This is a genomic window from Streptomyces sp. NPDC051822, from assembly GCF_044452745.1.
In the GTDB taxonomy this organism is placed as follows: domain Bacteria; phylum Actinomycetota; class Actinomycetes; order Streptomycetales; family Streptomycetaceae; genus Streptomyces.
In genome coordinates, this window is record NZ_JBITBZ010000004.1 from 1 (window position 1) to 111349 (window position 111349).

General features: G+C 72.5%; 106 protein-coding genes and 1 tRNA gene (1 of these 107 cut by a window edge). 58 read left to right on the forward strand and 49 right to left on the reverse strand.

Going from position 1 to position 111349, the window contains the following annotated elements:
• The 3 genes from ACIA8N_RS15015 to ACIA8N_RS15025 all read left to right on the forward strand — a co-directional run.
• Window positions 1-225 (forward strand): acyl-CoA dehydrogenase family protein (locus ACIA8N_RS15015; RefSeq protein WP_365787090.1); only part of this gene is annotated, 225 nt, incomplete at its 5' end.
• Between the two features lie 47 nt (window positions 226-272).
• On the forward strand, window positions 273-1058 hold the full coding sequence (locus tag ACIA8N_RS15020) for an electron transfer flavoprotein subunit beta/FixA family protein (RefSeq protein WP_365787914.1): 786 nt from the start codon (window positions 273-275) through the stop codon (window positions 1056-1058).
• 38 nt (window positions 1059-1096) lie between these two features.
• Window positions 1097-2053: an electron transfer flavoprotein subunit alpha/FixB family protein gene (locus tag ACIA8N_RS15025; protein WP_365787916.1), complete on the forward strand. Its 957-nt coding sequence runs from the start codon at window positions 1097-1099 to the stop codon at window positions 2051-2053.
• 74 nt (window positions 2054-2127) lie between these two features.
• On the opposite strand, the gene ACIA8N_RS15030 is transcribed toward ACIA8N_RS15025, so the two are convergent.
• The 3 genes from ACIA8N_RS15030 to ACIA8N_RS15040 all read right to left on the reverse strand — a co-directional run bounded on the left by ACIA8N_RS15030 (window position 2128) and on the right by ACIA8N_RS15040 (window position 4206).
• Complete coding sequence (locus tag ACIA8N_RS15030; protein WP_030557100.1) at window positions 2128-2517, reverse strand: zinc ribbon domain-containing protein; 390 nt, start codon at window positions 2515-2517, stop codon at window positions 2128-2130.
• Window positions 2518-2648: 131 nt separating this feature from the next.
• Window positions 2649-3356 (reverse strand): TetR family transcriptional regulator, encoded by a 708-nt coding sequence (locus tag ACIA8N_RS15035; RefSeq protein WP_365787919.1) that lies wholly within the window; start codon window positions 3354-3356, stop codon window positions 2649-2651.
• An 88-nt stretch (window positions 3357-3444) separates the two neighbouring features.
• Entirely contained in the window at window positions 3445-4206 is a 762-nt protein-coding gene (locus ACIA8N_RS15040) for an SDR family NAD(P)-dependent oxidoreductase (protein WP_365787921.1), read from the reverse strand.
• A 327-nt stretch (window positions 4207-4533) separates the two neighbouring features.
• Here ACIA8N_RS15040 and ACIA8N_RS15045 point away from each other — a divergent pair, with 327 nt between their 5' ends.
• Window positions 4534-5100, forward strand: a complete 567-nt coding sequence (locus tag ACIA8N_RS15045) for a heme-binding protein (protein ID WP_399416584.1) — start codon at window positions 4534-4536, stop codon at window positions 5098-5100.
• 141 nt (window positions 5101-5241) lie between these two features.
• On the opposite strand, the gene ACIA8N_RS15050 is transcribed toward ACIA8N_RS15045, so the two are convergent.
• On the reverse strand, window positions 5242-6396 hold the full coding sequence (locus ACIA8N_RS15050) for an acyl-CoA dehydrogenase family protein (protein WP_365780709.1): 1155 nt from the start codon (window positions 6394-6396) through the stop codon (window positions 5242-5244).
• A 112-nt stretch (window positions 6397-6508) separates the two neighbouring features.
• Between ACIA8N_RS15050 and ACIA8N_RS15055 the strand changes: the two genes are divergently transcribed.
• From ACIA8N_RS15055 to ACIA8N_RS15070, 4 genes are all read left to right on the forward strand, one after another.
• Entirely contained in the window at window positions 6509-7114 is a 606-nt protein-coding gene (locus ACIA8N_RS15055; RefSeq protein WP_365780708.1) for a TetR/AcrR family transcriptional regulator, read from the forward strand.
• A gap of 178 nt (window positions 7115-7292) precedes the next feature.
• The gene (locus ACIA8N_RS15060; RefSeq protein ID WP_365780721.1) at window positions 7293-7937 is read left to right on the forward strand and encodes a TNT domain-containing protein; all 645 of its coding nucleotides are present in this window, start codon (window positions 7293-7295) and stop codon (window positions 7935-7937) included.
• Window positions 7934-8176, forward strand: coding sequence for a hypothetical protein (locus tag ACIA8N_RS15065; RefSeq protein WP_365780707.1), 243 nt, complete (start codon window positions 7934-7936; stop codon window positions 8174-8176). The genes ACIA8N_RS15060 and ACIA8N_RS15065 overlap by 4 nt, the downstream gene beginning before the upstream one ends.
• Before the next feature lie 114 nt (window positions 8177-8290).
• A complete protein-coding gene (locus tag ACIA8N_RS15070; protein ID WP_365780706.1) occupies window positions 8291-9601 on the forward strand; it encodes an ROK family transcriptional regulator in 1311 nt (436 codons plus the stop codon).
• 55 nt (window positions 9602-9656) lie between these two features.
• Here the strand turns inward: ACIA8N_RS15070 and ACIA8N_RS15075 are convergent, their stop codons facing one another.
• The 5 genes from ACIA8N_RS15075 to ACIA8N_RS15095 form a co-directional block, all read right to left on the reverse strand.
• Window positions 9657-10793, reverse strand: coding sequence for an XdhC/CoxI family protein (locus tag ACIA8N_RS15075; protein WP_365780705.1), 1137 nt, complete (start codon window positions 10791-10793; stop codon window positions 9657-9659).
• A gap of 45 nt (window positions 10794-10838) precedes the next feature.
• Window positions 10839-12314, reverse strand: coding sequence for an NCS2 family permease (locus ACIA8N_RS15080; RefSeq protein ID WP_030549564.1), 1476 nt, complete (start codon window positions 12312-12314; stop codon window positions 10839-10841).
• 268 nt (window positions 12315-12582) lie between these two features.
• A complete protein-coding gene (locus ACIA8N_RS15085) occupies window positions 12583-14982 on the reverse strand; it encodes a molybdopterin cofactor-binding domain-containing protein (RefSeq protein WP_365780704.1) in 2400 nt (799 codons plus the stop codon).
• Window positions 14983-14984: 2 nt separating this feature from the next.
• On the reverse strand, window positions 14985-15593 hold the full coding sequence (locus ACIA8N_RS15090; protein ID WP_365780703.1) for a (2Fe-2S)-binding protein: 609 nt from the start codon (window positions 15591-15593) through the stop codon (window positions 14985-14987).
• A 2-nt stretch (window positions 15594-15595) separates the two neighbouring features.
• Window positions 15596-16486 carry a xanthine dehydrogenase family protein subunit M gene (locus ACIA8N_RS15095; RefSeq protein WP_365780702.1) on the reverse strand — a complete coding sequence of 297 codons (891 nt, stop codon included), beginning with the start codon at window positions 16484-16486 and terminating at the stop codon, window positions 15596-15598.
• Between the two features lie 303 nt (window positions 16487-16789).
• On the opposite strand from ACIA8N_RS15095, the gene ACIA8N_RS15100 reads away from it, so the two are divergent.
• Window positions 16790-18487, forward strand: a complete 1698-nt coding sequence (locus tag ACIA8N_RS15100) for a PucR family transcriptional regulator ligand-binding domain-containing protein (protein ID WP_365780701.1) — start codon at window positions 16790-16792, stop codon at window positions 18485-18487.
• Window positions 18488-18832: 345 nt separating this feature from the next.
• The gene (locus ACIA8N_RS15105) at window positions 18833-19621 is read left to right on the forward strand and encodes a hypothetical protein (protein ID WP_365780700.1); all 789 of its coding nucleotides are present in this window, start codon (window positions 18833-18835) and stop codon (window positions 19619-19621) included.
• A gap of 47 nt (window positions 19622-19668) precedes the next feature.
• Here the strand turns inward: ACIA8N_RS15105 and ACIA8N_RS15110 are convergent, their stop codons facing one another.
• Window positions 19669-21339, reverse strand: a complete 1671-nt coding sequence (locus ACIA8N_RS15110) for a hypothetical protein (RefSeq protein ID WP_365780699.1) — start codon at window positions 21337-21339, stop codon at window positions 19669-19671.
• 126 nt (window positions 21340-21465) lie between these two features.
• Window positions 21466-22356 (reverse strand): GntR family transcriptional regulator, encoded by an 891-nt coding sequence (locus ACIA8N_RS15115; RefSeq protein ID WP_365780698.1) that lies wholly within the window; start codon window positions 22354-22356, stop codon window positions 21466-21468.
• 195 nt (window positions 22357-22551) lie between these two features.
• Between ACIA8N_RS15115 and ACIA8N_RS15120 the strand changes: the two genes are divergently transcribed.
• Entirely contained in the window at window positions 22552-23418 is an 867-nt protein-coding gene (locus ACIA8N_RS15120; protein WP_365780697.1) for a (2Fe-2S)-binding protein, read from the forward strand.
• Between the two features lie 204 nt (window positions 23419-23622).
• Window positions 23623-24747, forward strand: a complete 1125-nt coding sequence (locus tag ACIA8N_RS15125; RefSeq protein WP_365780696.1) for a DUF2637 domain-containing protein — start codon at window positions 23623-23625, stop codon at window positions 24745-24747.
• 55 nt (window positions 24748-24802) lie between these two features.
• Here ACIA8N_RS15125 and ACIA8N_RS15130 read toward each other — a convergent pair whose 3' ends face one another.
• The 4 genes from ACIA8N_RS15130 to ACIA8N_RS15145 form a co-directional block, all read right to left on the reverse strand.
• Window positions 24803-25219: an ATP-binding protein gene (locus tag ACIA8N_RS15130; RefSeq protein WP_365780695.1), complete on the reverse strand. Its 417-nt coding sequence runs from the start codon at window positions 25217-25219 to the stop codon at window positions 24803-24805.
• 69 nt (window positions 25220-25288) lie between these two features.
• Window positions 25289-27031, reverse strand: coding sequence for a pyruvate dehydrogenase (locus ACIA8N_RS15135; RefSeq protein WP_365780694.1), 1743 nt, complete (start codon window positions 27029-27031; stop codon window positions 25289-25291).
• 83 nt (window positions 27032-27114) lie between these two features.
• Window positions 27115-28536 carry a protein phosphatase 2C domain-containing protein gene (locus ACIA8N_RS15140; RefSeq protein ID WP_365780693.1) on the reverse strand — a complete coding sequence of 474 codons (1422 nt, stop codon included), beginning with the start codon at window positions 28534-28536 and terminating at the stop codon, window positions 27115-27117.
• A gap of 123 nt (window positions 28537-28659) precedes the next feature.
• Window positions 28660-32433: a S8 family serine peptidase gene (locus tag ACIA8N_RS15145; protein ID WP_365780692.1), complete on the reverse strand. Its 3774-nt coding sequence runs from the start codon at window positions 32431-32433 to the stop codon at window positions 28660-28662.
• 232 nt (window positions 32434-32665) lie between these two features.
• On the opposite strand from ACIA8N_RS15145, the gene ACIA8N_RS15150 reads away from it, so the two are divergent.
• The 3 genes from ACIA8N_RS15150 to ACIA8N_RS15160 all read left to right on the forward strand — a co-directional run bounded on the left by ACIA8N_RS15150 (window position 32666) and on the right by ACIA8N_RS15160 (window position 34707).
• Window positions 32666-33649, forward strand: a complete 984-nt coding sequence (locus tag ACIA8N_RS15150; protein ID WP_365780691.1) for a helix-turn-helix domain-containing protein — start codon at window positions 32666-32668, stop codon at window positions 33647-33649.
• A 59-nt stretch (window positions 33650-33708) separates the two neighbouring features.
• Entirely contained in the window at window positions 33709-34143 is a 435-nt protein-coding gene (locus ACIA8N_RS15155) for a hypothetical protein (protein WP_365780690.1), read from the forward strand.
• Window positions 34144-34224: 81 nt separating this feature from the next.
• A complete protein-coding gene (locus ACIA8N_RS15160) occupies window positions 34225-34707 on the forward strand; it encodes a DUF456 domain-containing protein (protein WP_365780689.1) in 483 nt (160 codons plus the stop codon).
• Window positions 34708-34717: 10 nt separating this feature from the next.
• Here the strand turns inward: ACIA8N_RS15160 and ACIA8N_RS15165 are convergent, their stop codons facing one another.
• The 3 genes from ACIA8N_RS15165 to ACIA8N_RS15175 all read right to left on the reverse strand — a co-directional run bounded on the left by ACIA8N_RS15165 (window position 34718) and on the right by ACIA8N_RS15175 (window position 38418).
• Window positions 34718-36082, reverse strand: coding sequence for an AlkA N-terminal domain-containing protein (locus ACIA8N_RS15165; RefSeq protein ID WP_365780688.1), 1365 nt, complete (start codon window positions 36080-36082; stop codon window positions 34718-34720).
• Between the two features lie 67 nt (window positions 36083-36149).
• On the reverse strand, window positions 36150-37262 hold the full coding sequence (rsgA, locus tag ACIA8N_RS15170) for a ribosome small subunit-dependent GTPase A (RefSeq protein ID WP_365780687.1): 1113 nt from the start codon (window positions 37260-37262) through the stop codon (window positions 36150-36152).
• A gap of 262 nt (window positions 37263-37524) precedes the next feature.
• Window positions 37525-38418: an SDR family oxidoreductase gene (locus ACIA8N_RS15175; RefSeq protein WP_365780686.1), complete on the reverse strand. Its 894-nt coding sequence runs from the start codon at window positions 38416-38418 to the stop codon at window positions 37525-37527.
• A gap of 147 nt (window positions 38419-38565) precedes the next feature.
• On the opposite strand from ACIA8N_RS15175, the gene ACIA8N_RS15180 reads away from it, so the two are divergent.
• On the forward strand, window positions 38566-38793 hold the full coding sequence (locus ACIA8N_RS15180) for a DUF2945 domain-containing protein (RefSeq protein WP_365780685.1): 228 nt from the start codon (window positions 38566-38568) through the stop codon (window positions 38791-38793).
• Between the two features lie 53 nt (window positions 38794-38846).
• The gene (locus ACIA8N_RS15185) at window positions 38847-39269 is read left to right on the forward strand and encodes a VOC family protein (RefSeq protein WP_399416443.1); all 423 of its coding nucleotides are present in this window, start codon (window positions 38847-38849) and stop codon (window positions 39267-39269) included.
• Here ACIA8N_RS15185 and ACIA8N_RS15190 read toward each other — a convergent pair.
• On the reverse strand, window positions 39197-39943 hold the full coding sequence (locus ACIA8N_RS15190) for a DUF6597 domain-containing transcriptional factor (RefSeq protein ID WP_365780684.1): 747 nt from the start codon (window positions 39941-39943) through the stop codon (window positions 39197-39199). The two genes, ACIA8N_RS15185 and ACIA8N_RS15190, sit on opposite strands and share 73 nt — an antisense overlap.
• A gap of 6 nt (window positions 39944-39949) precedes the next feature.
• On the reverse strand, window positions 39950-41074 hold the full coding sequence (locus ACIA8N_RS15195) for a YihY/virulence factor BrkB family protein (RefSeq protein WP_365780683.1): 1125 nt from the start codon (window positions 41072-41074) through the stop codon (window positions 39950-39952).
• A 17-nt stretch (window positions 41075-41091) separates the two neighbouring features.
• Here ACIA8N_RS15195 and ACIA8N_RS15200 point away from each other — a divergent pair, with 17 nt between their 5' ends.
• From ACIA8N_RS15200 to ACIA8N_RS15265, 14 genes are all read left to right on the forward strand, one after another.
• On the forward strand, window positions 41092-42768 hold the full coding sequence (locus tag ACIA8N_RS15200; RefSeq protein ID WP_365780682.1) for an acyl-CoA dehydrogenase family protein: 1677 nt from the start codon (window positions 41092-41094) through the stop codon (window positions 42766-42768).
• Window positions 42769-43068: 300 nt separating this feature from the next.
• Window positions 43069-44364 (forward strand): GAF domain-containing protein, encoded by a 1296-nt coding sequence (locus ACIA8N_RS15205; protein WP_365780681.1) that lies wholly within the window; start codon window positions 43069-43071, stop codon window positions 44362-44364.
• Window positions 44365-44454: 90 nt separating this feature from the next.
• Window positions 44455-45024: a GNAT family N-acetyltransferase gene (locus ACIA8N_RS15210; protein WP_365780680.1), complete on the forward strand. Its 570-nt coding sequence runs from the start codon at window positions 44455-44457 to the stop codon at window positions 45022-45024.
• Between the two features lie 172 nt (window positions 45025-45196).
• On the forward strand, window positions 45197-45280 hold the full coding sequence (locus ACIA8N_RS15215; protein WP_310591794.1) for a putative leader peptide: 84 nt from the start codon (window positions 45197-45199) through the stop codon (window positions 45278-45280).
• Window positions 45281-45416: 136 nt separating this feature from the next.
• The gene (locus tag ACIA8N_RS15220; protein WP_365780679.1) at window positions 45417-47114 is read left to right on the forward strand and encodes a nitrite/sulfite reductase; all 1698 of its coding nucleotides are present in this window, start codon (window positions 45417-45419) and stop codon (window positions 47112-47114) included.
• Window positions 47111-47290: a hypothetical protein gene (locus ACIA8N_RS15225; protein ID WP_078623323.1), complete on the forward strand. Its 180-nt coding sequence runs from the start codon at window positions 47111-47113 to the stop codon at window positions 47288-47290. Before ACIA8N_RS15220 ends, ACIA8N_RS15225 begins: the two co-directional genes overlap by 4 nt.
• On the forward strand, window positions 47287-48003 hold the full coding sequence (locus tag ACIA8N_RS15230; protein ID WP_365780678.1) for a phosphoadenylyl-sulfate reductase: 717 nt from the start codon (window positions 47287-47289) through the stop codon (window positions 48001-48003). Before ACIA8N_RS15225 ends, ACIA8N_RS15230 begins: the two co-directional genes overlap by 4 nt.
• Window positions 48003-48593: an adenylyl-sulfate kinase gene (gene cysC, locus ACIA8N_RS15235; protein WP_030549537.1), complete on the forward strand. Its 591-nt coding sequence runs from the start codon at window positions 48003-48005 to the stop codon at window positions 48591-48593. The genes ACIA8N_RS15230 and cysC overlap by 1 nt, the downstream gene beginning before the upstream one ends.
• Complete coding sequence (cysD, locus tag ACIA8N_RS15240) at window positions 48590-49525, forward strand: sulfate adenylyltransferase subunit CysD (protein ID WP_030146760.1); 936 nt, start codon at window positions 48590-48592, stop codon at window positions 49523-49525. The genes cysC and cysD overlap by 4 nt, the downstream gene beginning before the upstream one ends.
• The gene (locus tag ACIA8N_RS15245) at window positions 49525-50868 is read left to right on the forward strand and encodes a sulfate adenylyltransferase subunit 1 (protein ID WP_030549535.1); all 1344 of its coding nucleotides are present in this window, start codon (window positions 49525-49527) and stop codon (window positions 50866-50868) included. The genes cysD and ACIA8N_RS15245 overlap by 1 nt, the downstream gene beginning before the upstream one ends.
• A gap of 206 nt (window positions 50869-51074) precedes the next feature.
• On the forward strand, window positions 51075-52184 hold the full coding sequence (locus ACIA8N_RS15250) for an aliphatic sulfonate ABC transporter substrate-binding protein (protein ID WP_365780677.1): 1110 nt from the start codon (window positions 51075-51077) through the stop codon (window positions 52182-52184).
• Between the two features lie 33 nt (window positions 52185-52217).
• Complete coding sequence (locus ACIA8N_RS15255; protein WP_365780676.1) at window positions 52218-53012, forward strand: ABC transporter ATP-binding protein; 795 nt, start codon at window positions 52218-52220, stop codon at window positions 53010-53012.
• Entirely contained in the window at window positions 52999-53892 is an 894-nt protein-coding gene (locus ACIA8N_RS15260; RefSeq protein WP_365780675.1) for an ABC transporter permease, read from the forward strand. Before ACIA8N_RS15255 ends, ACIA8N_RS15260 begins: the two co-directional genes overlap by 14 nt.
• 7 nt (window positions 53893-53899) lie before the next feature.
• Complete coding sequence (locus ACIA8N_RS15265) at window positions 53900-54643, forward strand: sirohydrochlorin chelatase (RefSeq protein ID WP_365780674.1); 744 nt, start codon at window positions 53900-53902, stop codon at window positions 54641-54643.
• A 15-nt stretch (window positions 54644-54658) separates the two neighbouring features.
• On the opposite strand, the gene ACIA8N_RS15270 is transcribed toward ACIA8N_RS15265, so the two are convergent.
• From ACIA8N_RS15270 to ACIA8N_RS15290, 5 genes are all read right to left on the reverse strand, one after another.
• Window positions 54659-55288 carry a DsbA family protein gene (locus ACIA8N_RS15270; RefSeq protein ID WP_365780673.1) on the reverse strand — a complete coding sequence of 210 codons (630 nt, stop codon included), beginning with the start codon at window positions 55286-55288 and terminating at the stop codon, window positions 54659-54661.
• A gap of 102 nt (window positions 55289-55390) precedes the next feature.
• The gene (locus ACIA8N_RS15275) at window positions 55391-55945 is read right to left on the reverse strand and encodes a DUF1697 domain-containing protein (RefSeq protein WP_030549524.1); all 555 of its coding nucleotides are present in this window, start codon (window positions 55943-55945) and stop codon (window positions 55391-55393) included.
• Between the two features lie 141 nt (window positions 55946-56086).
• Window positions 56087-57385, reverse strand: coding sequence for an ABC transporter substrate-binding protein (locus tag ACIA8N_RS15280; RefSeq protein ID WP_030549523.1), 1299 nt, complete (start codon window positions 57383-57385; stop codon window positions 56087-56089).
• A complete protein-coding gene (locus tag ACIA8N_RS15285; RefSeq protein ID WP_365780672.1) occupies window positions 57382-58224 on the reverse strand; it encodes a carbohydrate ABC transporter permease in 843 nt (280 codons plus the stop codon). The genes ACIA8N_RS15280 and ACIA8N_RS15285 overlap by 4 nt, the downstream gene beginning before the upstream one ends.
• Window positions 58221-59165: a sugar ABC transporter permease gene (locus tag ACIA8N_RS15290; protein WP_365780671.1), complete on the reverse strand. Its 945-nt coding sequence runs from the start codon at window positions 59163-59165 to the stop codon at window positions 58221-58223. The genes ACIA8N_RS15285 and ACIA8N_RS15290 overlap by 4 nt, the downstream gene beginning before the upstream one ends.
• Before the next feature lie 143 nt (window positions 59166-59308).
• Between ACIA8N_RS15290 and ACIA8N_RS15295 the strand changes: the two genes are divergently transcribed.
• Window positions 59309-60166, forward strand: a complete 858-nt coding sequence (locus ACIA8N_RS15295; protein WP_365780670.1) for an aminoglycoside phosphotransferase family protein — start codon at window positions 59309-59311, stop codon at window positions 60164-60166.
• Between the two features lie 200 nt (window positions 60167-60366).
• On the opposite strand, the gene ACIA8N_RS15300 is transcribed toward ACIA8N_RS15295, so the two are convergent.
• The 4 genes from ACIA8N_RS15300 to ACIA8N_RS15315 form a co-directional block, all read right to left on the reverse strand.
• Window positions 60367-61089 carry a 3'-5' exonuclease gene (locus tag ACIA8N_RS15300; protein ID WP_365780669.1) on the reverse strand — a complete coding sequence of 241 codons (723 nt, stop codon included), beginning with the start codon at window positions 61087-61089 and terminating at the stop codon, window positions 60367-60369.
• Between the two features lie 66 nt (window positions 61090-61155).
• The gene (locus ACIA8N_RS15305; RefSeq protein ID WP_365780668.1) at window positions 61156-62439 is read right to left on the reverse strand and encodes an SAV2148 family HEPN domain-containing protein; all 1284 of its coding nucleotides are present in this window, start codon (window positions 62437-62439) and stop codon (window positions 61156-61158) included.
• Between the two features lie 110 nt (window positions 62440-62549).
• Window positions 62550-63887 (reverse strand): copper amine oxidase, encoded by a 1338-nt coding sequence (locus tag ACIA8N_RS15310; protein ID WP_365780667.1) that lies wholly within the window; start codon window positions 63885-63887, stop codon window positions 62550-62552.
• A 55-nt stretch (window positions 63888-63942) separates the two neighbouring features.
• A complete protein-coding gene (locus ACIA8N_RS15315) occupies window positions 63943-64761 on the reverse strand; it encodes a Tat pathway signal sequence domain protein (protein WP_399416586.1) in 819 nt (272 codons plus the stop codon).
• 189 nt (window positions 64762-64950) lie between these two features.
• On the opposite strand from ACIA8N_RS15315, the gene glgX reads away from it, so the two are divergent.
• The gene (glgX, locus tag ACIA8N_RS15320) at window positions 64951-67071 is read left to right on the forward strand and encodes a glycogen debranching protein GlgX (RefSeq protein WP_365780665.1); all 2121 of its coding nucleotides are present in this window, start codon (window positions 64951-64953) and stop codon (window positions 67069-67071) included.
• Here glgX and ACIA8N_RS15325 read toward each other — a convergent pair.
• A complete protein-coding gene (locus ACIA8N_RS15325; RefSeq protein WP_365780719.1) occupies window positions 67040-68266 on the reverse strand; it encodes an MFS transporter in 1227 nt (408 codons plus the stop codon). The genes glgX and ACIA8N_RS15325 overlap by 32 nt on opposite strands.
• Before the next feature lie 90 nt (window positions 68267-68356).
• Here ACIA8N_RS15325 and treY point away from each other — a divergent pair, with 90 nt between their 5' ends.
• Window positions 68357-70756 carry a malto-oligosyltrehalose synthase gene (gene treY, locus ACIA8N_RS15330; RefSeq protein WP_365780664.1) on the forward strand — a complete coding sequence of 800 codons (2400 nt, stop codon included), beginning with the start codon at window positions 68357-68359 and terminating at the stop codon, window positions 70754-70756.
• Complete coding sequence (locus ACIA8N_RS15335; RefSeq protein WP_365780663.1) at window positions 70753-70983, forward strand: hypothetical protein; 231 nt, start codon at window positions 70753-70755, stop codon at window positions 70981-70983. The genes treY and ACIA8N_RS15335 overlap by 4 nt, the downstream gene beginning before the upstream one ends.
• Before the next feature lie 30 nt (window positions 70984-71013).
• Here ACIA8N_RS15335 and ACIA8N_RS15340 read toward each other — a convergent pair whose 3' ends face one another.
• From ACIA8N_RS15340 to ACIA8N_RS15350, 3 genes are all read right to left on the reverse strand, one after another.
• The gene (locus ACIA8N_RS15340) at window positions 71014-71514 is read right to left on the reverse strand and encodes a hypothetical protein (RefSeq protein ID WP_365780662.1); all 501 of its coding nucleotides are present in this window, start codon (window positions 71512-71514) and stop codon (window positions 71014-71016) included.
• A 95-nt stretch (window positions 71515-71609) separates the two neighbouring features.
• Entirely contained in the window at window positions 71610-72728 is a 1119-nt protein-coding gene (locus tag ACIA8N_RS15345; protein ID WP_365780661.1) for a cytochrome P450, read from the reverse strand.
• 179 nt (window positions 72729-72907) lie between these two features.
• Window positions 72908-73456: a DUF1707 and FHA domain-containing protein gene (locus tag ACIA8N_RS15350; protein ID WP_365780660.1), complete on the reverse strand. Its 549-nt coding sequence runs from the start codon at window positions 73454-73456 to the stop codon at window positions 72908-72910.
• A gap of 204 nt (window positions 73457-73660) precedes the next feature.
• On the opposite strand from ACIA8N_RS15350, the gene ACIA8N_RS15355 reads away from it, so the two are divergent.
• Window positions 73661-74647: a GNAT family N-acetyltransferase gene (locus ACIA8N_RS15355; RefSeq protein WP_365780659.1), complete on the forward strand. Its 987-nt coding sequence runs from the start codon at window positions 73661-73663 to the stop codon at window positions 74645-74647.
• An 80-nt stretch (window positions 74648-74727) separates the two neighbouring features.
• A complete protein-coding gene (treZ, locus tag ACIA8N_RS15360; protein ID WP_365780658.1) occupies window positions 74728-76479 on the forward strand; it encodes a malto-oligosyltrehalose trehalohydrolase in 1752 nt (583 codons plus the stop codon).
• 17 nt (window positions 76480-76496) lie between these two features.
• Here the strand turns inward: treZ and ACIA8N_RS15365 are convergent, their stop codons facing one another.
• The 4 genes from ACIA8N_RS15365 to ACIA8N_RS15380 all read right to left on the reverse strand — a co-directional run bounded on the left by ACIA8N_RS15365 (window position 76497) and on the right by ACIA8N_RS15380 (window position 80144).
• On the reverse strand, window positions 76497-77639 hold the full coding sequence (locus tag ACIA8N_RS15365) for an aminopeptidase P family protein (protein ID WP_365780657.1): 1143 nt from the start codon (window positions 77637-77639) through the stop codon (window positions 76497-76499).
• A 77-nt stretch (window positions 77640-77716) separates the two neighbouring features.
• Window positions 77717-78676 (reverse strand): hypothetical protein, encoded by a 960-nt coding sequence (locus tag ACIA8N_RS15370; RefSeq protein WP_365780656.1) that lies wholly within the window; start codon window positions 78674-78676, stop codon window positions 77717-77719.
• A gap of 49 nt (window positions 78677-78725) precedes the next feature.
• A complete protein-coding gene (locus ACIA8N_RS15375) occupies window positions 78726-79607 on the reverse strand; it encodes a LysR family transcriptional regulator (RefSeq protein ID WP_365780655.1) in 882 nt (293 codons plus the stop codon).
• Window positions 79608-79619: 12 nt separating this feature from the next.
• Complete coding sequence (locus ACIA8N_RS15380; protein ID WP_365780654.1) at window positions 79620-80144, reverse strand: tetratricopeptide repeat protein; 525 nt, start codon at window positions 80142-80144, stop codon at window positions 79620-79622.
• Between the two features lie 96 nt (window positions 80145-80240).
• Between ACIA8N_RS15380 and ACIA8N_RS15385 the strand changes: the two genes are divergently transcribed.
• Complete coding sequence (locus tag ACIA8N_RS15385; RefSeq protein ID WP_365780653.1) at window positions 80241-80987, forward strand: hypothetical protein; 747 nt, start codon at window positions 80241-80243, stop codon at window positions 80985-80987.
• A gap of 2 nt (window positions 80988-80989) precedes the next feature.
• Here the strand turns inward: ACIA8N_RS15385 and ACIA8N_RS15390 are convergent, their stop codons facing one another.
• Window positions 80990-81616, reverse strand: coding sequence for a nucleoside/nucleotide kinase family protein (locus tag ACIA8N_RS15390; RefSeq protein WP_365780652.1), 627 nt, complete (start codon window positions 81614-81616; stop codon window positions 80990-80992).
• Between the two features lie 217 nt (window positions 81617-81833).
• Between ACIA8N_RS15390 and ACIA8N_RS15395 the strand changes: the two genes are divergently transcribed.
• On the forward strand, window positions 81834-82256 hold the full coding sequence (locus ACIA8N_RS15395) for a VOC family protein (RefSeq protein ID WP_365780651.1): 423 nt from the start codon (window positions 81834-81836) through the stop codon (window positions 82254-82256).
• 28 nt (window positions 82257-82284) lie between these two features.
• Here the strand turns inward: ACIA8N_RS15395 and ACIA8N_RS15400 are convergent, their stop codons facing one another.
• Complete coding sequence (locus ACIA8N_RS15400; protein ID WP_365780650.1) at window positions 82285-83145, reverse strand: aldo/keto reductase; 861 nt, start codon at window positions 83143-83145, stop codon at window positions 82285-82287.
• Window positions 83146-83535: 390 nt separating this feature from the next.
• Between ACIA8N_RS15400 and fusA the strand changes: the two genes are divergently transcribed.
• Both fusA and ACIA8N_RS15410 read left to right on the forward strand, forming a co-directional pair.
• Window positions 83536-85539: an elongation factor G gene (gene fusA / locus ACIA8N_RS15405; RefSeq protein ID WP_365780649.1), complete on the forward strand. Its 2004-nt coding sequence runs from the start codon at window positions 83536-83538 to the stop codon at window positions 85537-85539.
• 276 nt (window positions 85540-85815) lie between these two features.
• Window positions 85816-86976: an endonuclease/exonuclease/phosphatase family protein gene (locus ACIA8N_RS15410; protein ID WP_365780648.1), complete on the forward strand. Its 1161-nt coding sequence runs from the start codon at window positions 85816-85818 to the stop codon at window positions 86974-86976.
• A gap of 70 nt (window positions 86977-87046) precedes the next feature.
• Here ACIA8N_RS15410 and ACIA8N_RS15415 read toward each other — a convergent pair whose 3' ends face one another.
• The gene (locus ACIA8N_RS15415) at window positions 87047-87481 is read right to left on the reverse strand and encodes a VOC family protein (protein ID WP_365780647.1); all 435 of its coding nucleotides are present in this window, start codon (window positions 87479-87481) and stop codon (window positions 87047-87049) included.
• Between the two features lie 25 nt (window positions 87482-87506).
• On the reverse strand, window positions 87507-88004 hold the full coding sequence (locus ACIA8N_RS15420; RefSeq protein WP_365780646.1) for an ATP-binding protein: 498 nt from the start codon (window positions 88002-88004) through the stop codon (window positions 87507-87509).
• Window positions 88005-88156: 152 nt separating this feature from the next.
• Between ACIA8N_RS15420 and ACIA8N_RS15425 the strand changes: the two genes are divergently transcribed.
• The 5 genes from ACIA8N_RS15425 (at window position 88157) to ACIA8N_RS15445 (ending at window position 93935) form a co-directional block, all read left to right on the forward strand.
• Window positions 88157-89002, forward strand: a complete 846-nt coding sequence (locus ACIA8N_RS15425) for a helix-turn-helix transcriptional regulator (protein ID WP_365780645.1) — start codon at window positions 88157-88159, stop codon at window positions 89000-89002.
• Complete coding sequence (locus ACIA8N_RS15430; RefSeq protein ID WP_365780644.1) at window positions 88999-89238, forward strand: DUF397 domain-containing protein; 240 nt, start codon at window positions 88999-89001, stop codon at window positions 89236-89238. Before ACIA8N_RS15425 ends, ACIA8N_RS15430 begins: the two co-directional genes overlap by 4 nt.
• A gap of 139 nt (window positions 89239-89377) precedes the next feature.
• Window positions 89378-90061: a DUF4232 domain-containing protein gene (locus ACIA8N_RS15435; protein WP_365780643.1), complete on the forward strand. Its 684-nt coding sequence runs from the start codon at window positions 89378-89380 to the stop codon at window positions 90059-90061.
• Between the two features lie 123 nt (window positions 90062-90184).
• A complete protein-coding gene (locus tag ACIA8N_RS15440; protein WP_365780642.1) occupies window positions 90185-90970 on the forward strand; it encodes an SDR family oxidoreductase in 786 nt (261 codons plus the stop codon).
• 178 nt (window positions 90971-91148) lie between these two features.
• Window positions 91149-93935, forward strand: coding sequence for a bifunctional serine/threonine protein kinase/MFS transporter (locus ACIA8N_RS15445; RefSeq protein WP_399416461.1), 2787 nt, complete (start codon window positions 91149-91151; stop codon window positions 93933-93935).
• A 26-nt stretch (window positions 93936-93961) separates the two neighbouring features.
• On the opposite strand, the gene ACIA8N_RS15450 is transcribed toward ACIA8N_RS15445, so the two are convergent.
• On the reverse strand, window positions 93962-95470 hold the full coding sequence (locus ACIA8N_RS15450) for a DUF4246 domain-containing protein (RefSeq protein ID WP_365780641.1): 1509 nt from the start codon (window positions 95468-95470) through the stop codon (window positions 93962-93964).
• Window positions 95471-95555: 85 nt separating this feature from the next.
• On the opposite strand from ACIA8N_RS15450, the gene ACIA8N_RS15455 reads away from it, so the two are divergent.
• Window positions 95556-96011 carry a hypothetical protein gene (locus tag ACIA8N_RS15455; protein ID WP_365780640.1) on the forward strand — a complete coding sequence of 152 codons (456 nt, stop codon included), beginning with the start codon at window positions 95556-95558 and terminating at the stop codon, window positions 96009-96011.
• Between the two features lie 105 nt (window positions 96012-96116).
• Window positions 96117-96332 carry a DUF6243 family protein gene (locus tag ACIA8N_RS15460; protein WP_030549479.1) on the forward strand — a complete coding sequence of 72 codons (216 nt, stop codon included), beginning with the start codon at window positions 96117-96119 and terminating at the stop codon, window positions 96330-96332.
• Window positions 96333-96435: 103 nt separating this feature from the next.
• Here ACIA8N_RS15460 and ACIA8N_RS15465 read toward each other — a convergent pair whose 3' ends face one another.
• On the reverse strand, window positions 96436-97350 hold the full coding sequence (locus ACIA8N_RS15465; RefSeq protein ID WP_365780639.1) for a GNAT family N-acetyltransferase: 915 nt from the start codon (window positions 97348-97350) through the stop codon (window positions 96436-96438).
• Between the two features lie 228 nt (window positions 97351-97578).
• Between ACIA8N_RS15465 and ACIA8N_RS15470 the strand changes: the two genes are divergently transcribed.
• From ACIA8N_RS15470 to ACIA8N_RS15485, 4 genes are all read left to right on the forward strand, one after another.
• Window positions 97579-98952, forward strand: a complete 1374-nt coding sequence (locus ACIA8N_RS15470) for a hypothetical protein (protein WP_365780638.1) — start codon at window positions 97579-97581, stop codon at window positions 98950-98952.
• Window positions 98953-99016: 64 nt separating this feature from the next.
• Window positions 99017-99089, forward strand: a tRNA-Ser gene (locus ACIA8N_RS15475).
• Window positions 99090-99236: 147 nt separating this feature from the next.
• On the forward strand, window positions 99237-99974 hold the full coding sequence (locus tag ACIA8N_RS15480; RefSeq protein WP_365780637.1) for an alpha/beta hydrolase: 738 nt from the start codon (window positions 99237-99239) through the stop codon (window positions 99972-99974).
• A 25-nt stretch (window positions 99975-99999) separates the two neighbouring features.
• Window positions 100000-100599 (forward strand): SMI1/KNR4 family protein, encoded by a 600-nt coding sequence (locus ACIA8N_RS15485; protein WP_365780636.1) that lies wholly within the window; start codon window positions 100000-100002, stop codon window positions 100597-100599.
• A 39-nt stretch (window positions 100600-100638) separates the two neighbouring features.
• Here the strand turns inward: ACIA8N_RS15485 and msrB are convergent, their stop codons facing one another.
• From msrB to ACIA8N_RS15505, 4 genes are all read right to left on the reverse strand, one after another.
• Window positions 100639-101046, reverse strand: coding sequence for a peptide-methionine (R)-S-oxide reductase MsrB (msrB, locus tag ACIA8N_RS15490; protein ID WP_365780635.1), 408 nt, complete (start codon window positions 101044-101046; stop codon window positions 100639-100641).
• Between the two features lie 10 nt (window positions 101047-101056).
• On the reverse strand, window positions 101057-102451 hold the full coding sequence (murC, locus tag ACIA8N_RS15495; protein WP_365780634.1) for a UDP-N-acetylmuramate--L-alanine ligase: 1395 nt from the start codon (window positions 102449-102451) through the stop codon (window positions 101057-101059).
• 129 nt (window positions 102452-102580) lie between these two features.
• A complete protein-coding gene (locus tag ACIA8N_RS15500; protein WP_365780633.1) occupies window positions 102581-103051 on the reverse strand; it encodes an indole-3-glycerol phosphate synthase in 471 nt (156 codons plus the stop codon).
• 106 nt (window positions 103052-103157) lie between these two features.
• Complete coding sequence (locus ACIA8N_RS15505) at window positions 103158-103937, reverse strand: pyrimidine reductase family protein (RefSeq protein ID WP_365780632.1); 780 nt, start codon at window positions 103935-103937, stop codon at window positions 103158-103160.
• A 36-nt stretch (window positions 103938-103973) separates the two neighbouring features.
• Here ACIA8N_RS15505 and zapE point away from each other — a divergent pair, with 36 nt between their 5' ends.
• From zapE to ACIA8N_RS15535, 6 genes are all read left to right on the forward strand, one after another.
• Window positions 103974-105059, forward strand: coding sequence for a cell division protein ZapE (gene zapE, locus ACIA8N_RS15510; protein WP_365780631.1), 1086 nt, complete (start codon window positions 103974-103976; stop codon window positions 105057-105059).
• A gap of 37 nt (window positions 105060-105096) precedes the next feature.
• On the forward strand, window positions 105097-105528 hold the full coding sequence (locus tag ACIA8N_RS15515; protein WP_365780630.1) for an OsmC family protein: 432 nt from the start codon (window positions 105097-105099) through the stop codon (window positions 105526-105528).
• 141 nt (window positions 105529-105669) lie between these two features.
• Window positions 105670-107031, forward strand: a complete 1362-nt coding sequence (locus ACIA8N_RS15520; RefSeq protein WP_365780629.1) for an alkaline phosphatase PhoX — start codon at window positions 105670-105672, stop codon at window positions 107029-107031.
• A 142-nt stretch (window positions 107032-107173) separates the two neighbouring features.
• Window positions 107174-108628 (forward strand): nucleobase:cation symporter-2 family protein, encoded by a 1455-nt coding sequence (locus ACIA8N_RS15525; RefSeq protein ID WP_365780628.1) that lies wholly within the window; start codon window positions 107174-107176, stop codon window positions 108626-108628.
• The gene (locus ACIA8N_RS15530; protein WP_365780627.1) at window positions 108561-109451 is read left to right on the forward strand and encodes a PPK2 family polyphosphate kinase; all 891 of its coding nucleotides are present in this window, start codon (window positions 108561-108563) and stop codon (window positions 109449-109451) included. Before ACIA8N_RS15525 ends, ACIA8N_RS15530 begins: the two co-directional genes overlap by 68 nt.
• A 163-nt stretch (window positions 109452-109614) precedes the next feature.
• Window positions 109615-110481, forward strand: coding sequence for a polysaccharide deacetylase family protein (locus tag ACIA8N_RS15535; RefSeq protein ID WP_365780717.1), 867 nt, complete (start codon window positions 109615-109617; stop codon window positions 110479-110481).
• 34 nt (window positions 110482-110515) lie between these two features.
• Here the strand turns inward: ACIA8N_RS15535 and ACIA8N_RS15540 are convergent, their stop codons facing one another.
• Entirely contained in the window at window positions 110516-110701 is a 186-nt protein-coding gene (locus ACIA8N_RS15540) for a hypothetical protein (protein ID WP_365780626.1), read from the reverse strand.
• Window positions 110702-110715: 14 nt separating this feature from the next.
• Window positions 110716-111349, reverse strand: the 3' portion of a protein-coding gene (locus tag ACIA8N_RS15545; RefSeq protein ID WP_365780625.1) for an ABC transporter. 17 nt of this gene lie beyond the right edge of the window; only the last 634 of its 651 coding nucleotides appear in the window; the start codon falls outside the window, past its right edge — the gene reads right to left on this strand; its stop codon occupies window positions 110716-110718.

Below are 111349 nucleotides of genomic sequence, written 5' to 3' on the forward strand. Positions count from 1 at the left end.
GCCGGAGGTGAAAAGGAGGCTCTGACGTTCTTCGGCGCCGCGGCCAAGTGCTTCGCCTCCGACGTCGCCATGGAGGTCACCACCGACGCCGTCCAACTCCTCGGCGGCTACGGCTACACCCGCGACTACCCCGTCGAGCGCATGATGCGCGACGCCAAGATCACCCAGATCTACGAGGGCACCAACCAGGTCCAGCGCATCGTCATGGCCCGCAACCTCCCGTAACACCCCCGCCACACCTGCCACACCTGCCCGTTGAAAGGAGACAGGCCGTGACCCTGAAGATCGCTGTCTGTGTGAAGTACGTCCCCGACGCGACCGGCGACCGCGGTTTCGCCGATGACCTGACGACCGACCGCGAGGCCGTCGACGGCCTGCTCTCGGAGCTCGACGAGTACGCCGTCGAGCAGGCTCTTCGCATCTCGGAAGAGGCCGACGACGCCGAGGTCACCGTGGTCACGGTGGGCCCGGACGACGCCAAGGACGCGCTGCGCAAGGCGCTGTCGATGGGTGCCGACAAGGCCGTCCACGTCAACGACGAGGACATCCACGGCTCCGACGTCATCGCCACCTCCGCGATCCTCGCCAAGGCCCTGGAGAGGACCGGCTTCGACCTGGTCGTCTGCGGCATGGCCTCGACCGACGGCACCATGGGCGTGCTGCCCGCGCTGCTCGCCGAGCGCCTGTCCCTCCCCCAGGTGACGCTGCTCTCCGAGCTGTCCGTCGAGGACGGCCTCGTGAAGGGCCGCCGTGACGGCGACGCCGCCACCGAGCTCCTGGAGGCCCCGCTGCCGGCCGTCGTCTCGGTCACCGACCAGTCCGGCGAAGCCCGTTACCCCTCCTTCAAGGGGATCATGGCCGCCAAGAAGAAGCCGGTCGAGGAACTGGACCTGGACGACCTGGACATCGACGCCGACGAGGTCGGCCTCGCCGGGGCCTGGACCCTGGTCGACGCCGTGGCCGCGCGGCCGGCCCGTACGCAGGGCACGATCGTCACCGACGAGGGCGACGGCGGCAAGCAGCTCGCCGCGTTCCTCGCCACCCAGAAGTTCATCTGACCAACCGTCAGCCAGACACCACACAGGAGCAACGAATCATGGCTGAGATCCTGGTTCTCGTGGACCACGCCGACGGTGCGGTCCGCAAGCCGGCCCTCGAACTGCTGACCCTGGCCCGCCGCATCGGCGAGCCCACGGCCGTCGTGCTCGGCGCCGGCGAGGCCGCGGCCTCGATCGCCGCCACCGCCGGCGAGTACGGCGCGGCGACCGTGTACGTCGCGGACGGCGCCGAGTTCACCGAGCAGCTGGTCGTGCCGAAGGTCGACGCGCTCACCCAGCTCGCCAAGGACAAGGAGGTGGCCGCCGTCCTGGTGACCTCCTCCGGCGAGGGCAAGGAGATCGCGGCCCGCGTCGCGCTCCGCCTCGGCTCCGGTCTGATCACCGACGCCGTGGAGCTGGAGGCCGGCGAGGATGGCCCGGTCGCCACCCAGTCCGTCTTCGCCGCCTCGTACCAGGTGAAGTCGCGGGTCTCGCACGGCGTGCCGGTCATCACCGTCAAGCCGAACTCCGCCGCCCCGGAAGCCGCCCCGGCCGCCGGTACGGTCGAGAACGTCACCGTCGCCTTCACCGGCAACGCGGCGAAGGTCGTCTCGCGCACCCCGCGCGTCTCCACCGGCCGCCCCGAGCTGACCGAGTCCGCGATCGTGGTCTCCGGCGGCCGTGGCGTCGGCGCGGCCGAGGGCTTCGCGGTCGTCGAGAAGCTGGCCGACTCGCTCGGCGCGGCCGTCGGCGCCTCCCGCGCCGCCGTGGACGCGGGCTGGTACCCGCACGCCAACCAGGTCGGCCAGACCGGCAAGCAGGTCTCTCCGCAGCTGTACGTCGCCGCGGGCATCTCGGGTGCGATCCAGCACCGGGCCGGCATGCAGACGTCGAAGACGATCGTCGCGGTCAACAAGGACGCGGAGGCCCCGATCTTCGACCTGGTGGACTACGGCGTGGTCGGTGACCTCTTCGAGGTGCTGCCGCAGCTGACGGACGAGATCGGCGCTCGCTGACCGTCGTCCGACGGAAGAGGGCGGGTGAGTGGCACTCTGTGCCACTCACCCGCCCTTTCCCGTTGCTGCGGACGTCAGATCCAGCCGTCGAGCGGGACCTCCTCGCAGAGCCGGACGACCGGCCTGCGACCGGTCACGCCGACCCCCGAGGAGACCTTGACCCGGACGCCGGGGCGCACCGCGTGCAGCGGCCCGTCGACGCGGCAGCGGACGGTGAAGCCCTCCGACATGTAGACCGGCCAGAGGTCGGCGTCGGCCGCGGCGACCCCGCGGCGTACGGAGATCACGCCTTCGCCCTCGCTGAGTTCGGGGTTGAGGTCGGTCGACCCGCAGGTCGGGCAGAGCAGTCGCTGGAACGTCGTGGTGTGGCACCAGCGGCAGCGCTGGAAGTAGAGCTCGGCGTCGGGTGCCGATGCCTCGGCGGCCTTGACGGCGGTCCCGCTCCTCGGTCCGGTGTGGAACACGATGGGTTCTCCTTGCACTCGGCGGCTCAACCGTGCATGGAGCAAAGATATGGCACTGAGTGCCATCAAATAAAGACCTGAGTTCCCTCAATTGGAGATACCGGGAACCCCGGCAGCCGTTTCGCCGTCCCTCAGTCGTCGCCGAGGCTCGCCTCGACCTCGCGGACCACGCGCCACATCGGGGTGGACCGCTTGGTGATCACCACCACGACGTCCTCGGTCTCCTCGGCCGGCGCGTCCACCACGGCGTCGGGACTCCAGGTGGCGCGGACGAACTCCAGGGCCCGGTCGACCTCCGCCAGCGGGTCGCCCTCCCCGCCCGAGCGCAGCCAGTGCCGCAGGGCGTGGTTGTGGGCGGCGACCACGGCGGCGGCGGCCACGTTGGCGCGCAGGGTGCCGTCCTTGCGGTCGGCCCAGCGGGTACGCAGATAGTCGCCGAGGGTCTTCTCGTACCGCCAGACGACCGAGAGCTCGTAGGTGCGCAGTCCGGTCACCTCGCGGGTGAGCCGGTAGCGCTGGACGGAGAAGGTGGGGTTCTCGGCGTACATCCGCATGACGAGCCGGGCGGCGCCGCAGACCCGGACCATGGGGTCGTCGGAGTCGGCGCTCGCGGCGAGGAAGCGGGTCATGTCGGCGAGGCACTGCTCGTGGTCGGGGAAGACCACGTCCTCCTTCGACGGGAAGTACCGGAAGAAGGACCTGCGGCCGACGCCCGCGAGGGTCACGATGTCGTCGACCGTGGTCTGCTCGTAGCCCCGCTCCAGGAAGAGCTGGAAGGCCGCAGCGATGAGGGAGTCCCGCATCGGGGGCTTCGTGGAGTTCGTCGACGCTGTTCCCATGGCCCGAACCTAACACCCGAAAGACCTTTGCGCGGCACTGGGTGCCGGATCAATCCGGCACCCAGTGCTGTCACGAGGGTACGGAGGTTCAGCGCGGCGCCATCCGGAGCGCGCCGTCCATGCGGATGGTCTCGCCGTTGAGGTAGTCGTGCTCGGCGACCATCGTCACGAGCCGGGCGTACTCCTCCGGGCGGGCCAGGCGCTGCGGGAAGGTCACGCTCGCGGCGAGCCCGGCCCTGACCTCCTCCCCGAACCCGGCCATCATCGGGGTGTCGACGATGCCGGGGGCGATGGTGACGACCCGGATGCCGAACTGGGCCAGGTCGCGGGCGGCGGTGACGGTCATGCCCGCGACACCGGCCTTGGAGGCGGCATAGGCGATCTGGCCGACCTGCCCCTCGAAGGCCGCGATCGAGGCGGTGTTGACGACGAGACCGCGCTGCCCGTGCTCGTCGGGCTCGTGCCGGGCGATGGCCTCGGCGGCGAGCCGCATCACGTTGAACGTCCCGAGCAGGTTGACGTCGAGCACGGTGCGGAACAGGTCCAGGTCGTGCGGTCCCTTGCGGCCCAGGATGCGCGCGGAGGGCGCGATCCCGGCGCAGTTGACCGCGAGCCGGAGTTCGGCGCCGTCGGCGTCGATCGCCGCGAGGGCCTCGCGGACCTGGTCCTCGTCGGTGACGTCGGCGGCGAGCAGCCGGACGCCCTCGGGCAGCGCTCCCGCGGCGGCCACGGCCTTGTCCAGGTCGAGGCCGTAGACGGTGGCGCCCCGGGCGGCGAGGGCCGCCGCGGTGGCGGCGCCGAGACCGGAGGCGGCACCGGTGACGAGAGCGGCGGAGCCGGCGATGTCCATGGAACTCCTCGTTCGTGTCGTGCGGGTGCGACCCTGCCGCCGGGATGGCCGCCGGACCGGGCGCTGGCCCGCGGAGGACCGCGCGGTCCGCGCGGTCTGCGCCGCCCACCATAGAGCCGTCCACCATGGAACCGCAGACCGCACCCAGCGTCCTGAGAGGTCAACCGATCGGAGGACCCCGGGGTCCTCCGTTGCGGGCCGCGGGTGCAGCCGGGACGACGACGGGCGGCAGGGGTGGACGACCCCAGGATGGAGGGGAAGCGGGCCACGGATCCCCGACGGCCCCCGCGGTTCCCCGAGTTCCCTGGAGCAGACCCCATGAAGCACGTGAAGAAGACCTCCTCGCGCACCCGTGCCGTGACCGGTGGCGCGATCGTCGCGGCGCTCGCGCTCGGCGGCTTCGGGGCCTATTCGGCCAGCGCCACCGGCGAGAGCACGGCCGCCGCCCCGGCCGCCGCCGTCGCCAAGGCGGACGTCGGGAACAAGAACACCACGGGGTCGACGCACCTGACGATCGAGGCCGCCACGAGGGCCGCGCAGGCCACTCTGGACGCCGCCGAGAAGGAGAACCAGCGCGTCTCCGTCGCCGTCGTCGACCGCAACGGCAACACCCTCGTCACCCTCCGCGGCGACGGCGCCGGCCCGCAGTCCTACGAGTCCGCCGTGAAGAAGGCCTTCACCGCCGTCTCCTGGAACGCCCCCACCTCCGAGCTGGTCAAGCGCCTCACCAACGCGCCCACCCTCAAGGACATCCCCGGCACCCTCTTCCTCGCCGGCGGCGCCCCCGTCGCCGCCAAGGGTGCCCCCATCGCCGCCATCGGCGTCGCCGGCGCCCCCTCCGGCGACCTCGACGAGAAGTTCGCCCAGGCCGGAGTCGCCGCCCTCGGCAAGTAGTCCGGCGCACGCGCCCGTACGCTGGTCGACCACGTCCCGGCCGCGCGGTTGCTCCTCGCGGCGGGCGCGGACCCGAACGCACAACGCGGCGAGGTGCCGCGCCAGACGCCGCGGACCCGGCCATGATCCGCCGGACAGGCCCTAAACCCGCGCCTGCGCGAGACCCCGGCTGATGACCAGCCGCTGGATCTGGTTGGTGCCCTCGAAGATCTGGGTGATCTTGGCCTCGCGCATGTAGCGCTCGACCGGGAAGTCGCGGGTGTAGCCGTAGCCGCCGAGGACCTGGACGGCGTCCGTGGTGACCTTCATGGCCGTGTCGGTGGCGATGAGCTTGGCCGCGCTGGCCTGGCGGCTGAAGGGGCGGCCGAGGTCGCGGCGGCGGGCCGCGTCCAGGTAGGTGGCCCGGGCCGCGTCGACGGCGGCCGCCATGTCGGCGAGGAGGAAGCCGAGGCCCTGGTGGTCGACGATCCGGCGGCCGAAGGTGGTGCGCTCGTTGGCGTACACGACGGCGGCGTCGAGGGCGGCCTGCGCGAGGCCGGTGGCGCAGGCGGCGATGCCGAGACGGCCGCTGTCGAGGGCGCTGAACGCTATCTGGAGGCCCTGGCCCTCGCTGCCGACGAGCCGGTCGGCCTCCAGGAGGGCGCCGTCCCAGTAGGCGGAGGTGGTGGGGACGGCCTGGAGGCCCATCTTGCGCTCGGGGAGGCCGAAGCCGAGCCCCTCGGTGGCGCCCGGGGCGAGGAAGCAGGAGATGCCGTGGCTGCCGGGCGCGGTACGGGCGAACAGTGCGTAGAAGTCGGCCTTGCCACCGTGGGTGATCCACGCCTTGGTGCCGGTGACGCGGTAGCCGCTGCCGTCCTCCTGGCGCTCAGCCTTGCAGCTGAGGGCGGCGGCGTCGGAGCCGGCCTGCGGCTCGGAGAGGCTGTAGCCGCCGATGGTCCGGCCCTCCAGCATCGCGGGCAGCCAGCGTTCCTTCTGCTCGGCGGTGCCGTAGGTGTGCAGCGGGTGGCAGGCCAGGGTGTGGACGCTGGTGGCGACGGCGACGGCGGCCCAGCGCGCGGCCAGCTCTTCGAGCACCTGGAGGTAGACCTCGTACGGCTGGCCTCCGCCGCCGTACTCCTCGGGGTACGGCAGGCCGAGGAGCCCGGCCTCGCCGAGGGTGGCGAAGAGCCCTTCGGGATAGGTCTCGGCGGCCTCGTACTCGTCCACCAGGGGAGAGAGCTCCTTGTCGGCGATCTCCCGGGTGAGGGCGATGAGGTCCGCTGCCTCGGGGGTGGGAAGCAGGCGGTCGACATCCATGGCGACTCCAGCGCTCAAAGTGGTACTGGGGCGGGTACTGCAGTACCGGTTAGCGTAGCGCAGAAGGGTGCCGCCGTAACCCCCGGGAAGGGCGGCCTGGAATACTGGCGGCGTGATCGAGACCTCAGCCGCCGACGCCCCGAAGCTGACCGGCCGCGGAGCGGCGCGCCGCTCCGCCCTCTTCGAGGAACTCGTCGCCCTCCTCGTCGGCGAGGGCTTCGCCCGGTTCACGCTCGACGACCTCGCCGCCCGCCTCCACTGCTCGAAGCGCACCCTGTACGGCCTGGCCGGAAGCAAGGAGCAGCTCGTCAGGGCGGCGGTCGTGCACTTCTTCCGGCGCGCCACGGCCCGCGTCGAGGCGGTCCTCGCCGCCGCGACCGGCCCCGCCGAGCGGCTCGCCGCCTATCTGCGGGCGGTTTCGGCCGAGCTGGCGCCGGTGTCGCCGCAGTTCTTCGACGACGTGGCCGCCTTCGAGCCGGCGGCGGAGGTGTACGAGCGCAACACGCGCGCGGCGGCCGGCCGGGTCCAGCAGCTCATCGAGGAGGGCGTGCGGGCCGGCGTCTTCCGCGAGGTGCACGTGACCTTCGCGGCCGACGTCATCTCCTCGGTGATGGTCCGCATCCAGCGGCGCCAGGTGGCCGCGGCGACCGGCCTCGCCGACGCGGAGGCGTACGACCAGCTGGCCGAGCTACTGCTGAGCGGGCTCCGCAAGGCCTGAGGCCGCGACGGGCGGCGGGGTGCCGTCGGCCTCCGTATGGCCGGTTCCCGACCACCTTCGATCACTCTGCGCAGGTGATCCACTACTGTGTGCGGCGCCACTGACCACCCCCACCCAGGGAGACCTCCGCGTGGAGCGCAGCAGTACCACCCTCAGGATCCGTGCCGTCCTCGCCGCCATGGGCGTCACCGCCGCCCTCGCCGCGGCCCCCGCGGCGCAGGCCGCCCCCGCCGAGCCGGCCGGGAAGCCCGTCTCCGCTCCCCCGGCTCCCTGCACCGGGGAGTTCGAGGGCGACAAGCGGCTCGGCCCGAAGTTCCTGCCGAAGAAGTGGCAGGAGCCGGTCGGTCCGCTGCTCAACCGCTACCACCGGACCGGAAAGCTCTCCTCCGCCGACTTCCTCAAGAAGTACTGGGAGGGCCCCGCCGACACGGGCAGCTGGAAGTACCCGCCGAACGACGGCTTCGGCGAGGTCAACGGCACCGTCGACAAGGCGCCCGAGCTGCTGGCGGAGGGCGAGCGCCTGGACCGCTTCGGCTCCGAGTACGGCTCCTACCTGGCCCCGGCCGGTGACGCCTACGCCAAGCGCGCGCTGCCCCCGCAGAACCTCAACACCCGGGACGCGGACTTCCCCTGCGACTACCACCTGTACGAGGTGACGCGGTCGTTCGTGGTGTGGGAGGGCTCCATCGCCCCCTGGTTCGAGCAGCCGGGCGGCGGCCGCCAGATCAAGCTGGACCCGGCCTTCCTGAACCCGGGCGAGGGCCAGCGGCTCAGCGTCAAGTGGCTGCTCGACAACGGCTACCTGGTGCGCGTCCCCGCGTGACGGACCGCCGCGCGCTGGAACGGGCACTCCGGGAGGCCGGAGTGCCCGAGGCGTACTACTGGATCGAGGGCGTCCACGAACCGGCGCCCACCCCGCCCGACTTCGTCTATCTGCGGACGCGGCCGGGCGGGTCCGGCTGGGAGACCGGGGTGTACGAGCGGGGCGGGTACGAGCCGGTCGCCGCGCACGGCACCGAGGCGGGCGCCTGCGCCCACCTCAGGACGCTCCTGGGCGTGTAGGGCTCGGTAGGTGCGGCGACGCAATTCAGGGTGTGGGTTAAGCCCCGAGAGAAGGGCGGCCAAGAGTCAGGACAGCGGTATGTTGCGGTCAGGACTACTTCACCTGGGGGCCCAGTGAGCATGCGGAACGGCCGCACCGTGCGTGACCTGCGACGCGAGAACCGCACCGCCGTCCTCCAGCGCCTCTACTTCGACGGGCCGCTGAGCCGCTTCTCGCTCGGTCCCGCCACCGGCCTCAGCTCCGGATCCGTCAGCAACGTGGTCGCGGAACTCGTCGCGGAGGGCCTCGTCGAGGAGGCGGGCAGCGTCGACTCGGCCGGCGGGCGCCCCCGCACCCTGCTCCGGATCACCCCGGGCAGCGGCTGCATGATCGGCGTCGACGTCGGCGAGACCAGGGTCAGGATCGAGCTCTTCGACCTCACCCTCACCGAACTCGCCCGCACGGAGCGCCCTTTGGCGGTCGACAGCCCCCATGCGCACGACCGGTACGAGGTCGGCGTCGTCGTCGGCCACGTACGGGAGGGCATCGCGGAGGTGCTGCGGACCGCCGGCGTGTCCGCCGAGCGGCTCCTCGGCGTCGGCGTCGGCGTGCCCGGCATCGTGGCCCGCACCGCCGAGGACGGCGCGGTCGTCCACGGCCAGACCATCGGCTGGGACGGCGTCCCCCTCGAACGGCTGCTGCGCGAGAGCGTGGAGCTGCCGGCCGCCGTGCCGTTCCGGATCGACAACGGCGCCAAGACCCTCGGGCAGGCCGAGATGTGGTTCGGCTCCGGCCGGGGCGCGCGCAGCGCCGTGATCGTGCTCTTCGGCTCCGGCGTCGGCGCCTGTGTGGTCACGGACCCGCTGGGTCCCGGCCGGGCGATCGAGTGGGGGCATCTGACGGTACGGGTCCGGGGCCGCCGCTGCCGCTGCGGAGCCCAGGGCTGCCTGGAGGCGTACGCGGGCGCGGAGGCGCTCCTCGAACGGTGGCGGGAGGCGGGCGGGCGTCCCCCGGCGGGCGCGGACGAGGAGACGGCCCTGACGGCGATGCTGGCCGCCGCGTACCCGGCGGCCCCGGGAACGGACCCCGACGCGACGGCACTGGCCGTCCTGGAGGAGACGGCCGAGTACCTGGGGGCCGGCTTCGCCGACCTGATCAACCTCTTCCAGCCCGAGCGCATCCTCGTCGGCGGCTGGGCGGGCCTGCAGCTCGGCGCGCGGTTCCTGGAGACGGTGAAGGGCCACGCGAAGGAGTACGCGCTCGCGTACCCGGCGGCACGGGTCGGCATCGACATGGGCACGCTCGGCCCCGACGCGGTCACGGTCGGCGCGGCGATCCTGCCCCTCGCGGACTTCTTCGCCCGCGGCGGCCGCCGCGCGGAGACCGAGCCCCCCGGGGAGCAGCCGGCCTGGGCGTCGACGCTACGGGACAGGACGGCGCACTGAGCTCGCTTCGGCCTGCCGCTTCTCTACGCCCTGGTCTCGCTACGCCCTGGTCTCGCTACGCCACGGAGCCTATGCGGCCGTCCGGTTCGCGGGGTCCGTCGTGGTGGATCGGGGTGTGGGCGCCGGTGAGGGAGGCTCCGCTGCCGCCGCGGCGGTTGGCGACGATCTCCGCGCCGATCGACAGGGCGGTCTCCTCGGGCGTACGGGCGCCGAGGTCGAGGCCGATCGGGGAACGGAGCCTGGCGAGTTCGAGTTCGGTGACGCCGACCCCGCGCAGGCGCTCGTTGCGGTCCTCGTGGGTACGGCGGGAGCCCATCGCGCCGACGTAGGCGACGGGAAGCTTCAGGGCGGCCTGGAGGAGGGGCACGTCGAACTTGGCGTCGTGCGTGAGGACGCAGAGGACGGTACGGCCGTCGACCTCCGTCGACTCCAGGTAGCGGTGGGGCCATTCGACGACGATCTCGTCGGCCTCGGGGAAGCGGGCGGGCGTCGCGAAGACGGGCCGCGCGTCGCAGACGGTGACGTGGTAGCCGAGGAACTTGCCGACCCGGACGAGGGCGGCGGCGAAGTCGATGGCGCCGAAGACGATCATGCGGGGGGCGGGGACCGAGGACTCGACCAGGAGGGTCAGCGGCTGCCCGCAGCGGCTGCCGTCCTCGCCGATCTCCACGGTGCCGGTGCGGCCCGCGTCGAGCATCGCGCGGGCCTCGCCCGCGGCGGTGCGGTCCAGCTCGGGGTGGCCGCCGAGCGCCCCTTCGTACGAGCCGTCGGGGCGGACCAGGAGGGCCCGGCCCATGAGTTCCGCGGGGCCGGCGGTGATCCTGGCCAGGGCCGCGGCCTCCCCTGTGGCGGCGGCCGCGACCGCGGCGGGGAAGACCCCGCCGCGGACCGGGGTGACGAGGATGTCGATGACGCCGCCGCAGGTCAGACCGACCGCGAAGGCGTCCTCGTCGCTGTAGCCGAAGCGCTCGACGACGGTCCTGCCGTCTTCGAGGGCCTGCACGCACAGGTCGTACACCGCCCCCTCCACACACCCTCCGGAGACCGAGCCGACGGCCGTGCCCTCGCTGTCGACGGCGAGTGCGGCTCCCGGCTGCCGGGGCGCGCTGCCGCCGACGGCCACCACGGTGGCGACGGCGAAGACGCGTCCCTGCTCGACCCACCGGTTCAGCTCTTCGGCGATGTCCAGCATCTCGGTTCTCCTCTGGAAGGTGTGGGGAGGGCTGCGGTGGCGGCGTCAGCCGACGCCGAGCCAGCTCTCGAGCGGGTGGATCGCGAAGTACACGACGAAGATCGCGGTGAGGCCCCACATGAAGGCTCCCACCTCGCGGGCCTTGCCCTGCGCCACCTTGATGACGGCGTAGGAGATGACACCGGCCGCGACACCCGTGGTGATGGTGTACGTGAACGGCATCAGGACCACGGTGAGGAACACCGGGATCGCCACGGAGCGGTCGCTCCAGTCGACGTGCTTGGCGTTCTGCATCATCATCGCGCCGATGACGACCAGGGCGGCGGAGGCGACCTCGGCCGGCACGATCGCGGTGAGCGGGGTGAAGAAGAGGCAGGCCGCGAAGAAGGCGCCGGTGACGACGGAGGAGAGGCCCGTGCGGGCGCCCTCGCCCACGCCGGTGGCCGACTCGACGAAGACGGTCTGGCCGGAGCCGCCGCCCACGCCGCCGATGACACCGCCGGCGCCGTCGATGAACAGGGCCTTGGACAGGCCCGGCATGCGTCCCTTGTCGTCGGCGAGGTTGGCCTCGGAGCCGACGCCGATGATGGTGGCCATGGCGTCGAAGAAGCCTGCGAGGACCAGGGTGAAGACGATCATGGTGATCGTGATGTAGCCGACGTCGCCCCAGCCGCTGAAGGACACCTCGCCGATGAGCGAGAAGTCCGGTGCGGAGACGGCGCTCCCGTTGAGCTCCGGCGGGCCGGAGAACCAGGCGCCGGCGCCCTTGGCCGGAATGTCGGCGACCGCGTTGACGATCATGGCGATGACCGTGCCGGCGACGATGCCGATCAGGATGGCGCCGGGGATGTTCCGGGCCTGGAGCGCGAAGATGAGCAGCAGGGTGACGGCGAAGATCAGGACGGGCCAGCCCATGAGCTCACCGGCCGGGCCGAGGGAGACGGGGCCGCCGCCCGGGGCGGGGTTCTCGTGCACGAAGCCGGCCTTGACGAAGCCGATGATCGCGATGAAGAGGCCGATGCCGATGGTGATCGCGTGCTTGATCGCCAGCGGGATCGCGTTCATGATCATCTCGCGGAGGCCGGTGACCACCAGGAGACAGATGATGACGCCGTAGGCCACGCACATGGCCATCGCCTGAGGCCAGGTCATGACGGCGATGACCTGCGAGGAGAGCACGCCGGAGACGCTGAGTCCCGCCGCGAGGGCGAGGGGGACCTTGCCCCAGAAGCCCATCAGGAGAGTGGTCACCGCGGCGGCGAGCGCGGTCGCGGTGATCAGGGCGGGCTGGCTGAGGACGTTGCCGGCCACATCCTTGCCGCCGAGGATCAGGGGGTTGAGCAGGAGAATGTACGCCATCGCCATGAAGGTGGTGACGCCGCCGCGGATCTCCGTCGCGACGGTGGATCCTCTCTCCGAGATGTGAAAGTACCGGTCGAGCCAAGAGCGCCCGGCGGGGACGTTGGAGCCGGAGCCCGCGTCCTCCGAAGCGGTCTTGGGCTCCACAGACGACTGGGTCATGGGGCCTACTCCCAAGGTTCAAAGGGGCACCCGCATCAGACTTCGAAGGACTCTGATCTGGTTGAAGTTGCGGGATTTGGGATGCTGCGTGGGCTGCACGACCCGGGGGACGGCCCGAGACGAACGAAGTGAATCGGTACTGCGGGTACTGCGGTGCTGGGTACTGCGGGTACTGCTCGTGTGCCGGGTGTGCCGGCGGTACTCCGGGCGGTGCGGGCTGGGGGGAAGTGTGACGTTCCTGGGGAGGCACGTACCGCCCGGAGAGTTCCTAGAGGGTGCCGGTGAGCGCCTCGGGGCGGACCGGCGTCTTGTTCAGCTCCAGGCCCGTCGCGTTCCGGATCGCCGCGAGGACGGCCGGGGTCGACGACAGGGTCGGGGCCTCGCCGATGCCCCGCACGCCGTACGGCGCGTTGGGGTCGGCCAGCTCGAGGTAGTCGACCGGGATGGTCGGCGTGTCGAGGATCGTGGGGATCAGGTAGTCCGTGAAGGAGGGGTTGCGCACCTTCGCGGTCTTCGGGTCGACGATGATCTCCTCCATCACCGCGACGCCCAGGCCCTGGGTGGTGCCACCCTGGATCTGGCCGATCACGGAGAGCGGGTTGACCGCCTTGCCGACGTCCTGGGCGCAGGCCAGTTCGATGACCTTGACCAGGCCGAGTTCGGTGTCGACCTCCACCACCGCGCGGTGCGCGGCGAAGGCGTACTGGACGTGGCCGTTGCCCTGGCCGGTGACGAGGTCGAAGGCCTGGGTGGGGCGGTGCCGCCACTCCTCCTCGACCTCCACGGCCTGGTCCTCCAGGACGTCCGCGATGGTGGCGAGGGCCTCGCCGCCGTCGGTGACGACCTTGCCGCCCTCCAGGAGGAGTTCGGCGTTGGCCCAGGCGGGGTGGTACGAGCCGAACTTGCGCCGGCCGATCTCCAGGACCTTCTCGCGGACGAGTTCGCAGGAGTTCTTGATGGCGCCGCCGGTCATGTACGTCTGGCGGCCCGCGGAGGTCGAACCGGCCGAGCCGACCTGGGTGTCGGCGGGCTGGATGGTGACCTGCTGGACGCCGAGCTCGGTGCGGGCGATCTGCGCGTGGATGGTGACACCGCCCTGGCCGACCTCCGCCGCGGCGGTGTGGACCGTGGCGACGGGCTCGCCGTTGATGACCTCCATGCGGATCCTGGCGGTCGAGTAGTCGTCGAAGCCCTCGGAGAAGCCGACGTTCTTGATGCCGACGGCGTAGCCGACGCCCCGCACGACACCTTCGCCGTGGGAGGTGTTGGACAGGCCGCCCGGCAGCGCGCGGACGTCCGCGCTCTCGCCGGCGGTCTCCCACTGGCGCTCCGGCGGCATCGGGCGTGCCTTGACCAGGCGGAGCAGCTCGGCGACCGGGGCGGGCGAGTCGACCGGCTGCCCGGTCGGCATGATGGTGCCCTGCTCCATGGCGTTGAGCTGGCGGAACTCCACCGGGTCCATGCCCAGCTTCGCCGCCACCTTGTCCATCTGCGCCTCGTAGGCGAAGCAGGCCTGGACCGCGCCGAAGCCGCGCATGGCGCCGCAGGGCGGGTTGTTGCTGTAGAGGCCGATCGCCTCGATCTCCACGTCGTCGACGACGTAGGGACCGACGGAGAGGGAGGCGGCGTTGCCGACGACCGAGGCCGTGGACGACGCGTAGGCGCCGCCGTCGAGCACGATCTTGCACTTGAGGTGCGTGAGCTTGCCGTCCTTGGTGGCGCCGTGCTCGTAGTACAGCTTGGCGGGGTGCCGGTGGACGTGCCCGAAGAAGGACTCGTAGCGGTTGTAGACCATCTTGACCGGCTTGCCGGTGCGCAGCGCGAGGATGGAGGCGAGGATCTGCATCGAGATGTCCTCGCGACCGCCGAACGCGCCGCCGACGCCCGCCATCGTCATGCGGATCTTCTCCTCGGGCAGGCCGAGGCAGGGGGCGATCTGCTTGAGGTCCGAGTGCAGCCACTGGGTGGCCACGTACAGGTCGACGCCGCCGTCCTCCGCCGGTACGGCGAGGCCGGACTCGGGGCCGAGGAAGGCCTGGTCCTGCATGCCGAAGGTGTACTCGCCCTTGACGATGACGTCGGCCCGCTTGGCGGCCTCGTCGGCGTCGCCGCGGATGATCGGCTGGCGGTGCACGATGTTGGGGTGCGGGACGTGGCCGGAGTGGTGGTCGTCGCGGTTCTCGTGGACGAGGATCGCGTCGGGCGCGGTGGCCGAGGCCTCATCGGTGATGAGGGGCAGTTCCCGGTACTCGATCCTGATCTTCGCGGCGGCGCGGCGGGCGGTCTCCGGGTGGTCGGCGGCCACGAGGGCGACCGGCTCACCGTGGTGACGGACCTTGCCGTACGCGAGGACCGGGGTGTCCTGGAACTCCATGCCGTAGTTCTTCGCGGCGGGCAGGTCCTCGTGGGTCAGGACGGCGTAGACGCCGTCCATCGTGAGGGCCTCGGAGGTGTCGATGGACAGGATCTCGGCGTGCGCGACCGTGGAGCGCAGGATCTGGCCCCACAGCATGTCCTCGTGCCACATGTCCGAGGAGTACGCGAACTCGCCGGTGACCTTGAGGGTGCCGTCCGGGCGGAGGGTGGACTCGCCGACCCCGCCCTTGACGTGGTTCTGGGTGACCTCGGTGGGGGTTCCCGCCGGGACCGTGCGTGTGTGCTGAGCCATCGTCAGACCGCCTCTTCCTGACGCTCCTGGCGAGCGGCCGCGAGGCGGACCGCGTCGAGGATCTTCTCGTAACCCGTGCAGCGGCAGAGGTTGCCGGAGAGCGCCTCGCGGATGTCCGCGTCCGTCGGGGACGGGTTGCGCTCCAGCATCTCGTCGGCCGCGACGAGCAGACCGGGGGTGCAGAAGCCGCACTGGACGGCGCCGGCGTCGATGAACGCCTGCTGGATGGGGCTCAGTTCGACGCCCTCGCCCGTCTGCGAGTCCTGACCCGGCTTGGCCTCCCACTTCTTGGCCGCGTCGAGCGAGGTGCCGCAGGCGCCGGAGGCGCAAGCACCTCCTTCCCCACGGGCTTGCCCGCGCTCATTCGCGTACTCGGCGAGGCCCTCGACCGTGACGACCTCGCGGCCCTCGACCTGGCCGGCGGCGACGAGGCAGGAACAGACGGGCACCCCGTCGAGGCGGACCGTGCAGGAACCGCACTCGCCCTGCTCGCAGGCGTTCTTGGAGCCGGGCAGACCCAGGCGCTCACGCAGAACGTAGAGGAGGGACTCGCCCTCCCAGACGTCGTCGGCTTCCTGCGGACGACCGTTGACCGTGAAATTGACGCGCATGGTTATGCAGCTCCCTCAAGCGTGCGGCCTGCGCCGCGGTACTGCTCCCAGGTCCAGCCGAGCTGGCGGCGGGCCATGATGCCGACGGCGTGGCGGCGGTACTTCGCGGTGCCCCGGACGTCGTCGATCGGGTTGGCGGCGCCGGAGCAGAGGTCGGCGAACTGCTTAGCGATCGAAGGGGTGATGATCTTGCCGTTGTCCCAGAATCCGCCCTCCTCCAGAGCCGCGTTCAGGAAGGCCTCGGCCTCCTTGGCGCGGATGGGGGTCGGCGCGGCGGAGCCGATGCCGGTGCGGACGGTCCGGGTCTCCGGGTGGAGCGCCAGGCCGAAGGCGCAGACGGCGATGACCATCGCGTTGCGGGTGCCGACCTTGGAGTACTGCTGGGGGCCGTCCGCCTTCTTGATGTGGACGGTCTTGATGAGTTCGTCGGGCTGGAGCGCGTTGCGCTTCACGCCGGTGTAGAACTCGTCGATCGGGATGAAGCGGCTGCCGCGCACCGACTCGACCTCGACCTCGGCGCCCGCGGCGAGCAGGGCCGGGTGGGCGTCGCCGGCGGGCGAGGCGGTGCCGAGGTTGCCACCGACGCCGCCGCGGTTGCGGATCTGCGGGGAGGCGACCGTGTGCGAGGCGAGCGCGAGACCGGGGAGCTCGGCCCGCAGGCTCTCCATGATCTCGGTGTACGGGACGGAGGCGCCGAGGCGGACGTTCTCCTCGCCGACCTCCCACTCGCGCAGCAGCTCGATACGGTTCAGGTCGAGGAGGTACTCGGGGCGCCGGTGATCGAAGTTGATCTCGACCATGACGTCGGTACCACCTGCGATGGGCACGGCCGTGGGGTGCTCGGCCTTGGCGGCGAGCGCCTCCTCCCAGCTGGCGGGGCGAAGGAAGTCCATGGTGGCTCTCTTCTAGTAATTCTGGATCGGGGGTCGAACTGTGGGCCCGGGGGGACGGCCGGCCCTCGACATCGTGTTCATGTGCTGTTCACGCGGTGTGTGGCCTAGTACACAAGGCCACGATCGCCCGGGTGCAGTCACCGAAAACATGAAGGAGTTGGCCGGGTCCCGTTGTCGTCTTGTAGATTCGAACGAACGGCGGGGAACAGAAACCTCGCTGTTTTCCCCTGGAAACGGTGGCACCACCCCACCGTCGACAACGCGACACACCCCACTCCCAGACGAAGGAACGGCGGCGACACGATGCGGCTGCGCGCACTGCTGGAGAACGACGCGCTCGGGCTGCGCCTGCTCGGCGGCGAGGACGAGCTGGACCGCACCGTCCGCGGCGTGATGACGACGGACCTCAAGGACCCCAGCCGGTACCTTTCCGGCGGCGAGCTGGTCCTCACCGGCCTCGCCTGGCGGGCCGAGCCCGACGAGTCCGAGCCCTTCGTCCGGATCCTGGCCTCCGCCGGGGTGGCCGGTCTCGCGGCGGGCGAGGCGGAGCTCGGCGACATCCCCGACGATCTCGTAGAGGCGTGTTCACGCCATCGGCTGCCGCTGTTCGCGGTGAACGAGTCCGTTGCGTTCGCGACGATCACCGAGCACGTTGTTCGACAGGTGTCCGGCGAGCGGGCCGGTGACCTGGCGGCCGTCGTCGACCGGCACAGGCGCCTCATGACCTCGGGACCGGCCGGCGGCGGCCCCGAGGTGGTCCTCGACCTGCTCGGCTCCGACCTGGATCTGCGCGCCTGGGTCCTCTCCCCCACCGGCCGCCAGATCGCGGGCGCGGGCGAGCCCCTCCCGGCCCCTCTCGCCGCCACCCTGGCCGGTGAGCACCTGGCCGCCACCCGGACGGGCCGGCGCGGCCCGCACCGGCTGAGCACCGGCGGGACGGCGTACTCGCTCTTCCCGATCCGCAACACGGGCCGGGGCGCCGCCCCCGCCTCCCGGGACGTGCGCGAGACGGTCCTGTCCGACTGGCTGCTCGCGGTCGAGGCCGACGCCGGGGAATGGCCGGCCGCCCGGCTCGACCTGCTCCAGGGCGTCACCCAGCTGATCGCCGTCGAGCGGGACCGGCGCGACGCGGCCCGTACGGTGCGCCGCCGGCTGGCCCAGGAGGTCCTGGAGCTGGTGCAGACGGGCGCGGCGCCCGCCGAGATCGCGGCCAGGCTGCGGGTCGCCGCCCCGGTCCTGCTGCCCGGCCTCGGCACCGCCCCGCAGTGGCAGGTGGTCGTCGCCCGGGTCGAGTGGGAGCAGGAGACCGGTCAGAGCACCACCGTGGACGGCGGCCCGGTCGCCCAGGCGCTCCTGGAGGAGATCCTCGTCGACCCGGCGACCGTGGGCGCCGAGTCCGCCGACCGGATCGCCGTCGCGCACAGCGGCGACGAGGCCATCGCGCTCGTTCCGCTGGCCGCCGGGCCGCTGCCGGACAGCGAGGACGAGAACCCGGCCCCCGCCCTGGGCCTGCACGCGGACGCGCTGCTCGCCGCCGTACGGGCCCCGCTCTCCGCGGGCCTCGCTGACGACGGGCGGCTCACCCTCGGCGTGTCCGCCGCCGTGCACTCGGCGGAGGGGCTGCGCGGGGCCCTGGAGGAGGCCAGGCACGCCCGCCGGGTCGCCGCCGCACGCCCGGGCCGGGTCTGCGCCGCCGGGCACCACGAGCTGGCCTCGCACGTCCTGCTGCTGCCGTTCGTGCCGGACGACGTCCGCCGCGCCTTCACGGCCCGGCTGCTCGACCCGCTGCGCGACTACGACCGCCGGCACCGCGCGGAGCTGATCCCGACCCTGGAGGCGTTCCTGGACTGCGACGGCTCCTGGACGCGCTGCGCGACCCGGCTGCACCTGCACGTGAACACGCTGCGCTACCGGGTGGGCCGGATCGAGCAGCTCACCGGACGCGATCTGTCGCGTCTGGAGGACAAGCTCGACTTCTTCCTCGCGCTGCGGATGAGCTGAGCGAGCGGACGGGAAGGGCCCCTGCCGGGGGCCCGAGCCTCCAGAAGGGCCCGGAAGTCACCTTCGGGATTCACCCCTTCGGGCGAGTCCGCCCGAGTGACGTCCGGGCCGGTGGCGGCCCCCGGGCCCGGGTGGCCGAGGGGCCGCCCCGGGGCCTGATCCCGGGCTCCAGGGCGATCTGACGGACTCTCGGCCGCCCACCGGGGACCCGTACCCCGATCCACCGCCCTCTTGTGAAATCTTTCACCTGACCCCTTGGCCAGGTACTCCCGTTCGTGCTCTGATGCGGTTCTCACTCAACAGCTCAATGGCGCGCTCGGGGAGGGCAATGTGGCGGATACCGCCATGTCTGGTTCCGAATCAAGGGGCGGCGAAGATCCGTCCCTCGCCTATGGCAAGGAGAGTCCCGTAGAGACCGCCATATGGCGGCTCCGCTCCCGGGGATGCTGGACGGACGCGGCAGCACTGCTCGCACCGCACGCGGCCGAACCGGCCGCCGCACTCGAAAGGGCCGCGCTGCTGATCGAGCGCTGCCTCTACACCGAACAGGGCTGGGCCGAGGCCGAGGAGGCGCTCCGGGCGGCCGAGGCCGTGGCCCGCACCGACGAGGAACGGGGTGCCGCCGCCTGCGAACGCGGCTATCTCGCCTACGCGTCCACGCTCCTCGGGGTACGTGACCGGGCCGACGAGGCGCGGATGGCCCTGGGCCGGGCCGCCGCCCTCATCTCCCCCTCCGGCGAGGGCCGGCCGCTGCTCGACCTGCGGCGCGGGCTGATCGCCCAGAACCTCGGCGACTCCCCGCAGGCCGCCCTCGCCGCGTACCGCAGGGCCCACGCGGGGGCCGCCGCGCAGGGCGACTCGCTGCTGCTCTCCTCCACCTGGCGGCACCTCGCAGGACTGGCGCTGCGGGAGGGGGAGTTGGCGGAGGCGCGGCACGGTTTCGCGGAGTCGCTCCGCATCAGGGAGGAGCTGGGGTACCTGGTCGGTACGGCCCCGGCGCTCACCGCCCTCGCCACCACGGAGACGGAGCCGGAGGCGGGCCGTCTCCGCGCGGAGGCCCGCCGTCTCTTCCGCCTCCTCGGCGGCGTGCCGACCTGGCTCGCGAGCCAGCTGACACCGCAGACGGCGGCCTGAACCCCTGCGTCCTGAGGGACCGGTGACGGCCCCTCAGGAACGCGGGGTCAACTTCTGGGCGCCAGGCACACCAGGCTCTCGTCGGTGCCGACGAGGAGGGAACCGGCGCCGGTGACGGCGACCGCGCGGACCGGGGGGCCGGGACGGAACGACAGCGTCCGGCCTCCCTCCGGGTGGTGGAGTCCGACGAGTCCGTCGGCCCAGGCCACGGCGACCAGCGGACCGTGCGGGGTGTCCGTCGCGTGCAGGGAGACCACCGGCGAGGGGCGTTCGGCGAGGGGTTCGGGGCGCGGGTCGCGGCCCGGGGTCCAGAGCCGTACCGTCCCGTCGACGCCGCCGGAGCAGACGAAGGGGGTCTCGGACTCGACCGCCGAGACCGCCGTGACCCGGCCGCTGTGCGAGGCCGCCTGGTGCAGCCCCCGCAGGCCGAAGGCGTGCACGGAGCCGAGCCGGTCCCCCACCACCACCGAACCCGCGATCGCCGCGAGCGCCGTGCCCGGATGACGGGCCAGCGTCGCCGAGACGGCCTCCGTGAGGCGCTCCAGGTACGGGGCACGGGGCGCCGCCCCCCGTACGGTGTGCAGCCGGCCCCGGTCGTCCAGGAGGAGCACCGTGCCGTCGGGCGCGGGCGCGAGCGCGGTGATCCGGCCCGGCACGGTGTGGGCGAGGCGTCCGGCGGGGCTCGCGTCGGCCTCGTGCAGCAGGCGTACGGTTCCGGTGCGGTCGCCGACGAGGAGGGTCCCCTCCAGGGGGCCGCCGGCCGCGCCGAGTACGGTGACCGGGCCCGGCCAGGGCGGGGTCAGGTCGCCGCGGTGACGGGCCCAGCGGAGCCGCCAGGGCGCGCCCGCCGCCAACTCGGCGAGCGTGGGCCGCAGTCGGGGGTCGGCACCGTCACCGAGCGCGGAGAGCAGGACCAACGCCCTTTCTCCCGGTGCCTGTTCGCGACAGAGCGACTGTCCGGCCCGCATCCAGGCGGCGCGCAGTCCGCCGTGGTCCCCCGCGGCGTTCTCGCCGGGGAGGGCGGACGGTTCGGGACCGTCGAGCGTGCCGGGCAGACCGGCGGCGGCGGATCCGGTGACGTACGCCGTGGTGACGAGGAGCGGGTCGGCGACGCAGACGGCCACCGGGTCGGAGAGGTCGGGCTGCGGCCGGGGCGGTTCCGACCGGTTCCCGTCGGCGGGTTCCGTCTCGCCGTCGAGGTCCACGACGGTCACCCGGCGGTCGGCGCGCAGCGCGGCGAGGGCCGGGGTGCCGCTGCGGGCCTCGACGGCGAGACGGATCCTCCCCACGCCGGCGAGTTCGGCGATCAGCTCGGCGAGCGCGGCGGGTTCGGCGGCGGCGTGCAGATCGGTCAGGAGGAGGACGGTGCGTCCGGCGGGCCGGGCCTCGCTGGTGGCGAGGGCGTGCACGAGGTCCCCCGGCGACCTGGCCACGACGCCGAGTCGGTCGGCGATCGTCCAGGTCACGCCGAGTGCGCTCTGGCCCGCGAGCGGCACGAGGGCCCGGGCGGCGCGGCGGCGGGGCCGTCCGGCGCGCGGGCCGTAGGTCGCGAGCCAGCCGAGCAGCGCCGTCTTGCCGCTGCCGGGGGCACCGGTCACGAGGCAGAGCCGGGGCGCCTCGGGATCGGTGAGCCAGCCGACCAGGGCCGCGGCCTCGGCTTCCGTGCCGGTGACGGGTCGGCGTCCGTCCCATGCCGGGGACGGGGTCGCGGACGGCATGGGACACCTCACGGGCGACGCGGTGCGGGCGGCTGACGTCAACGACCTTAGTGGTCCGGGGCGCCCGGCGGTTGTGTTGTCGATCAGCCCGGATCGGGGAACCCGGCCTGTTCGGCAAGACACCCCCTAGCAGTCCGATCCGGTGAAGTGCTCCCGTACCAGGGTCTGCACGACCGTCAGGTCCTGGACGATCAGGGCGTCCAGGAGGGCCGTGTGCTCGGCGGCGTCGGCGACGAGTACGCCGTGCCGGAGGGTGGGGGCGCTGATCAGGGGCCACTGGGAGCGGCGGTGGAGGTCGTCGGCGACGGCGAGCAGCTGCTCGTTCCCCGCGAGGGAGAGGACGGCCCGGTGGAAGGCCCGGTCCGCCTCCGCGTAATGGGCGCGGTCGCCCCGGGCGGCGGCGGCCGACGTCGCCTCGGCGAGCGGCCGGAGCGCGGCCCAGCGGGCGGCCGGGACCGTGCGGGCGAGCCGCAGCATCACGGGGACCTCGATGAGCGCGCGGACCTCGGCGAGCTCCGCGAGTTCACGCGGGGTGCGCTCGATGACGCGGAACCCGCGGTTCGGCACGACCTCGACCGCGCCTTCGACGGCCAGGCGCTGCATGGCCTCGCGGACGGGGGTGGCCGAGACGCCGAAACGCTCGCCCAGGGCGGGGGCGGAGTAGACCTCGCCGGGGACGAGCTCGCCGCCGACGAGGGCGGTACGGAGGGCGTCGAGGATCTGACCGCGGACGGAGTGGCGCACGACACGGGGGGCGGGGGCGCCGCCGGGCGGGGAGGGCGCCGGTTCGTCGTGGGGGTGCTCACCCCGGGCGTACTCGGCGCGCCGCGCCGCGCCACCCGGAGGCCGCCCGGCGCCACGAGGCCGTCCGGCACCGCGAACCGCTTCCGCGCCGTGAGTCGATTCCGCCTCGTGGGACCGGTCCGCGCCGCGGGCCTGTTCCGGCACGCGTGCGGCGTCGCCGAAGGGCGGGGACGGCCTCTCCGTCGCCCGCTCGCGCGCTGCGCCCTGCTCCACCCGGGTCCTCCTGCGGCCTCGTGCCGGGCCCGGCTCGCGTCGCCCGGGTCCTCTGTGCACCATAGGCGACGGGACCGACATCACGGACGCGTGGAACATACCTCGCTGGTGAGAGCGGTGGACCGGTGGTGAGAGGCGACCTCGAATCGGGTAAGGTAAGGCTAACCTGCCAACGCTCGCGATTCGGTGGTCCACATGACCGTCCCCGCCCTGTTGCCCGCCCCCCTGACCTCGCCCGTCGCGGCCGCCTACGCGCGCCTCGCCGAGGTCTTCCCCCATCTGCGGATAGACGAGATCGCCGACGGTGAGCGACTTCCGCACGGCGCGGGCTGGGTCGGCGCGGAGGACCTCGCGGCCGGCGGCCCCGACCTGGACGCCTTCCTCGCCTGGGACAACGCACAGGTGCTGCGCGACTACGGCACCCAGGCCCGCCCCGACGTCGTCGCCAGCTTCGGACTGCACCGGTACGCGTGGCCCGCCTGCCTCCTGGTCACCGTCCCCTGGTTCCTGGACCGCAGGGTCCCCCGGCTGCCCGTCCGGAACGTGTCCTTCCAGCGTGCGCTCGGCCGTCTGGCGGTCCGGATCGAGGAGTTCGCCTGCCTGCCGGGCGATCCCGCCGCCGCGCTGCCCGGCGCCCGGGTCGTCGCCGACGAGGACGCGCTCCGGGCCGAGCTGCGGGCTTCGCTCGCGGAGCACTTCGAGGCGGTCCTCGACGGTTTCGGACCCCGGATGCGGCGCGGCCGCCGGGCCCTGTGGGGAATGGCGACGGACGAGATCGTCGAGGGCCTCTGGTACGTCGGGGCGCTGCTCGGCGAGGAGCGGCGGGCGATGGACGAGCTCGAACTCCTGATGCCGGGCACCGCCAAGCCGTACAAGCCGTACGCGGGCTCGGCGGCCTTCCGCGAGCTGACCGGCTCCGAGGGGCCCGACGGAGAGCCGCGCGCCACGCGCGACCGCGCGACCTGCTGTTTCTTCTACACCCTGCGACCCGACGACACCTGTCTCACCTGCCCGCGCACCTGCGACGCGGACCGCGTCCGCCGGCTGGCCGCGACCGCCTGAGGCACCCGAGTGATTACGCCACCCGGAAGGGTGGCGTAAATCGAACTCAATTCTCGTTCCCTGCATGGGTGTTCGACCAGATCGCACCTATTCGTATGTCCTGGCGCCCCGATGGCGTGCTCTTGCCCGGAAACCCCTTGAGCACCCCACGGGGTCGGCCAGTATGGGCCGCCAAACGCCCTACTGCGATGCAAGGGACACCGCATGAGACTGACCGACATATCGCTGGACTGGCTGCTTCCGGGCGGCGTGATGGTGGCCGGAGTCCTGACGGCGGTGGCGGTGCTCGCGCGCGGGAAGCGCGCCGGTGACCAGGCCGCGGCCGAGGACTCCTGGGAACGCAGTGAGGAGCGCCGCAGACGCAAGGAGGCGGTCTACGGCACCGCTTCCTACGTCCTCCTCTTCTGCTGTGCCGCGGTCGCCGCGGCGCTGTCCTTCCACGGACTCGTCGGCTTCGGCCGGCAGAACCTCAACCTCGCCGGGGGCTGGGAGTACCTCGTCCCCTTCGGCCTCGACGGCGCCGCCATGTTCTGCTCGGTGCTCGCGGTCCGCGAGGCCAGCCACGGCGACGCGGCCCTCGGCTCGCGCCTCCTGGTCTGGCTGTTCGCGGGCGCGGCGGCCTGGTTCAACTGGGTGCACGCCCCGCGCGGCCTGGGCCACGACGGTGCCCCGCAGTTCTTCGCGGGCATGTCACTCTCGGCGGCGGTCCTCTTCGACCGGGCCCTCAAGCAGACCCGCAGGGCCGCGCTCCGCGAGCAGGGCCTCGTGCCCCGCCCGCTGCCGCAGATCCGGATCGTCCGCTGGCTGAGGGCGCCCCGGGAGACCTTCGCCGCCTGGTCGCTGATGCTCCTGGAGGGCGTACGGACCCTGGACGAGGCCGTCGACGAGGTCCGCGAGGACCGGAAGGAGAAGGAGCAGAACCGCATCCGCCGGCGCGATCAGGTCAAGCTCGACCGGGCACGGCTCAAGGCGATCAACCGCCAGCACCGGTCCTTCGGGCTCGGCAGGGGCGGCGGACGCCAGGTCGAGATGGCCGCGCTCAACGCCGCACCCGGGGCCGGTACGGGCCCGGGTGCGGGGTCCGGCGGCGGTCCGGGTTCCGGTTCCGCCACGGCGTCCGTCCAGGCCGCCGTCGCGGAACCCGCCATAGCGGACCCGGGACAACTGCCGCTTCGACACCGGCCCTCCCTCCAAGCCGTCAGGGGAAGTGACTCACGGACGAGTGACTCCCGGACGGTGGACCTCACCGCGGAGGACGACACCCAGACGCTGCCCCGTCTCGACTCCCTGGAGCGCAAGCTCAAGGACCTGGAGCAGCAGTTCGGCTGAGCGTCACACACCCGCACCGCGCATCCTCCGCACCGCACACCGGCGGGGCCGCCTCTCAGGCGGCCCCGCCGTCCAGTTCGAACCACACCACCTTGCCCGCCCCGTGGTCCTCGACCCCCCAGGAGTCGGCCAGGGCCTCGACGAGGATGAGCCCCCTGCCGTGCGTACCGTCGTCGGCGGGCGGTACGAGCGGCGGTACGAGCGACGGCGCGAGGCCGGGTACGAAGTCCCGCACCTCGACCCGCAGTTGCTCGGGCACGACCGTCGCGGTCACGACGGCCCCGTGCTCGGTGTGGACCAGGGCGTTGGTCACCAGTTCGCTGGTGAGCAGTTCCGCCACGTCGGAGGCGCCCGGTCCGCCCCACTTCCCCAGCAGTTCACGCAAGGCATGCCGCACCTCCGGCACCGCGGTGAGATCCTCGCATCCCACCTTTCTGAGCAGTTGAGTCGGCTCTCGTGCCTCCCCTGCCATAACCCCCACCCACAGATCGCGTCGAACAGGCTCACGGGATGCATGCCCCGCCAGTTCGTCCGCATTCCCTCAGGGCCGGGGCACGTTCCGGAGGTTCGAGCGGGCCATCTGGAGCATCCGGCCGACTCCGCCGTCCAGGACGATCTTGCTGGCGGAGAGGGCGAAGCCGGTCACCATGTCGGCGCTGATCTTCGGGGGGATGGACAGCGCGTTGGGGTCGGTGACGACGTCCACCAGGGCCGGGCCCTTGTGCTTGAAGGCGTCCTTGAGTGCGTTCGTGAGCTGCTTGGGCTTCTCGACCCGGACGCCGTAGGCACCCGCGGCGCGGGCGATGGCCGCGAAGTCGGGGTTCTTGTTCGTCGTTCCGAACGAGGGCAGTCCGGAGACCAGCATCTCCAGCTCCACCATGCCGAGCGAGGAGTTGTTGAAGACGATCACCTTCACCGGCAGGTCGTACTGCACGAGGGTGAGGAAGTCGCCCATCAGCATGGAGAAGCCGCCGTCCCCGGAGAGCGACACGACCTGGCGGTTCCGGTCGGTGAACTGCGCGCCGATGGCCTGGGGCAGGGCGTTCGCCATCGAGCCGTGGCTGAACGAACCGATGATCCTGCGCCGCCCGTTGGGGCTGAGGTAGCGCGCAGCCCAGACGTTGCACATGCCGGTGTCGACGGTGAACACGGCGTCGCCGTCGGCGAGGTCGTCGATCACGGAGGCGACGTACTCGGGGTGGATCGGGACGTGCTTCTCCACCTTGCGGGTGTACGCCTTGACGACGCCTTCGAGGGCGTCGGCGTGCTTCTTCAGCATCTTGTCGAGGAAGCGGCGGTCGGTCTTGGCGCGGACCTGCGGGATCACACAGCGCAGGGTCTCGCGGACGTCGCCCCAGACGGCGAGGTCGAGCCGGGAGCGCCGGCCGAGGTGCTCGGGCCGGACGTCCACCTGCACGATCTTGACGTCGTCGGGCAGGAACGCGTTGTACGGGAAGTCGGTGCCGAGCAGGATGAGCAGGTCGCACTCGTGGGTGGCCTCGTAGGCGGCGCCGTACCCGAGGAGCCCGCTCATGCCGACGTCGTACGGGTTGTCGTACTGGATCCACTCCTTGCCGCGCAGGGCGTGGCCGACGGGTGACTTGATCCGTTCGGCGAACTGCATCACCTCGGCGTGCGCCCCGGCGGTGCCGCTGCCGCAGAAGAGCGTCACCCGGTCGGCCGCGTCGATCATCCGTACCAGTGCCTCGATCTCGGCGTCCCCGGGGCGGACGGTCGGCCGGGAGGTGACGAGAGAGGTGTCGGCGCCCTTCGCCGGGGCCTCCTGGGAGGCGATGTCGCCGGGCAGCGAGACCACGCTGACCCCGCCGCGGCCGATGGCGTGCTGGATCGCCGTCCGCAGCAGCCTGGGCATCTGCTTCGGGTTGGAGATGAGTTCGCTGTAGTGGCTGCACTCGCGGAACAGCTGGTCGGGGTGGGTCTCCTGGAAGTAGCCGAGGCCGATCTCCGCGGACGGGATGTGCGAGGCGAGGGCGAGCACCGGGGCCATGGAGCGGTGTGCGTCGTACAGGCCGTTGATGAGGTGCAGGTTCCCCGGCCCGCAGGAGCCGGCGCAGGCGGCGAGGCCGCCGGTGATCTGGGCCTCGGCGCCGGCGGCGAAGGCCGCGACCTCCTCGTGCCGCACCTGGATCCAGTCGAGCGCCGGGGTACGGCGGATGGCGTCGACGACCGGGTTCAGGCTGTCACCGACCACGCCGTACAGGCGCCGGACGCCCGCGCTCACGAGGATGTCGACGAACTGTTCCGCCACGTTCTGTTTGGCCATGGCTCCATCAACCCATGGCCCCACGGGATGCGCCCGACAGGATGCGCCCGGCGGGTTACACCCGGTGGGTTACGCCCGGCAGGTTAGGCCTCCCAGACGCCCACCCCCGTACGGTCGTCGGCGTAGCCGGTCACCCTGAGCTGGCTGTCGGCGAGGAAGGCGGCCAGGCCGGGCGGCTCGGCGCCGGCCCAGCGGGCGGCCAGTTCTCGGGCGAGGGCGGGTTCTCCGCGCATCGGCTCGGCGAGGCCGGGAGAGGCGAGGAGCAGGGTGTCACCGGGACGGGCGACGGAGGCGCGGAAGCGGAAGGGTTCGGCGGGCGGTGGTACGGGAGCCTCGACGAGCGGCGAGGGAGCGGTGGTGATGCCGAGGTCCATGGTGAGCCGGTCGCCCTCCTCGGTCTCCTCGCTCGTGGAGGCGACCGCCTCCGGCGGCGGGGAGCCGAAGCCGACGACGGGGGCGCCGGTGACGGCGGCCGGTTCGGGCAGGAGCGGTTCGATGTCCTGCCAGGCGCCGTCGCGGAGCCGGAAGAGACCGCCGCCGCCGATGCCGAAGAAGACCCTGGTGCGGCAGGCGGGGTCGGCGGGCACGAGGAGGCAGCGGAGGGTCGCGGTGTACTCGTCTGGGGCCAGGCCGCGTTCGGCGGCGCGGGCCCTGAGCTTGCCGTAGGTGCGGTCGGTGAGCCGGTGCAGCCCGGACTTGAGGTCGCCGCGGCGGCCGGTCCTGATGTCCTCGGAGAGCCGGGCGTGGCTGCGGCAGACGGCCTCGGCGATCCACCGGCAGGCGTCGGAGGCGGCGAGGTGGGCGTCTTCGGCGGCGCGGGATCCGGCGGCGACGGCGATGAGGACGAGGGCGGTCTCGTCGTGGCCGAAGCGGGCTGTGAGCAGGGCGTCGCGGCGGGGCTCGCCCCGGTAGCGGGCGGAGTCGCCCCGTACGGAGGCGGCCCGCACGGTGCAGGTGCCGTAGCGGGCGCCGTCGAGGACGGTGTCGGGGACGAGCTCGCCGAGTTCGCCGGGACGGGCGACGGGCAGGGCGGTCGGCTCGGCCTCGTAGGTGGGCGGTCTGCTGCCGACGAACCCGGCGCGGGGCCGGGGCACGGAGACCTCGACGGTGAGGTGGCGGTCGGCCGCGTCCGTGTCGGCGCCCGGGCCGGTGTCGCTGCCGGGCTCGCTCGGGACCGGGCCGGGGGGCGGCACCGGCCCCTGGACGGTGGGCGTCTCGACGACCGGCGGCTCGGGAGGCGGCGGTGGGGGCGGCGGCGGAGGTGAAGGGAAGGTCCGGGGTCCGCCCGCCGGGGACTCCCAGGGCGCCTTGTCGTCCGCGTGCGCCGGTGTCCGGGCCCGCTCCGTCGTCATGTCCGGCGGGCGCGGCGAGAGCGGGCCCGTCGTGGCCCTGGTCGCCGTGGCGAAGTGGTCGTCGAGCGTGTCACCCGAGACCGCCGGGGCCGTGTCCGGCGCCGACTCGTCGTAGAGCTTGTCCCACCAGTTGCTGTCCCCCTGCTGAGTCATGCCCTTATTGTCCACCGCGCACGGCGCCCGAAAACGGGACATCAGGAAAACCGTTGCTGCGAATGGGTGGTCCGCCGGGCGGCCCCACCCCCCACGGGAAGGACGCCCGGCGGACCGTCGTGATCAGCGCACGTCGTAGGCGCGGACCACGGTCTGGGTGACGGAGTTGCCGTTGGCGTCCGTCAGTTGGGTCTTCAGGGTGACGGGCTTGCCGGTCGCGCCCGCGTGGTTCACGGTCGCGGTCCAGGAACCGCCCTGCTGGGAGACCCGCGCTTCGGTCCAGGTCGTACCACCGTCGTAGGAGTACGAGAGCTTGGCCGAGGTGAGCGCTGCGGGGGTGTAGCCCGCGTGTCCCGTCGCGGTGAGGCCGATGTGCTGGCCGTCGGTCGCGGCGAGGGTCTTGAGTCCGTCCTCCGGAAGGTCGTACCGGGGGAAGAGAATCGGGATGCCCTGAGAATAGACGCTCTCGTCAAGCTTGGAGGTGAATTTCCACACCGAGTTGACGGATGTGGAGCGGGCCCACACCTTGCTGCCTATCTTCATGGTGTTCTGCTCGAGCGTGTACGTCCCGGCGTCGGACGGTACGTCGAACACCCCGAACGGCCATCCGGTGCTGCCGATGACCTCGCCGTCGCGGCTGAGGCTGAGGTTGCCGATGTCTCCGAAGGAGCCGGCGTCGGCGTGGTGGGTGCCGTCGCCCCACATGGCGTCGGCGAAGCCGATCAGGTTGCCCTGGCGTTCGGAGACGAGGACCGGCTTCCCGGTCGTGTCACGGGGGGCCGTGGGGGCGAGGACTCCGTCGTACCAGGCCTCGGTGCGCCGCTCGCCCGCCGTGTAGGCGCGGGGCGTGCCCCGCATGAACTCGCCGAACGGGAAGCTGCTGCTGACCATCTGCTCCCAGCGCGTGTCACCGGGGGTGTAGTACTCGGCGCGGGTTCCGGGGGCCGGGAGCGGCTCGATCCAGCTGAAGTGGACGCTGGTGCCGTCGGGCCGGACGGCGGCCGGGCTCTCGATGAAGTCCGCCGCGATGCCCGCCGAGCCGTACGTGGCGTCCGTACGGCCGAGGGAGCCGTCGTGGACCCGGTAGTTCTTCTCGTCCCGGATCGACCGGGTCTCGGGGAAGGCGAGGCTGTAGACATACGGGCTCTTGGCGGTGGCCTGCCAGGCGAGGGTGACCTCGCCCGCCGCCAGCTCGGCGAGGAGCTGGGCCGCCTCGTCGGCGGGGACGGCGAGGGCGGCCAGGCCCAGGCCGGTGAAGGAGCCGCCGGGGTACCAGCGGTGGGCGGTCGAGCGGTGCAGCAGGACGGCGACGGCGCCCGCGGCCTTGGCGTTACGGGTGACGGTGCCCGCGTTGGTGGAGTCGTCGGGCAGTCGGACGAGGGCGATGCGGCCCTGGACGCCGGCGGCCTTGAGCTCGTCCGGGGTGCCGGTTCCGGCGTCGACGAGGCGGGCGGAGCCGGTGCCGTCGAGGTTGTCGGAGCCGAGGGAGCCGGTGACCGGGTGCAGGGTCAGGCCGTCGGTGGTGCGCAGCGAGGTGATCTTCGGGGCGGCGGCGCGCCAGTAGCTGCCGAACTCGAAGTCGCCCTCGTCTGCGGCGCCTTCGACGGAGGCGTAGTAGCCGCGGATGGTGCGCGGTCCCGCTGCGGTGCCGGCGTGCAGCCAGGTGTCGTCCCAGGAGCGGGAGAACGCGAGGGTGGCGCCGCGGAGTTCGGTGGCCTTGTCGGTCCGCACCGACAGCTTGTGGGCCTTGCGTGCGTCGAGGACGACGGTGGTGTCCTTCTTCAGCTCCAGCTGCGGGCGGCCGAGGTAGCTGAGCGAGTCGTTCAGCGTCGCGCCCTCCCCCGCGTCGGGGGTGGTGACGAAGGAGGAGAGGAAGTAGCTGCCGGGACGCAGGCGGTAGACCTGGTCGGCGGCGCCGTCGTTGAAGCGGCGTTCGCCGCTGGCGTCGTCGGTGCCGATGACGTCCAGGGAGGAGGCGCCGGCGGCGGGCTTGCCCTGGCGGTCGATCAGCTTGACGCGGAGGGTGACCGTCTCGGGCTCGACGTATAGCGAGAACGGGGTGGAGACGTGCGTGCTCCCGGTGCCGGTGGCGGCGCCGGTGGCGACGATCCGTCCGGTGACGTCGCCGTACTGCGCGCGGTCGAGGCGGGCCGTGGGGTCGATGCTCAGGGGGACGTGGACGGTGGCTCCGGCCGGGACGGTGACGGTGCGGTCGCCGAGGCGGGCGACCGAACTCCGGACGGGGGTGCCGTCGTTGCCGGTGACCTTCTCGACGGCCAGGTCCAGGGTGACGGGGGCGTCGGAGGTGTTGGTGTACGGGACGGAGACGGTGGTGCGGTCGGTCCGGTCCTGCGGCCAGTCGAACGTGCCGCCGTGGACGGCCGGCGCGCCGAGGACCGTCTGGTCGACGGCGGCCTTGACGTCGAGCCGGCCGCCGCCGACCTCGCGGACGTCGCCGGGGACGGAGCTCTCGGCGGAGGCGACGAGCGCGGCCTTGACCTGCTGGGCCGTCCAGTCGGGGTGTCGCTGCTTGACGATGGCGGCGGCGCCCGCGACGTGCGGGGTGGCCATCGACGTACCGGACATGGACTGGTAGGCGTACACGCCCCGGCCGCCGGCCGCGGCGGCGGAGATGCCGACACCGGGCGCGGCGATCTCGGGCTTGAGGGTGTGGTTGACGATGGTCGGGCCGCGACTGGAGAAGTACGCGGTGGAGTCGTCGCGGTCGGTGGCGCCGACGGTGAGCACGCTGGGCGCGCAGCCGGGCGAGGAGACCGTGTTGAGGGTGGGGCCGGAGTTGCCGGCGGCGATGACGAACAACGTGCCCTCGTTCTGGGCGAGTTGTTCGGCCGCGACGCTCATCGGGTCGGTGCAGTCGGTGGGTACGGGGCTGCCGAGGCTCATCGAGACGACGTCGGCGCCCTGGGCGACGGCCCACTCCATGCCCGCGATGATCCAGGAGGCGGCGCCGGAGCCGGAGTCGTTGAGGACCTTGCCGTTGAGGAGGCCGGCGCCGGGTGCGACGCCCTTCTTCCTGCCGTCGCTCGCGGCGCCGGAGCCGCCGACGGTGGAGAGGGTGTGGGTGCCGTGGCCCTGGCGGTCGTCGGTGGTGTCGGAGTCGGTGAAGTTCTCGGCGGCGGTGATGCGGCCCTTGAGGTCGGGGTGCTCGGCGTCGGCGCCGGTGTCGAGGACGGCGACCTCGGTGCCGGTGCCGTCGTAGCCGGCGGCCCAGGCCTCGGGGGCGTGGACCTGCCGCGTCGAGCGCTCCAGGGTGGCCTGGACCTTGCGGTCGAGCCAGAGTTTCGTGATGCCGGAGGCGGAGCGGGCCGCGGGGGCGTTCACGTCGGCCCAGAAGGTCGCGGCCTGCTTCTTGTCCGCGGCGAGTGCGACGCCGTCGACGGTCTTCAGGACCTGGCCGCGCCGGGCGCCGCGCGGGGCGGCGGGGACGGAGCGGGCGAGGTCGGCGCCGTAGACCGCGATGAGGGGGAGCGTGGTGGTGGAGGTGTCGTCGTAGCCCTGCCGGACGAGTCCGGTGACGTTGAAGAGCTCCTGGTCGACGCGACCGGCGGCGAGGGCGGCGGTGGCGGCCTCGGGGTAGACGTACAGGTCCTGGCCGGAGCGGCGGGTCTGGACCAGGGGGACGGTGCCGTCCTCGCGGGGCAGGGCCGTGGCGGCGGGGTTGCCGTCGGCGTCGCGGCTCACCAGGACGCGGTCGCCGGTGACCAGGGTCACGGTGACGGGCCGGTCCCCGGCGCGGGCGGCGGCCTCGCTGCCCACCAGCGGTCGCTTGCCGGCCGTGTCGTCCTGCGGCTCGCTCGCCGTGGACGGCGCGACCGCGGTGACGGCCAGGACGGCGGCGGTCGCCGCCCCCAGGGCCGTACGCGAAATCGGGCGCATCGCTCTCCCCATCTAATGCCGGAAATCGGGCACAAAACACCCGTCTTCGGAGGCTGTCGGTGCTGCGGTGGCGCCACATTGGCAGAGGTGAGGGCGGTACAGGGATGATGGGGAAGGCGGGAATACGCCGTGGCCGTTTCCCGCCAGGTCACCAACGGAACGAATGCCTCCGGTGAACGTCCCGGGAAGATCCGGGACGTCCGCCGCGGGTACGGCGAGGGGTGGGGCAACCATGCTGGGAGCGATAGGACTCGACGAGCGCCAGGAGTCCGCGTACCGGGCGCTGGTCGCGCTGGGCGCGGCCGAGGTGGCCGATCTCGCGCACCGGCTCGCACTGCCCGAGCGGGACACCGAGCGCGCGCTGCGCCGCCTCGAGTCGCAGGGGCTCGCCGCCCAGTCCTCGGCCAGGACCGGACGGTGGGTGGCGGCGCCCCCCGGGGTGGCGCTCGGCGCCCTTCTCACGCAGCAGCGGCACGAGCTGGAGCAGGCGGAGCTGGCGGCGGCGCTGCTCGCCGAGGAGTACCGGGCGGAGGCGGCGGAGGCGGCCGTGCACGACCTGGTGGAGGTGGTGACCGGCGCGAGCGCCGTCACCCACCGTTTCCTCCAGCTCCAGCTGGGCGCGCAGGAGGAGGTCTGCGCCCTGGTGACGGGCAAGCCGATCGCGGTCACAGGCCTGGAGAACGACGCGGAGGAGCAGGCCGCCGAGCGGGGGGTGCGCTACCGGGTGGTGATCGAGCGCGAGGTGCTCACGCTCCCCTCCGGGCTCCTGGAACTCTCCGCGGCGCTCGGCCGCGAGGAGCGGATCCGGGTCGCCGACCGGGTGCCCACCAAGCTGGTGGTGGCCGACCGGTCCCTCGCCATGGTCCCGCTGACCGGGCGCGGTGTGGAGCCCGCGGCGATCGTCGTGCACGCGAGCGGGCTCCTCGAATCGCTGCTCGGCCTGTTCGAGTCGGTGTGGCGGGAGGCGCTGCCGCTGCGCCTCGGGGCGGGCGCCCAGATCACCGAGGACGAGGCCCCCGGCCCTGACGCCATGGACCTGGAGATCCTGTCGCTGCTGCTCGCCGGGATGACGGACGCGAGCGTGGCCAAGCAGCTGGACCTGGGGCTCCGGACGGTGCAGAGACGGGTGAAGGGCCTGATGGAGCTGACCGGGGTGACGACCCGCCTGCAGCTCGGCTGGCACGCGTACGAGAAGGGCTGGGTGGCCCGCGGCTGACGCCTGCGCGTGTGGGAAGGTGAGCAGCTCGTTCCCCATCGGCTCCCAGGAGTACCCCCATGAACGGAAGGCGGCGTCGCGCCCTGCTCGCCACCGTCCACCCCCTCCTCGCACCCGGGGAGCGCGTCGAGGTGACGACCGTCGTGAACCTGAGCAGTGTCTCCGTGCGGCGGACGGCGGCGTTCGCGGTGGCCTCCGCGATCGCGTCCGCCGGCGCGATGGCGGTGATACCGGTGCCGACGCCGATGTACCTGACGATGACCGACCGCCGGATCCTCGTCCACCGCGCGGACCCGGTCTTCGCCAAGCCGGTGGAGCACACCCTGACGATCGCGCGCGCGGGGCTCGTCCGTTCGGAGATCAAGGAGCGGTTCGTCAACTCCTCCTTCGTCGTCTCCCCCGCCGAGGGCGGGAACGGCTTGAAGATCGTCTTCCCGCTGCTGGGCCGCAAGGACCGCGATCTGGTTGCCGCCGCGCTCCCCGTGGCGGCCTGACGGCACCGGGCCCTCGGCCGCGCGTACCCCGTCCGCCCTCCGCGACCTGCGAGAACCCGCGCTGTCCTGCACCCTGGGCAGGTGGGTGTCTGGCAACTCCTCATGGTCGCGACCGTCATGCTGCTCGGTCTGTTCGGGGTGCTGGCCCCCGGTGTGCCGGGCACGTGGCTGGTGTGGGCGGCGATGCTCTGGTGGTCGCTGCACGAGCGGACGGACCTGGCCTGGCTCCTGCTGGCCTCCACCACCGGTCTGCTGCTGCTCACCCAGGTCGTCGTCTGGCAGCTGCCGCCCCGCCGTATGAGGGGCGTGGGCATCACCCGGCGGATGGTGACGTACGCCGGTCTCGGCGCGCTCCTGGGCTTCGTGATCGTCCCGGTGGTCGGCGCGATCCCCGGCTTCGTCGGCGGGATCTACCTCTCGGAGCGGCTCCGGCTCGGCGGGCACGGCCAGGCCAGGGCGGCGACCCGGACGGTGATGCGGGCGGCCGGCACGAGCGTGCTCGTCGAGCTGTTCGCCTGTCTCCTGATCGTGGGGGCGTGGGCGGGGGCCGTGCTGTGGGGATGAGACGGGTCGTTCAGGAGACCGGGGCCGACGCGAGATAGCGGGCCGCGTACGAACGCCAGGGCCGCCAGTCCTCGGTGTCCCGGCAGCCCGCCGGGGGCACGTCGGGGTCTCCGAGGGCCCGCATCCGGATGAGGGCGGCGGACTCGGCGGTCACGCCGGTGACGGCGAGCAGGGCGCGCTCGGCCTCGTCGCGGTCGGCGCCGGGATCGAGGCGTACGGCTCCGCCGGCGAGGGCGCGGGCCAGCGGTCCCGCGACGGGGTGGCCCGTCAGAGCGGCGGGTTCCGGGAAGACGTGGGTGAGGGTGCCGCAGGCCGTGGCCAGGGCGGTCCCGTACCGCTCGACGACCCGGGCCGACTCCTCCGCGCCGAGGACCGTCCGCAGGGCGAACTCCTCCGGATCGGCCGAGCCGGGGGACCGCACCCCGGGCCGGGCCGCCACCTCGGCGGCCAGGCCGGGTGCCGCCCCGAGGCGTTCGGCGACCGCGTACGGGTCGGCGTCCAGGTCGAAGAGGCGGCGCAGCCGGTGCACGGCGGTGGTCAGGTCGCGCAGCTCGGTGAGATGGATCCGGGCGTCCAGCCAGCGGCCGGCCGAGCGCTCGTCGACGGAGACGACCCCGGTGCCGTACGGGAGGCGCAGCGTCCGCCGGTAGGTGCGGGCGGCGGGGGCGCCGACGACCTCCTCCACGCGGGGCACGGCCTCGGCCGCGAGCAGGTCGAAGACCTCCCCGGCCGCGTACGGCCCCCGGTGGGCGAGCCGCAGCGGGACGCCGGCGGCGAGCGCGGTACGGGCTCCCGCCCCGCTGCCCGCCTCCGCGCGCAGGGCGGTGGGGGTACGGGCGTAGACGGCGCGGATCGTCTCGTTGAACTGGCGGACGCTCGCGAAACCGGCCGCGAAGGCGATCTCGGTCACCGGAAGGCCGGTGGTCTGGAGCAGCAGCCGCGCGGTGTGCGCCCGCTGGGCGCGGGCGAGCGCGACGGGCCCGGCGCCGAGCTCGGCGGTCAGCTGGCGCTGCACCTGACGGGTGCTGTAGCCGAGGCGTCCGGCGAGCCCTGGCACGCCTTCGCGGTCGACGACGCCGTCGCCGATCATCCGCATGGCGCGGCCCACGACGTCGGCCCGTACGTCCCAGGCGGCGGAACCGGGCACGGCGTCGGGGCGGCAGCGGCGGCAGGCCCGGAAGCCGTGGCCCTGGGCGGCGGCGGCCGTCGGGAAGAACGCGACGTTCCGCCGCTTCGGGGTGACGGCGGGGCAGCTGGGACGGCAGTAGATGCCGGTGGTCCGTACGGCGAAGAAGAACTCCCCGTCGAACCTCGCGTCCCTGCTGCTCACCGCCTCGTAGCGGGTGTCGTCGTGGCGGGTGTCGTCGTCCTCCATGCCTCCCAGTGTGCGGGCCCGCCGGGCGGCGGGCTCGCGGTTTTCGGACACGACGGTCGGGCACGCTCTAGCGTGCGTGGCCGCGCTTCAGCTCCATGGCCCGGCGGCCCTCGGCGCCCCTGCGCTTCCAGTCCTTGAGCATCTCGGTGCGCAGCCGGGCGTCGGTCTTGGCCACGATCCGCTGGTTCTCGCGGAGCAGCTTGCGGTAGCTCTCCAAGCGGCGCACGGGCAGCGAGCCGTCCTCGATCGCCGCCGCCACCGCACAGCCCGGCTCCGCCTCGTGGGCGCAGTCGTGGAAGCGGCAGTCGGCTGCCAGCTCCTCGATCTCCGAGAAGACCTGGCCGACGCCCGTCTCGGCGTCCCAGAGGCCGACGCCGCGCAGACCGGGGGTGTCGATGAGGACGCCCCCGCCCGGCAGCACGAAGAGGTTGCGGGTGGTCGTGGTGTGCCGGCCCTTGCCGTCGATGTCGCGGGCGGCCTGGACGGTCATGACGTCCTCGCCGACGAGGGCGTTGGCGAGGGTCGACTTGCCGGCGCCGGAGACCCCGAGCAGCACGGTCGTGCCGCCCGCGACCACGGCGGAGAGCACGTCGATGCCCTCGCCGGTGGTGGAGCTGAGGGGCACCACCTGGACGCCGGGGGCGACCGTCTCCACGTCCTCGACGAGGTAGGAGAGACCGACGGGGTCGGGAACGAGGTCCGCCTTGCTGAGGACCACGGTCGGCTGGGCGCCGGACTCCCAGGCCAGCGCGAGGAAGCGTTCGATCCGGCCGAGGTCGAGCTCGACGGCGAGCGAGACAGTGATGACGGCGTGGTCGACGTTGGCGGCGAGGATCTGCCCCTCGGACCGCTTGGAGGAGGTGGAGCGCGCGAATGCCGTACGGCGCGGCAGGCACGCCCGTACGTAGCGGGGGTCGCCGGCGTCGGCCGGGTCGACGGCCGCCCAGTCGCCGGTGCAGACGACCCGGAGCGGGTCGTGCGGGGTCACGAACGCGGTGTCGGCGCGCACGATTCCCTCGGCGGTGGCGACGTCACACTGCCCGCGGTCGACCCGGACGACCCGTCCGGGGACGAGTCCCTGGGCGGCGTAGGGCGCGAAGAGGGAGGCCCAGCCGGAGTCCCAGCCGTGGGCGTCGAGCAGCGAGGAGTCGGAGATGACGGAGGAAAGCGGGAAAGACAAGGGAAACCCTTCGAAGGGCGGCCCCGGCGGCGCGCTCTGCGCGCGGAATTCGAGTGGGTGTCAGCCGGAGGCCACAGGGGTGGGAACGATGAACTCCTGAATGCGGGCAGAGCCCGTCACCGTGACAGTCATCAATGTCCTCACCTCCTGCTTCTTCTCAACGAGCCAACTCCGGCCCCACGGGGACCGGATGAGCAGAACCTTAGCCCCGCGGACGGCGGCGCGCCACCGATTAAACGGGGGCCTCGCCGCACGACGGCGGTCACGGAGGTGACGCGTCGTGCGGCCGGGGTGCCTGCCAGTCGGCGAGGCCTCCCGCACCCAGGATGCCCGCCGCCTCTTCGACGGCGGCGGTGTCGAGGCGCGCCAGGCCGCGGCGGGCGACACGGGCGACGACGAAGGGGAAGAGCGGCCGCAGGGGTTGCATGAGTCTGAGCCAGGGCGGGCAGTAGACGCCGGCCGCGCGCCGCTCGACACCGTGGCGCAGCCAGCGGGCGACCTGTTCCGCCTCGTGCACGCGTCCGGCGAAGCGCGGCTGGGAGGACCGGAGCGCGCGCAGCACGGGATGTTCGTCGATGCCCTGCGTCATGGCCGTACCGGTCCAGTGCAGGTAGGCGATGCCCACGCCGACCCCTGCCGGCGCCATCTCGGCCCGGAGCGAGAGGGCGAACGACTCCGCGCCCGCTTTCGAGGCACAGTAAGCGCTCATCATCGGAGCGGAGCCGAAAGCGGCGGTGCTGGCGATCTGGAGGAAGTACCCCCGCGTCCGGACGAGCTGGGGAAGGAACACGCGGGCGGTGGTCGCGCTGCCGAGCAGGTTGACGCCCACCACGCGTTCCCACAGCTCCGGGTCGGCGGACTCGAAGGGACCGGTGGCGGCGATGCCCGCGTTGGCGACGACCACGGAGGCCTGACCCATGTCGCCCGCCACCTCGGCGGCCGTCCGCGTCATGCCCGCGCGGTCGGTGACGTCCACCTCGTAGCAGCGCGCGTCCCCCGGCAACGTGCGGGCCACCGAGCGCAGGGTCGCGCTCTCCCTGCCCAGCAGCGCCACCCGCATGCCGTGGGCCGAGAGCTCCCGCGCCAGAGCGGCGCCCACACCACGCGCCGCGCCTGTGACGACGGCGATCCGGCCCTCCAGTACAGACCCGCGCACGGCGTCTCCCTTCCGTCGGCTGCCTCTCGAGTCCACGCCTCGGCGGAGGGGTCGAGATTATCCCGGGCCGTCGCGTCCCGCCCGGCGTGCGGAGGAACCGATCCGGTGGTTGCCTGCCGGGAGAAGGGCACCCGGAAGGAGAGAGCGATGTCCAAGGACAGGAAGATCGGAAAAGGAGACGAGGTCACATGGAGGAGCCACGGTCAGACGGTCACCGGCAAGGTCAAGCGCAAGATCACCAAGCGCACCGAAGCCGCCGGTCGCACCGTCGACGCCTCGAAGGAGGAACCGCAGTACGAGGTGGAGAGCGAGAAGTCCGGCCGCTCCGCGGTCCACAAGCCTGACGCGTTGCGCCGCAAGAACAGGAAGTCGTGACCGGGTCCGATTCGTACAAGACCTCGGTGGGTGCGGCGGCCAGCATGGGAGGCATGGACATCGCACCCCGGGTCACTCCCCGTCTCGACCTCGTCGGCCTCGTCGTCTCGGACATGGCCGCCTCGCTCGCCTTCTACCGCCGTCTCGGCCTGGACGTTCCCGAGGGGGCCGAGTCCGCCCCGCATGTGGAGGTCGCGCTGCCCGGCGGGCTGCGGATCGCCTGGGACACCGAGGACGTCGTGCGCTCCTTCGACCCCGGCCGGCAGCGGCCCGAGGGCGGGAACCGGATCGAGCTCGCCTTCCGGTGCGGTACGCCGGCGGACGTGGACGCGGTGTACGAGGAGCTGGTCGGTGCCGGGTACCGGGGGCATCTGAAGCCCTGGGACGCCGTCTGGGGCCAGCGTTACGCGGTGGTCCTCGATCCGGACGGCTGCGGGGTCTCCCTGTTCGCCGACGCCGCCACCGAGAGCGCGTAGGAGCCGAGCGTCGTTCCCGCCAGGGCCCGCGTCTCGCGCGCGAGATGGGCCTGGTCGGCGCAGCCGGCGCGCAGGGCGGCCTCGGCGTACGGCACTCCGGCGCGGACCAGGGCGAGGGCGCGCTGGAGGCGCAGGACACGGGCGAGGGTCTTCGGGCCGTAGCCGAAGGCGTCCAGGGACCGCCGGTGCAGCTGCCGGGCGCCGAGCCCGACCGCGTCGGCCGTCTCGGCGACGGTCCGGCCGGCCGCGAGCCGCTCGGCGACGGCCCGGATCAGCGGATCGGGCGCGGGCGCGTCGGCCGCCCTGCGCCGTACGAGCTCGTCCAGGGCGGCGGCGGGGTCGGGGGCCTCGGTGATCTGTCCGGCGAGGCGGCGTGCCCCGGCCTCGCCCCAGAGGGCGCCGAGGTCGACCCGCCGGTCGCGGAGTTCACGAGCCGGGACGCCGAAGAAGGCGGGCGCGTCGCCGGGCGCGAAGCGGATTCCCGCGTACCGTGCGGCGGTCTCCCGCGGTACGTACGCGCGCGTGTCGGGTCCGGCGACGAGGAGGTGTCCGTCGGCCCAGATCAGGTCCATGCAGCCGTCGGGGAGGACCGGGCGCGCGCTCTCCGGCGACGCGGCGGCGGTCCGGGTCCACAGGACGGCTCCGTCGAGCAGGGCGGGGCGCTCCACGTACACCCGGGGTCAGTCCTTCTCCCAGCCCGAGTGGAGGCGGGACTTGACGTCGTCCGGGGGGAGGAAGCGGGACCAGCGTTCGGGGAACTCCGAGGGCATGTCCGGGTCGTCCTCGTCGACGTCGTCCGCCTCGGCGCGTACGCGGGCGACGAGTTCCGCCGCCTGGACGGCGCGGGCGCGTTCGTTGGCCTCGCGGGCCGCCGCGGTGGCGACGGAGGGCCAGACGCGGTCGATGGCGGCGTTCACCGCGGCGCCGACGAGGACGGCGAAGGCCGAGATGCCGATCCAGAGGAGGACGGCGATGGGGGCGGCGAGCGAGCCGTAGATCGTCGGGCCCTCGACCTGGCTCGTGAGGTAGATGCGGAGCAGGAAGCTGCCCAGAACCCACATGCCCAGGGCCATCAGGGCGCCGGGGATGTCCTCGATCCACGGCGATCTGACGGGCACGGACACGTGGTAGAGCGTGGTGAGGAAGGCGATGGAGAGCAGGATGACGGCCGGCCAGTAGAGGACGGCGACGACCTCCGTGCCGAAGGGGACGAGTTCGACGACCCGGTCGGGGCCGACGACCGCGAGGGGCAGCACGACGGCTCCGATGAGGAGGGCGACGAGGTAGAGCAGGAAGGCCAGGAGCCTCGTCTTCACGATGCCGCGGTGGCCGTCGAGCCCGTACATGACGGTGATGGTGTCGATGAAGACGTTCACCGCGCGCGAGCCGGACCAGAGGGCGATGGCGAAGCCGAGGGAGATCAGGTCGGGCCGTTTGCCCTGGGTCACGTCGTCCAGGATCGGTTTGGCGATGTCGTCGACACCCCGGTCGGAGAGGACCGTTCCGGCGGCGCGGAGGATGTTCTCCTGGATGCTCGCGACGGTGTCCGTGTTGGTCCAGTCGTCGGCGTAGCCGAGGAGGGCGATCAGACCGAGGAGCAGCGGCGGCAGGGACAGCAGGGTGAAGAACGCGGCCTCGGCGGCGAGGCCGAGGATCCGGTACTCGATGCACGAGTTGACGGTGTCCTTGAGGAGCAGCCAGACCATCTTCCGCTTCGAGACGTTGCGGTAGAGGACGCGCGCGCGGTGGAGCCTGCTCCAGGGCCGCCGCTCGGGCCGTTCGGGTGTTTCGCTTGCTGCCTGCACCTGCTTACCGTATCGGCATGACAGCGACCACCCACACCGTGACCAACCAGGCTCCGCCCCTGGTCGGACATGACGTCTTCGGCAGCGATCGAGTGCTGGCCGAGGCGGTCGAGCGACACCTCGCGCCGGAACTCCTCGACGAGGCCCGCGGTGACCTCGGCGTGCTCGGCAAGGCGGCCGGTTCGGGGCAGATGGCGAAGTGGGGCGAGCGTGCGAACGCGTACCCGCCGCGGCTGCTCACCCACGACCGGTACGGCCACCGGATCGACGAGGTCGAGTTCGATCCGGCCTGGCACCGGCTCCTCGGCAAGTCGGTGGGGGCCGGTCTCACCGACGCGTGGGGCCGTCCGGGTGGTCATGTGCGACGCGCCGCCGGATTCTTCGTGGTGTCGCAGGTGGAGGCGGGGCACGGCTGCCCGCTGTCGATGACGCACGCCGCGGTGCCCGCGCTGCGCACCGAGCCGGAGGTCGCGGAGGTCTGGGAGCCGGCGGCCACCTCGCACGTGTACGAGTGGGGGCTCCGTCCGGTCGCGGAGAAGGCCGGCGTCCTGCTCGGGATGGGCATGACGGAGAAGCAGGGCGGCAGCGACGTCCGGACGAACACGACGGAGGCCCGCCCGCTGGCGGCCGCCGGGGAGTACGTCCTGACGGGGCACAAGTGGTTCTGTTCGGCGCCGATGTCGGACGCGTTCCTCGTCCTGGCGCAGGCCCCGGCGGGGCTCACCTGTTTCCTGGTGCCGCGGGTGCTCCCGGACGGCTCGCGGAACGCCTTCGCGCTCCAGCGGCTCAAGGACAAGCTGGGCAACCGTTCGAACGCCTCCGCGGAGGTGGAGTTCGACGGGACGACGTGGGCGCGCCGCGTCGGCGAGGAGGGGCGCGGCCTTCGCTCGATCATGGGCATGGTCGCGGCGACCCGGCTGGACTGCGTGCTCGGCTCGGCGGCCCTGATGCGGCAGGCGGTGGCGCAGGCCGTGCACCACTGCGCGTACCGCAGCGCCTTCGGCGGGCTGCTGATCGACAAGCCGCTGATGCGGAACGTCCTGGCCGACCTGGCCCTGGAGTCGGAGGCGGCGACGGTCCTGGGCATGCGCCTTGCGGCGGCCTACGACGCGGCCGGCAGTGGCACCCCCGGCGACACAGACGGCGGCAGCGAGGCCGAACGGGAGCGCGCCTTCCTCCGTATCGCCGTGCCGGCGGCGAAGTACTGGGTGACGAAGCGCTGCACGCCGATGGTGGCGGAGGCCCTGGAGTGTCTGGGCGGCAACGGGTACGTGGAGGAGTCGGGGATGCCGCGACTGCTGCGGGAGTCGCCGTTGAACTCCGTCTGGGAGGGCTCCGGGAACGTACAGGCGCTCGACGTGGTGCGGGTGCTGCGGACCGAGCCCGCCGCCCTCGACGCGTTCCTGCGGGAGGTCGGGGAGGCGCGGGGCGCGGACCACCGTCTGGACCGGGCGATCCGGGGCGTCCTGGTCGAACTCGCGGACATGGACGGGATCGAGGCGAGGGCGCGGCGGCTCACGGAGCGGCTCGCGCTGGTCCTCCAGGGCTCGCTGCTCGTGCGGTGGGCGCCGCCGGAGGTCGCGGACGCGTTCTGCGCGGCGCGGCTCGGCGGGGACGGGGGCGCCGCGTTCGGGACGCTGCCGCACACCCTGGACCTGCGGGCGGTGGTGGAGCGGGCGCGGGTGGAGGTCTGACGGGCGCCGGTGGAGGTCTGACGGGCGCCGGCCCGAAGTCGTGCCGCGCGTACCAGGGGTGGACCGCAGGGGGTCGGCACGCGCGGAAAAGCGGGGGTGGTGCTGCGCCGACACGGCACCACCCACCGCTCGCACCACCTTCGCCCAGGGAGCCGGTGGACGACCAGAGTTGCAAAGGGTTGCAGGATTACCCGAACCGGGCCTCGCCGGACGGCGGCGAACGGCACGATGGGCACCGACACTCCGGACATCTGCCCCGTGCAGAACCGATACAGCACCCCGGGTGGCTGGGAGAGACCGATGAAGAACACGCAGCTCGACATGAAGCGCCTCGCCGCCATGGACTCCGTCCAGGCCAGCCGGCTGCTCCACCGGGTGCGCGAGGAGACCCTGGCGGGCCGTACGCCCCCGATCGCGCCCCGCCCGGTGATCGACGCCTCCTGGCAGCGGATGGCCCGGCTCGGGCTCGACCCCGACCAGGGCACGAGCAGTGTGCTGCTCCAGCGGGACGAGCTGGAGGAGCGGCGCAGGAGCACGCTCCTCTCCGAGGTCATGCAGACGCTGAGCAGCGGGCTCGCCGGCATCGCCGACACCTCGCTCCAGATCATGGTGGTCACCGACGAGCACGGCCGCGTGCTGTGGCGGCAGGGGAACGCGGCGGTGCTGCGGCAGGCGAACGGCATCTGTCTGGAGGAGGGCGCGGCCTGGTCCGAGCACACCACCGGAACCAACGCCGTCGGCACGGCCCTCGCCATGGACCGGGCCGTGCAGGTGCACTCGGCCGAGCACTACGTGCACACGCTCCACAACTGGACCTGCGCCGCCGCGCCCGTGCACGACCCGCGCGACCGGCGACTGCTCGGCATCCTGGACGTGAGCGGTCCCGCGTCCACCTTCCATCCGGCGATGCTGGCCCTGGTGGACTCGGTGGCCCAGCTCGCCGAGGCCGAGATGCGGGAGCGGCACCGCAGCTCGATCGAGCGGCTGCGGGCGGTGGCCGCGCCGATCCTGTGCCGGGTGGGCGGCCGGGCCGTCGCGGTGGACACCCACGGCTGGACGGCGGCGGTGACCGGGCTCGCGCCGGTGGACCGGATCCCGCTCCCGAAGTCCTTCAGGTCCGGCCGGATGTGGATGCCCTCGCTCGGCCTGTGCGCGGTGGAGCCGCTGCCGGGTGGCTGGCTGCTCCGGGTGGAGGAGGAGACGCCGGGCGAGGGGGGCCCGGGCGCGACGGCGGCGGCCCGGGTGGTGCTCGACCTGAGCAGGCCGCGCCGGGCGACGGTGGCGGTGTCGGGCGCGGAGGGCAGCTGGCAGCTGGAGCTGAGCCCGCGCCACGCCGAGCTGCTGTACGTCCTCGCGCTGCACCGGGACGGGCGGAGCGCGGCGGACCTCGCGGAGGACGTGTTCGGCGACCGGACGAGGACCGTGACCGTACGGGCGGAGATGTCCCGGGTGCGGCGCAATCTGGCCGGGGTCCTGGCGCACCGCCCGTACCGCTTCCGGGAGGAGGTCGCGGTGGAGGTCCTGCGGCCGGAGCGCGCGGCGGACCTGCTGCCGCACTCCCTGGCCCCGGCGGTGCGGGCAGAGGCGCGTACGTGAGCGGATCGCCGGGTGTCCGCATGACGGACCGGTTGTCCGCCGATACCGAACAGGGTGGGAATCAGCCGCTCCGCATGATGCGATGACCTTATGAGCATCACTCTCACCACCTGGTCCCTCGAACAGACCTCGCCGTCCGACCTGCGCCCCGCCACCCCGCCGCAGGGCGACGACGTGGTCGTCCGGCGCGCCGAGGTGCCCTCGGCGGAGTTCAGCCGCTTCCTCTATACGGCCGTCGGAGGCGACATCCGCTGGAACGACCGCCTGTCGCTGACGTACAAGCAGTGGCAGGAGATCGTCGAGAAGCCGGGGGCCGAGATCTGGGTGGCGTACGACAAGGGGACGCCGGCCGGGTACGTGGAGCTGGACCCGCAGGACGACGGCGCGGTGGAGATCGTCTACTTCGGCCTGATCCCGGCCTTCCGGGGGCGCCGGATCGGCGGCCACCTCCTCTCGTACGGAGCGGCGCGGGCCTGGGACCTGGCCGAGCGGTGGCCCGGGCGGGAGACGACGAAGCGCGTCTGGCTGCACACCTGCTCCCTCGACGGACCGCACGCGATGGCCAACTACGAGCGGCGCGGCTTCCGGCTGTTCGACACCAAGGTCGAGGAGGTCGAGGAGAGCGAGACGCCCGGCCCGTGGCCCGGCGCCCACGCCTAGGGCCGAACGACAGGCCCTAGGGCCGGTCGCTTCCGGCATCCCGACCTGAAGGGGCCCTGATCAGGGCCCCTTTCACGTGACCCACACCACACCATCTCGACAAGCGAGACGACTATGTCCGCATTCTGGACGATGCTGGACTGGGTCCAAAGTCCCGTGACACGCTTCCGTCATGTCTGGAACTGGAATTGCCTTGGTGAGTCGGCGGCACGTCGACCTCGGCCGCATGTCCAGCGCCATCTGTCCGGCGCGCTGAGAGAACCAGCACCGCCGCGATCTCCTCACAGCCCGACTCTGCCCCACCCTGCTGCGCACTGACGCGCCACCCTCTGACCTGAGCGCCAGTGTGCAGGTCAGAGCCGCCCTCTCGCAGTCCCGAAGGACAAGACGCCATGGCCGCCACCCCGGAAAACCCCACTCCCGCCGCCGCCCGCCGCAAGGCCGGGCGCCACCGTGGCGAGGGTCAGTGGGCCGTGGGGCACTTCACCCCCCTGAACGGCAATGAGCAGTTCAAGAAGGACGACGACGGTCTCAACGTACGGACACGTATTGAGACGGTCTACTCGAAGCGTGGCTTCGACTCCATCGACCCCAACGACCTGCGCGGCCGCATGCGCTGGTGGGGCCTCTACACCCAGCGCAAGCAGGGCCTGGACGGCACCAAGACGGGCGTCCTGGAGCCGGAGGAGCTGGACGACGAGTACTTCATGCTCCGCGTCCGCATCGACGGCGGCCGGCTGACCACCGAGCAGCTCAGGGTCATCGGCGAGATCTCGGAGGAGTTCGCCCGCGGCACGGCGGACATCACCGACCGGCAGAACGTCCAGTACCACTGGATCCGCATCGAGGACGTCCCCGAGATCTGGAACCGCCTGGAGGCGGTCGGCCTGTCCACCACGGAGGCCTGCGGCGACACCCCGCGCGTCATCCTCGGCTCCCCCGTCGCCGGCATCGCCGAGGACGAGATCATCGACGGCACGCCCGCCATCGACGAGATCTACCGGAGGATCGTCGGCAACAAGGACTTCTCCAACCTGCCCCGCAAGTTCAAGTCCGCGGTCTCCGGCTCGCCGCAGCTCGACGTGGCGCACGAGATCAACGACATCGCCTTCGTCGGCGTGCACCACCCGGAGCACGGCCCCGGCTTCGACGTCTGGGTCGGCGGCGGCCTCTCCACCAACCCCAAGCTCGGCGTCCGCCTCGGCACCTGGGTCTCGCTCGACGAGGTCCCGGACGTCTACGAGGGCGTCATCTCGATCTTCCGCGACTACGGATACCGCCGCCTGCGCAACCGCGCCCGGCTGAAGTTCCTCGTCGCCGACTGGGGCCCGGAGAAGTTCCGCCAGGTCCTGCAGGACGAGTACCTCAAGCGCGAACTGACCGACGGCCCCGCCCCCGAGCAGCCCGCCGGACAGTGGCGCGACCACATGGGCGTGCACCGCCAGAAGGACGGCCGCTTCTACATCGGCTTCGCCCCGCGCGTGGGCCGGGTCGACGGCGCCACCCTCACCAAGATCGCGGGCCTGGCCGAGCAGCACGGCTCCGGCCGGCTGCGCACCACCGCGGACCAGAAGCTGATCCTGCTCGACGTCGAGGAGGCACAGGTCGAGTCGGCGGTCGCCGCCCTGGAGGCCCTCGACCTGCGGGTGAACCCGACCCCGTTCCGGCGCGGCACGATGGCCTGCACCGGCATCGAGTTCTGCAAGCTCGCGATCGTCGAGACCAAGGCGCGGGGCGCCTCGCTCATCGACGAACTGGAGCGCCGTATCCCGGAGTTCGACGAGCCGCTGACGATCAACATCAACGGCTGCCCGAACGCCTGCGCCCGCATCCAGGTCGCGGACATCGGCCTCAAGGGCCAGCTGGTCCTGGACGACGACGGCAACCGCGTCGAGGGCTACCAAGTGCACCTGGGCGGCGCCCTCGGCCTGGAGGCCGGCTTCGGCCGCAAGGTCCGGGGCCTCAAGGTCACCGCGACCGAGCTCCCCGACTACGTCGAGCGGGTCCTCAAGCGCTTCCAGGCGGAGCGCGAGACCGGCGAGCGCTTCGCCACCTGGGCGTCGCGCGCCTCCGAGGAGGCCCTCTCATGAGCGAGCGCGCCGCACCGTTCCACTGCCCCTACTGCGGCGACGAGGACCTGCGTCCGAACGAGCAGGGTCACGGCGCCTGGGAATGCGCCGCGTGCAGCCGAGCCTTCCAGTTGAAGTTCCTGGGGCTGCTCGCCCCGGGCACTTCAAGCAACAACGCTGGAGGGAAAGAGATATGACGGTCACTCAGGTGAACGAGGACGCGACAGCGGCCGACCTCAAGGCACTCGCCGAACAGGCCGGCCGCGAGCTGGAGGACGCCTCCCCCCTGGAGATCCTCCGGTGGGCGGCCGACACCTTCGGCGACGCCTTCTGCGTCACGTCCTCCATGGAGGACGCGGTCGTCGCCCACCTCGCCTCCCGGGTCCGACCCGGCGTGGACGTCGTCTTCCTCGACACCGGCTACCACTTCGAGGAGACCATCGGCACCCGTGACGCCGTGGACGCCGTCATGGACGTCAACGTCATCACCCTGACCCCGCGTCAGACGGTGGCCGAGCAGGACGCCGAGTACGGCCCCGAGCTGCACGACCGCGACCCCGACCGGTGCTGCGCGCTGCGCAAGGTCAAGCCGCTCGAGGAGGGCCTGACCCGGTACAGCGCGTGGGCGACGGGGCTGCGCCGCGACGAGTCCCCGACCCGGGCGAACACCCCGGTCGTCGGCTGGGACGAGAAGCGGCGCAAGGTCAAGGTCTCCCCCATCGCCCGCTGGACGCAGGACGACGTCGACGCGTACGTCACCGAGCACGGTGTCCTCACCAACCCGCTCCTCATGGACGGGTACGCCTCCGTCGGCTGCGCCCCCTGCACCCGCCGCGTCCTGGAGGGCGAGGACGCCCGCGCCGGACGCTGGGCGGGCCGTGCCAAGACCGAATGCGGGCTGCACGGCTGATGACCACCACCCCTCAGACCTCCCCCGAGACCTCCCACACCTCCCAGGAGACCCACGTGACCGGTGCCACCATCTGGCTCACCGGCCTGCCGAGCGCCGGCAAGACCACCATCGCGTACGAGCTGGCCGGCCGGCTGCGCGGCGAGGGCCACCGCGTCGAGGTCCTCGACGGCGACGAGATCCGCGAGTTCCTGTCGGCGGGTCTCGGCTTCAGCCGCGAGGACCGGCACACCAACGTGCAGCGCATCGGCTTCGTCGCCGAACTCCTCGCCTCGCAGGGCGTGCAGGTCCTGGTCCCGGTCATCGCCCCGTACGCCGACAGCCGCGAGGCCGTCCGCAAGCGCCACCAGGCCGAGGGCACCGCCTTCGTCGAGGTGCACGTCGCCACCCCCGTCGAGGTCTGCTCCGTCCGCGACGTGAAGGGCCTCTACGCCAAGCAGGCCGCGGGCGAGATCAGCGGCCTCACCGGGGTCGACGACCCGTACGAGGCACCCGAGACGCCCGACCTGCGGATCGAGTCCCAGAACCAGACCGTGCAGGAGTCCGCGGCGCAGCTCCACGCGCTGCTCACCGAGAGGGGTCTGCTGTGACCACCGTCGCTCATCTCCACGACGCCACCGACAGCCCGTTCGCGCTGTCGCACCTGGACTCCCTGGAGTCCGAGGCCGTCCACATCTTCCGTGAGGTGGCGGGCGAGTTCGAGCGGCCGGTGATCCTCTTCTCCGGCGGCAAGGACTCGATCGTCATGCTGCACCTGGCGCTGAAGGCCTTCGCCCCCGCGCCGGTCCCCTTCACGCTGCTGCACGTCGACACCGGGCACAACTTCCCCGAGGTCCTCGAGTACCGCGACCGCGTCGTCGCCCGGCACGGACTGCGGCTGCACGTCGCCTCCGTGCAGGACTACATCGACGCGGGCAAGCTCCGCGAGCGCCCCGACGGCACCCGCAACCCGCTGCAGACCGTCCCGCTGACCGAGGCGATCCAGCAGCACCGCTTCGACGCCGTCTTCGGCGGCGGCCGCCGCGACGAGGAGAAGGCCCGCGCCAAGGAGCGGGTGTTCAGCCTCCGCGACGAGTTCTCGCAGTGGGACCCGCGCCGCCAGCGCCCCGAGCTGTGGCAGCTCTACAACGGCCGGCACGCCCCCGGCGAGCACGTCCGCGTCTTCCCGCTGTCGAACTGGACCGAGCTCGACGTCTGGCAGTACATCCAGCGCGAGAAGATCGAGCTCCCCGACATCTACTTCGCCCACGAGCGCGAGGTGTTCGCCCGCAGCGGCATGTGGCTGACCGCGGGCGAGTGGGGCGGCCCGAAGGACACCGAGACGGTCGAGACGCGGCTCATCCGCTACCGCACCGTCGGCGACATGTCCTGCACCGGCGCCGTCGACTCCGACGCCACCACGCTCGACGCCGTCATCGCCGAGATCGCCGCCTCCCGGCTGACCGAGCGGGGCGCGACCCGCGCCGACGACAAGATGTCCGAGGCCGCGATGGAAGACCGCAAGCGCGAAGGGTACTTCTAATGAGCACGTCCACCGAGCAGCTGACCGAGCAGCTGGCGGCCACCACCTTGCTGCGCTTCGCCACCGCCGGCTCCGTCGACGACGGCAAGTCCACCCTGGTGGGCCGCCTGCTCCACGACTCCAAGTCGGTCCTCGCGGACCAGCTGGAGGCCGTCGAGCACGCCTCGCGTTCCCGTGGCCAGGAGGCGCCCGACCTGGCGCTCCTCACCGACGGCCTGCGCGCCGAGCGTGAGCAGGGCATCACCATCGACGTGGCGTACCGCTACTTCGCGACGCCCCGCCGCCGGTTCATCCTCGCCGACACCCCGGGGCACGTGCAGTACACGCGGAACATGGTCACCGGTGCCTCCACCGCCGAGCTGGCCGTGGTCCTGGTCGACGCCCGCAACGGCGTCGTCGAGCAGACCCGCCGGCACGCCGCCGTCGCCGCGCTGCTCCGCGTCCCGCACGTGGTCCTGGCCGTGAACAAGATGGACCTCGTCGAGTACGCCGAGCCCGTCTTCGCCGCCATCGCAGAGGAGTTCACGACGTACGCCTCCGAGCTGGGCGTCCCGGAGATCACCGCGATCCCGATCTCGGCGCTCGCCGGCGACAACGTCGTGGAGCCGTCCGCCAACATGGACTGGTACGGCGGCCCCACGGTCCTCGAACACCTGGAGACCGTGCCGGTCAGCCACGACCTGACGAGCTGCCACGCGCGCTTCCCCGTGCAGTACGTGATCCGCCCGCAGACCGCCGAGCACCCCGACTACCGGGGCTACGCCGGCCAGATCGCGGCCGGTGCCTTCCGGGTCGGCGAGGAGATCACCGTCCTGCCGTCGGGGAAGACCTCCACGATCACCGGAATCGACGCGCTCGGTGAGTCCGTGGACATCGCCTGGGCGCCGCAGTCGGTCACGATCCGGCTCGCCGACGACATCGACATCTCGCGCGGCGACCTGCTCGCCCCGAGCGGTGACGCCCCGGCGACCACGCAGGACATCGAGGCGACCGTCTGCCACGTGGCGGACCAGGCGCTCGCCGTCGGCCAGCGGGTGCTGCTCAAGCACACCACCCGCACGGTCAAGGCGATCGTCAAGGAGATCCCCTCGCGGCTGACCCTCGACGACCTCTCGCAGCACCCGAACCCGGGTCAGCTGGTCGCCAACGACATCGGCCGAGTCGTGGTGCGCACGGCCGAGCCGCTCGCGCTCGACGCGTACGCCGACTCGCGCCGTACCGGTTCGTTCCTGCTGATCGACCCGGCGGACGGCACCACGCTCGCGGCGGGCATGGCGGGCGAGTCGTTCGCCACGACGAAGACCGTCACGGTCGTCGAGGACGAGGAAGGGTGGGACTTCTGATGGCCAGTCAGGACATGTACGCCTCCTTCGCGAAGGAGGGCGGCCGGGTGGGCTCCGGCGCCCTCGGCGCGGGCCGCGGAGGTGTCGCGCGATGTGCGTGCTGACCTCGACGCGCCGCATGTGCGGCGCGACCCCGCTCCACCCGCTCCACGCCGAACGACATAGACGCAGACTTCGAAAACGCTGAATCGAGGGGAAAACCTCCCGTGCCTGCCACCACCCGTACCACCCTGCGCCGCGGCCTCGCCGCCGCCGCCGCTCTGCCGCTGCTGATCGGCGCACTCGCCTCCTGCGGTTACGGCTCCCAGGCCAAGAACGACGAGAAGAAGGTGGCCGCCGAGGGCGCGAAGCTCTCCGCCGACACCGTACGGCTCGGGTACTTCCCCAACCTCACCCACGCCACCGCGCTCGTGGGCGACCAGGAGGGCATCCTCCAGAAGGAGCTGGGCGGCACCAGGCTGGTGCCCACCACCTTCAACGCCGGTCCTTCCGAGATCGAGGCGCTCAACGCCGGCTCGATCGACATCGGCTTCATCGGCCCCTCGCCGTCGATCAACGGCTACGTCAAGACCAAGGGCGCGAACCTGCGGATCATCGGCGGCGCCGCCTCCGGCGGTGTGAAGCTCGTCGTGAACCCCGCGAAGATCAAGACCCTGGACGACCTCAAGGGCAAGAAGATCGCCACCCCGCAGCACGGCAACACGCAGGACGTGGCCTTCCTCAACTGGATCTCCGAGAAGGGCTGGAAGGTCGACGCCGAGAGCGGCAAGGGCGACGTCTCCGTGGTCCGTACGGACAACAAGGTCACCCCGAACGCCTACGCCTCCGGCGCCATCGACGGCGCCTGGGTGCCCGAGCCGACCGCGTCGAAGCTGGTCAGCGACGGCGCGAAGGTGCTGCTCGACGAGTCCGACCTGTGGCCGGACAAGAAGTTCGTGATCACGAACATCATCGTGTCGCAGAAGTTCCTCACGGAGCACCCCGACGTCGTCGAGGCGTTCCTGCGGGGCACGGTGAAGACCAACGAGTGGATCAACGCCAACCAGGACAAGGCGAAGGCCTCGGCCAACGCCAAGCTGAAGGACCTGTCCGGCAAGGCGCTGGGCGCCAAGGTGATCGACGCCGCGTGGCCGTCCATCCAGTTCACCGACGACCCGCTGGCGGCCACGCTCCAGGCGCAGGCGGACCACGCGGTGAAGGCCGGTCTCCTGGAGAAGCCGGAGCTGTCCGGCATCTACGACCTGAAGCCGCTCAACAAGGTCCTGAAGGCCGCGGGCAGGCCCGAGGTCTCCGACGCCGGTCTCGGCGTGAAGTAACAGTCCGCAGCTGATTCCCAGGAGGTGACGACCATGGCCACGACCGCGACGCTCGCCAAGGCCGAGGACCGTGCGGCGGTGACCCATGCCGCCCGCATCGAGCATGTCTCCAAGTCCTTCGGCGGACCCGCCGGCGGGCAGCTCGTCCTCGACGACATCTCGCTCGATGTCGCCCCGGGCGAGTTCGTCACCCTCCTGGGCGCCTCGGGCTGCGGCAAGTCCACGCTGCTCAACCTGGTCGCCGGGATCGACCGGCCGTCCGCGGGGTCCATCGAGACCCCCGGCGGCCGGCCGGCCCTGATGTTCCAGGAGCACGCCCTCTTCCCGTGGCTCACCGCGGGCAAGAACATCGAACTGGCCCTGCGGCTGCGCGGGGTGCCCAAGGCCGAGCGGCGGACCGAGGCCGAGCGGCTGCTCGAACTGGTCCGGCTCGGCGGCTCGTACGGCAAGCGGGTCCACGAACTGTCCGGCGGCATGCGCCAGCGCGTCGCGCTGGCCCGCGCGCTCGCCCAGGACAGCGACCTCCTCCTGATGGACGAGCCGTTCGCGGCGCTCGACGCCATCACCCGGGACGTGCTGCACGACGAACTGACCCGGATCTGGCGGGAGACCCGGCTCTCGGTGCTCTTCGTCACCCACAACGTGCGCGAGGCCGTGCGGCTGGCCGAGCGCGTCGTCCTCCTCTCGTCGCGGCCGGGCCGGATCGCGCACGAGTGGACCATCGACATCCCCCAGCCGCGCCGTATCGAGGACTCCGACGTCGCGGAGCTCTCCCTTGAGATCACCGAGCACCTGCGTGGGGAGATCCGCCGTCATGGCCAGCACTGAAACCAGCCCGAAGGCGCACAAGGCCGATGACCTGGCCGGCCTGGAGGCCGGTCTCGACGCCCTGGACAGCGTGCAGGTCCGGCGGACCCCGGTCCGCGAGGTGCTGCTCAAGAAGGTGCTGCCGCCGGTCGTCGCCGCACTGCTCGTCCTGGTGGTGTGGCAGCTGCTCGTCACCCTTGAGGTCACGGACGCGTACAAGCTGCCCGCTCCGTCCGCGGTGTGGGATAGCCTGACCACGATGTGGCTGGAGGGCACGCTCCTCGAAGTCCTGTGGACCAGCGTCTCCCGCGCCCTGTTCGGCTTCCTCCTGGCCCTGGCCATCGGCACCCCGCTCGGACTCCTGGTCTCCCGGGTGAAGTTCGTGCGCGCGGCGATCGGCCCGATCCTCGCCGGACTCCAGTCGCTGCCGTCCGTGGCCTGGGTGGCGCCCGCCGTCCTCTGGCTCGGCCTCAACGACAGCATGATGTACGCGGTGATCCTGCTCGGCGCCGTCCCGTCGATCGCCAACGGCCTCGTCGCCGGTGTCGACCAGGTCCCGCCGCTCTACCTGCGGGCCGGCCAGACGCTCGGCGCGACCGGGCTCAAGGGCGCCTGGTTCATCGTCATGCCGGCCGCGCTGCCGGGCTATCTGGCGGGCCTGAAGCAGGGCTGGGCCTTCTCGTGGCGTTCGCTGATGGCCGCGGAGATCATCGCGTCCTCTCCGGACCTGGGCCTAGGCCTCGGCCAGCTCCTGGAGAACGGCCGCAACAACATCGACATGGCGGGCATCTTCCTGGCGATCATCCTGATCCTGTTCGTCGGCATCGCCATCGACCTGCTGATCTTCAGCCCGCTGGAGCGCGCGGTGCTGCGCCGCCGCGGTCTGCTCGCGAAGGGCTGAGTCCGGCGTGAACAGGCCTGTCCTCCTCGTCGTCGCCCACGGCAGCCGCGATCCGCGGCACGCGGCGACCGTCCAGGCGCTGGTGCGCCGGGCCGGTGCGCTGCGGCCGGGGCTGCGCGTGGAGACGGCGTTCCTGGACTTCAACCTGCCGTCGGTGACGGGGGTCCTCGACCGGCTCGCCGCCGAGGGGGTACGGGACGTGGTGGCGCTGCCGCTGCTGTTGACCCGCGCCTTCCACGCGAAGGCCGACGTCCCCGCCGTCCTGCGGCAGGCCCCGCCCTCGCTGCGGATCCGGCAGGCGGAGGTCCTGGGGCCCTCGCCGCTGCTGGTCGCGGCGGTGGAACGACGGCTGTACGAGGCCGGGCTCACGCCCGGCGACAAGAGCACGACCGGGGTCGTCCTTGCCTCGGCGGGCTCCACCGACCCGGAGGCGATCGCGGTGATCGCAGAAACGGCGCGGGAGCTGCGGCGCACCGGTTGGTGCTCCGTGCGGCCCGCGTTCGCCTCCGCATCCCTTCCCAGGACCGAGGACGCGGTCCTGGCCCTGCGCGCCGACGGGGTGCGCCGGGTGGCGGTCGCCCCGTACGTGATCGCCCCGGGCCGTCTCCCCGACCGCATCGCGGCGGGCGCGGCGGAGGCCGACGTCCTGGCGGACGTCCTCGGCCCCTCCCCCGAACTGGCAGCGCTGCTCGTGGAGCGGTACGACGGCGCACTTCGTGCCTCGGAGTGCGTGACCGCGGCGGCCGGTTAGGTCCTGCCCTTCGGATCAGGCCGGGTCGAGGCTTCCGGTGCGGGTCCGCTTGAGTTCGAAGAAGTCGGGGTGGGCGGCCAGGACGCGGAAGCCGTCGAAGAGTTCGGCGGCCTGCTCGCCGCGCGGGATCGCGCGCAGGACCGGGCCGAACCAGACGGTGCCGTCGACGTGGATCGTCGGGGTGCCGACGTACGCCCCGGTGTCGGGTTCCCTGCCGGCGTCGTGGTGGCGGCGGACTTCCTCGTCGTACGCGGGGTCGTGGGCGGCCTTCGCGAGCGCCGCGGGGAGGCCCAGTTCGGCGAGGGACTCGTCGACGACGGCGTCGAGGTCGTCGCGCTTCTGCTCGTGGATGCGGGTGCCGTACGCGGTGTAGAGCGGGCGGAGGATCTCCTCGCCGTGCTGTGCGGCGGCGGCCGCGGCGACCCGGACGGGTCCGATCGAGGCGTCGACCAGGGCGCGGTACCAGTCGGGCAGGGTGTTGCCCTCGTTGTGCAGGTACAGGCTCATGACCCTGAAGCGGAGGTCGATGTCCCGGTGCCGTTCAACCTCCAGGATCCAGCGGGAGGTGATCCAGGCGAAGGGGCAGGCCGGGTCGAAGAAGAAGTCGACGGTGGGACGGGTCGCGGTCTCGGTGGTGGTCGTCATACGACCGAATCTAGCCAGCGAATGGCCCGTCGCCCTGGGCCAATCGACAGCCCCCGGGCTGGGCCATTCGGGCCGCTCGGCCCACTCGAGCCGCTCGGGCCGTCAGGCCTCCCGGGTCATCTCCACCAGCTTGACCACGGTGTTCCAGTTGCGGGCGGTGACCACCAGGCCCTTGACGACGGACGGCCGGGTGAGGACGTCGGCCAGCTTCGACCTGCCCAGGCCTTCGGGGACGTGGAGGTAGAGGACCCGGTCGCCGAGGGCGAAGTCCTCGGGGAGGTAGGCGGCGCGGTCGATCCCGGCGAAGCGCTCCGGGTCCGCGGGCCCGGAGAGGTAGAAGGCGTGGAGCTGTTTGCCCTCGAGCTCGGCGGCGGGGAAGGGGCAGGCGGCCGCCACGGCCGCGAGGTAGTCGCCGTCCCGGACGAGGCAGTCGACGCGGAAGCCGAAGCGGCTCTCGATCGCGTCCTCGATCTGGGTGGTGAGCGCGTCCTCGCCGGCGGTGGAGTCGGTGGTGAAGACGGCGTTCCCGCTCTGCAGATGCGTGCGCGCGTTCCGGTGCCCGAGTTCTTCGAGGACGGCCCGCAGCTCCGGCATGGGGACCTTGCGGTGCCCGCTGACGTTGATTCCGCGGAGCAGGAGCGCGTATGTCTGCGTCATGGCCTCACTCTAAGTGGGCCACCGCGCCTCGTGGGGGGCGGCACGGTGGCCGGTTCGAACACTGGCCGATGGAGGGGATCGGGGAGAAGACCCTTCACTCATCTGTGACTTATTCAACAAGGTTTCGTAATCGCGAATCCATCATTTGCGCTGATAGCGGGCGAGCACCCGGTTGCCGTCCTCCACCAGCCTTCTGCGCAGCTCCCCCACGTCGATGGCCCCGCTGTAGTACTCCTGGAAGGCCGGGGTCGCGACCTTGTCCTTCCACTCCGGATAGCCCCGTACCGACTGCGCGGGCGCGGGCCGCAGCCGCTGCGCCACCGCCGCGCCGGTCGCCCAGCCGTCCTCCGCGGTGTGCAGCGAGGGGTCGGCGAGGGCCTTCGTACCGGTGGGCAGCATCCAGTCGCCGCGGGCGAGCCGCACCATGTTCTCCGGCCGGAGGAAGAAGTCGAGGAACTCCGCCGCCTCCTTCTTGTACGGGCTGTCCTCGGCGATCGACAGGGTCTGCGGGGAGACGCCCTGGGCGAGCCCGGCGTCCCCGGCGGGGGCGGGCAGCACGGTCCACTCGAAGCCCTTCGGGGCCTGTTGGGCGATCTGCTGCCGGTAGGCGAAGCCGAGCGGGACCATGGCGTACTTGCCGGCGAAGAAGCCGGGCAGGGTGTCGGAGCCGCCGCTGCCGAGGGTGGTGCGCGGGGCGGTGCGGTCGGTGACGACCAGGTCGTGGATGGTGCCGGGGACGACGGCGTCGGACTCCGTGAAGCGGATGGTGACCCGTCCGTCGGCTTCGCGGTGGAAGAGCCGGCCGCCCGCGGAGAGCCCGAGGTTGAGGCTGACGGAGACCGGTTCCTTGAGGGGCCAGGCGACGGCGTACCCGCCGGGGCCCATGGTGCGGGTGAGGTCCTGGGCGATCTGCCGGAACTCGGGCCAGCTCCAGGGCTTCTCCGGCGTGGGGACGCGGACGCCGGAGGATTGCAGGATCTTCCGGTTGGCGATGATCACGCGCGGTTCCTGGAGGAACGGCACGCCGTAGACGCCCTTGTCGGGGCCGAAGGTGGTGGTCTCCCAACTGCGGGCGGGGATGTCGGCGCGCAGCCGCTCGGACAGCAGTGGGCGCAGGTCGGCGAGGTGGCCGCCGTAGGCGAAGTCGGCCAGGTCGTCGGAGGCGTCGTGGATGAGGTCGGGGGCCTCGCCGCCCTCGAAGGAGGTGAGGAGCTGGTCGTGGACGGAGTCCCAGCTGCCCTGGACGTAGTCGATCTGGACGCGGGGGTGGGTGGCGTTCCATTCGTCCACGAGCTGCCGGTTGGCGTCGACGGACTCCTTCTGCCAGGCGAGGGACTGGAAGCGGAGCCGTACGACTCCGTCGTCGGGGCCCTTGTCGCCGGCCGTGCATCCGGTGAGGAGCAGGGCGAGCGCGGCGGCGGCGGTGAGGATCCTCCTCATGACTTCACCGCCCCGGCCATCATCCCGCCGGTGATCCGTCGCTGGAGGAGGGCGAAGACGACGAGGGAGGGCAGCGTCGCGAGGAACGCCGCCGCGGCGAGCGGGCCGAGGTCGGCGACGCCCTCGGCTCCGAGGAAGTGGGTGAGGACGACCGGCAGGGTCTGCTTCTCCGGGGTCTTGAGCAGGACGAGCGCGAAGAAGAACTCGTTCCACGCGGTGACGAAGGCGAAGAGGGCGGTGGCGACGATGCCGGGGGCGAGCAGCGGTGCGGTGACGGAGACGAGGGTGCGCAGCCGCCCCGCGCCGTCGACGGCGGCGGCCTCTTCGAGCTCGGCGGGGACGGCCCTGACGTATCCCATGAGCATCCAGAGGGCGAAGGGCAGCGACCAGACCACGTAGACCAGGACGAGGCCGAGGACGCTGTTGACGAGGTGGAGGTTCTTGAGGATCAGGAAGAGCGGGATGATCACCAGGACGAAGGGGAACGCCTGGCTGATCACGACCCAGCCGGTGGCGGCCGAGGCGAGCCTGCCCCGGTGGCGGGCCGTGACGTAGGCGAGCGGGGTGGCGACGGCGACCGCGATGAGGGCGGCGGAGACGGCGGCGATCAGGCTGTTCACGGCGGCCCTGAGCAGGGGCTGTTCGTCGAAGGCCTGCCGGAAGTTGCCGAGCGTGGGGTCCTCGGGGATCCAGGTGGGGTGGAGCGAGGCCAGCTCGGGCGCGGGCTTGAAGGCGGTGGAGACGAGCCAGAGGAAGGGGAAGGCGAGGAAGACCAGGTACGCGAGGAGGGCGAGGTACTGGCCGATCCGCGCGGGTCCGCTCGTCCGGAGGGCGCTCACCGGTCCTGGTCCCCTTTCAGCCGGCGTACGAGGGAGAGGGCGATGAGCACCGAGACGGCGGCGATCATCACGCAGCCCATCGCGGCGGCGTAGCCGAACTGTCCGTAGCGGAAGGCCTCTTCGTAGGCGAAGAGCATGGGGAGCCGGGTGCGGCCGCCGGGTCCGCCGCTGGTGAGCACGTAGACCAGGGCGAAGGAGTTGAAGTTCCAGATGAGGTTGAGGGCGGTGATGGCGAGGGCGACCGGTCGGAGTGCGGGCCAGGTGACGGTGCGGAAGCGGCGCCAGGCTCCGGCGCCGTCGAGAGCGGCGGCCTCGTGGAGTTCGCGCGGGGTGTTCTGGAGGCCGGCGAGCAGGGCGACGGTGGTCTGCGGCATGCCGGCCCAGACGCCGACGACGATGACGGCGGGGAGTGCGGTGGCGAGCCCGGACAGCCAGTCGTGGCCCTCACCGAGGCCGAGGTTCCGGAGGGTCTCGTTGAGGATGCCGGCGTCGGGGTTGTAGACCAGCCGCCACATGATGCCGACGACGACCTCGGGCATCGCCCAGGGGATGATCGCGAGGGCCCGTGCCAGCCAGCGGAAGCGGAGCTTCTGGTTGAGCAGGAGGGCCAGGCCGAGGGCGAGGAGGAACTGCGGGACGGTCACCCCGACGGCCCAGACCACGCCGACGCGGAACGAGTCCCAGAAGAGGGTGTCGTGCAGCAGGTCCTGGAAGTTGAGGGTGCCCGTCCACCGGGTGGCCTGGGTGCGGCCCGACTGGGCGTCGGTGAAGGCGAGCGCGATGCCGTAGAGCAGCGGGCCGACGCTGAGGACCAGGATGGGCAGGAGCGCGGGGAGCACCAGGAACCAGGCGCCGAAGTCGGGGCCTCGGGGGCGTGCCGCGCGGACGGTGCGCGGTGTCCGCGTCCCGTCCGGCCGCTTCGTCGCGGTCGCCGAGCTCATCGATCCGACCCCCGTCCGCTGCCTCCGCCGCCGTGGGAACCCCGTCATGGTCCTGACGGGTCGTCGGGCCGTCAAGGCGGCCTGCGGGGTGAGCTGCGTGGATGCGAGACTTTGGCTCAAACGCACAGGTGAGGGAGAGGTCGATGGACGAGGCGCGGGCGCGGGAGATCCTGGCGGCGGCGGGGCCGCCGGTCGGGGAGGCGCGGCTGCTGTCGCTCGGGGAGAACGCGGTCCTCGCCGTCGGCGATCTCGTGGTGAAGGTCGGCCGGGACGCTGAGCTGTTCGAGCGGGCCGAGCGGGAGCTGGCGCTCGCCGGCTGGCTCGCCGAGGCCGGGGTCCCGGCGGTGCGGGCCGCCGAGGGGAAGCCGCGTCTGGTCGAGGGGCATCCGGTGACCTTCTGGCACCGGCTGCCCGAGGCGGTGCGGCCCACGGAGCCCCGGGATCTCGCCCCGCTGCTGCGGGCCGTGCACGCCCTGCCGGAGCCGGTGGGGTTCACGCTGCCCCGCCGTGAGCTGCTCGGCGGGGTGGAGCGGTGGCTGCGGCTGGCGGGGGACGCGATCGACCCGGCGGACGCGGCGTTCCTGCGGGAGCGGCGCGACTCCTTCGCCCCGGCGGCGGCGGCCCTGACCCCGCATCTGCCGCCGGGCCCGATCCACGGCGACGCCCTCCCCCGGAACGTCCACGTCGGTCCCGAGGGGCCGGTCCTGGTGGACCTGGAGACCTTCTCCTCGGACCTGCGCGAGCACGACCTCGTGGTCCTCGCGCTCTCGCGTGACCGGTACGGCCTCGATCCGGCGGCGTACGAGGCGTTCACGGAGGCGTACGGCTGGGACGTCCGGGAGTGGGAGGGGTGTGCGGTGCTGCGGGGGGCGCGGGAGACGGCGAGCTGCGCGTGGGTGGCGCAGCACGCGCCGGCGAACCCGAAGGCACTGGCCGAATTCGAGCGGCGGGTGGCCTCACTGCGGGACGGCGATCCCGAGGTGCGCTGGTACCCGTTCTGACCTCTTGGCTGCTCCCTCTTCTGGAGGAGAGGTGGTCGGGCACGACTGGGGCTCGTGAGTGGCGCAGGGACTCGCGCAGTTCGTGCCGGACCGGGTGGCGAGCGCGACGCTCATGTCGGTGGGCGACATCGCGGCCGGGTTCCCGCTGGATCAGCCCGAGAGGGTGAACGAGCTGCCGCCTCGTTCCTCGAGGAGAACGGTCAGGAAAGGACGGGTACGGCGTCGCGCAGGGGCCAGACCGGGTCGATGACCGCCTCCGTGTCGCCCTTGCGGCGCAGGAAGGCCTGGAAGTTCTCGGCCCAGGCGCGGTACCAGACGATCTGCCGCTCGTGGAGTTCGGCCGGGTGCATCGCGGCGACCTCGGGGTGCCGCTCGGCTATCGCGACGGCGACCCGGACGGCGGCGAGCGCGTCGGCGGCGGCCTGGTGGGCGGCTTCGAGGACCACCCCGTACTCCCCGCAGACCGCTTCGAGGTTCCGCTTGCCGCGCCGGTAGCGGTCGACGGCCCGGTCGATGGTGTACGGGTCGACGACGGGTCCGATGCCCGCGCCGCCGAGCCGCTCGCCCAGCGAGCGCAGTCCGTGGCGGCGCAGCTCGGCGGAGAGGAGCGTCAGGTCGAAGGTGGCGTTGTACGCCACGACCGGCACGCCCTGCTTCCAGTACCCGGTCAGGGTCTCCGCGATCTCGTCGGCGACCTCCCGGACCGGGCGGCCCTCGGCGGCGGCCCGCTCGCTGCTGATGCCGTGGATGGCGGAAGCCTGTTCGGGGATGCGGATGCCGGGGTCGGCGAGCCAGTCACGCTGCCGGACGACCCGTCCCTCGTGGACGGCGACGATCGAGGCCGTCACGATCCGGGCCTCCAGCGGATCGGTGCCGGTGGTCTCCAGGTCGAAGCCGACCAGTGTCTCCCCATGCCAAGCCATCGGGTCCTCCTTACGTGATCTCCCCCGTGGTGCTGACCACCCTCGCACGGGCCACTGACAACGGGTTCAGGAGACCGGTCGGGAGTCGAGCCAGACGGATTCGAACTCCTCCCGGTATGTCTCGAAAAGTCCGTGGTCGCCGTCGTGGCTGCCCTGTCCGTGCCGCACCACGTTCCGCCCGCCGCCGCGCAGTACGAGGACGGGGGCCTCCATGCCCCGGGCCCGGCGCAGGTAGGACTGGACGACGCCGACCCCGTCCGGCCCGTCGCCGTCCACCAGGTAGGCGGTGAAGCGGGGTGTCTCGTCGAAGACGTGGATCTGGAAGGCGCCCGGGTCGCGGAGCTTGGAGCGGACCCGCCGCATGTGCAGGATGTTCATCTCGACGGAGCGGCTCAGCTCGCCCTTCCTGAGGCCGAGTTCGCGCTCGCGGCGTTTGACCGCGCTGCTCGCCGGGTTGAGGAACAGGAGCCGGGTCCTGCAACCGGACTCGGCGAGCCGGACCATGCGCCGGCCGGAGAAGTTCTGCACGAGCAGATTGAGACCTATGCCCGTGGCGTCGAGGCGGCGCGCGCCGCCGAAGAGGTCCTCCGCGGGCAGCTGCCGCTGGAGTCGCACCCGGTCGGGGTGGACGGAGACCACGTCCGCGTACCGGTCGCCGACGAGGTCCTCGACCGCGTCCACGGGCAGCCGGTCGGCGGACGGCACCCCGGCGCCGCTGCCGAGGATCTCCAGGATGCGGGCGGAGGCCCGCTCGGACTGGGCGAGCACGGTCAGCGAGAGGGCACGGTTGCGGGAGACCACGTTCCGCGTGACCTCCAGCTCGTCGAGGGCGAGCTCGACCTCGCGCCGGTCGTCGAAGTAGGGCTCGAAGCAAGGCCAGTGCTGGACCATCAGTTCGCGCAGCTGCGGCAGCGTGAGGAAGCTGAGGACGTTGTCGTCGGCCGGGTCGAGGAGGTAGCCCTTGCGGCGCGACACCTCGCGCACGGCGACGGCGCGCTGCACCCACTCCTGGCCCGCCGGGCCGGCCGCGGCCACCACCCACTCCTCGCCGTGCACCGGTTCGTACACGGGCCGCAGGACGGCGGCGACCACGGCGCGGAGCCGCTGTTCGACGAGATTCAGCCAGATGTAGGCCCGCCCGGCACGCTGGGCGCGGGTGCGGACCTCGCTCCAGGCCTCGGCGCCCCAGTCGAGCTCGGCCCCGATCTCCACAGGGCGGGCGACGGTGACCGTGCCAGGCGGCACGGCGCCCGGCGGGGCGACCGCGCCGGGCGGCGCCTCGGCTGAGTCCGCCGGGCCCCCCTCACGGCCCGCATCCCCTGGGGGCAGCTCCAGACCTCCCGAGCTCACCCGCGCACCGCCTTCTGCTCCTGGACGCCCGTGTCGACCGGTCCGACAACGATCAAGGAAGGGTACTCCGCGAGCGGGAGGCGGTGCAGCAGGATCGTCAGGCTGCTTGCTCAACTCCCGAGATCGGGCTGCCCGTTCTGGGAGGCGAGATCGGGCGGAGTGAGCGGATTCATAGCGGTTACGTCCCTGGGCGCGAGCTGGAAGCCTTGCCAGTGGACCGGCATGGGCTGCTGGTCCTCGTCCCGGGCGATGTGGTGGAACCCGATGTTGACCCACACCGTCGGCCTGGTCAGGGTCTCGCCGTTGACCCACTTGTCCACGCTGTCACCGGCGTTGGGTGCGCAGGCGCCGATGTTGTTGCTGGCGAACTTCTCGCAGGCGCGGGCCTGGGTGAAGTACACGTCGTGCTTGGTGAAGCCGCGCCCGGCGTGGGTGTCGGTGTGGCCGGGGGCGATCTCGTACGAGCGGGCGTGGCCGTCGGCGTTCTTGCCGGTGCCGCTGACCACCCGCCACCAGCGCATGTTCTTCGCGTCTCCGGCGAGTTCCTTGGTGACGACGGTGCGCTTGGTCTTCACGGTCGGCCCGCCGCCGTTGGCGGGCGGCGCGGTGACGGTGGAGTCGAACTGCTCGATCCGGTCCTTGGTGGAGCCGTCGAGGCCGAAGTCGAGCTTCCAGAAGACGTTGTGGGCGTGACTGGTGGCGTAGGCGCGGGCGCCCTTGCCGATGGGCCAGCCGCGGCCGTCGGTGGCGTTGTAGTCGACGGGCGAGAGGCTTCCGGTGGCTCCGACGTTGGCGCCTATGGTGCCGTCGGCGGAGAACCGCCACTCGGAGATGTACTCGTACCAGCCGACCTTGTTGACGGTGTAGACGAGCAGGTCCTTGCCCTGGGCCTGCCAGACCTTGGTGCCGTTGTCGCTGGCCATGCGGTAGGCGTGGCCACGCGCCCGCGTGGTGGTGCACAGGCCCTTGATCTGGCCGACCTCGGGCACCTTGACGGTGGTGAGGGCGCCGCCGGGGCACTCGGCGGGCTTGAGGTTCTGCAGGCCCCAGCCGAATCCCGCGCCGGTGAGGTCGTCGTACTCCGCGGCGCCGTCGTCGTAGGGGACGTGGATCTGGGCGAGCCGGGCGCTGGCGAGGACCTTGATGGGGGCCGCGGCACCGGGCGGCTGGAAGGTGACCTTGTCGAGCGTGAGCCCGGCGTCGGTGTCGTAGCGCCAGCACATGCGCCAGGTCGTGCCGCCGTCGAGCTTCTGGGTGATGCGGTGGGCGGCCGAACAGTCCGGTGTCGGCGGGGCCACCGGTCGTGTCGGAGCCGGCGGGCGGGGCACGGAGGGCGCGGCGGTCGCCCCGGTCGCGGGGCCGGCGGCGGCCGTGGCGGTGCCGAGGAGGGCGGCCGCGGTCAGGACGGCGCCCCGCCTGCGGGCGCGCCGGTGCAGCTGGATGGGCATGTGTACGTACTCCCTCGTACGGAGTGTGGCAGGAGAGGACCGGGCGCGGCGGTGGTCAGCCGACGCGGGTGACGGTCCTCGCGGAGAGGTCGACGATCAGGTTCCGGGTGTCGATCCAGGCCCCGTTGAGGACCTTGGTGACGAGCCGGACGCAGCGGTGCTCGCCGCAGCGGGCCAGCTGCGCGGGCACGTTCTTCTCGCGGTAGGTGCGGTAGACGTCGCCGTTGAACCACAGCTGCGCGGTGGAGGTGAGCTTCTTGCCGGTGGCGTCCTGGTAGTCCTCCTTGACGCCCTTGCCGAGCGGGCTCGCGAGGATCAGTTCCAGGGCCTCGCGCAGCTCCTCGGGGTGGGCGGAGGGCTGGACGCCGCGCTGCGAGCCCGACTTCTCGACCTTCCCCGTGTCGAGGTTGACGGTCCGGACGATCAGTTCGTCCCGCGCGTAGTCGTAGAGGCGGACCTCGGCACGGCGTGTCGGGTCGCCTTCCACCGGGTCCGCGAGGTCGGTGCCCAGGTGCTGCGGCCCCCGGCCGCCCTCGACGTCCTGCTGGGCGGTGGCGGCGGGCGGGGTCAGCGCCAGCGTCCCGGCCCGTGCGAGCTCGTCGTCGGTGAGCGGGTCGCTGCCCACTCCCCTCTCCCCCTCGGCCGCCGCGGGGACCACGGTCGCCGGCGGCGGTGCGGCGCCGGTGGCCGCGGCCCCGGCCTCCCCCTGGCCGGTCGCGCCGGCCGACGCGCCCCCTGCCGACGTACCGGCGGCCCCCGTGGCTCCGGCCGCCCCCGCGGTTCCGGCGGTTCCGGCCGATCCGGCCGCCCCGTTCGCTCCCGCCGGGCCCGGCAGGCTGATCGCGACGGCCACGGCGGTCCCCGTCACCGCCATGGCCGCTCCGGCCACCACCTTCCCCAGGTGGCGACGCGCTATTTCGTACACACTTCCCCCTCTTTCCCCCTCTTGGTCTGCGGTCACCCGGTAGGACGGGGCGAAGTCCTAGGAGGTTGCCCCTCTTTCGGGCAGGATCTGGCCGAAGAACACCTACAAAACCCGGACAGAAGAGGAAGAGTCGTATCCATGCAGGTCTGGCCGGGACAGGCGTACCCCCTGGGCGCCACCTATGACGGAGCGGGAACCAACTTCGCGGTCTTCTCGGAGGCCGCCCACAGGATCGAGCTGTGTCTGCTTCATGACGACGGCTCGGAGACGGCGGTGGAACTGCGCGAGACAGACGCCTTCGTGCGGCACGCCTATCTGCCGGGCGTGATGCCCGGCCAGCGGTACGGGTTCCGCGTGCACGGCCCGTACGCGCCGGAGCGCGGGCTGCGCTGCAACGCGGCGAAACTGCTGCTCGACCCGTACGCGCGCGCGGTGTCGGGGCAGGTCCAGTGGGGGGAGGCGGTGTACGGCTATCCCTTCGGGCGGCCGGACGCGCGCAACGACCTCGACTCGGGCCCGCACACCATGACCTCGGTCGTGGTGAACCCGTACTTCGACTGGGGCGACGACCGGCGTCCGCGCACCGAGTACCACCACACGGTGATCTACGAGGCCCATGTGAAGGGTCTGACGATGCTCCATCCGGACCTTCCGGAGGAGCTGCGCGGGACGTACGCGGGGCTCGCGCACCCGTCGGTGATCGGGCACCTGAAGGAACTGGGCGTGACCGCGCTCGAACTGATGCCCGTGCACCAGTTCGTGAACGACCACCGCCTCGTGGACGCGGGGCTCTCGAACTACTGGGGCTACAACACGATCGGCTTCTTCGCCCCGCACAACGCCTACGCGTCCTGGGGCGACCGGGGCCAGCAGGTCCTGGAGTTCAAGTCGGCGGTCCGCGCCCTGCACCAGGCGGGCATCGAGGTCATCCTCGACGTGGTCTACAACCACACCGCCGAGGGCAACCACATGGGCCCGACGCTGTCCTTCCGGGGCCTGGACAACCCCTCGTACTATCGGCTCGGCGACGACCCCCGCTACTACTACGACACCACCGGCACCGGAAACTCGCTGCTGATGCGGTCCCCGCACGTGCTCCAGATGATCATGGACAGCCTGCGGTACTGGGTCACCGAGATGCACGTGGACGGCTTCCGCTTCGACCTGGCGGCCACCCTGGCCCGCCAGTTCCACGAGGTGGACCGGCTGTCCTCGTTCTTCGACCTGGTGCAGCAGGACCCGGTGGTGAGCCAGGTCAAGCTGATCGCCGAGCCGTGGGACGTCGGCGAGGGCGGCTACCAGGTGGGCAACTTCCCGCCACTGTGGACGGAGTGGAACGGCAAGTACCGGGACTGCGTGCGGGACCTGTGGCGGGGCGAGCCGCGCACCCTGGCCGAGTTCGCCTCGCGGCTGACCGGCTCCTCCGACCTCTACCAGGACGACGGGCGCCGGCCGCTCGCCTCGGTCAACTTCGTGACCTGCCACGACGGCTTCACCCTGCGCGACCTCGTCTCGTACAACGACAAGCACAACGAGGCCAACGGCGAGGGCAACCGGGACGGCGAGAGCCACAACCGGTCCTGGAACTGCGGCGCCGAGGGCGACACCGAGGACGTCGGCATCGCCGAGCTGCGCGCCCGCCAGACGCGCAACTTCCTCGCCACCCTGATGCTGTCGCAGGGCGTGCCGATGCTCAGCCACGGCGACGAGTTCGGCCGGACACAGGGCGGCAACAACAACGCCTACTGCCAGGACAACGAGGTGTCCTGGGTGCGCTGGCCGAAGCCGGACAGCGAGGCCGAGACCACGCTGCTCCGGTTCACCCGGGCGATGGTGCGGCTGCGCCGGGACCATCCGGTCTTCCGGCGCCGCCGGTTCTTCCACGGACGCCCTGTGGAGGGCACCCACGACGAGCTGACGGACATCGCGTGGTTCACGCCCGAGGGCGAGGAGATGAAGGCCCGCGACTGGCAGGCGGCGCACGCCCAGGCGCTCACCGTCTTCCTCAACGGCAACGCCATCTCGGAGCCGGGCACCCAGGGCGAACGGATCGCCGACGACTCCTTCCTGCTGATGTTCAACGCCTCGGCGAAGGAGCTGGAGTTCTCGGTGCCGGACAGCCACGGGGCCTGCTGGCGCACGGTGGTGGACACCTCCGACCCGGAGGGCATGCCGCCGCACGAGGGCCCGCAGCTGGCGGGCGGGGAGCGGGTGACCCTCGCGCCGCTCAGCCTGACCGTGCTGCGCCGGCCGGCCTGATCTCCCGTACGGGAGTGCTCACCCGTACCGACCAGGACAGCAGCGCGCAGGCCACGGCCGCCCCCACCGCCACCGCGAAGGCGGCGGGGGCGCCGTGGTGTTCGGCGAGCCGTCCGGAGACGGCCAGGGCGAGGGCCTGGCCGCCGACGATCCCGCTGGTCAGGAAGGCCATGGACTCGGCGAGCCGGACGGCGGGGACGGTCCGCTCGGTGAGGCCGAAGACGGTGATCAGATGCGGGGCGTACGCGGCTCCGAGGACGATCACGACCGCGTACAGGGCGCCGAGGGAACCGACGAACAGCAGCGGTACGGAGAGGACGACGAGCGCGGCGGTCGCGGCCCGCCAGCGGGTCATGAGCCCGATCCGGGCGGGCACGGCCGCCATCGAGAGTCCGACGGCGGCGCTCATCACCCCCATCGCCGCGTAGACGAGCCCGGCCTGCGCGGGCGCGCCGAGCCGCTCGGTGAGCGCGGTGATCCCGGCCTGCGAGGCGCCGAACATGGCGCCCTGGAGGACCATCGCGCCGCGCAGGGCGTACGCCGATCCGGGCAGGCGCGTCCGTTCGGCGGCACCCGATCGGGTGGACCCGGAGGGTTCCGGTGCGGTGGCCCGCGCCGTCGGGTGGAGGGCGAAGGCCGTCCCGCAGACGGCGAGGAGGACCGCCGCGAGGAGGAGCGCGGCGGCCGGGTGGGCGAGGGCGGCGGCGAGGCCGACGAACGCCGGGCCGAGGACGAAGGACACCTCGTCGAGGGTGCCCTCGAAGGAGAGCACCGCGCCGACGGTCCTGTCGTCCGCGCCCGAGCGGCGGGCGAGGGCCACCGAGCGGGTCCTCGCCAGCGGCCCCACCTGCGGGACGGTGGCTCCGGCGAGCCCGCCGAGGACCATCAGCGGGATGGTGGGGACGTCCCCCAGGGCGGCGAGGACCAGGGCGGTGACGGCGACGGCGTTGGCGAGGGAGGCCGTGAGGACGACGCCGCGCTGGCCGTGCCGGTCGGCGAGCCGGCCGATGACCGGCCCCGCGACGGTCTGACCCGCCGCGAGCGCCCCGCCGGTGAGACCGGCCGTGGCGAGGGAGCCGCTGGTCTCGGCGACCAGGAGCAGGCTGCCGAGCTGGCACATCGCGGTGGGCAGCCGGCCGAGGAAGGAGACGGCAGGCAGGGCCGTGCCGAGCAGCGACAGCGTGTCGCGATACATCCGGAGCATCACGCGAAGCTAACGCGACGCACACGAACGGGTGCATGGGGCGATGACACAGAAGCCCTCCGGCCGGGTACGTACGTTCGCATGACCTCCTCCTTCGCCGCCCCCACCGCCACCTACCGCCTCCAGCTCCAGCCGGAGTTCCCGTTCGCCGCCGCCGAGCGGGCCGTGCCCCACCTCGCCGGCCTCGGGGTCTCGCACCTCCACCTCTCCCCCGTCCTGGAGGCCGTCCCCGGCTCGAACCACGGGTACGACGTCACCGACCACCGTTCCGTACGGGCCGAACTCGGCGGCGAGGACGGGCTGCGGTCCCTCGCGGCGACGGCGCGGGCGCACGGGCTCGGGCTCGTCGTCGACCTGGTGCCCAACCACATGGCGGCCTCCCCCCGGCACAACCACGCGCTGCGCGCCGTCCTCCGCGACGGCCCCGACTCCCCGTACGCCCGCTGGTTCGACATCGACTGGCGGGCGGGTGACGGCCGTCTGCTGCTCCCGGTGCTGCCCGCGCGGCTCCCCGAGGTGCGGGACCGGCTGCGGGTCTCCGGCGGGGCGCTGCACCTGGACGGGCAGGAGTTCCCGCTGCGCCCCGGCACAGAGGGGCTGCCGCTCGACGAACTGCTCGACGCCCAGTGGTACCGGCTCGGCTGGTGGCGTCTGGCCAGGACCGAGCTGGGCTACCGCCGGTTCTTCACCGTCTCGGACCTGATCGGGGTGCGGGTGGAGGACCCCGAGGTGTTCGCGGCGAGCCACGCCAAGATCGTCGAGCTGGTCGGGGACGGGGTGATCGAGGGGCTGCGCATCGACCACCCGGACGGCCTCGCCGACCCGCAGGGCTATCTGGAGGACCTGGCGGCGGCGACCGGCGGGCGCTGCTGGACGGTGGTCGAGAAGATCCTCACGGGTCCCGAGACGCTGCCGGCCGCCTGGCCGGTCGCCGGCACCACGGGGTACGACGCCCTGCGGCACCTCGACGGGGTGTTCACCGACCCGGAGGGCTCTGCCGAACTGGCTGACCTGTACCGCGAGTTCGTCGGGAAAGCGGCAGACAGGGGCGGGCACTGGGAGGCGACCGAGCGGCGCGCCGCGTACGAGGTGGTCGGCCACGACCTGGCCGCCGAGACGGCCGCGCTCACCCGGATCGCTGAGCGGATCTGCGCCGCGGACCCCGCGCTGCGCGACCACGCCCCCTGGGCGCTGCGCACCGCGATCCGTGAACTCCTCGTTCGGGTGCCGGTGTACCGCCCCTACCGGACCGGCGGCGAGGAGGTGCTGACCCCGGAGGCCGCGCGGGGCGCGAAGGCCGCGTTCGCGGTGCCGGAGGAAGCCGCGGTGGTCGACGTCGTACGGGAACTGGCGCTCGGCGCGCGCGGTGACGGGCCCGAACACCGGGCGTTCCGGGCCCGGTTCGCGCAGACCTCCTCCGCCCTGCGGGCCAAGGCGGTGGAGGACAGGGCCTTCTACCGGTACACGCCGCTGCTCTCGGCGAACGAGGTGGGCGGCGACGCGGGCCGCCCGGCCGTGCCGGTGGAGGAGTTCCACGCGTACTGCCTGCGGATCGCCCGGGACTGGCCGGGCACCGGCACCGTGCTGTCCACGCACGACACCAAGCGCAGCTCCGACGTCCGGGCGGCGATCGCGGTGCTCTCGCAGTGCCCTGAGGTGTGGGCGGAGCTGCTCGGGGAGGTCGCGGGGGTGCCCGCGCCCGACGCGCACGTGGCGTGGACGGCCTGGCAGACCGCCTTCGGCTTCGGGGCCCCGGACGCGGACCGGCTGGCCCCCGCGATCCTCAAGTCGGTACGGGAGGCGGGGCTGCGGACCAGCTGGACCGAACCCGATGCCGAGTACGAACGCGCGGTGGCCGAGTTCGCGGCGGCCGGCCCCGGCCGCATCCCGCTGCGGGCGGCGTCGGAGGCGGCCTTCGCCCTGGAACCACACATCCGGGCGCACGCGCTCGGGGTGCTCCTGGCACAGCTGACGATGCCGGGGGTGCCGGAGCTGTACCAGAACACGGAGCGGGAGTACCGGGCCCTCGTCGACCCGGACAACCGGGCCCCGTTCGCGGTCGGGGCGGACGACGACCGTACGGCTCTGGTGCGCGCGGCCCTCCGGCTGCGCCGCGAGCGCCCGGAGGCCTTCGGCGCGGGGGGCTCGTACACGCCGCTGACGGCCGAGGGCCCGGCGGCCGCCCACTGCCTGGCCTTCGCACGCTCGGGCGAGGTGGTGACGGCGGTGACCCGGCTGCCGCTGCGGCTCGCGCGGGCCGGTGGCTGGCAGGACACGGAGCTGGTCCTGCCTGAGGGCAGGTGGGAGGATCTTCTCGACGGGGTAAGGGAGTTCACGGGAGGGCCCGCCTCCGAGACGAAGGCGGCGGAGCTCTTCGCGGAGCGGCCGGTGGCCCTCCTCGCCCGGATCCACGGGCGAGGCACGCGCTGCCGGACCGTGCCGCCGGACGGGCGGTCGTACGGGGAGAGGTCAGGGCGATGAGCTCAGTGTGGGTGTTGTTCGGGGTCCTCTGGGGCCTCGTCGGGCTGCTGGTCCTGGTGCACGCGCGGCGCAGTCGCGGGTACAGCAGGACCGAGGGGGCCGAGGGGCTGCTCATCGAGCAGCGGGCCAGGGAGCAGGCCGCCGAGGACCGGGTGACCTATCACCCCCTGGCCGTGCACGACGCCCCGATCAGCTACAAGGACATCCACAACCGTCATCGTCCCTGAGGCCCCGCGTTCCGCGGGGCCTTCGGGCCGTCAGAAGCGGGAGGCGCGGGAGACCTCGCACTTGGTGTACTCGGAGCCGTCGCCGGTGCCGATGTACGGGGTGGTGACCTCGGCGCTCTGGGAGGCGCCCGCCGTGACCGCGATACCGGCCTCGAAGGCGGTCCGCGGGACGACGTCGCCGCCCGCGGGACCCGTGAACTTCATGGTGACGTTGTAGTCGTAGTCCATCGTGCTGTCGTTCTTCACGGTGACACGGGCGACGAGGTTCTTGGTGGCCGGGTCGTACTTGCACTCGTCGATGGTCACGTCGCGGGCCGCCTTGTCGGCGCTGCTGGAGCCGCCGGGCAGGGAGCCGCCGGACGTACCGCCGGAGGTGCTGTCGTTGTCGCTGTGGTTGCTGCCGCTGGAGCTGCCGGAGCTGCCGCTGCTGCTGTTGTTGTCGCAGCCGCCTCCGCCGGAACCGCGGGCACCGGTCAGGGCGACGACCGCGACGGCGGCGACGGCGATTCCGCGGACATGACGCATCTTCATGTTTCAATCCCCGTTGAAAGTGGCACTAAAAAGGGCTCCTTGACGAGCGCACGTCACCCTAGCAGCGGTCGGGGACAGCTCGCCGACACCCCCGATCAGCCCCCCGGACGGACGATCAGACTGCGCGGCGCCCGGGTGATCAGTCCCGTCGCGGTGGGCCGGAAGCCGTCGGCGAGCCGTAGCCGGGGCATGGCCGCGAACAGGGCGCGCAGGGCGTACTCGGCTTCGAGGCCGGCGAGGACGACGGCCGGGCAGAAGCCGGAGCCGTACGTGAGCTGACCCGGGTCGTCGCGCAGCGGGTCGAAGCGGTCGGGCTCCCGGAAGCGCTCCGGGTCCCGGCCCGCCGAACCGACGAGCAGGGCTACGGACGCCCCCGCCGGGATGACGCCGCCGCTGACCGGGATCTCGGCACTGGTACGGCGCACGGCGATCTGCACCGGCGGATCCCGGCGCAGCGACTCGGTCCAGGCCCGGCCCACGAGCCCGGCGGGGGCGTCGCGGAGGGCGGCGACCTGGTCGGGATCGGCCAGGACGTTGCCGAGGAAGGACGCGAGCGCCTTCTCCCGTACGGCGATCTGCCCGCCGCACTCCCCGCCGAGCGCCCCCGCCGCCCGGCCGCGTACGAGCCGCATCATGTCGCGGTACGGCACGCCGACGGCGGCGGCGACGGTTCCGGCGGGCAGCCAGTGGCAGAAGTCGGCGACCAGGTCGACCTGGGGCCGCTCCGCGAGCCGGCGGGCCAGGACGTACGCGGTGCGTTCGGCGAACGACCGCAGGGCCTCGACGTCGACGTCGACGTGGGCCCGCGCGCACGGCGGGTCGCCCGGCCGGTGCCCGTGGGTGAAGCGGCTGTCGGTGAGGGCGGTCGCCACGTCCGCGTACCGGGAGAGCACCCAGGCCCGCAGCAGCGGGTCGTAGGTGAGCGGGAACTCCTCGCGCAGGGTGCGGTGGATGCCGTGCGGATCACGTGACGCCCCCGGATCGAGCGGGCTCGGCGCGACGGTCCTGGAGCCCGGCGGGATGGCTCCCGCCGGCCCCTCGGGCCCCGTGGCGGTCGGATCGGCCACGGTCCGCACGCTCCCCGGCACCGGAACGGGACCGACCCGCCGCCCGGGGGCCGCGGGAGCCATGGCCGGCAGGCGTGTCCAGGGGTCACCGCCCTCGGGCGGCTGCGGCCGGTCGCTCCCTATGCCGTGCTTCGGCTCGTCGCTCATGGCGCCCCCTGTCGATCGGCGGTGGGTGCCGCGGCCGGAGATCGTGGCGCGCGTCCCCACAGCCCACCACCGCGCGCGCCGCACCGCCCGCCCCATACCGCCGAACGGGTGAACGCATGAACGGGTGAACGCCGCCGTGCGCGGGTCCCCGGCCACCCCGTGGCCCCCGGGGACCCGCCTCAGCCGTGGGACAGCCGGAACGTCATCTGTCCGAAGCCGACGACGTCCCCGGGACGCACGACCACCGCGCCCGTGACCCGCCGCCCGTTGACCGTCGTGCCGTTCGTCGAACCGAGGTCGCGCAGCACCCACATCCCGCTCTGCAGCGAGAGTTCGGCGTGCAGCCGGGAGGCGGTCTCGTGGCTGAGCCGCAGTCCGTTCACCGGGTCGCGCCCTATCCGCAGCGGATGCGGGCCGGGCAGCGGAAGCAGCAGCTTCGGCAGCCGCTCCGCGTGCCACGCGCGCCCCAGCTTCGCCGTGAACGCGGACATCCGCTCGACCGCGCCCACCACCCGCCGGGTCCAGGTGCCCTCGGTCCTCAGGTCGGCGGTGAGCAGGTCGAGTTCGTCCGGCCGCCGCGCCTGGAGCGCGCGCTCCATCCGGAAGAGGAACGTGTCGTGCGAGAGGCGGCCCTGAGCGGCGCCCTCACGGAGCAGCCCCAGCGCGCGGTCCCGCTCGGCGTCGGTCGGCCGAGGTGAGTTCGCCGGAAGCTCGAAAGGGGTCGTCACACCCGTGATTGTCGGCCCGTCGGGCCCGAAGTGTCCAGAAGGGCCCCCGCCGACGCCGTCTAGGCCCCCCGCCGACGGCGTCCGGGGCCGCCAATGGGCCGGTACGGAGTTACCGGGCCGGCCCGGTAACTCCGTACCGGCTCCTCAAGATCGCTGCTACGGTCTGCGGTCTCCACGCCCGAGACCCCCAGGGGGAAACACCACGTGACCGCGTCTGTCCCGACCACGCACGGCCTCGTCATACGTCCGCTCGCCGGGCCGGAGGAACTCGACCTGTTCCTCGGCCTTACTTACTCGCTCGACCACGAACTCGCCGACGACCTCGCCACGGGCCGCCGGGTCCCGGAGTGGATGTGGGTGGCGCTCGACGGCGACCGGCTCGTCGGCCGGATCGCCTGGTGGACGAACAAGACCGGCGGCGAACCGCAGGCCCTCGACTTCTTCGACCTCTCCCCCGAGCTGCCCGCCGAGGCGCGCGAGGAGATCGGTCTGGAGCTCCTGGAGACCGCGACGGCCGCCGTCGTCCCGGCCGGCACGCAGCGCCCCGAGTTCGGGCGGTTCATGCCGGCGGACTGGCGCGAGGTGCCGGAGACCCGCTCCCTCCTGGAGTCCGTCTTCTCCGTCCTGGAGCGCGCGGGGGCGCGTCCGCTGGTCGAGCGGCTCCGTCTGGAGTGGCGGCCCGGCACCCCCGTACCGGAGCCGAAGGGCCGTCTGGAGTTCCGTCCCGTGCGGGACCGGGAGGACCTGGTCACCCTGATGACGCCGGTCCTGGAGGGCACCCTCGACGCGCACGGCCAGGCCGAGCTGGCCTCCGGGCTCACCGCGCGCCAGGCGGCGGAGCAGCACTTCGACGAGGAGTTCGCGCACTACGCCTCCCCGCGCGAGTGGTGGCGGGTGGCCCAGCTGCCGGAGAGCGGCGAGCCGGTCGGCTTCGTCGTCCCCGCGCGCAACAACTACAACCACACGATCGCGTACATCGGTGTGCTCCCCGCCCATCGGGGGCACGGGTACATCGACGACATCCTGGCGGAGGGGACACGGATCCTGGCCGCCGTCGACGTGCCCCGCATCCGGGCCGCGACGGACCTGGGGAACGTGCCGATGGCGGCGTCCTTCGCCCGTACGGGCTACGACACGTTCGAGCGCGCGATCAACTACGTGTGGGACGTGCCGGGCGCGTCGGGGTCCTGACTGCCAGGATGGTCGCGGTGGTCACGCGTTGATCCACTGAGTGTCCGCCGAGTGGCTGGTCCGTCGACGAGGGGATTCCCGTGCTCTTCGAGGTGTGGGCGCCGAGCGCCCGTGACCGGGTGATGCTGTCGCTGAACGGCATCGACCACCCCCTGGAAAGGGACGCCGAACGGGACGGCTGGTGGACCGGTGTCGTACCCGCCGAGGACGGCGACCGCTACGGCTTCGCGCTCGACCACCGGCCCGTGCTGCCCGACCCGCGCTCTCGCCGGCTGCCCGACGGGCCCGACGGCCTGAGCGCGGTCGTCGACCACTCGGCGTACACCTGGCGCCACGAGTCCCCGCGCCTGCGGCTGCGCGGTGCCGTCCTGTACGAGCTGCACATCGGCACCTTCACCCCGGAGGGGACGCTCGACGCGGCCGCGGCGCGCCTCGGGGAGCTCGCGGGCCTCGGCATCACCCATGTGGAGCTGATGCCGCTGTGTCCGTTCCCCGGGGTGCGGGGCTGGGGGTACGACGGGGTGGCGCCGTGGGCGGTGCACGAGCCGTACGGCGGCCCCGAGGCGCTGAAGCGGTTCGTGGACACGGCCCACGGGCTCGGCATGGGCGTGGTCCTCGACGTGGTCCACAACCACCTGGGCCCGTCCGGCAACCATCTCCCGTCCTTCGGCCCGTACTTCACGGACACCCACCACACCCCGTGGGGCGCGGCGGTGAACCTGGACGCGCCGGGCTCGGACGAGGTCCGGGCGTACTTCCAGGGCAGCGCGCTCGCCTGGCTGCGGGACTACCGGATCGACGGGCTGCGGCTCGACGCCGTGCACGCGCTGGCCGACACCCGGGCGCTGACCTTCCTGGAGGAGCTGTCGGCGGCCGTCGACGAGCTGGCGAAGGAGCAGGGCCGTACGCACTTCCTGATCGCCGAGTCCGACCTCGCCGACCCGCGCATGACCACCCCGCGGAGCCTCGGCGGCCTCGGCGTCCACGCCCAGTGGAACGACGACTTCCACCACGCCCTGCACACCGCCCTGACCGGCGAGTCCCAGGGCTACTACGGCGACTTCGCGCGGGCCCCGATGGCGGCGCTCGCCAAGACGCTCACCCGTGTCTTCTTCCACGACGGGACGTACTCCGCCTTCCGGGGCCGGCACCACGGGCGCCCGGTGGACCGGGAACGCACCCCCGCCCACCGCTTCCTCGGCTACGCCCAGACCCACGACCAGATCGGCAACAGGGCCCTCGGCGACCGCCTTTCGGCCTCCCTCTCCCCCGGTCTGCTCGCCTGTGCGGCGACGCTGGTCCTCACCGGGCCTTCGGTGCCGATGCTCTTCATGGGCGAGGAGTGGGGGGCGGGGACGCCCTGGCAGTACTTCACCGACCACACCGATCCCGAGCTCGCGGAGGCCGTACGGCGGGGCAGGCGGAAGGAGTTCGCGGCGCACGGCTGGTCCGAGAACGAGGTTCCCGACCCCCAGGAGGCCGCCACCCGCGACCGTTCGGTCCTCGACCGCGCGGAACGCGAACGGGACCCGCACAAGCGGCTGCTCGCCTGGCACCGCGAGCTGATCGCGCTGCGCCGCACCCTGCCGGACCTGACGGACCCGGACCTCGCGGGCGTGAAGGCGGCCTTCGACGAGGAGGCCCGCTGGCTGGTCTTCCGGCGCGGGGTCCTGCGGGTGGCCGTCAACCTGGGCAAGGAGCCGGCGGTGATCCCGCTCGGCACCAACGGCCGCGACCGGGTCCTGGCGGCCTGGGAGCCGGTCGAGGCCCCGGCGGCGGACGGGGCCCTGCGACTCCCCGGCGAGTCGGCGGTCGTCCTCACGGACGGCTGAGGCTCCGCTGCCGGTGTCTACTCGACGATCGCCATCTCGTGCGGGGTGTTGTTGAAGCGGCGCCCGCCACCGTCCTCGGTCGCCGTGACGATGTCCTCGATGCGGACGCCGAAGCGGCCCGGGAGGTAGACGCCCGGCTCGATCGAGAAGCACATGCCGGGGACGATCGGCAGCTCCTCGCCCTCGATCATGTACGGCGGCTCGTGCGTGGTGACGCCGATGCCGTGGCCGGTGCGGTGGATGAAGTACGCGCCGTAGCCGGCGTCCGTGATGACCTTGCGGGCCGCCCGGTCGACGTCCTGGCAGGCCACCCCGGGGCGTACCGCCTCGAAGCCGGCCTGCTGGGCCTCCCGTACGAGGTCGTGGATCCGCCGCTCCTCGTCGGTCGGTTCGCCGACGTGGACGGTACGGGTGGTGTCGGAGCCGTAACCGTGCTTGAGGCCGCCGAAGTCGAGGACGACCATGTCGCCGCGCTCGATGACCCGGTCGCCGGCCTCGTGGTGCGGGTTGGCGCCGTTGGGGCCGGAGCCGACGACCGTGAAGTCGACCTGGGAGTGGCCGAAGCGCATGAGGAGGGCGGCGAGGTCGGCGGCGACGTCGGTCTCCTTGCGGCCCGCGAACCTGACCTTCAGGATCTCGCCGTACGCCCGGTCGGCGGCGGCCCCGGCGGCGGCGATCCTGGCCAGCTCGTGCGCGTCCTTGACGCCCCGGAGCATCGGCAGGGCCTCGGTGAGGGAGACGTACGAGGTGCCGGGCAGCGCCTGCTGGAGGCCGAGCAGGTGCATGGCCCAGGCGTTGTCGCTGACGCCGAACCGTCCGTCGACGTCGAGCAGGGGCGCGGTGACGGCGTACGGGTCCTTGCCGTCGGTCCAGTCGCGCAGGGTGAGCGCGGCGGCCCCCGCGGCCTTCTCGGCGTCGGGGGCCTCCAGGGTGGGGACGACGAGGACGGGTTCCTGTCCTGCGGCGAGGACGAGGACGGTGAGGCGCTCGGTGATCGCGGTGGGCCGGTAGCCGGTGAGGTAGACGAGGTCGGGTCCTGGGGCGACGATGACGCCCGCGAGCCCGGCGTCGGCGGCGGACTCGGCGGCGCGGGCCATCCGGGCCCGGTAGTCGTCCGCGGTGAAGGGAACGACCTCTTCGGGGGCTTCCGTGCTCGGCATGGCGGGCTCCTTCTCGGCTTCCTCGACGTACAGCATCCTGCCGGGCGGCGCCCCCACCCGCGACCGGTCGGCGGCGGTCAGCGGCGGTCGGGGCCCTGGGCGATGAGCCGTTCCAGAAGCTCCTGGAAGTCGTCGCCGACGACGATCCGCAGCTCCCCCCGCTCCTCGTCGTGCTCGCTGAGCTGGGTGAGCGTGCCGCCCTGCCACCAGAAGACGTACGGGCTGATGGCGCCCGGCACGTCCTCGTACCCGGAGGCGGCGAACGAGGCCATCGCGCCGAGGGCCGGGATGATCGAGGTGTCGCGGATGGGGTGGAAGGCGAGCTGGTGCCGGAAGGGCAGCGCGACCAGGGCGCCGTGTTCGCCGATCGGCCGGCCGGTGACCCGCTGGACCACGCCGTCCAGGTCGAGGACGCGGCTCGCGGTGTAGAAGGAGTCGCCGAGGATGATCTCGAAGCACATGCCGTCGGCGTCCCGGACGGTCTCGTGCTCCTCGACGGGCAGCCCGCGCAGGTTGCGCAGGGCCCGGTCGCGCAGCTGGGTGTGGTCCCCGAGCCGTTCGAGGGCCTCGTCGGTGAGCATCATGACGCTCTCGGGCAGGTCGAGGGCGAGGATCTCGTAGAGGCCGGGGGCGACGGTCCTGGCGTAGCCGAAGGCGGCGGCGTCGATGCCGTCGCCGCTGACGACCCGCGGGTAGAGCTGGGAGCGGATCTGCTCGGGCGGCAGCGTGTCGAGGGCGGAGGGGCCGTCCATGGCGCGGACCACGAGATCGATGTGCCGGTGGATCGTGCCGGGCCAGACGCGGGGGCCGCGGGGGTCCTGGTGGCAGACGGCGGCGAGGTTGCCGAGGCCGAAGCGGCGTCCCTTGTCGTCGATGACGTGGTCGGCGTAGACCGTGACCTCAAGGCCGAGTTCGGCGAAGGTGGCGCGGACCCGGCCGCGGAAGAGCGCTGCCTCGCGTTCGGAGAAGTACGCGAACTCGGGGTCCCTCGGTGCGTCGTCGCCGTCCCGCCTGGGTCCTCGTCGCAGCCACCCCACGCCCGCCCGCCTTCCGTCGCCGTTGCGCCCAGCGTAGCGACTGCGCGTGTCAGCCCCGGAGCCGACGGGTGAACTCGGCGACCGGGCCGCTCGGTTCGGCGGACGCGCCGGGCGGCAGGAGGAGTTCGGTGCGGTGGACGAGCCGGGGCGCCACCAGGGGGACGGCGAAGGCGCCGGGCACGGATGCCGCGAGGGACGAGGGCAGCAGGGTCAGGCCGTGGCCCGCGGCGGCCAGGGCGAGGAGGGTACGGGTGTCGGCGCCGTCGTAGCGCAGGGCGGTACGGAAGCCCCCGCCCGCGGGCCCGCCGTGCACGGCCCGCAGCCGGTCGAGCGGGATGCCCGCGGCGGGCGCGTCCAGCCAGCGGGCGTCGGCGAGGTCGTCGAGGCGGAGCCCGGACCGCCCTGCGAGTGGATGGCCCGCGGGCAGGAGGACGGCGAGCGGCTCCTCGGCGACGCCGGTCGCGGCGAGCGGGGCGACGTCGGGCGGCGGGAGCGGGTCGCTGGGGGCGGCGATGCCGTCGACGAGGCCGGCGTCGGCCTCTCCGGTGGCGACGGCGACGGGCACCCCCTCCAGGGGCAGACCGCGCAGGGTGACGCCGGTGGCGGGGAGCGCCGCGAGGGTGCGGGCGTGCAGGGCGAGCGGGGAGGCGGCGACGCGCAGGGTGGCGCGGGGCGCGGCGGCGAACCGGTCGAGGTCGGCGCGGGCCGCGTCGAGGCGCAGCAGCAGCGGCCCGGCGTGTTCGAGGAGCCGCTGCCCGGCCGGGGTGGGGGCGACGGGCCGCCGGGTGAGCAGCGGGAGGCCGAGGTCGGTCTCCAGGGCGGCGATGTGCTGGGAGACGGCGGACTGGGTGTAGCCGAGTACGCGCGCGGCCTCGGAGAAGGAGGCGAGCCGGGCGACGGTGACGTACGTCCGGAGGAGGTGCGGGTCCATGGAGTCGTCGGCTCAGGACCCGTCGGGGGCGGTGAGGAGGGCGCGGGCGTAGTGGGCGAGGGAGCGGTTGTAGCGGGGCAGCAGGGGCGCGAGGGCGCCGAGGGCGAGGGCGGCGGCCTCGCGGTCGCGCCCGGTGTCGGCGAGGGCGAGGGCGAGGAAGGCGTCGACGGCCGTGCCGAGGGCCTGCTCGTCGGCGTCGAGCCGGTCGGCCGGCATGTCCCGCTCGGCGGTGAGGAGTTCGACGGCGCGGTCGGGCCGGCCGAGGTTGCGCAGGCTGCTGGCGAGCTGGATGACGGCCCGGCGGCGGCGCAGTCCGGTGAGGCCCTGGTCGAGGGCGCGCCGGTAGAGCCGGACGGCCTCCTCGGGCTGTCCTGTGGAGTCGTGGGCGGCGCCCTGCTCGAAGAGGGCGGCGGGGTCGTCGGCGGGCCGCTCGGCGGCGAGTTCGGCGACGCGGGCGCGGAAGTCGGCGGGTTCGTGGGTGTCGATCCGCTCCCAGAGGGCGGTGACGCGGCGCTCCCAGTCATGGTCGTTCGTCATGCGGTTCAGCGTATCCGTCGGCGCATAAGCGTTCGTGATGGATCGTTCGGGAATCATCGTTGGACGTGAACGGGGAGTGCCGCGAAGGATGGCGGCATGAACAGCACCGGCCTTCCCCGCACCTCCCGCACGCCCCGTATCGCCCTGGTCGGCGACCGCTCGCCGCACGTCCGCTCGCACGTCCGCGTCCCCGTCCTCCTCGACGCGCTCGCCGAGCGGGACGGTCTCGTCCTCGACGCGTACTGGATCCCCACCGGGGACGCGGAGGCGCCGGGCGCGGTGCGGGGCTTCGACGCGGTGTGGGTGCTGCCGGGGAGCCCGTACGCGAGCGAGGCGGGGGCGCTCGCGGCGATCCGGACCGCCCGCGAGGAGGGCATCCCCTTCCTCGGCACCTGCGCCGGCTTCCAGCACGCCCTGGTCGAGTTCGCGAGGGACGTCTGCGGTCTGGAGCGGGCGGCGCACGCCGAGAACGACCCGGCGGCGGATCCGGGCGACCTGCTGATCGCGCCGCTCGCCTGCTCGCTGGTGGGCCACGAGGGTCCCGTACGGGTCACCCCTGGTTCACTGGCCGAGAAGGCCTTGGGCGCGGAGCGCACGACGGAGCGGTACCAGTGCGACTACGGGCCGGACAGCCGCCACCTGGACACCCTGCGGGCGCACGGCCTGCGTTTCACGGGCGCGGACGAGGAGGGCGGGGTGCGGATCGCCGAACTGCCCTCGCACCCGTTCTTCCTCGCGACCCTCTTCCAGCCCGAGCTGTCGGGCGACGGCACCCGCCCGCACCCCCTGGTCCGGGCACTGGCGACGGCGGCGACGGAACACGCGGGCCGGGGGGCCCGATAGCCCTACGCCATGTTCACCACGAGATGGGCACGGTCCCGGCCCCTGGCGACCAGACGGGCGTTGAGCTCGTCGGATTCGAGGACCCAGCGCTCGGCACGGTCCCGGTCCTTGCCGAAGCGGACGTGCCGCTCCACGAGCCGGGGGACGCGTCGCGCGTCGTCGAGCTCCAGGTACCAGGCCTCGTCGAGGAGGGGCAGGACCCCGGCCCAGGCGCCCTCGTCGTGCAGGAGGTAGTTCCCCTCGGTGACGACGAGCGGGACCTCGGGCCCGACGGGTACCGCCCCTGCGACCGGCTCCTCCAGGGAGCGGTCGAAGGCGGGCGCGAAGACGGTGGTGCCGGGCTCGGGGGAGCGCAGCCGGGCGAGGAGCGCGGTGTACCCGGCGGCGTCGAAGGTGTCGGGCGCGCCCTTGCGGCCGGCCCGGCCGAGGCGTTCCAGTTCGGCCTGGGCCAGATGGAACCCGTCCATCGGGACGAGGACGGCGAGCCCGTCGAGGCGGGCGACGAGCCGCGCGGCGAGCGTGGACTTCCCGGCGCCCGGCGCACCGGCGAGCCCGAGGACGCGACGGCGCCCCGGCACGGCGAGCCGCCGCGCACGGGCGGCGAGCCGGTCGAACTCGTGATCGTCCATGAGGGGCATTGTCGCGCACCGGGGCGGAGACAGGACCGGGCTGCCCGCGGCCACGGCCTTGGTTCCGACCCCAGAACCACGCACCCCTCCCCCGGAACCCTTGCCCGGACCCTCCCCCGTCCCTCGTTCGTACCCTCGGTACGGCGAGGGTATCCGCGGGGTCGACGCGGGTCGACGCGGATAGATTCCTGCCGCTTCCGCGTATTACGTTGTAGTAATGCCGTCCATCGCACTCGTCACCCTCGTCGTCCGTGATTACGACGAAGCCATCGCCTTCTACACCGACGCCCTCGGGTTCGCGCTCGTCGAGGACACCGATCGGGGCAACGGCACCCGCTGGGTCGTGGTCCGTCCGCACGGCGCCGCGGGCGTCGGCGGCCTGGGCAACGCCGGGCTGCTCCTGGCCCGCGCCAAGAACGAGGAGGAGGAGGCCGCCGTCGGCAACCAGACCGGCGGCCGTGTCGGGTTCTTCCTCCACACCGAGGACTTCGCCCGCGACCACGCCCGGATGTCGGCGGCCGGTGTGAAGTTCCTGGAGGAACCGCGCCACGAGCCCTACGGTTCGGTCGCCGTCTTCGAGGACCTGTACGGCAACCGCTGGGACCTCCTCCAGCCGGCGGACGCCGAAGCCTCCGCGTAGGCCCCCGTCGGGCCCCGCCGGGGGTCGCCTACGCCTGCCCTGTGAGCCCGTCGAGCCGCTCACGCTGGCCCGGTGTCAGGCGGAGGCCCGCCGCGGCGACGTTCTCCTCCAGGTGGGCCGTCCGGGCCGTGCCCGGGATCGGGAGGACGACCGGCGAGCGGTCGAGGAGCCACGCGAGGGAGACCTGCGCGGGGGTGGCGTCCAGTTCGGAAGCGACGGAGGCGACGGTGGCAGCAGCGGCGAGTCCGGCCGACGCGCCCGGCGCGCCTCCGGCGACGGGCCGCCACGGCAGGAACGCGATGCCCGCCGCCTCGCAGGCCGCGAGCACCGGCTCGTGCTCGCGGTCGAGCAGGCTGTACCGGTTCTGCACGCTGACGACGTCGACGATCTCCCTGGCCCGGTCGAGTTCGTCGACGGTGACCTCGGAAAGACCGATCCGCCCGACCTTGCCCTCCTCCTGGAGCCTCCGCAGCGCCCCGAGCTGGTCCGCGAGGGGCGTCCCCGGATCGATGCGGTGCAGCTGGAGCAGTTCGATCCGCTCGACGCGGAGCCGGCGGAGCGCGTCCTCGACCTGACGGCGCAGGGAGTCCGGCCGCGCGTCGTGCCTCCACCCGTCCGGCCCCGACGACCGGGCGATGCCGACCTTGGTGGCGATGAGCAGCCCGTCGGCGTAGGGGTGGAGGGCCTCGGCGAGGAGTTCCTCGTTGGCCCCCCAGCCGTACATGTGCGCGGTGTCGATCAGGGTGACGCCCAGCTCGACGGCCCGCCGGGCCACCTGGAGGGAGGTCTCGCGTGCGGCGCCCGGTCCGGCCGGCAGGCGCATGGCTCCGAATCCGAGCCTCCGGACGTCCAGCTCCCCGCCGATGCGAAACGTGGTCGGTGTCGTCATGTCTCGTCTCCGCCTCTCGGTCAAACCGCGAGGCTAACAAGGCGGTTGGCGGGCCCCGGGGACGATAATCGCTGTCGCTCGGCGGCTTCGGCTCCCTACACTCGCGTCTCGGCGCACCGATGGGTGCGCCGCCGAGCCGTACGTCGTACGTTCGTGCGTCCGTACGTTCCGAGTGACCGTCCGAGGGGAGAAGACCATGCGCAGCAGCCGTTCCGCCGCCGCCGTGGCCTCCTCCCGTGCCCGGTACGACGTGATCCTCGCCTCCTCCGCCGAGCGGTGGCGGCTGCGCGCCCGCCATCGCCGCCCGTGACGACGTCGGCTCCCTGACCCGACCGTCGTACGGGAATCGCGCTGCCCTGTTCTCCACGCAGCAGCGAAAGGCACGACACCGTGCGTACCCACCTCACCTCCCGCGTCCGCAACCTCGGCATCCTGGCCCACGTCGACGCGGGCAAGACCACCGTCACCGAGCGGTTCCTCTTCCTCACCGGCGCCACCCACAAGCGCGGCGAGGTCCACGACGGCACCACCGTCACCGACTTCGACCCGCAGGAGCGGGACCGGGGCATCACGATCTTCGCCGCGGCCGTCAGCTGCGACTGGGCCGGGCACCGGATCAACCTGATCGACACGCCCGGACACGTCGACTTCTCCGACGAGGTCGAGCGTTCGCTGCGCGTCCTCGACGGCGCCGTCGCCGTCTTCGACGCCGTCGCGGGCGTCGAACCGCAGAGCGAGACGGTGTGGCGGCAGGCGGACCGGCACGGCGTTCCGCGCCTGGCGTTCGTCAACAAGATGGACCGCGCGGGCGCCGAGCTCGACGCGGCCGTCGAGTCGATCCGTACCCGCCTCGGCGCCGTCCCGCTCCCCGTCCAGCTCCCCATCGGGCGCGAGGACGGCTTCACCGGCGTCGTGGACCTGGTCCGGATGCGGGCGTACGTGTGGCCCGAAGGCGCCGGCACGTACACCGAGCGGCCCGTCCCCGACGAGCTGCGGGACGAGGCCCGGCATCGCAGGCGACACCTGGAGGAGACGGTGGCGGAGCTGCATCCCGGCGCCCTGGAGGAGTTCTGCGCCGACGGCGCGCTCTCCGCGGGGACGCTGACGGACGCGCTCCGCGACCTCACCCTCTCCGGCGAGGCCGTGGTCGTCCTGTGTGGCTCGGCGTACCGCGACCGGGGCGTCGAGCCGCTGCTCGACGCCGTCGTCGCGTACCTCCCGGCTCCGTCCGACATGCCGCCGGTGCGCGGCGGGGTCGCGGCGGACACGGAGGCGCCGTTCACCGCGCTCGCCTTCAAGGTGAGCGCGACCGCCACCGGCCGCATGACCTACGTCCGCGTCTACGCGGGCACGATCGGAAAGGGGGACACCGTGCTGGACGCCGTCACCGGCCGCACCGAGCGGATCGCCCGCATCCTGCGGGTCCAGGCCGACCGGGCGACCGAGGTCGACGAGGCGCGCGCGGGCGACATCGTCGCCGTCGTCGGGCCGAAGGCCGCCCGCGCCGGGTCGACGCTGTGCGATCCGTCCGCGCCGGTCGTCCTCGAACCGCCGACGACCGCCGACCCGGTGGTCTCGGTCGCGGTGGAGGCCCGCCGCGGCACGGACACGGGCCGCCTGGCGACGGCTCTCGCGCGCATGAGCGAGGAGGACCCGTCGCTCGTCGTGCGGTCCGACCCCGAGACGGGCCAGACCGTACTGTCCGGGCTCGGCGAACTGCACCTGGAGGTCGCGGTGGAGAAGCTCCGGCGCGACCGGGGCCTTGAGGTGACGGTCGGGCGTCCACAGGTGGCGTACCGGGAGACGGTAGCGAAGGGCGTCACCGGCCTGCTCTACCGCCACGTGAAGCAGGACGGCGGCGCAGGCCAGTTCGCCCATGTCGTCGTCGACATCGAACCGGCCGCGGAAGGCGAGGAGTTCGTGTTCGTGTCCACGGTCACGGGCGGCCGGGTGCCGCAGGAGTACGTCCGCGCGGTCGAGGCCGGCTGCCGTGACGCCCTCGTCGAGGGTCCGCTCGGCGGCCACCCGGTGACGGGTGTCCGGGTCACGCTCACGGACGGCGCGACGCATCCGAAGGACTCCTCGGAGATGGCGTTCCGCGCGGCGGGCCGCTTCGCGCTCCGCGAGGCGCTCCGCGCGAGCGCGATGACGCTCCTGGAGCCGGTGGCCGACGTGACGGTCACCGTCCCCGCGGAGTCCGTCGGCTCGGTGCTCGGCGACCTCGCGGCCCGCCGCGGCCGGGTCACGGACTCGACGACCCGCTCGGGTACGGCGGTGGTGGCGGCGACGGTCCCGCTGGCCGAACTCTTCGGCTACGCGTCCCGCCTGCGGGGACGTACGCAGGGCCGTGGCACGTTCACGACCCGCCCGGCGGGGTACGCCCCGGCGCCGTAGGGCCATCTGAACGCCGGGCGTCCGGTCCGCCGCACCAGTGGTGCGGCCGGACGCCCGGTGGCTTCAGGCCCACAGGCATGCCTGACCTGGCCGATCCGGCAGCCGATCGGGTTGTCGGGGGCGGTCGGCCCGGCGGGCCTGAAGCTGTCCGTTCGGCTTCCTTCTACGCTCGCGGGGGACCGAGGGAGGCTGTGGCGCAGAGGCACGCAGCCGCGGGATCCCCTGGCTCCGGCCTCCCGAGATCCGCTCCCCTCCCCGCCGAAAGGTCGCACTGTCGTGCCCGAAAACGCCCTGACCGGCGCGCCGCCGTCGGCCGGCCGCATCCGCCGCCGCCGGACCCGCTCCGCGCTCTTCACCGCCCTGTGCACGTTCCTGCTCGTACTCCCCGGGTCCTTCGCGGCGGCCACGGCCCACGAGCCCCCGGTCCAGCTGAGAGTCATGACCCAGAACATGTACCTGGGCGCCGACCTCCGGCCCGTCCTCGGAGCCACCGACACCGCTTCGCTCATCGCGGCCGTCACCCGGGTGTACGCACAGGTCGAAGCCACGAACTTCCCCGCGCGCGCCGAGGCCATGGCCGACGAGATCGCCGACGACGACCCCCACGTGGTGGGCCTGCAGGAGGTTAGTCTGTGGCGGAGCCAGACCCCGGCCGACTTCAGCTCCACACCCAACGCCACCGTCGTCGAGTACGACTTCCTGCGGACCCTGCTCGACGAGCTCGCCGAGCGCGGCAAGCACTACGCCGCCGTGGCGACCATCACCAACAGTGACCGCGAGGTCCCCCGGTCCACGCCCACCGGCTACCAGGACGTCCGCCTCACCGACCGGGACGTGATCCTGGCCCGCACCGACCTGCCCACGAGGAGGTTCTCCGTCGCCAACCCGCGACAGGGTGCCTTCGCGGCTCGCCTGACGATCCCCCACCCGGTGCTCGGGAGCATCCCCTTCATGCAGGGCTGGACCTCCGTCGACGCCACCCTGGGCGGCCGCACCATGCGCGTGGTCAACACCCACCTCGAAGCCGCCAGCCCCTCCGTCCAGGTGCGGCAGGGCGCCGAGCTGCTCGCCGGCCCGCTCGACACCGACCTGCCCACCGTGCTCCTGGGCGACCTCAACTCGGCCGCCGGTGGCGTCGGGGCGGTCCCGGGCATGAGCGACACGCCGACCTACGGCAACTTCCTGGCCGCCGGGTTCCGCGACGTGTGGACGGAAACCCGTCGCAGGGATCCCGGCTTCACCTGCTGCCAGGACCCCGCCCTGCGCGATCTCCCGTCGGCCCTCAGCCAGCGCATCGACTACGTGCTGTTCCGCAACGGCTTCGAGGCCGTACGGGCCGAGCGCGTGGGCGAGGAGCCGGACGACCGCACTCCGTCGGGCCTGTGGCCCTCGGACCACGCGGGCGTGGTGGCCGCGCTCAGGCTGCCGCGGCGCTGACGGAGACGGAGCCCGTACGGGAAGTCGGGAGGCGCCGCGCCGCGTCTGACGCGTGCGCGGCGCCGCCCGCTCAGTCGATGCAGAACTCGTTGCCCTCGACGTCCTGCATGTTGATGCACGACTCGTTCTCCTCGTCGGCGAGCAGCACCTTCGTGCACACCGCGCCGAGGGCGACCAGGCGGTCGCACTCCGCCTGCAGCGTGGCGAGGCGCTCCTCGCCCACGAGCCCGGTACCGACCCGCACGTCGAGGTGCAGCCGGTTCTTGGCGACCTTCCCTTCGGGCACGCGCTGGAAGTACATGCGCGGTCCCACACCCGTGGGGTCCTGGGCCACGAACCACGCACCCCGGCTCTCGGGCGGCAGCGAGAGGTCGTACTCGCCCCACGTGGCGAACCCCTCCGGCGGCGGCGGTACGACGTAGCCGAGGACCTCGCACCAGAAACGAGCGACACGCTCGGGATTCGCACAGTCGAAGGTGACTTGGAACTGCTTTACGGACGACATCGCGCCACCATAACGCGCGACGATCTCAGGACGCCGCCGGTTTTCCACAGCCCCGATCGGGGGCGGCATCCTGGCCGGCATCGGGGTCGGTGAGGTCGAGCTCGGCCCGTACGGTCTTCCCGACCGGGACGCGGTCGAGCACCGCCCACCGTGAGGCCAGGGCCTCGACGAGCAGCAGGCCGCGCCCGCCCTCGTCGAGGGGGCGGGGCGCCGTCGGCGCGGTCGGCCGCCGCTCGCCCCGGGTGTCGGAGACGTCGACCCGGAGCCGCGCCCCGGAGTCGTACGAGAGCGTCAGCTCGAAGTCGCGTCCGGGCACCCGGCCGTGGGTGACGGCATTGGCGGCGAGTTCGGCGACGAGCTGCCCGACGGTGTCGGCGGTCTCGGAGCCGTACGGAACTCCCCAACGGTCGAGTTGGTGGAGAGCGAGGCGGCGGGCGAGGCGCGCGCCGCGCGGGGTCGAGCTGAAGCGCTGGGTGAACACACGTACGGTGACGGCGGATTCGCGGGTCACGGGGAAGGTCATGGGGCCAATGTGGTGCCGCTCGGGCGCAGTTACCAGGTCAGGAACTCGTACGCTGCGACAGCGTACGGGTTCACACTCTGGACGGTACCGGTCACTACCCGTGAGCATGGGTGCGGTTCAACACGAGCGCACGGGTGCGGGAGGTGGCCGGAGTGACGGACGAGGTGCCGGGCGAGGGTCCGGGAGGAAACGAACCGGAGGCGTCGGACAGCCTGAGGGCGTTCGGGGAGGTGGTCAAGACCTTCCGGAAAAGGGCCGGCCTTACGCAGGAACAGTTCGCGCCGCTGGTCGGCTACTCGGTGCCGACGATCGCCTCGATCGAACAGGGCCGACGTTTACCTTCCGCCGATTTCGTGGAGCGGGCGGAGGAGGTGCTCGACGCGTTCGGGGTGATCCGGGCGGCGGCGAAGCACCTGGCACGGAAGCCGGGGCTCGCGAGCTGGTTCCGTCAGTGGGCGAGGCTGGAGCTCCAGGCGGTGACGCTGTACACGTACGAGAACCGACTGGTGCCAGGCTTGCTCCAGACGCCGGCGTACGCGAAGACGCTGTTCGACGAGCAGATCCCGGCGCTGGGAGACGACGAGATCGAGCCCCTGCTCACGGCCCGCGTCGAACGAACGAAGCTGCTCACGGAGCACCCCCACACGATCTACAGCTTCATCATCGAGGAGCACGTGTTGCGCCGCCTGACGGGCGGCCCGGAGGTCATGCGGGAGCAGGTCGGCCACATTCTCGACCTCTGCGCGCGGCGCAACATCGACATCCAGGTCATGCCGCAGTCGCGGGGGCATCACGCGGGCCTGGGCGGGCCCCTGCAACTCCTGGAGACCCCGGAGAACAAGTGGTACGCGTACTGCGAGGGACAGCGCGCCGCCCACCTCATCGCCGACCCGCAAGAGATCAGCATCCTCCAGAAGCGATATGCCAGGATGCGGGCACAGGCTCTTTCCGCAGAGGAGTCCGTGAGCCTGTTGCGGGAGATGCGAGGAGCAACATGAGCACCACCGACCTTGCCTGGTTCAAGAGCAGCTACAGCAGCAGCGGCAGCGGCGACTGCGTCGAAGTCGCCCTGGAATGGCACAAGTCCAGCTACAGCAGCAGTGGTGACGGCGACTGCGTCGAGGTCGCCGCCTGCCCCTCCACCGTTCACGTCCGCGACTCCAAGATCCCTGACGGCCCCAACTTCGCCGTGGCGTCCGTCGCCTGGACGGAGTTCCTCGACCAGCTGCGCTGACACGGCGAAGAGGAAGCATCACTTCCATGTCCCCGGTTCGTAACGAGCGGGAGTGGAACGGCACAGGGCGGCGACGCCTGGGCAGAATCGGGTCGCCATCCACACCGTTCAAGCAATGTGAAGTACACGGGGGATCACCATGCGCGCTGCCCGGCAGAGTTGGAAGACCTATGCCCTGGGAGCGGCGGCCGTCGCCGCGCTCCTCTCGTCCACGGCCTGCCAGCCGGGCGGCAGCACGATCGACGTGCCGGTGGACCCGAAGCCCTCGGGTACGCCGAGCGCGACGGACTCCGCGAAGCCGGGTACGCCGAGCGCGACCGGCTCGGCGAAGCCCGGTACCGGCACCCCGGCCGCCACCGAATCCGGCAGCGTCAGCGACGGCACCGCGAAGGCCTGCGCCGACCCGGACCTGTCGATCGCCACGTCGTACTGGCCGAAGGACAACGGTCAGCACATGCTCATCACGGCCACCAACGTCACCGACAAGCCCTGCACGCTCTACCACTACCCGTTCGTCTACTTCGGCCAGGACAACGACAACCCTCTCGGGCCGATGGAGTCCAAGCCGACGGCGGTCGCCACGATCGGGCCGAAGGAGAAGGCGTACGCAGGCATGAAGCTGTTCCTCGGGGGCGAGAAGACGACGACGTACACCTCGTTCGGCCTCGGCTACCACGACCCGAACAGCAACAACGACGGTTCTCCGGTCGACGTGTCCCTGTCCGGTGAGGTCGATTTCGTGACCGTCGGCCCCAACCCGTCGGTCACGTTCTGGAACCGCGACCGCAGCGAGGTCGAGAAGTACGTGTTCAAGGCCGGGTGACGTAGAAGGTCGGGTCGGCGGGTGGCCGCTGCACGGAGGCCCTCTGTCAGGATGCGTGTACCGGCCCTCCTTTCCGCACGAAGGGGGCCGGTGCCGTACGACGACCCGAGGAGCGACACACGCATGAGCACGACCCCCGGCGACTACCTCTCCGGCCTGTTCTCCCTCGAAGGGCGCACCGCCCTCGTCACCGGCGGCAGCTCCGGCATCGGGCGTGCCATCGCCGGGGCCCTGGCCCGCTCCGGGGCGAGGGTGGTGGTGCTGGCCCGCAAGGAAGCGGAGCTGGTCGCGACCGTGGACGAGCTGACGGGCGACGGGTGCCGGGCGGCGTGGGTCAGCGCGGACCTGAGTACGCGCGCGGGGATCAGGGCGGGGGCGGAGGAGGCGGCGGCCGTCTTCGGGGAGCCCGACATCCTGGTGAACTCCGCCGGCGTCAACCTCCGCCCGCCGCTGGGCGAGCTCGACGAGGAGGTCTGGGACACGACGATGACCGTGAACCTGGAGGCTCCGTTCCTCCTCGGTCAGCGTTTCGGCCCCGGGATGGCCGAGCGCGGCTTCGGCCGGATCATCCACGTCACCTCGCAGCAGGCGCACCGCGCGTTCGTGCAGAGCGGTGCGTACGGGGTGTCCAAGGGCGCCCTGGAGTCCCTGGCCCGTTCGCAGGCCGAGGCCTGGTCGCCGTACGGCGTGACCGCCAACACCCTGGTCCCGGGTTTCGTGATGACCCCGCTCAACCAGCGCCTGTCCTCCGATCCGGACAAGGTGGCCGCCCTGGCCGCCCGCACGATGGTCGGCCGCAACGGCCTCGCCGATGACTTCGCGGGCGCGGCCGTCTTCCTGGCGAGCACCTCGTCCGCGTACGTCACGGGCCAGTCCCTCTTCGTGGACGGCGGCCTCTCCGTCCACTGAGAGCCGCACGGCCTTTCCGCCAACCCGGGGCAGCGGCACGGGTGGTTGCTCTACTTTGGATCTCCTCAGCCGATCGACGGGGGGATCCGCCGCATGACCGAGGACGAGATCGGGACCGCACCGACCACAGGGTTCGGCCGCCGGCTGAGCCCCCACGCGAAGGGCTGACCTCTTCACCGTGGAGCAGCTGACGGAGCAGGACCCCACCCACATCGGCCCCTACCGTCTGATCGCCCGCCTCGGCGAGGGCGGAATGGGCCTGGTCTACCTGGGCCGGTCCGAGCTCGGCCGTACGGTCGCGGTGAAGGTCGTACAGGCCGAGCACGCCCAGCATCCCGAGTTCCGCAGGCGGTTCGCTCGCGAGGTCGCCGCGGCCAGACGGGTGGGCGGCGACTGGACGGCTGCCGTCCTGGACGCGGACACCGAGGCGGCCGTGCCCTGGGTGGCGACCCAGTACATCCCCGGCCCCGACCTGACCACCGTGGTCGGCAAGACCTTCGGTCCGCTGCCCGAGCACTCGGTCCACACCCTCGCCAACCGTCTCGCCCTCGCCCTGCGGGCGGTGCACGAGGCGGGCCTGATCCACCGCGACCTGAAGCCCTCGAACGTGCTGGTGACCGTCGACGGCCCCCGGGTCATCGACTTCGGGATCGCCCGGGCACTCGACAGCATCGGCGGGGACAGTCTGCTCACCCGCACCGGCATGCTGATCGGCTCCCCCGGTTTCATGTCTCCGGAGCAGGTCCGGGGCCACGAACTCACGCCGGCCAACGACGTCTTCTGCCTGGGCGCGGTCCTCGTCTACGCCGCCACCGGACGCCTTCTCTTCGGCGCCACGGACACCGGACTGAACGCGCACCTGTTCCGGATCGCCGAAGAGGAGGCGGACCTCACCGGCGTACCCGACTCACTCGTCGCTCTCGTCCGCGCGTGTCTGGAGAAGGACCCGGCGAAGCGGCCCACGCCCGCGCAGGTGATCGAGCGCACGGCACCGGACCGGGACGAGGAGTGGCTGCCCGGGGCGGTACTGGCCCATCTGGGGCGCCGCGCGGCGGAGCTGCTGGACTTCACCCCGCAGACGCGGGGCACGCAGCCGGACCCGCGGGCGGACCGGGTCGCCTCCTCGGCCGCTCAGCCCCAGCCGACCTCGTACCCCCTGCCGCCGGCTTCTTCTCCGGCTCCGTACGCCCCGAACCCGCACGATCCGACGGCCACCCCGGCGGACTCCATTCCCGCGGCGGGATTCGGACCACCGGCGGCCCCGCTGCCCGGCCCGCGGACCGCGCCCGATTCCTTCGGTCCGGCGGACATCGACGGGAGCCCTCCTGCCAGGCGCCGGTGGGGCCTTGCGATGGCGGTGTTCGCGCAACTGATCGTGCTGTTCGACGTGTCGACGTCGACGCTGCCCCATCTGCTGCACGAGATCAGCGCCGACGTGGGCATGGACCACTTCTCCGAGCAGTGGATGTTCGTCGGCTACGCCCTGGCCTTCGGTGCGCTGCTGTTCGTCGGCGGGCACGTCTCCGACCTCATCGGCCGCAAGCCGGCACTGCTCATCGGCCTGGCCGGTTTCGCGGTGAGCACAGCGATCGGCGCGTTGGCCCCCGGGCCCGCTGCACTGCTCGGGAGCCAGGTCCTCAAGGGCATCTTCGCCGCCCTGATCACCCCAGCCTCCCTCGGCCTCGTCGCCGCCCAGTTCACCGAGCCGAGGGGACGCAGGAGGGCCTTCGGGCTCTACTCCATGATCGGCCTCGGCGGTTCCGTGCTGACCGTGCCGCTCACCTATGCGTCGTCCTCCTGGCGCGTGTCCATGTACGTCACCGTCCTGCTGGCTCTCATCGCCCTCATCGGCACTGCCACCCTGGTCCGTGACCGGTCCGGCCGCCGCACTCCCACCCGCTTCGACGGGCTGGGCGCGCTGTTGAGCGCGTTCGGCGTCGCTGCCCTCGTCTTCGGCTTCGCGGAGTCCGCGGCAGCCGGATGGGGGGCTCCCATCCCGTCCGCGTCCCTCGCGTGCGGCATCCTCCTGATGGCGGCCTTCGCCCGGTGGCAGTCGAAGGCCCGGAGCGGGATCCTGCCGACCTATCCGGCCAGGACCCGCGACGGTTTCGGCGCGTCGCTCACCTTGTTGCTGATCGGGCTCGCCCTGTCGACGGTGATCGCGCCCCTCATCGGTCTCCTGTACGCCAACGTCGGACCGGTGCCCACGGTCGCGGTCTTCGTACTGCTGACCGCCTCGTTCCTCGTCGGCGCCCTGCCGGTCGCCGCCGGGCTGCTGCCCCGGATCGGGCCGCGCGCCCTGCTGGTGTCGGGTCTGCTCGTCGCGGCGGTCGGGCCGCTCATCCAGCTGGCCATGGGTGACTCCCTTCCCGCCACCTACCCCACCGTGATCTGCCTCGGCCTCGGTCTCGGCACGGCCGGCACGGTGCTCTACTCGACCGTCATGGACGGCATCGCCGCGCAGGACTCCGGTGGACGGGCCGGTCTCGTCATGGTGAACCAGCACCTGGGCGCCGAGCTCGGTTTCGCACTGCTCGTCGGAGCGGCCGGGTACAGATTCGGGCTGGCGGCCGCGTCCCTGCTGGTCGCCGCGCTGGTCGGAGGGCTGACGGTCAGGGCGAGGCCTCCGGAGGGAGGCCTCGCCACGGACGACCGACTGCTGCTCGTGAAGAACGGCCGCGTCACCCGCGTACCGACGGAGCTCCGCGGGCTGGAGCTGCTCCAGGAGATCAGCCGTCTGCTCCGGTCCGAGAACGTCACGATGACGAAGCTCGGCACGGACCTGACCCTGTGGCATGTCGTCGGCGCCGGAGCACCCGATCCGGTCGCGAGCCGTCTCATGGCCGGGTACGGCTTCGAGCCGGTCACCGGGGCCGTGGTCGTGGCCGGGCCCTTGATCGGCCACATGCCGTTCCCCCTGGGCGGCGATGTGGCCGATGGCCTCGCGCTCCGTCTGGAGCAGTAGCCCGTCCGGAGCGGTAGCCGTCCGGCTCAGTGCTCGCAGAGGGAGAACTCTCGTTCGTAGATCTGCTCGTTGTGTTCGTCGACGAAGAACTTGCGCTCCTGCATGAGCTGCTCGCGGTACTCCTTGGCCTGCTCCAGCGTCATGGTCGAGGTGTCGGACCAGGGCTGCTGCGGCGGCACGTCGGAGGTCGAGACGATGGTCTCCGACGGGTCGACCAGGAAGAACGCGAGGATCTTGCGGTGTCCCGGGCGGGTGGGGTCCGCGAGGCGGAACGAGCCGACGCGGTGCTGCAGGACGTTCGGGAAGGCCAGGCAGCGGCCCTCCGGGGTCGATGCCGATCCCAGCACCTGGTTCAGCGCGTCCTCGTCCTCCAGTCCGTAGACCTCACGCATGCCGTTGTCGTCGTTCTGCTCGTAGCGCGGGTCGTCGACCGCCGTCCGGAAACTCAGCAGGCTCTCGGTGATGTTCTCGCTGTCGTAGTAGTAGAGGCCGGTCGAGACGATCCGCTCGTTCACCATGCCCTCGACGTGCCAGGAACCACCCGCGTACTCGGGGTCCTCGGGGGTGAGGTGGATGGTGGCGAGCTTGACGATGACCTGGAGTCGGCGGCCGCGCAGGTCGACGCGGGCGGATGCGTCGGGCGGCTCGGGCGCGGTGAAGTCCGGGGCGTCCGGGATGACCGGAACGCGGTCCTCCCACCACGCGTCCATGGCGTCTTCATAGGCGCTGACGGCTTTGTCGTAGGCCTCGGGGTCGCTGAAGGAGTCCTCGTCCGGCTCCTCCGGCTCCGAGTCGTACCAGCCGTAGGGATCGGCCTCGATCCGCACGGGCCGGGGATGGCGCAGATCGGTCAGCACGTTCTCCAGCAGCGGGAGCATGCTCGCGAACAAGTCCGGGAGGACGGCGGCCAGTTCGTGGTGATCCTCGGGGTGGACGTTGTTGACGTACGAACGGAAGGCGACGTCGCCGTCGTCACTGACGTCGACGTCCGTGGGCAGCCACTGGAACTTCTCCGAGAACTCGTACGCCGAGTAGCGGTCCGTCGGGTTCTTCCACGCCTCGTCGGGCACCCCGCTCACGCCCTTCACCAGGCAGAACAGTGAGGGATGCACCAGATCCAGCACCTGACCGCCGGATCCGGGATGCCAGTCCCGCTCCGCCTCGGGAACGTCTTCCAGTACCCGCACGGCCTCGCGCAGCCGGGACCTGAGCTTGTCGTCGACCAGCGAGTCCGACTGCCACACCCCGTCGACGGCCGACACCTCGATGCCGGTCCGCGCGTCCCGCCGTCCGGCGTAGTGCGCGAGCTCGTCGAGCACGTAGCGGACCTGCGCCTCGGTGAGGCCCTGGGCGACCGCCTCCTGGGTCCACCTGGCGACGATGCCCGCGTCGTTCATCTTGTCGAACCATCCGGGCTTGGCCCGGATGACAGAACTGCACTGGATCATCTCGAGTTCGCGCAGTGTCCGGGGTGTCGCGAGCGCTATGGAACGGGTGGCGCGAAACGGCAGCGGGAAGGCAGACAGGCCGGTCAATTCTCTTGTTCCTCACAGTCGGTGTGCGGTGGCGGGAAGAATACGTGAGCGCACTGACACCGCATCGTTTCCAGGAGGTTGCTCCATGAAGTCGACGAAGCTCGCGGCTCTGATCGCGGCGTCAGGCATTCTGACGCTGTCCGCCTGCGGAGGCGCTTCCGGCGGCACGGAGGAGATCTCCACCACCGGAACCGACCCGAAGATCATCGTCCACGACCTGTCGGTGGCTCCCGGCATGACGCTGAAGGGGCGTCTGGCCTCCCTGCGGGACGGCTCGTGCCTGGTCGTCACGGGCGAACGCGCGGGCGAGCAGTTCACGGCCTCTCCCCTCTGGCCCAGGGGTGCCGAGCCGACCCTGTCCGACGGAAGGCGCGGAGTGAAGGTGCCGGGCTTCGGGACCATCTCGGAAGGCGACAGCATCGTCGCGGCGGGCAGCTACTGGGAGGCCGGCGACAAGAGGACGGACGGCGTCGAGATGAACGCGCCCTGCCTGGCCGAAGACGGTTTCATCGTCTTCAACCGCGACTCGTTCCAGTCCTGACGACGGGCGGCCCGCTCCCCGGGCGCTCGCCGAAGATCCCGCCGCCGCCCGGGGCTGGGATGGTACTGGCGTGCGGGGCCGCCGGGACCAGGTAACGTCTTTGGCGTGACCGACAGCAAGAACATCAACAACCCCGTGGGCCAGGGCGGCGGACAGCGCAAGAAGCTGTCCCGCGCCGAGCGGCAGAACAACGGTCCGCACCGCAACCTCGACCGCCAGAACGCCGCCGACCGGAAGGCGGAGCTGGTGCGCAAGATGCGCGAGAAGGCGGCCGCTGCCGGGGGCGCCGGGCAGGCGGACGACGACACCGCACAGAGCTGACGCACCGCCGCCGCAGGGCGGCGGCACCGTACGGCAGCAGGGCCCGGACCGCGACACGCGGCCCGGGCCCTGCTGCCGTACGGGACGGGCGATCACGGATCGGTCAGAGCACTGCGCTTCGGGCCGCTCCAGCCGTCGGGTGGAAGTTGAGGCGTTCACGGACGACGGGGAAGCCGGCCCTGGCGAAGTTCGCGGCCATGGGGAAGTTCCCCTGGTCCGTCGCCGCGGTGACGAACTCCGCGCCCTCCTCGACCAGGCGGTGGGTGCACTCCGCGAGGAGGTCGTAGGCGTAACCGCGACCGCGCTGTTCCGGTACGACCCCGATGAAGCCGATGGTCGGGCCCGAGGGGTTGTGGGCCGGGATGTGGATGCCGACGAGGTCGCCCTCCGGTGTGTGCGCCGTCTGCCACCACTCCCGCGGGGACGGGCACCAGTGGAAGAAGTCGAGCTCCTCCTGCGCGGCCTTGTCGGGGCCGCCCTCCTCCATGGCCCTCAGCGCGTGGGCGTCCAGGGTGACGGAGTGGATGCGGCGCAGCGCGTCGAAGAACACGCCGTCGTCGGCCTCGGCGCCGAAGCGTAGGCGACCGGGCCGCTCGGGCAGGCCGCAATCCGGGGTCCAGCGGTACAGGAAGCGTTCCACCAGGAGCTCGTACCCCGCGGCTCGCGCGGCGGCGAAGCGCGTCTCGGCGGCGGCGCGCAGGTCGGCCTTCTCCCGCCAGCCGCCGGGCAGGTTGATCTCGAGTTCGACCTGCCGGGGAGCGGAGCGCAGGAGCGCGGCCCCGGCCTCCTCCTCGCCCTCGGCCACGTCGAACCAGTTGATGTTGACGGGCTCCGGGTCGTCGGGGCCGCCCCACCAGGCGCCGCGTGCGACGACCTCGCCGTCGCGCAGAGCGACGCGCTTCCAGTCGGGGCGGAACCGGGTGAGCCGATGGCCTTCGCCGGCGCCCAGGGGGTCGGGAAGTGCGTCGAAGAGATGGGCGTCGCTCGCGGAGAGCGCGCGGATGACCGGATCGGTCATGGATTCCTCCGGGATACAGGCTGCTGGAAGCGCTCCCGGTCAGAACTCGCGAACCACGCCGGGACAGCGGAAAGGGGAGCGCAGGAAAGGTGTGAACCGCACGGCACTCGCCTCCTTCCGTCCGTCTCAGGGCGTGGGGCCACACAGTAGGTGATCTTCCGCGGGCCCGTCCACGGGTTTCGGGATAATCGGTGGAGCCGCCGCGGGCGTGCTGCCAGGGTGAGGCGCATGCCGCCGCACCCCATGGAGGAACCACTGCGCCAGTTGCACGCCTCGCTCCGGCTCCGCAAGCGCCCCGAGGACATCGCCCAGCTGATCCAGGACATGTACACCGCCCGGGGGATCACACCCGACGCGGCGACCGCGGCCGCGCTCGAGAAGGCCGCCGCTCACTCGCTGAGCCGGACGTGGCACGGGTACACCTCGATGCTGGAGGACTTCGCGCGGCCCGTCGGCGCGCAGCGCCAGCTCGGGCGGGCCGCGAGCCTCTTCGCCACCGTGCCGGACCTCCCCGAGGCGGCGGGCGAGGACCCCGCCGAGATCGAGGCGGTGATCCGGCGGGCCGGGGAGGAGATCCGGCGGCAGTACGGCGAGAACGACTTCGGGCTCGACCGGCTGAACCGGGAGGAGCGGGCCGAGGCCGGTATCGGCGACCTCTCCAAGCGCCAGTACAACAAGCGGTTCCGGCTGCTGCGGCGGATGGAGGCCAAGCTGGCCCGGCTCCTCCACGAGCAGCGCCGGTACGAGGTCGTCGTCACCGGAAAGGGGGCGCTCGCGCACGCCCTGCCGTACGAGCTGTTCGCCGAGGACCCCGACACGGCGGCCTTCGTCGCGTACCTCACCGCCCGCGCGCACATGCGGAGCATCTTCACGAACGGCAGACAGCGCAGGCCGTACGACGAGGTCGCGGACGCGCTCTTCCAGCGGCTGCGCGCGGCGGAGGGCCGGACGAACTGGTACGCGGTGGCGCACGTGCATCCCACGGCCGAGGTCCTCGGGCACCTCTCGGACGACGAGCTGGTCCGGCTCCTCGTCCGCTGGAACCGGTTCCTCCGCGAGGTCGCCGAGCTGCTCGAAGACGCCTGGAACCGCTCCTCCATCGAGGCCGCGAGCATGATCGTGCGGCGCGGCGACGACTCGTCGACCTGGAACCAGGCGGCGCAGGCCTGGAGCACCGCCCGGGCCCACTGGTTCGCCCTGATGACCGAGCTGGGGCAGCAGGAGGTCCTCGACCGGGTGTGTCCGGGCAAGGTGCCGCGGCTGATGGCGGCGGACGTGGCGTACTGGCACCGCAGGAGCGGCGGGGGCCTGCACCCCGACACGTACGTGTGGTCGGACCTGCCCCGGCCGTGGGAGGTCCTGCGCGGGGAGGCGGAGTGCCCGCGCTCGCTGGTCGCGTCGGTCTGCAAGCGGTACGGCGTGGACCCGGTCGCGGGCGGCTGGACGGCGCCGCGGCCGACGGCTGAGGCCGTCGGGTTCCGCCGTACACCGGAACTGGTGCACGGCGTGGCGGTGGCCGACCCGCTGATGGCGAGCGCGCTCAGGTCCGCCGGGGTGTTCTCGGGGAAGGGGCAGCGGGCGGCGGCGGCCGAATGGCTGTGAGGGGCAGGCACGTCGGATAAATCGATTGCCTGGAACGACACGGCCGTCGGAGAATCGCGACGGCGACAAGGAAGCTCTGTGGAGGAGCGCCCGGCTCGATCTCCGGGTGGACGTAGGTTCGAATCCTGCCCTTGTCGCCGCTGACTGTCGCGCCGAGGGGCGCCGGAGGACGAGGAGGTGTGACCCGTGAACGCGGTATCGACATGGGCGCTCCCCTCGGGGACCACGGTCGGGCGATAGGTCGTCCGGGAGCGCCGTACAGAGCACTCCCGAAAGGCACGACCATGCGGTTCACCTCCGAACAGCACCTCGACGACGGCGTCCTCGAACGCGCATTCACCCTCGGCGACATCCCCGGCATCCTGTGGACGCCCGCGTCCGCGGCCGCGCCGACGCCGCTGATCCTGATCGGCCACCCGCCCCTCGGACTGCGCAGGATGTACCCCCGCCTTGCGGGGCGGGCCCGGTACTACGCGGCGGAGTACGGCTGGGCCGCGGCCACCATCGAGCTCCCCGGGAGCGGCGACCGGCCTCGGTGGCCCGCCGCCGAACAGGCCCGTGCCGACCTGCGCCGGGCGATGGAGGCCGGCGAACCGGTGAGCGCCGAGATCGTCGACGCCCTCGTCCTCCCGCTGGTCGAGAAGGCGGTCCCGGAATGGCAGACGGCCCTGGACGCGCTCCTGACGCTGCCGGAGATCGGCGGCCCGGTCGGCTTCGAGGGGGGAGTGATCTCCATCGGCATCCGACTGGCGGTGGTCGAGCCGCGCATCGCGGTCGCGGGCTTCTTCGCCGGAAGCTTCGTCCCCGCCGCCATCGTCGAGGAGGCCCGACAGGTCACCCTGCCGATGCGGGTCCTGCTCCAGTGGGACGACGAGGGCAACGACCGGGAGGCGGCCCTCGCCCTCTTCGACGCCTTCGGCTCCGAGGAGAAGTCCCTCCACGCCAACCTCGGCGGCCACACCGGCGTCCCACGCTCCGAACTGGAGGACGGCGCCCGCTTCTTCGCCCGCCACCTGACGTGAGGCACCGTCGTGTGATGCTGCAACCGTGAACGGTGACGAGATAGGTGTGCAGGCGCCCGTGGTCCGGTCGGGTGATCCGTATGAGGCGCTCGCGGCTCTTGAGGGGGCCGTGCCCGGGCTGCGGGCGCTGCGTGGGCGTACGGCGGGTCGTGTCGACTGGGCCGTGGTCGAGCGGGGGCTCGGGACGGCGTTGCCGGGGGACTTCAAGCTGCTCGCCGAGTCGTATCCGCCTCTGCTCTTCGGCGACTACCTGTCCTTCCGGACTCCGGCGCCCGGTGCCGAGGAGGCGTGGGTGAAGGCCACCATCGAGGAGCGGGAGGACGTGGCGGACCTCCTCGACATCGAGGACCTCGGCGGCGTCCTGGCCGTGTACCCGGAACCCGGCGGCCTGCTGGTCTGGGGCGGCTCGAACCAGGGCGACACCTTCATGTGGACCACCACGGGCACCGGGCCCGAGGCGTGGAAGGTCACGGTCGGCTCCCACAGCGGGGACTGGTGGCACTACGACGCCGGAGCGGTCCAGTTCACGGCGGACCTGGTCTCCGGCGCCCTTCGGCCCTGGGGGCTCCCCCGGGTCCGACCCGAGGTCGTGGCAGTCGGCGGGGGCACGGGCGGGGAAGCGTAGGCTCCCCGCCCGGTCGGCCGGGCTCCCGCCCGGTCGGCCTCAGCCCTCCTGCGGCTCCAGCCGCAGCGAGATCGAGTTGATGCAGTACCGCTGGTCCGTCGGGGTGGGGTAGCCCTCGCCCTCGAAGACGTGGCCGAGGTGCGAGCCGCAGCGGGAGCAGCGGACCTCGGTGCGGAGCATGCCGTGGGAGCGGTCCTCGATCAGTTCGACGGCGGAGCTGTCCTTCGGGTCGAAGAACGACGGCCAGCCGCAGTGGGACTCGAACTTCTCGTTCGACGTGAACAGCTCCGAGCCGCAGGCCCGGCAGGAGTACACGCCCTTGGTCTTCGTATCGGTGTACTCACCGCGGAAGGCGGGCTCGGTGCCGGCCTGGCGCAGGACCTGGTACTCCGCCGGGGTCAGCTCGGCGCGCCACTGCTCGTCCGGCTTCTCGACCTCGTACGACATCGTTCGCTCCTCAGTTCGCCTCGATGTGGGCGAGGATCTTCGGACCGAGGTCCGTGACGTCTCCCGCGCCCATCGTGAGAACGAGATCGCCGGGGCCGGCCATTCCCGCCACGACCCGCGGCACCGTGGCCGCGTCGGACACGGCCGTCACGTCGGCGCCGGCCGTCCGCGCGGCGGCGATGATCAGCTCGCTGGTGATGCCGGGGATCGGGTCCTCGCGGGCCGGGTAGATGTCGAGGACGACGGACGCGTCGGCGAGGGCCAGCGCGTCGCCCATCTCCTTGCCCAGCTCCTGGGTGCGGGAGAAGAGGTGCGGCTGGAAGACGACGAGGAGCCGGGAGGCTCCGGCGGCGCCCCGCATGGCCTCCAGGTCGGCGGTCATCTCGGTGGGGTGGTGCGCGTACGAGTCGATGACCTGGACGCCCTTGGCCTCGCCCTTGAGCTGGAGGCGGCGGCCGACGCCGGTGTAGGCGGTGAGGGCCTGGGCCAGCTCGGCCGGGTCGATGCCGACGCGGGCGCCCGCGGCGAGGGCCGCGGCGGCGTTGTGGGCGTAGTGGCGGCCGGGGACGGAGACGACGAAGGTGTGCTCGACGCCGTCGAGGGCGACCGTCACCTCGCTCTTCATCCCGTTGGGGACGATCTTGAGGATGCGGGCGTCGGAGTCCTCGGTCTCGCCGACCGTGACGATCTCCAGGCCCTCGCGGTCCGCGACCCGGCGGGCCAGTTCGCGGGCGCCGGCGTGCTCGCCGACGACCAGGGTGCCGCCGGGGCGGATCTTGGCGGTGAAGGCCTCGAAGGACTCGTAGATCTCGTCCATGGAGGCGTAGTTCGCGTGGTGGTCCAGCTCGACGTTGAGGACGATCGCGACCTCGGGGTCGTACTTCTGGAAGCTGCGGTCGCTCTCGTCGGCCTCGGCGACGAAGACCTCGCCCGCGCCGTGCTGGGCGTTGGTGCCGGGGCCGGCGAGGTCGCCGCCGATGGCGTACGAGGGGTCGAGGCCCAGTTCGGTGAGGGCGACGGCCAGCATGGAGGTCGTCGTGGTCTTGCCGTGCGTGCCGGCGACGGCGATGGCGCGCAGGCCGTCCATGAGGGAGGCGAGCGCGTCCGAGCGGTGGACGACGGGGATGCCGAGTTCGGCGGCGCGCGCCAGCTCGGGGTTGTCGGCGCGGATGGCGCTGGAGACGACGACGGCCGAGGCGTCGTCGGCGAGGTGCTCGGCGGCGTGGCCGATGTGCACCGTGGCGCCGAGGGCGCGCAGCGACTCGGCGGTCGCGGACTCCTTGGCGTCGCTGCCGGCGACCTTGGCGCCGCGCTGGGCGAGGATCTTCGCGATGCCCGACATTCCGGCACCGCCGATGCCGATGAAGTGCGGCCGTTCCATGGCGGTAGGGATGGCGGGTGCCATGCGGATCTCTCCCCGGGTGCGTTTCGTGCGTGGAAGCCCCCAGCCTAGTGGCTGCCGTGGTGCGGCCCGGGGCACATCGGGTCCGCCGGGTCCGCGCCCCCTGCACGGGGCGCGGACCCGGCCCGCCCGTTACTCGCTGTGGGCGAAGAGCTTCAGGACGGGGACGCCGACCTTGTGGCGGGCCCGGGAGGCCCAGTCCCGGTGGAAGAACTCCTCCACGTAGTGCGGGGCGGTGAGCACGATCACCTCGTCCGCCTCCGATTCGTCGACCACCACCTTCATCTTGTTGAGCGGGTGGTCCTCGACGACCTGGCCGACCGCTTCGCAGCCGGCGTCTCTCAGGGCCTGGAGCGAGTGCTCCAGGGCCTGCTCGGCGGGGAGCCGGGCCTCCTTGCCCTCCGGTTCCTCTCCCTCGCGGGCGGCTTCCTTCAGTTCGCCCATGGCCACGTCGTCGATGGCACGCAGCAGTACATCGGCCTGGTCACCACGCGGCTGCATCAGAACGATGAAGGACACGCCCTCGTCGCCGTGCAGCGTGGTGACGAACTCCACGTCGACGGACGTCAGGGGCTTCTCGATCATCAGAACGCTTGTGAACACCTCAGGAGCCCTTCTGCGGAAACCATCCTTCCCCGTGCCCGCACGGGGTCTGCGACAGTAAGTGTGCCCAGCGGACGGTAAGCGGAACGACAAATTCCGCCGATTGTCAGATCCGACGGTAGCGGGTGAAGAGGAAGCCGTCCTGCTCCAGCAGAGAAGCCACCTGGAAGCGTGTCGGGACGGCCGTCGAAGGGCCCCCGGCGATCCGCTGGGCGTCACCCGCCGTCATCGTCGGCGAGAGCGTCAGACACAGCTCGTCGAGGACTCCGGCGGCCACGAACTGGCCGAGCAGCCTGGGGCCGCCCTCGGTCAGCTGCCGCCGCAGCCCGCGCTCCGCGAGCACCGCCTTCGCCCGGGCCGGCTCCACCCCGGCCCCGTCGCCCGCGACCAGCACCTCGGCGCCCGCGTCCCTGGCCGCCCGTACCCGCTCGGCGGGCGCGGCGGCCCCCGTGAGGATCACGGTCGGCACCAGGGGCCCGGTGAAGAGCGGCAGCGAGAAGTCCAGGTCGAGCGAGGCGCTCACCACGGCGATGACCGGCGCCGGGCCCTGCCCCGCGGCGGCGCGGCGGGCCGAGAAGGCCTCACGCGCGCGTGCCGGGCGGTAACCCTCCAGGCGTACCGTTTCCGCACCGACCACGACGACATCGGCCAGACCCCGCAGGGTGCCGAAGATCCGCATGTCCGCGTCGGAGGAGAGCGGCTGGGAGCGGCCGTCGTGCTGACCGGCCCCGTCGAGGGACGAGACCATGTTGGCCCGCAGCCACGTGGCCCCGGCGGGCAGCTCGGGATAGGCGTAGGCGTCGGCGAGCTGATCGAGGGACCAGTCCTCGCCCCCTGCCTCGGTCTCGTGGGCTGTCATGTCCGTCACAGGGAGCAGGCGTCGCATCCTGGCAGTCTGACATGGCGCTTACAGTGGGGAACTGTGTCGACCCGTGCCCTCACCGAAGCCGCTTCCGCCTCAGCGGCCCCGCTCTCGCTGTGCTCCCGAGAGCCCCACGTCCCCGCCGACCGCCTCGTCGCGGAGATGGTGCCGCCGCCGCGCTTCGACTCCGTACGGTTCGACACGTACCTCCCCGACCCGAACCAGCCCAGCCAGACGGACGCCGTCAAGGCGCTGAGCCAGTTCGCCGAGGGCCTGGGCGGAGCGCACGCCTCCGGGGCGGGGAAGCGCCGCTGGTTCGCCAGGAAGCCGGCCGCCCCGACCGGGCCGCGCGGGGTCTACCTGGACGGCGGCTACGGCGTCGGCAAGACCCACCTGCTGGCCTCGCTCTGGCACGCGACCCCTGCCGAGCCCGCGCTCAAGGCGTTCGGCACCTTCGTCGAGCTGACCAACCTGGTCGGCGCGCTCGGCTTCCAGCAGACGGTGAAGACGCTCGGCGAGCACCGTCTCCTCTGCATCGACGAGTTCGAGCTCGACGACCCGGGCGACACCGTCCTCGTCTCCAGCCTGCTCGGCAAGCTCGTCGAATCGGGCGTGGCGCTCGCCGCCACCTCCAACACCCTCCCCGGCAAGCTCGGCGAGGGCCGCTTCGCCGCCGCCGACTTCCTCCGTGAGATCCAGGGCCTCTCGGCCCACTTCATGCCGCTGCGGATCGACGGCGAGGACTACCGCCACCGCGGCCTGCCCGAGGCCCCCGCCCCGTACTCCGACCAGACCGTCACGGAGACCGCGTACGCGACGCCGGGCGCCTCCCTCGACGACTTCCCGCACCTGCTCGAACACCTGGCCAGGGTCCACCCGAGCCGGTACGGCGCGCTGACCGACGACCTCAGCGCCGTCTGCCTCACCGACGTGCGGCCCGTCCCCGACCAGTCGACGGCGCTGCGCCTCGTCGTCCTCGCCGACCGGCTCTACGACCGCGAGATACCCGTCCTCGCCTCCGGCCTCCCCTTCGACCGGCTGTTCAGCGACGAGATGCTGAACGGCGGCTACCGCAAGAAGTACTTCCGGGCGATCTCCCGGCTCACCGCGCTCGCCCGCGACGCGAAGGGCCTTGTGGCGCAGTAACTTGGGGGCCGTACCCGATCTATCGAAAGGGATTCTCATGGCCACCGTGCGCCACGCACACACCGTCTGGCAGGGCGACCTCCTCAAGGGTTCCGGGGTCGTCACCCTCGACTCCTCCGGTCTCGGCTCGTACGACGTCTCCTGGCCGGCCCGTACGGAGGAGCCCAACGGGAAGACCAGCCCCGAGGAGCTCATCGCCGCCGCGCACTCCTCCTGCTTCTCGATGGCCTTCTCCAACATCCTGGCCAAGGCCGGCAACCCGCCGACCCGCCTGGAGACCAAGGCCGACGTCACCTTCCAGCCGGGCCAGGGCATCACGGGCGTCCACCTGACGACGCGCGGCGAGGTGCCGGGCCTGGACGCGGACCAGTTCCAGTCGCTCGCGGAGGACGCGAAGAAGAACTGCCCGGTCAGCCAGGCGCTCACGGGCACGACGATCACCCTCACCGCCGAACTGGTCAAAATCTGACCTCAGGTCAGAACACGCGCCACATGAGGCCGTTGTGGCCCGCATGGTTCACGTGTCACCACAGTGCGTGATACACACATGCGGGTCACACGTCACAGCACAGCACACACCTGTCCGCCAACAGGAAAAGTGGGTTGCCTCATGTCCGCGACACGACGTCAGATCCTCTCCCGCACCGGCGCCGCCGCCGCCGGGATCGCCTTCACGGGCGCACTCTCCGAACTCTTCGCCGGCAGCGCCGCCGCCGCCGGGAGCCGGGGCGGCTACGGCCCCCTCGTCCCCGACCCGGCCGGACTCCTCGACCTCCCGGCCGGTTTCCGCTACACGGTCCTCTCCCGGCAGGGCGAGCCGCTCCGCTCCGGCGAGGGCCTCGTCCCCAGCAATCCCGACGGCATGGCCGCCTTCGCCGGCCGCCGCGGCCGGACGCACCTCGTCCGCAACCACGAGAACCGGGTCACCGGGAAGATCGGCGTCCCGACCGTCCCCGGTCTGACGTACGACCCGGCCGCCAAGGGCGGTTGCACGGTGCTCACGCTCGACGGACGGAACAACGTCCTCGACGAGCGCGTCGGCATCGCCGGCACGGCCGTCAACTGCGCGGGCGGCCCGACCCCCTGGGGCACCTGGCTCACCTGCGAGGAGACCGAGGACAAGGCCGGCACCAACGGCTACGCCAAGGACCACGGCTTCGTCTTCGAGGTCGACGGCGCCGACCCGCACCGCACCGGAGCCGTCCCGCTCACCGCGATGGGCCGCTTCCAGCACGAGGCCATCGCGATCGACCCGGCGAACGGCATCGTGTACGAGACGGAGGACGCCTTCCAGCAGCCCTTCGGCCTCTTCTACCGCTTCCTCCCCGAGCGGCCGCTCGGCGGCACCGGCTCGCTGCGCGCGGGCGGCGCCCTGGAGGCCATGCGGGTGCCGGGCGTGCCCGACCTCTCGGTGATCCAGGAGACCGGCGCCCGTTTCGAGGGCGTCGAATGGGTCCCCGTACCGGATCCGCAGGCGGTGGAGACCCCCATCAGACTCCAGGACTTCGGACCGAAGGGCATCACCCACGCGCAGAAGCTGGAGGGCTGCTACTGGGGCGGGAACGCCGTGTACTTCGTGTCCTCCTTCGCGCGCGTCAAGGACGGCTCGGGCGCCACCCACTTCGGACAGGTCTGGAAGTACGAGCCGCACCGGCGCCGCCTCACCCTCGTCGTCGTCTTCGGCCCGAGCACCGACATCCAGCTGCCGGGCGAGTCACCGGACAACATCTGTCTGGCGCCGACCGGGGGCCTCATGGTCTGCGAGGACGGCGACGGGGCGCAGCACGTCTACGGCGTGAACAGGAAGGGCGAGGTGTACGCGGTCGCCCGGGGCGCGCGGAACATCGGCACCCCGGAGGCACCGGAGTGGGGCGAGTTCGCGGGCGTCACCTTCTCCCCCGACCTGCGGACGATGTACGTGAACTGCTACACCCCGGGCACGACGTTCGCGGTGACGGGCCCCTGGTGCTGAGCCGAGTCGAGCCGATCCGGGCCGAGCCGGTCGGGTGACGGGTGGTCGCGCTACGCGCGTCGCGCGCGTAACGCGCTCGTAGCGCGACCGCCCCGCACCGAAAACGAACGCTTGCGTGAATGCGCTCGTGACCCTTCATCCTGTGGATCGGAGACCGCCGTTCGGGCGGCTCGCCGCGCTCGGCGCGCAGCACGTGCTCATCATGTACACCGGGTGCGTCACCGTCCCCCTCGTCTTCGGCGCGGCCGCCGGCCTCGATCCGGCGGCCATCGCCCTCCTCATCAACGCCGACCTGCTGATCGCGGGGCTCGTCACCCTGATCCAGAGCCTCGGCGTCGGGAAGGTCCTCGGCATCCGGCTGCCGATCGTCACGGGCGCGACGTTCGCGGGCGTGACCCCGATGATCCTGATCGAGCAGGAGTACGGCATGCCGGCCGTGTACGGCTCGATGCTGGCGGCCGGACTGTTCGGTCTGCTCGTGGCGGTGCCCTTCGCCCGCCTCGCGCGCTTCTTCCCGCCGCTCGTGAGCGGCACGGTCATCACCGTCGTCGGACTGTCCCTGATCGGCGTCGGGGCCGGGCTCATCACCGGCAACGACCCCGGGGCCGCCGACTACGCCTCCGGCGAGCGGCTGGCCCTGGCCGCCGGCGTCCTCCTCTTCATCGTCCTCTTCACCCGGTTCGCCCGGGGGTTCCTCGGCCAGATCGGCATCCTGATCGCCCTGGTGCTCGGCACGCTCGCCGCCGTACCCATGGGCCTCACGGACTTCTCCCGGGTCTCCGGCACCGACTGGATCGGCCTCGCCGCGCCCTTCCACTTCGGGGCGCCGCAGTTCCCGCCGACCGCCGTCATCGCGATGTGCGTGGTGATGCTGGTGATCTTCACGGAGTCGACCGCCGCCATGCTCGCGGTCGGCGAGGCGACCGGCCGACCGGTCACCGACAAGGACCTGGCGCGCGGACTGGCGGCGGATGGCGTCTCCGGTGTCCTCGGCGGCGCCATGAACTCCTTCATGGACACCGTCTTCTCCCAGAACGTCGGCCTGATCGGCATCACCAAGGTCGCCAGCCGGTACGTGACCGCCGTCGCCGGCGGCATCCTCGTCGTCCTCGGCCTCGTCCCCCGCCTCGGGGCGGTCGTCGCCGCGCTCCCCGGCCCGGTCGTCGGCGCGGCCGGCCTCGTGCTCTTCGCGACGGTCACCATGGTCGGCGTGAACACGCTGCGCCGGGTCGACCTCGACCAGGGGCACCACCTGACGATCGCGGCGGTCGCGCTGGGCGTCGGACTGCTGCCGGAGGTCGCGGAGGGGATCTACGACGGCTTCCCCGCCTGGTCCCGCATCATCCTGGGCAGCGGCATCACGAGCGCGGCCCTCGCCGCCTTCCTGCTGAACCTCCTCTTCCACCACACGCCGGGGCGGCGCGCGCTCGCGGGCGGCCCGGTTCCGTCGCAGGATCGGGGGAACACGGCGAGCACCGGGAACACTGGGAACACCGGGAAGACGGGGAGCACGGCGGGAGGACCACGCGGTGACGAAGAAGCGGGACGACGACCGGACGAAGCAGCAGCGGAGCCGGCGGGACGCACCCCTGCGTGACGTACTGCGCGTCCCCGGGGGCCGGCGACCCGACCTCACGGCGTACGACGCCTCCGCGATCCCGGCCGGCCCCGCCGACAAGGCGGCCGGTCTGGCCGCCACCGTGGCCCTCGGGCCACGCCTCGCGTCCCTCCAGGAACGCCTGTACGCGTCGAGCACGGCGGGCGACCGGCGACGGCTGCTCCTGGTCCTCCAGGGCATGGACACCAGCGGCAAGGGCGGCACGGTCAAGCACGTCATCGGCTTCCTCAACCCCTCCGGCTGCCGGGTGCGCGCCTTCAAGGCCCCGACACCGGAGGAACGGGCCCACCCCTTCCTCTGGAGGATCGAGAAGGCGCTCCCCAAGCCGGGCGAGATCGGCATCTTCGACCGCTCGCACTACGAGGACGTCCTCATCGCACGCGTCCACGGCCTCGTTCCGCGCGAGGGGCTCGACCGCCGCTACGACGAGATCAACCGCTTCGAGAAGTCCCTCGCCGAGGACGGCGTGACGATCGTCAAGGTCTTCCTCCACCTCTCGTACGAGGAACAGCGCAACCGGCTCCTCGAACGCCTGGACAACCCCGAGAAGCACTGGAAGTTCAGCCCGGACGACATCGAGGAGCGGGCGGCGTGGCCGGCGTACCGGGAGGCGTACGAGATCGCCCTCGACCGCTGCGCGACGGACGAGGCCCCGTGGCACCTGGTCCCGGCGGACCGCAAGTGGTACCGGAACTGGGCGATCAGCAAGCTGCTGCTCGAACACCTGGAGGAGCTGGACCCGCGGTACCCCCCTGCGGACTTCGACGTGGCCGAGTGCAGGCGGCGGCTACTGACGACGTGATCGACGCCAGTCGCGGACTGCCCTGCCGCCGGGAGCGTGCCGCGCATGCCCAGGCGATGGTGCGTCAGCTCAGTGCGTGGACTCGGGTGCTGCTGCTGTCGAGTCGCGAGCGTTAGCCACTTTGATCGGTTAACTTCCGATCGTGAACACTTCTGTACGAAAGATGGCGGCGCTCGGTCTTCTGGGCGCCGTCCTCGTCGGTTGCGGCGGACACGCCGGGGAGACCGCGCCTTCGAAGGAGCCCGCCGCCGCCGCGAGCCCGTCGGCCCGGCCGAGCGCGGCGGCGGCCGGTCCGAAACCCGCGGGCGTCCCCGCCGCGCCGCCCACCATGGCGGCCGGTCCCGGCGGGCTCACCCCCGTGTACACGCGCCGGGCCGCGGACTCGCCGAAGAGCGCCGAGAAGGTCGTCGCCCTCACCTTCGACGCAGACATGACGGCCGACCAGGGCCCCCGGGCCGCGCGGGGCGAACGCTTCGACAACCCGCAGCTCATCGCCACCCTGCGCCGGCTCGACGTGGACGCGACCGTGTTCATGACGGGCCGCTGGGCGGAGGAGTACCCCGACCAGGCCAGGTCCATCGGAGGCGATCCGCGCTTCGAGATCGCGAACCACTCCTACAGCCACTACGCCTTCGCGTCACCCTGCTACGGCCTGCCGACCGTCCCCGGCCCCGACATGACGGCCGACGTGCAGCGCGCCTTCGACGCCTTCCGCGACGCCGGGGCCGTCAACGTCGTCCCGTACTTCCGCTTCCCCGGCGGCTGCTACGACGACGCCGCCCTCCGCGCTCTCGGCCCGGCCGGGGTGACGGCGGTCCAGTGGGACGTGGTCAGCGGGGACGCCTTCGCGAAGGACGCGGACGCGGTCGCCGAGCAGGTCCTCGACGGGGTGAAGCCCGGCTCCCTCGTCGTCATGCACTGCACACGCAGCGCCGCCCCGGTCACCGAGCAGGCGATCCGCCGCATCGTCCCGGAGCTGCGGGCCCGCGGCTACCGCTTCGTGAAGGTCTCGGAGCTGATGAGCGGCTGACGAGCGGCGGCCGGGCGTCGGCGGCCGGCGCCTCTCAGCCGGAGCAGGCCGTCCGCTCGGCCTCCCGCCACTCGCAGACCGGACACAGGGTGATGCCCTTCGCCGACTCCGGGTACTCGGTCGGCTCCTGGCACAGCACGCACGCGGCGAACGGTCCCTCGGTCGCGGGTTCGGGCCTCGGGGCGGGCTCGGGGACACAGGAGAACGTGGACTCGCTCATGTCTTCGAGCGTACTCACTCCAGGCGCGCCGAGGCCCGGCAGGCGCAGAACGCCACCGCCGCCGCCAGGAGCACGGCGGCCTCACAGGCCAGCCACGGCGGGGTCGCCGTCATCGTGCGGGCCCCGGTGATCAGGGCCGTCACGGCGTGCTTCGCCGGGGAGCCGGTGGTCACCAGGGCCAGCAGCGAGCCGAGGACGAGGGCCGCGAGCGACCAGCCGGGGGCCGGGACGAACGGCCGGGAGGCCAGCGCGCCGACGACGGCGCCCGTCAGCGCGCAGGCCAGCGCCGCGAGGAGACCGGTGGTCGAGGCGGCGAGCGCCGTGACACCGCGCCGGTTGGACAGCGCCGTCACCACGAGGACGGCGACCACGCCGACGAGCGCGGACAGGCCGGTTCCGGTCAGCAGCGCCGCCAGATGCGCGCGGCTCCGGCCGGCGGCCGCCGCGACCACGCTCCGGGCGGCGGGCGGCTCGTGCGTGAGACAGATCCGTACGGACCAGGCGGTCACCGGGAGGAGGGCGGCGGCGGTGACGCCGAGGGCGCCGAGCACCGGCTCCCCCATGGTGACGCCGACGCCGAGCACGGCCGCGTACAGGAGCAGCGGTGCCAGCCAGCGCTGTGAGCGGAGCAGCAGGCCCGTCTGGTAG

What these genes read in the sequence shown, in the direction of transcription:
- ACIA8N_RS15100 (WP_365780701.1), top strand. Translation starts at nt 16,790, where the DNA reads ATGCGGCTGCGCGCACTGCTGGAGAACGACGCGCTCGGGCTGCGCCTG.
- ACIA8N_RS15040 (WP_365787921.1), bottom strand. Translation starts at nt 4,206, where the DNA reads ATGGACATCGCCGGCTCCGCCGCTCTCGTCACCGGTGCCGCCTCCGGT.
- ACIA8N_RS15205 (WP_365780681.1), top strand. Translation starts at nt 43,069, where the DNA reads ATGAAGAACACGCAGCTCGACATGAAGCGCCTCGCCGCCATGGACTCC.
- ACIA8N_RS15385 (WP_365780653.1), top strand. Translation starts at nt 80,241, where the DNA reads ATGAACAGCACCGGCCTTCCCCGCACCTCCCGCACGCCCCGTATCGCC.
- ACIA8N_RS15515 (WP_365780630.1), top strand. Translation starts at nt 105,097, where the DNA reads ATGGCCACCGTGCGCCACGCACACACCGTCTGGCAGGGCGACCTCCTC.
- ACIA8N_RS15375 (WP_365780655.1), bottom strand. Translation starts at nt 79,607, where the DNA reads ATGGACCCGCACCTCCTCCGGACGTACGTCACCGTCGCCCGGCTCGCC.
- ACIA8N_RS15260 (WP_365780675.1), top strand. Translation starts at nt 52,999, where the DNA reads ATGGCCAGCACTGAAACCAGCCCGAAGGCGCACAAGGCCGATGACCTG.
- ACIA8N_RS15185 (WP_399416443.1), top strand. Translation starts at nt 38,847, where the DNA reads ATGGACATCGCACCCCGGGTCACTCCCCGTCTCGACCTCGTCGGCCTC.
- ACIA8N_RS15520 (WP_365780629.1), top strand. Translation starts at nt 105,670, where the DNA reads ATGTCCGCGACACGACGTCAGATCCTCTCCCGCACCGGCGCCGCCGCC.
- ACIA8N_RS15215 (WP_310591794.1), top strand. Translation starts at nt 45,197, where the DNA reads ATGTCTGGAACTGGAATTGCCTTGGTGAGTCGGCGGCACGTCGACCTC.
- ACIA8N_RS15165 (WP_365780688.1), bottom strand. Translation starts at nt 36,082, where the DNA reads ATGGAGGACGACGACACCCGCCACGACGACACCCGCTACGAGGCGGTG.
- ACIA8N_RS15095 (WP_365780702.1), bottom strand. Translation starts at nt 16,486, where the DNA reads ATGGACTTCCTTCGCCCCGCCAGCTGGGAGGAGGCGCTCGCCGCCAAG.
- ACIA8N_RS15380 (WP_365780654.1), bottom strand. Translation starts at nt 80,144, where the DNA reads ATGACGAACGACCATGACTGGGAGCGCCGCGTCACCGCCCTCTGGGAG.
- ACIA8N_RS15345 (WP_365780661.1), bottom strand. Translation starts at nt 72,728, where the DNA reads ATGAGCGACGAGCCGAAGCACGGCATAGGGAGCGACCGGCCGCAGCCG.
- ACIA8N_RS15505 (WP_365780632.1), bottom strand. Translation starts at nt 103,937, where the DNA reads ATGCGACGCCTGCTCCCTGTGACGGACATGACAGCCCACGAGACCGAG.
- ACIA8N_RS15125 (WP_365780696.1), top strand. Translation starts at nt 23,623, where the DNA reads ATGAGACTGACCGACATATCGCTGGACTGGCTGCTTCCGGGCGGCGTG.
- ACIA8N_RS15135 (WP_365780694.1), bottom strand. Translation starts at nt 27,031, where the DNA reads ATGGCCAAACAGAACGTGGCGGAACAGTTCGTCGACATCCTCGTGAGC.
- ACIA8N_RS15335 (WP_365780663.1), top strand. Translation starts at nt 70,753, where the DNA reads ATGAGCTCAGTGTGGGTGTTGTTCGGGGTCCTCTGGGGCCTCGTCGGG.
- ACIA8N_RS15050 (WP_365780709.1), bottom strand. Translation starts at nt 6,396, where the DNA reads ATGGATGTCGACCGCCTGCTTCCCACCCCCGAGGCAGCGGACCTCATC.
- ACIA8N_RS15465 (WP_365780639.1), bottom strand. Translation starts at nt 97,350, where the DNA reads ATGACCGATCCGGTCATCCGCGCGCTCTCCGCGAGCGACGCCCATCTC.
- ACIA8N_RS15075 (WP_365780705.1), bottom strand. Translation starts at nt 10,793, where the DNA reads ATGCTGGACATCGCCGAAGAGCTGAACCGGTGGGTCGAGCAGGGACGC.
- ACIA8N_RS15280 (WP_030549523.1), bottom strand. Translation starts at nt 57,385, where the DNA reads ATGAGGAGGATCCTCACCGCCGCCGCCGCGCTCGCCCTGCTCCTCACC.
- ACIA8N_RS15230 (WP_365780678.1), top strand. Translation starts at nt 47,287, where the DNA reads ATGACGGTCACTCAGGTGAACGAGGACGCGACAGCGGCCGACCTCAAG.
- ACIA8N_RS15535 (WP_365780717.1), top strand. Translation starts at nt 109,615, where the DNA reads ATGGCGGCGCTCGGTCTTCTGGGCGCCGTCCTCGTCGGTTGCGGCGGA.
- ACIA8N_RS15470 (WP_365780638.1), top strand. Translation starts at nt 97,579, where the DNA reads ATGCCGCCGCACCCCATGGAGGAACCACTGCGCCAGTTGCACGCCTCG.
- ACIA8N_RS15300 (WP_365780669.1), bottom strand. Translation starts at nt 61,089, where the DNA reads ATGGCTTGGCATGGGGAGACACTGGTCGGCTTCGACCTGGAGACCACC.
- ACIA8N_RS15140 (WP_365780693.1), bottom strand. Translation starts at nt 28,536, where the DNA reads ATGACTCAGCAGGGGGACAGCAACTGGTGGGACAAGCTCTACGACGAG.
- ACIA8N_RS15435 (WP_365780643.1), top strand. Translation starts at nt 89,378, where the DNA reads ATGCGCGCTGCCCGGCAGAGTTGGAAGACCTATGCCCTGGGAGCGGCG.
- treY (WP_365780664.1), top strand. Translation starts at nt 68,357, where the DNA reads ATGACCTCCTCCTTCGCCGCCCCCACCGCCACCTACCGCCTCCAGCTC.
- ACIA8N_RS15210 (WP_365780680.1), top strand. Translation starts at nt 44,455, where the DNA reads ATGAGCATCACTCTCACCACCTGGTCCCTCGAACAGACCTCGCCGTCC.
- ACIA8N_RS15025 (WP_365787916.1), top strand. Translation starts at nt 1,097, where the DNA reads ATGGCTGAGATCCTGGTTCTCGTGGACCACGCCGACGGTGCGGTCCGC.
- ACIA8N_RS15245 (WP_030549535.1), top strand. Translation starts at nt 49,525, where the DNA reads ATGAGCACGTCCACCGAGCAGCTGACCGAGCAGCTGGCGGCCACCACC.
- ACIA8N_RS15270 (WP_365780673.1), bottom strand. Translation starts at nt 55,288, where the DNA reads ATGACGACCACCACCGAGACCGCGACCCGTCCCACCGTCGACTTCTTC.
- cysC (WP_030549537.1), top strand. Translation starts at nt 48,003, where the DNA reads ATGACCACCACCCCTCAGACCTCCCCCGAGACCTCCCACACCTCCCAG.
- glgX (WP_365780665.1), top strand. Translation starts at nt 64,951, where the DNA reads ATGCAGGTCTGGCCGGGACAGGCGTACCCCCTGGGCGCCACCTATGAC.
- ACIA8N_RS15180 (WP_365780685.1), top strand. Translation starts at nt 38,566, where the DNA reads ATGTCCAAGGACAGGAAGATCGGAAAAGGAGACGAGGTCACATGGAGG.
- msrB (WP_365780635.1), bottom strand. Translation starts at nt 101,046, where the DNA reads ATGTCGTACGAGGTCGAGAAGCCGGACGAGCAGTGGCGCGCCGAGCTG.
- ACIA8N_RS15455 (WP_365780640.1), top strand. Translation starts at nt 95,556, where the DNA reads ATGAAGTCGACGAAGCTCGCGGCTCTGATCGCGGCGTCAGGCATTCTG.
- ACIA8N_RS15325 (WP_365780719.1), bottom strand. Translation starts at nt 68,266, where the DNA reads ATGTATCGCGACACGCTGTCGCTGCTCGGCACGGCCCTGCCTGCCGTC.
- ACIA8N_RS15145 (WP_365780692.1), bottom strand. Translation starts at nt 32,433, where the DNA reads ATGCGCCCGATTTCGCGTACGGCCCTGGGGGCGGCGACCGCCGCCGTC.
- ACIA8N_RS15310 (WP_365780667.1), bottom strand. Translation starts at nt 63,887, where the DNA reads ATGCCCATCCAGCTGCACCGGCGCGCCCGCAGGCGGGGCGCCGTCCTG.
- ACIA8N_RS15275 (WP_030549524.1), bottom strand. Translation starts at nt 55,945, where the DNA reads ATGACGCAGACATACGCGCTCCTGCTCCGCGGAATCAACGTCAGCGGG.
- ACIA8N_RS15540 (WP_365780626.1), bottom strand. Translation starts at nt 110,701, where the DNA reads ATGAGCGAGTCCACGTTCTCCTGTGTCCCCGAGCCCGCCCCGAGGCCC.
- ACIA8N_RS15085 (WP_365780704.1), bottom strand. Translation starts at nt 14,982, where the DNA reads ATGGCTCAGCACACACGCACGGTCCCGGCGGGAACCCCCACCGAGGTC.
- ACIA8N_RS15155 (WP_365780690.1), top strand. Translation starts at nt 33,709, where the DNA reads ATGAACGGAAGGCGGCGTCGCGCCCTGCTCGCCACCGTCCACCCCCTC.
- ACIA8N_RS15365 (WP_365780657.1), bottom strand. Translation starts at nt 77,639, where the DNA reads ATGCCGAGCACGGAAGCCCCCGAAGAGGTCGTTCCCTTCACCGCGGAC.
- ACIA8N_RS15200 (WP_365780682.1), top strand. Translation starts at nt 41,092, where the DNA reads ATGACAGCGACCACCCACACCGTGACCAACCAGGCTCCGCCCCTGGTC.
- ACIA8N_RS15295 (WP_365780670.1), top strand. Translation starts at nt 59,309, where the DNA reads ATGGACGAGGCGCGGGCGCGGGAGATCCTGGCGGCGGCGGGGCCGCCG.
- ACIA8N_RS15390 (WP_365780652.1), bottom strand. Translation starts at nt 81,616, where the DNA reads ATGGACGATCACGAGTTCGACCGGCTCGCCGCCCGTGCGCGGCGGCTC.
- ACIA8N_RS15315 (WP_399416586.1), bottom strand. Translation starts at nt 64,761, where the DNA reads ATGGCGGTGACGGGGACCGCCGTGGCCGTCGCGATCAGCCTGCCGGGC.
- ACIA8N_RS15130 (WP_365780695.1), bottom strand. Translation starts at nt 25,219, where the DNA reads ATGGCAGGGGAGGCACGAGAGCCGACTCAACTGCTCAGAAAGGTGGGA.
- ACIA8N_RS15340 (WP_365780662.1), bottom strand. Translation starts at nt 71,514, where the DNA reads ATGAAGATGCGTCATGTCCGCGGAATCGCCGTCGCCGCCGTCGCGGTC.
- ACIA8N_RS15420 (WP_365780646.1), bottom strand. Translation starts at nt 88,004, where the DNA reads ATGACCTTCCCCGTGACCCGCGAATCCGCCGTCACCGTACGTGTGTTC.
- murC (WP_365780634.1), bottom strand. Translation starts at nt 102,451, where the DNA reads ATGGCACCCGCCATCCCTACCGCCATGGAACGGCCGCACTTCATCGGC.
- ACIA8N_RS15290 (WP_365780671.1), bottom strand. Translation starts at nt 59,165, where the DNA reads ATGAGCTCGGCGACCGCGACGAAGCGGCCGGACGGGACGCGGACACCG.
- ACIA8N_RS15255 (WP_365780676.1), top strand. Translation starts at nt 52,218, where the DNA reads ATGGCCACGACCGCGACGCTCGCCAAGGCCGAGGACCGTGCGGCGGTG.
- ACIA8N_RS15150 (WP_365780691.1), top strand. Translation starts at nt 32,666, where the DNA reads ATGCTGGGAGCGATAGGACTCGACGAGCGCCAGGAGTCCGCGTACCGG.
- ACIA8N_RS15440 (WP_365780642.1), top strand. Translation starts at nt 90,185, where the DNA reads ATGAGCACGACCCCCGGCGACTACCTCTCCGGCCTGTTCTCCCTCGAA.
- ACIA8N_RS15415 (WP_365780647.1), bottom strand. Translation starts at nt 87,481, where the DNA reads ATGTCGTCCGTAAAGCAGTTCCAAGTCACCTTCGACTGTGCGAATCCC.
- ACIA8N_RS15400 (WP_365780650.1), bottom strand. Translation starts at nt 83,145, where the DNA reads ATGACGACACCGACCACGTTTCGCATCGGCGGGGAGCTGGACGTCCGG.
- ACIA8N_RS15105 (WP_365780700.1), top strand. Translation starts at nt 18,833, where the DNA reads ATGTCTGGTTCCGAATCAAGGGGCGGCGAAGATCCGTCCCTCGCCTAT.
- ACIA8N_RS15080 (WP_030549564.1), bottom strand. Translation starts at nt 12,314, where the DNA reads ATGACCCAGTCGTCTGTGGAGCCCAAGACCGCTTCGGAGGACGCGGGC.
- ACIA8N_RS15480 (WP_365780637.1), top strand. Translation starts at nt 99,237, where the DNA reads ATGCGGTTCACCTCCGAACAGCACCTCGACGACGGCGTCCTCGAACGC.
- ACIA8N_RS15035 (WP_365787919.1), bottom strand. Translation starts at nt 3,356, where the DNA reads ATGGGAACAGCGTCGACGAACTCCACGAAGCCCCCGATGCGGGACTCC.
- ACIA8N_RS15395 (WP_365780651.1), top strand. Translation starts at nt 81,834, where the DNA reads ATGCCGTCCATCGCACTCGTCACCCTCGTCGTCCGTGATTACGACGAA.
- ACIA8N_RS15430 (WP_365780644.1), top strand. Translation starts at nt 88,999, where the DNA reads ATGAGCACCACCGACCTTGCCTGGTTCAAGAGCAGCTACAGCAGCAGC.
- ACIA8N_RS15060 (WP_365780721.1), top strand. Translation starts at nt 7,293, where the DNA reads ATGGGCGTCACCGCCGCCCTCGCCGCGGCCCCCGCGGCGCAGGCCGCC.
- ACIA8N_RS15225 (WP_078623323.1), top strand. Translation starts at nt 47,111, where the DNA reads ATGAGCGAGCGCGCCGCACCGTTCCACTGCCCCTACTGCGGCGACGAG.
- ACIA8N_RS15110 (WP_365780699.1), bottom strand. Translation starts at nt 21,339, where the DNA reads ATGCCGTCCGCGACCCCGTCCCCGGCATGGGACGGACGCCGACCCGTC.
- ACIA8N_RS15120 (WP_365780697.1), top strand. Translation starts at nt 22,552, where the DNA reads ATGACCGTCCCCGCCCTGTTGCCCGCCCCCCTGACCTCGCCCGTCGCG.
- ACIA8N_RS15220 (WP_365780679.1), top strand. Translation starts at nt 45,417, where the DNA reads ATGGCCGCCACCCCGGAAAACCCCACTCCCGCCGCCGCCCGCCGCAAG.
- ACIA8N_RS15090 (WP_365780703.1), bottom strand. Translation starts at nt 15,593, where the DNA reads ATGCGCGTCAATTTCACGGTCAACGGTCGTCCGCAGGAAGCCGACGAC.